The sequence below is a fragment of the Acinetobacter pittii genome (assembly GCF_034064985.1).
Taxonomy (GTDB): Bacteria; Pseudomonadota; Gammaproteobacteria; order Pseudomonadales; family Moraxellaceae; genus Acinetobacter; species Acinetobacter pittii_H.
In genome coordinates this window covers 805,292-920,634 of sequence record NZ_CP139249.1, presented here as the reverse complement: position 1 = coordinate 920,634, position 115,343 = coordinate 805,292, and the positions used below count along the sequence as shown (strand labels likewise).

Sequence of the window (115,343 nt, the reverse complement as noted above, 5' to 3'; positions counted from 1 at the left end):
TAATTTTGATAACCATTTATCTGTTTTAAGTGAATATAAACCACACAAGAATATTGGTTTTGATTTGAAGAAACTAAGTTCAAATCTTTTTCTTTAGGCCAAAGAATTTCAATATCTAATTGTGGATATTGCCATTTTTGGCCTTGATGACAATAAGTAAATGGTTCTCTAATTTGCTCTTTCCATAATTCATTTGATATGACTTGTTTAATAGAAAAAGTCTGAGCAATAGAAGGAAATGCTCCACTATGATCTTGGTCAAGATGAGATAGTATGACATGATCCAGTTGTTTAATTCCCTTTTGGCGTAAATATGGAATCACCACATTTTGACCAATACTAAAAGCTTTCTCATCATAAGACCCACCCGTATCGATAAGCCATGTCTGCTGCGGGTGCTGCAAGAAAATAGCTTGCCCCTGCCCCACATCTATAATATTTAATTGGATTTGCTGGGACGACTTATCTGGAATGATCAAGGGTAAACAGCATATTAGCCCCCAAGATTTGGGTAAAATCCCACGCGGTAAAAATAAGATAATAATAACGAAGCTAAGGCACACTAAATCAAGTGGTGTCAGGCTAAAACCTTGTAATGGTAGAGATAGCTTCTCTAAAAAGCCAAAACATGTCAGTAATATACTGATCAGAACATCATTAATTTGAAAAAGTAAACTTCCAATAGGATTAAAAATCAGCCATATACAAGCAGCAAAAATATTTAAAGGAACAATCACTCCTCCAAGTAAGGGAACTGCAATAATATTTGTAAAAGGCGCAACCCATGAAATCTGTTGAAAGAAAATAAGCATTAAAGGACATAGGGCTATAAATATTTTGCCTTGAGATTCAATTAAGATTTTGCCGAAAAGAATGATTTTAGATAACAGACTAGTTGAAACAAGATTTGGAGCCTGCTCTATAGTTTGATAAATCCGTAATAAAATAAAGCAAGAACCATAAGACAGCCAAAAACCTGCGGATAAAACACTGAAGGGATCGAAAAGTAAAAGTAGACTTGCACTATAAACCAAGAGTGAAAATGGTTTAACAGGTAGTTTGATCAATAATAAAAAGGCAAATAAAAATACTGAGAGTAAAGTTCTTAAGGCAGGAATTTCAAAACCAACAAATGCCGTATAAATCAAAACACCGGAACATAATGGAATCATGGCCCATATTTGTTTAGGTTGACGCAAATAAATCTGCGGATAATAACGTCTTATTAATTGATGTAATACCCAAGATAACATGATAGCAAAAATGAGTACATGAGGCCCTGAAATCGCCAATAGATGAGAGATTCCTAATTCCTTAAATTGATTTCTAATCTCATCATTTAAGAGACTTTCGTCCCCTATTAATAAAGCTAATAATAGTCCTTTATTTTGCAAAGGAGATTTTTGTAGCATCAATCTAAATTTTAGACGCAATTTTTCTATATTTAATTTTTGGCTATTAAAAAACTTCTGCTGCTCTTTTAAATGATGTTGATAACCCAACTGATAAATTTCATCAGGGCTTAAAGGCTCAATATGCTGAACACTAAAACCGGACATTATGTCTCGCTGAATAAACCATTGTTCTTGGTCAAAAACACCAGCTACTGCATAACTATGAGCAGGTTTGGTTTTACCAGAAATTCGATAGTAATGGCCTAATTGTAATTTTGGCTCATCTACGGCTGAGATTACTTTTTGATTTTTTAAATATAATAGCCAATTTGCGGGATGTAAGGACTGCCCTAGTACCTGAACGGGTTGCTGTGTCTTATCTTCTTTTTCTTCACTTATATGGTCTACATACACAATAATATCTAAAGTTTTAGGCTGCATTTGTCGCAGTTCTAATCTTTGATTTAAGGCATGCTGAGCATATTGATGTCCTATAGTAAAGAGACTAATAGCACAGACTAGACAGTAAATGGCTTTTAATATGGGGTGATTTAAGAAAATATTTCTCTTAAAAATATAAAAAATAAAGCCTATAACAAGCAAGACTTTACCTAACCACCCATATTGCATTATTAAAGGGATATCTATCCCCATAAATGCAATACCCCCAATCCACCCCATTAAAATAAGTTTTAACATGCAAAGTCATATCATTATCTTTTTAGGGGCAAAATTAAAGCCCAACTAAGTGGGCTTTAACAATGTGATTTAATGACAATTTTTTAAGAACCACTCACCCAGAGTCCATCTTGCATGTGCAAAATAGAATCAGCAGCCTGAGCTAAATGCTCATCATGTGTCACAATTAACATTGCCATGTTGAGTTCTTTCTTAAGATCGGTCAGTAATTCAAAAATACCTAGAGCTGTTTTACGGTCTAAATTACCTGTAGGTTCATCAGCCAGAACAACCGCTGGTTTAGTGACTAAAGCACGCGCTAAAGCCACACGTTGGCGCTCACCACCTGAAAGCTCCCCTGGCTTATGATCCATACGATGAGACAATCCAACTCGATCAAGTAAATATTCAGCTTGCGCTTTTACCGATTTAAATTGGCTATCTGCACGAAGCATTAAAGGCATTGCTACATTTTCAAGCGCAGAAAACTCAGGTAATAGATGATGAAATTGATAAACAAAACCGAGGTATTGGTTACGCTGAAAACCACGTTCAGCTTCACCTAAATTATCAAAACGCTGACCATTTAAAAATACTTGCCCTTGAGTTGGCTGCTCTAAACCACCTAGCACATGAAGCAAAGTACTTTTACCTGAACCACTCGCACCGACAATCGAAACAAACTGCCCTGCTTCAACTTGTAAAGAAAGACCTTTAATGACTTCAACTTTAGATTTACCGTCATCAAAATGTTTATATATTTCTTTCGCTTCTAAAACAATTTTACTCATAGCGCAGAGCCTCGGCAGGTTGAACTTTGGCAGCACGAAGCGCCGGATAAATAGTCGCCAAGAAGCTTAAAAGTAAAGAAACAATCACGATAATCGTCACATCTTGCCATCTTAAATAAGAAGGAAGGTAATGTACAAAGTAAGCATCAAATAGATTTAAGCCCAACACATTGTTAAACCATGAAATGATATCACTAATGGTTAAGGCTAAAATAACACCTAAAACCGTACCCGCAACGGTACCAATCACACCAATTACGGTGCCTTGAACCATAAATATTTTAGTAATCATCGACGGCGAAGCGCCTAATGTGCGCAAAATTGCGATATCAGATTTTTTATCAGTCACCACCATGACCAATGACGAAACAATATTAAATGCTGCAACCACAATAATAAGGACAAGCAATAAACCGACTAGAGTTTTTTCCATTTGAATGGCATTAAATAAATTACCATGCGTATAGGTCCAGTTCGTCGCGTAGAAATTGCTTGGTAAACTTTTTACTAAATCATCAGCAACTTGCGGCGCTGCAAAAATATCATCTAGTTTTAAACGGACACCTTGAGCACCATCTGGTAAGCGTAATAAGGTTGAAGCATCATATAGGGCAATATAACCCACCATAGAGTCCACTTCAGCGCCTACACTAAAAATACCAACCACTTTAAAACGCTTGAAACGAGGTACAACACCTGCTGGAGACGGTGTTGCTTCTGGTAAAACCAATGTCACACTATCATTTAGACGTAAGCCCAATGAATCAGCCATATCTTTACCAAGTACAATACCAAATTCACCTTTTTTAAGTGAATCTAAACTCCCGGCAACAATATGATTTTGAATAATAGAGACATTCTTTTCATATTTTGGGTCAATACCCGTCACCATAATACCAGCGACTTGCCCTTGCGCAGTTAACATACCTTGCAATTGCGTAAAAGGTGCAACCCCTGTTACATGTGGATGATGTTCAACTCGCTTCACGAGTTCAGGCCAATCCGTGAGGATTTGTGTAGATGAAACTGTTGCTTGCGGCACCATTCCTAACACACGGTTTTTCAATTCGCGATCGAAACCGTTCATGACAGAAAGTACTGTAATCAGCACAGCGACACCTAGTGTCAAACCGACCATCGAAACCAATGCAATAAAAGAAATAAAATGATTACTGCGTCTTGCGCGAGTATATCTCAACCCTATATACAGTGAGATTGGTTTAAACATACCTTCTAAATCCAAGGTCATTGATGGAAAATATAAGATGTTGATGGCAAATTGCACCCCCATCTACTATTTGACCATACCGTTAGATGCTGTATTAAGGTTTAAAAATCAGTAAGTTCTGACTTATCCTTAACAATCCTAATATTATATTGCTGCGCTATTTTCTACTAGTTAAGTTGGGAGATCAATTTGATCGTGCATTTCGCTACGAATTAGAACAATTTAATGAATAAGCTCAACAAATTACCCAAATCTTCTCCTATTTAGACTTCATATGTTGAGCAAAGTTCCGGTTTGCCTGAATGTCTTTATAGAAATATAAAAAGAGTCCAGACAAGATAATGAAAGCACCGACAAAAACCATAATTGAAAGCTGCTCATGATTTAAAGCTGCCCCAATTATCATAGCGATCATTGGCGTGATCACTGTAGTTAAAGACAAGGTGGTTGCCTGAATATTTTGTATAAGTTTGAAATAACAGAACATAGCAACCAGTGAAGCCATGAGTACCGTATAAATTAGGGCAAATAATGATTTGGCTTCCGGCAAATGTGTTGGTGCATATTGCCAAATAAATGGGATGAAACAACTAGCAAAAATAGAAGACACTAAAATAGAGCCAGTTGCCTGAGCCATCGGCTGGATCTGTGCATTAACTTTCTTGACCCAGAAAATTGAAAAAGAATAAACAAACACACTGATTAGCATAAGAACAATACCAAACGGGTGTACATGCTGATTCGCACCGCTCAGACAAATAATAGCTAGCCCACAGACCGCAATTGCCATACCCAACCATTGCAGCTTATAAAGTTGTTGGCTAAAAGCAAACCGCCCAATAAGCCCCGCCATAATCGGTGCTAAGCCAAACATAAGTGCAATCATGCCTGAACTTAAATATTGGGTCGCGGCATAAGTAAAAATTTGAGAACCAATTAAGCTAAAAGATCCAGCAATGTAGCTATGAACTGCTTGTCGATGAGTCGGAAAAGGTGTTCTCAAAATTAGCAATATGATGACAGCCAAAGGCAGTGCAATAAAAAAGCGTAATAACAATGCCCACATCAGATGTAGATCTGACACACTCCAGACAATTGCCAACGGAGTTGTTGCCCAGATAAACACTAACAAGGCATAGGTTAGAGCCAAATTGGTTTGCGATGGCATGCGATGCTCACTTAGCTATTTTACGTTTTTGCTTTAAAATCGTTTGATCTAATGAACTTGAAAATTCACGTTTATCTCGTTCGGAAATAGGAGGTGGTCCACCAGTTTGCACACCTGCACCACGGAGCGTATCCATGAAATCACGTAGATGTAAACGCGCTTTAACATTCGCCGTTGTATAAACTTCACCACGGGGATGAATAGCAACTCCACCTTTCTCAATCACCTGAGCTGCCAGCGGAATATCCTGCGTAATGACAATGTCATTTTCAACCATACGCTCGACTATTTCTTTATCTGCCTGATCGGCACCACTTAAAACCTGTATTGATTTAATACGAACAGAGGGCGTGATACCAACATTTTGATTGGCAACAAAAATGACTTCTAATTGATAACGATCTGATGCACGTAAAATCACTTCACGTAGAATTTTCGGTAAGGCGTCTGCGTCTACCCATAACTTAAATGGCAGCACGTTATTCTCTATTTCCACTAAAAATATTAGTCTAACAGATGCTTTTCTAAGGTGAGTAGAAATAAACATTAAACTTATTTTTAATTTCAACATTGAAGTTTTTATAGATTAGGTTTGTTTTTAATTTATCAATAAAAGTAGCATTTCTCTTTAAATGACTAAATACGCGCTTTTACAAGAGAATTTACATATGGAGACTTGAAAAATAGCAAACACCCTCGATTTAATATAACAAGTAATGTGAACCCAACAGCATCGTGCTTATGAAAAATCAAAATAGTCCAGAAGTTATTAAAGTAAATGACCAAAATTTTGGTAGTCATGGAGAACATTGGAATCTATTGACGTCCCATCCCGAAACAGATGTACCAAAATGGTTAGGACTGGCACTTGATGCACCTGTAATGCCAATGGGTTTGTGTGAACATGAAGAAGACATGGACCAATCTTTTTGGCTCATTCAAGGTCCACAAGATCAAAAAGTTACGATCAATCAAATTATTGCTGTTGAAAACCAAAAACCTCGTGCGCTTAAAACAGCCTTCCCAAGTTTTGAAAGTCCATATCAATATAATGCAAAAATTGAACGCATCATTACTTGTGACTCTGCAACACAAGCCGTGTTAAGTTTAAGATTAAATAAAAATACAACTGTTTATGCATTTGATAATTTATTTAGTGTTAACTACTGTCAATATGACAAAAATCAAAACTATCAAGTCCAATTTAATGCGTGGGCTTATGAATTAGAACCTGTTCCAGCAGGCGAAAAAATTATTGTTGATGACCCAGCTTCGATTAAACATCACCGTGCATTAAATGCAATTTTAACTGAACATAATGGTGTTGCTCCTGAAAATTTACAGGAACTCATTAATGAGTGGCAACCAAAAACTCCAGAAGATCAAGAACCTGTAACCGTTGATTTTTCTAAAATGGTCGCTTATTTATATGGCGAAAATCTTGGTCAAGAAGATGAAGCATGGTTCCAAGGTAATATTGTTGGTAAAACTTCTATGACATTTATGGGGGCAGAATATACCCTTTATGATGTTACTTTAGTTTTAGAAGATGATCTTCCTGCCATATTAGTGCGCATTGCGACCAAAAACGATTTGTATAAAAACTTTAATATTGGCGAATATATTCGCGGTAATATCTGGATTCAGGCGACTATTTGTGCTAAAAAGGGTGAAACTAATTGAATTTCACTAATATTTTAATAATTAGGTTATTGAATGAAGATTATACCCGAACAAACTACCAGCCTCATTCAATCCAGTAGCCTGCGCGTAAAGGTCGATACTGGTGCGTTTTGCTTTTTTGTCTTGGGTATGTTCTTAGCTGCCATATTCATGCACCAGTTTGGTTTAGTGCCTTTTTAATTTATAACTTATTCAATAAATAAAGCCCTCATTTGAGGGCTTTATTTATTTGATTTGCTTAACCATTACGCTTTGCAAAATCATCCATAAAGTTGATTAAAGCCTGTACGCCTTCTAATGGAACGGCATTATAAATACTTGCACGCATACCGCCGACAGAACGGTGGCCAGCTAAATTCAACAAGTGATTAGCTTCTGCTTCTTTTAAGAATTGCTTTTCTAAAGCTTCGTCTGCCAAGGTAAACGGTACATTCATAATTGAACGGTTTGGAATTGCGATCGGGTTATTGTAGAAATCACTTGAGTCGATATAACCATAGAGCAATTGAGCTTTTTCAAGGTTCACTTTATGGATCGCATCTACCCCACCCTGCTCTAGCAACCATTCAAATACCAAACCAGACAAGTACCATGCATAAGTCGATGGTGTATTTACCATAGAACCATTTTTCGCTTGGTCACCATATTTTAAAATGCTTGGAATTTCTGGTTTAGCTTGATCAAGTAAGTCATCACGAATAATGACAATTGTTAAACCAGCAGGACCAATATTTTTTTGTGCACCAGCATAGATTAAACCAAACTTGGTCACATCTAATGGAGCAGATAAAATACTTGATGAATAGTCACAAACAAGTGGCGCTTTTACATCAGGAATTCCTGCGAACTGTAAGCCACCAATCGTTTCATTATCCGCATAATGTACATATGCTGCATCATCAGATAAATTCCATTCGCTTTGCTCAGAAATTGCGAACTTGCCATCTACTTTAATGCCAGCTTCTACAACATTAATATCGCCATAACGTTTTGCTTCTTTTAACGCTTTTTCAGACCAGATGCCAGTGTGAATATAATCGGCTTTACTGTTCTTACCTAAAAGGTTTAAAGGAATAGCAGAAAATTGTAATGACGCACCGCCTTGTAAAAACAGTACTTTATAGTTTTCTGGAATATTCATTAACTTACGTAAATCTGCTTCAGCTTTTTCAGCCACAGCAACATAGTCAGCACTACGGTGACTCATTTCCATGATGGATAGACCTTTACCTTGCCAATCCAACAATTCTTGTTGAGCTTTTTCTAAAACGGCAGTAGGTAATGCAGCAGGACCAGCACAGAAATTGTACGCGCGCATGATTTTTCCCTTGTATAAAGTCAAACACAATAAAAATGGCATTTAACCACAGATTGCTTAAGCTTGCAGCAGCTTCTCAAGTAAATATTTCAATGCTGGACTGTATTTAGGTTTATTTTTTCAATTATTGTGGCAGTTATTTCTTTAGTTTTAATGACCAGTTTCATCATTTAAAAAAATTTTTAAGCAAAAAGATCAACTTGACTTGTGATTATCATTTCACATACCTTGATAGCTATTACAAAAATATTGGCTTAGTAAATTCAATAATTAAAGGAGCTAAAAACCACCATGTTTTTATACAAATGTATAATAAACAAGATGATAATTGAATTTAATAACAAGAAATTTAAACTATAAGGGATGCCAAAAATTGTTATTTAAAATGCCAACACATCGATATAGACATTCTATTTTTCCCTTTTCATTTAAACCAAAACATCTTGCTTTGGCTTTAGGCTTTTTTTTCACTAATCATTTATATGCCGGAAGCTTAAGTTATGCTGAAGCAGAACAACAAGCTTTGAAAAGTTCATATAGTACTCAAGCCAACCAAGCATTACAGCAAGCATCTCAATTAGAAGCTGAAGCAGTAAAGGGCCTCGGTTTACCTAGAGTTGATTTAAATGTGAGAGCCTACGCTTTTCATAGTGAAACAGATGTACCTCTTGGCTCTTTTAAACAAAAACTTGAGAATGATTTGAGCCAAGGACTCAACGATAAACTTTCACAGTGGAACAATGTCATTCCATCAGATGTGCTGGGACAAGTTCAAGAAGGTGCAAACCAAACCATACATGATGGTATAAATCGCTTTCCTGATTATGCGAATCTGACTATCGAAGATCAGGTTGTACGCCCTTCCATTTCAGTCGTAATGCCACTCTATACAGGCGGCTTAACCAGCAGCGCAAAAAAAATAGCTAATATACAAGCACAGCGCTCTGAGCTTTCAAGCCAACAACAACAAGATATACAGCGGTTTGAAGTTGTACAAAGTTACTTTAATGTGCAATTACAGCAGCAACTGGTCGCAAGTAGTTTATTTAACTTTAATGCGATGCAAAAACATTACAGCAATGCCCTAAAGCTGGAACAACAAGGATTTATTAGTAAAGGGCAACGCATGCAGTTTGAAGTCGCGCGTAATAATGCGGAACGAACTTTACAAAATACTCAAGCCAACTTAAACGCCAGCCGCTTTAGCCTTAATAATCTTTTACATCAACAAAATAATGTAGATTTAAGTACACCTTTATTTGTAAACAACACCCCAAGCCAGTCTCTAGAATCACTTTTAACCAGTTATTCACAAAAATCTAGCCTTGTACAAAAAATGCAGATGGATACTCAACTGGCTAATGTCAATATTCAAGCTCAACAAGCCGCAAAAAAACCAAGTCTATTTGCATTTGGTGAATATGCGCTTGATGAAAATGAAAACTGGATTGTCGGTGTAATGGCAAAATACAACCTATTTTCAGGTGTTGATAAAAATAAGAATATTCACGCTGCCGAATTGAAGCGCTATGCCTCTGAACTCATGACTGAGCGAACTAAACAAGAGATTGAAGCTCTTTTGAATAAGTCATATAACGAACTTAACTCTGCTCAGCAAAGTCATCAGCTCTTACAAAGAAACGTAAATGCCGCTCAAGAGAACCTACGTATTCAAGAACTTTCTTTCCGCGAAGGAATGGGTACAGCAACCCAAGTGATTGATGCGCAAAATGCATTAAGTGCGTTAAAAACTGAAATGGCTTTAAATGCTTATAAATATGTCATATCACTTGCAACTTTACTGCAAAGTCATGGCTCAATTGACCAGTTTAAAGCTTACGTTAATCAACCACATACCGACTATATTCGTTAAGGGGAGTATAAAATGAATCAAGTCTCAGCTCATTCAGAACAAGATGCTCCAGTTGCGGATACAGCAGAAACCAACCAAGTTCAAAAAGATGATCAAGTTAGTGATCAGCAAGAATCAAGTACAAATAAAAATGACGCCAATCCTCCTAAAAATTCCAAAATTAAACTGATTATTGGCCTGATCATCATTGCCTTATTAGGTTTAATTATTTTTGGTTTGTGGAAAAGCTATCAACCGAAACCTATTGAACTACAAGGCCGTGTTGAAGCTGAAACTATTCATGTAAGTACAAAAGTCCCAAGTCGTATTGAAGAAATTTATGTACAAGAAGGCCAGAAAATTTCCAAAGGTCAGCCACTTGTTCGTTTGGTTAGCCCTGAAATAGAAGCTAAAAAACAACAAGCTTTGGCTACCTTACAATCAGCTTTAGCCTTTCAATCTACGGTAGACCGCGGTTCGCAACAAGAAAATATCGATACTCTTTATGCCAACTGGCAAAGCACCAAAGCGCAAGCGAATCTTGCAAAAACCACTTATCAACGTGGTGAAAACTTATATAGACAAGGTGTCATTTCACGTCAAAGACGAGATGAAATGCTCGCAGCACAGACCTCTGCTCAAGAATTAAGTGAGGCCTCTTATCAACAATATGCTCGTGCAAAACGTGGCAGTACCAGCCAGCAGAAATCTACAGCAGATGCACAGGTTGAAATTGCAAAAGCAGCGGTAAGCGAAGCAAAAGCTTTAGAGGAAGAGACACGCTTACTCTCTCCGATTTCAGGCACAGTTTCAAAAACTTATGGTAAACCTTCTGAATTAGTCGCTATGGGCGTACCTGTTGTCAGCATTTTAGAAGATGATGATTTATGGGTGAGTTTAAACGTCGGTGAAAATCAATATGCATCCGTTTATAAAAATAAAACCCTTGAAGGATTCATACCTGCTCTTAATCAGAACGTGAATTTTAAAATCAAGAATATTGATGCGGAAGGTGAATTTGCCACTATAAAAACGACTCGCCAAACTGGGGGCTATGATATTCGTAGCTTTAAATTACATCTGGTGCCTGAACGTCCTGTCAAAGATTTAAAGGTTGGCATGAGCGTTCTATTTAAAATTAAAGAAGAAAAATAAAGCATGTTTGCCAGTATATTACGGGAACTAAACTATCTAAAAAGCAATAAATGGGATTTGTGTATGGTGACACTTATCCCTGCTTTTATCATTTTCATGTTTAGCAGCATGTTTTACACAGGTAAAGCTGAACACTTACCAATTGCGGTTATTGATCAGGACCAAAGTGAACTCAGCCGTAATATTGAAAAGTATCTTTCGTTGAATCATACGGTAGATATTAAGACAATTACGGCAAGCTCCACAGAAGCGGAACAACTACTCAATGAAACCAAAATATGGGGCTATGTTTTCATTCCAGACGGCGCTGAAAAACGCTTTGTGAAAGCGCAAGATGCTCAAATCAGCATTGCATTTAACCAGTCTTTTTTTAGTGTCGGGAACACGATTTCTTCAGCAATGCTGGTCAGTACCCTCAATGCTTTAGCAGACTATGCTGGTCAAAGTTATCTTGCAAATAGTATTCCCTATTTAGATGTTCCTACAGCTCATGTAAAAATCTCAACGCTTTATAATCCAAGTATGAGCTATGAGTTTTATTTAGAACCTTTCATGGTTCCTGCTGTATTGCACTTATTGCTGTGTTGCTGTGTTGCCTTTGCTATTGGACAAGAGCTTAAACATGGCACATTAACAGCATGGGTAAACCGAGAAAGTTTTATTCAAGGCTTATTGGCTAAAAATCTGCTTTATAGCCTTATATTTTGTGCATGGACATGGGTATGGATGTTTTGGCTAGTCGAAATCCGTGGCTGGTTCGTAGCAGGTTCTCTTAGTTTATTGTTATGTGCACAGTTTTTACTTTATTTTGCTTACGCTTTGATTAGCAGCACCGTCATTCTTGCAACCAAAAATTTAAGTAAAACTTTTGGCTTTATCGCTGTATATGGCGGCTCTTCTTTAAGTTTCGCAGGCGTTACTCTGCCTTTAAATAATGCACCGATTTTCACCAAATTTTGGTCACTCATTATTCCGTATACCCCTTATGCCAAGCTTCAAACCGAACAATGGGTGATCGGTAGTCCAATTTTCATTTCAATGATTCCTTTTTTAATACTCATCGGTTATTGCCTGATTTACTTCTTTTTAAGTTGTCTATTGCTTAAAAAATTAGTTCAAGGGGCAACACAATGAAAGAGTTCTTTAAGGCTTATGGGCAAACATTTAAAGACATTGTAAGTAATAGCTCAGTTTTCACAACGCTAATTTTATCGGTCATTCTTTATAGCTTTTTTTATCCTACCGCCTATAAAGCTGAACGAGCAGAATCTATTCCTATTGTGATTGTCGATGAAGAACAAAGCCTCTTAACTTCTCAATTGATTGGCCAAAGTGCAAATAGCCCCCATGTTCATATTGTGACCGTTACCAGCAATTTTTTACAAGCGGAACAAATGGTACGTGAGCAAAAAGCCGATGGCATTTTACTTTTACCCAACAACCTAACTCAAAGCTTACGCAGAGGAGAAACAGGTGGAATCGGCTTATACTTAAGTACAACCAACTTTTTAAAAACTAAAGAAATTGGTTTAGGTCTAGCAACCTCAATTGAAGCTACATTAAAAGAATATATTGAAAAATTTGGACAGCGCACACATTTCCAGCCAGCGCTTTCTATTCATCAAGTGCCGTTATTTAATCCCCTTTCAGGATATGGAAGTTATATTTTCCCAGCTGTTGCATCTTTAATTATTCACCAAACGATTGTGCTAGGTTTGGCAATGTTAATAGCTAGCTATCGGGAGCAACGTGAAAAGATTACAGTTATTCGTTTTGCTGGAATTTTCGCAAGTATATTTACCATTGGTTGTTTAAGTAGTTTTTATCTTTTTGGTTTTACCTTGTGGTTCAATGATTATCCACACGGTGGAAATTTTATAGGTCTACTCATTGCTGTTCCTATTTTTATTAGTTGTTTGATTGGACTAGGTATGTTGATCGGATCACTTTTGGATATGCCGGAACGTGCAGGACATATTATTGTGTTTAGCTCTGTACCTTTATTCTTACTGACTGGAGCTGCTTGGCCTCATCAAGCCATGCCTGAATGGTTACAATGGTTGGCATGGTGTTTACCCTCCACACATGCGGTACAAATGTTTGTGCAACTTAACCAGATGGGCGTTCCATTAGCGACAGTTGTACCGAAGCTGATTTTTCTTGGGACCCTTGGATTAATATTGGTGAGTTTATCTTATTATCGGCTTGTTAAAAAATCTTCTTCATAAAATAAAAAAGGAAGCTTATGCTTCCTTTTTTATTAAAGTTTTACTTACTCTTCAGAAGCATCTTCATTATTTGATACAGCTTCTTCGCTATCAGTTTCAGTAGTATCTACTTCGCCTTCGAGAAATTCTTCTTCATCTTCGACAGCTTCAATAGACACAACACCTACTAGAGTTTCTTCTTCGCTTAAGCGAATTAGACGTACACCTTGTGCATTACGACCAGTCATTGCAACTTCTGCTGCACGGGTACGAACTAATGTACCGCCATCAGAAATAAGTAACAATTCTTTGGTTTCATCAATAGACACTGCACCAACAAGCTCACCATTACGTTCACTTGTCTTAATCGCAATTACACCCTTACCGCCACGTTTCTTAGTCGGGAAGTCATTTACTGGAGTACGCTTACCATAACCGTTGGCACTTGCACACAGTACTTCACCTGTCTCAGGTACAACCACAAGCGATACGATACGGCTTACTAGATTTAGATCTGCTGAATCTTCACTATCATCAGAATCATCATTTTCAACTTCCGCATCTTCTTCGCTTAAGATACTGCTTGCAAAGCTAACGCGCATACCACGCACACCTTTCGCGGTACGACCCATTGCACGTACGTCAGTCTCAGCAAAACGGATTGCCTTACCTTCGTTCGAGAACAACATGATTTGCTGATTACCATCAGTAATCGCAACACCAATTAAGGTATCTTCTTCATTGAGTTCAATTGCGCGTAAACCATTTGAACGGATATTAGCGAATTGCTCTAAATCAACACGTTTAACCGTACCTGATGCTGTCGCCATAAATACGTAATGGTTTTCTGGGAACTCAGTCAACGGCAAGATAGCTGTTACTGTTTCATTCGCATCTAAAGGTAACAAGTTCACGATCGGACGGCCTTTGGCACCACGTGATGCTTGAGGTACTTCAAACACACGAAGACGATATACTTTACCTACGTTGGTAAAGCACAGCACAGTCGCATGGTTTGAAGCTACAATGAGATGTTGAATAAAGTCATCATCTTTCATTGAAGTTGCAGACTTACCACGTCCACCACGGCGCTGAGCCTGGTAGTCTGAAAGTGGTTGAGTTTTTGCGTAACCTGTTTGTGAAACAGTTAATACAACTTGCTCTTCAGGAATTAAATCTTCACGGCTAAAATCAATACGTGATTCAATAATTTCAGTGCGACGTCCATCACCATACTGTTGTAGTACCAGTGCTAACTCTTCGCGAATTACAGCCATCAACAAATTGAAATCATTCAAAATCGCAGTAAGTTCAGCGATTTGACCTAAAATTTCAGTATATTCTGCATGTAATTTGTCTTGCTCAAGACCAGTTAAACGGTGTAAACGTAATTCTAAAATTGCGCCTACTTGTGTTGGTGATAAACGATAAATCGATTCAGTTAAACCAAATGGACGATTTGGATCTTCACCTTCGATTTCATCTGGACGAACAGAGATTGCGCCAGCTTTTTCAAGCAATGAAACCACACCACCACCTGCCCACTCACCTGCAAGTAAACGCTCACGCGCTTCAGCAGGGTTAGCAGAAGTTTTAATAGTCTCGATAATTTCATCGATATTGGCTAAAGCAACTGTTAAGCCTTCTAAGATATGACCACGTTCACGTGCTTTACGCAGTTCGAACATGGTACGACGCGTCACAACTTCTTGGCGGTGACGGATAAATGCCGCAATAATATCTTTCAGATTCATCAATTTTGGTTGTCCGTTATCAAGACAAACCATGTTGATGCTGAATGAGTTCTCAAGTTGGGTATTTAAGAATAAGTTATTTACAACGACTTCAGCGTTTTCACCGCGTTTTAAGTCAATTGCAATACGCATACCTTCTTTGTCAGACTCATCACGAAGTTCTGAAATACCTTCAAGTTTTTTCTCTTTAACCAACTCGGCAATACGTTCAATCACTCTTGCTTTGTTTACTTGATATGGAATTTCAGTAAAGACGATGGTTGTACGACCTGTCTTTTCATCTTCTTCGAAATGATACTTACCACGAATGTGTAAGCGGCCTTTACCTGTACGGTAGGCATCAACAATACCTGATTTACCGTAAATAATACCGCCTGTAGGGAAGTCAGGACCCGTAATGTATTCCATCAATCCTTCAATCGAGATATTCGGATTGTCAGCATAGGCTAAGCACGCATTCACAACTTCTGTCATGTTATGCGGTGCCATGTTGGTTGCCATACCTACGGCAATACCAGCAGCACCATTAATTAACAAGTTAGGAACACGTGTCGGAAGTACTTCAGGAATACGCTCAGAACCGTCGTAGTTATCTTCCCAATCAACTGTGTCTTTTTCTAGATCTGCAAGAAGCTCGTGTGCAAGCTTGGTCATACGGACTTCGGTATAACGCATTGCAGCTGCGCTATCACCATCAATCGAACCGAAGTTACCCTGACCATCTACCAATAAATAACGTAAGCTAAAGTCCTGAGCCATACGTACAATGGTTTCATAAACAGCTGAGTCACCATGAGGGTGATATTTACCGATTACGTCCCCAACAACACGCGCAGATTTCTTGTAGGCTTTGTTATAGTCATTGCCCAATTCGTGCATGGCATAAAGCACACGACGGTGAACAGGTTTAAGACCGTCTCTCACATCCGGCAATGCACGAGATACGATTACACTCATCGCGTAATCTAAATATGAATGCTTGAGTTCGTCCTCAATGGCAATCGGTCGGATTTCCGATACGCTCATGCATACTCCTTCTTACAGATAGAAATTTCCATCTGCTTATATGTCTTGATCTTGCAAAAAATTTAGTTCCGGAAACTGAACTAAAATCGAAAAAAATATAGCTGTATACTATAGCATAAAAGCACTGTGTAATGTGCGGAATCTACACCGCCAATCTGGTGATATTTGTATAATTTAATTGCATATTATTCTTATCATATCGCCATAACAGGCATCGTCTCATCTTCGTAAAACTATGTGATTTTTATTCTATAAAAATCAAACCTCAAATGAGATAAGAGTCTCAGTTATACATTTCAGGACACTATCCATAATAAAAAAACCCCTAGTAAAAACTAAGGGTTTTTTAGCTTTAATCGGTAAAGATTAAAGTTTAGATACCAATTCTGGTACTACAGTGTTCAAATCACCAACTAACCAGTAGTCAGCAACGCTGTTGATTGGTGCTTCTTCGTCTTTGTTGATTGCAACAATAACTTTAGAATCTTTCATACCAGCTAAATGCTGGATCGCACCAGAAATACCTACAGCAACATAAAGCTCAGGCGCAACGATTTTACCAGTTTGGCCAACTTGGAAATCGTTAGGTACAAAGCCCGCATCAACTGCTGCACGTGAAGCACCTTGTGCTGCACCAAGCTTGTCAGCTAATGGATCAAGTACTTTATGGTAGTTCTCACCAGAACCTACACCACGACCACCAGAAACTACAATACGAGCCGCAGTTAATTCTGGACGATCAAGCTTAACGATTTCTTCAGAGACGAAGTGAGAAATACCCGCATCTTTTACTTCACCAACTGTTTCAACAGCAGCTGAACCGCCTTCCGCAGCAACTGGATCAAATGCTGTACCACGAACGGTACCCACAATGATTGCTTCGTCAGATTGAACAGTTGCAATCGCGTTACCAGCGTAGATAGGACGCTTGAATGTGTTCGCAGATTCAACAGAAATGATATCTGTGATCATGCTTACATCAAGAAGAGCAGCAACACGTGGAAGAATGTTCTTACCAGTCGTTGTAGAAGCAGCTAAAACGTATTTGTAACCTTTAGCCAAGTCAGCAACTAAGCCAGCTACGTTTTCAGCTAATTGGTTTGCATAAGCAGCGTTGTCAGCAAGTAAAACTTTGCTTACACCAGCAACTTTAGCAGCAGCATCAGCAACTGCTTGAGCACCAGAACCAGCAACTAATACAGTAATATCACCACCGATTTTTTGTGCTGCAGCAACAACGTTTAAAGTAGCACCGTTAAGTACTTGGTTGTTGTGGTCAGCGATAACTAAAATACTCATGATTTTATCCTTCCGTATTAGATCACTTTCGCTTCATTTTTCAATTTTTCAACAAGCTCATCTACAGATTTCACTTGTACGCCAGCTTTACGTTCTGCTGGAGCTTCAACTTTAACAGTTTTAAGCTTAGTACCAGCTGTAACGCCATAATCCGCAGGAGATTTTGTATCAAGTGGCTTCTTACGAGCTTTCATGATGTTAGGCAATGCTGCATAACGTGGCTCGTTCAAACGCAAGTCAGTCGTGATGATTGCAGGAAGTGTAAGTTCAACAGTTTGTAAACCACCGTCAACTTCACGAGTCACTTGTACTTTACCGCCATCAACTTTCACTTCAGAAGCGAATGTACCTTGACCAGCACCTAATAATGCACCAAGCATTTGACCTACTTGGTTAGAGTCATCATCAATTGCTTGTTTACCAAGAAGGATAAGTTCTGGTTTTTCAGCGTCAACAACACCTTTTAAAATTTTAGCAACTTCTAAAGCGCCAATTTCATCAGTAGTTTCAACTAAAATACCGCGGTCTGCGCCTAGAGCCATTGCAGAACGGATTTGTTCTTGAGCTTCTTTAGGACCTACAGAAACAACAACGATTTCTGATACTGTTCCTTTTTCTTTTAAGCGAACCGCTTCTTCCACTGCGATTTCACAAAATGGGTTAATTGACATTTTTACGTTGGTAAGGTCAACCCCACTATTGTCCGGCTTAACACGAACTTTAACGTTGGCATCAACCACGCGTTTTACAGCAACAAGAGCCTTCATGTAATCCTCGGCTGTTCTAGCAAAAGTAAATGTTGAGAAAAGTATATTAACTCTTCAATTAAAATTTTTTAGGTACCCTATCTTGCAATGTGTTTGGCATTTCGGTCAAGTCACAATTTTCTGGAACAGCACAAAAAAAATGAAATCATCAGTTCATAAAAAAATTTTAGACTGCTATAAGACCCTATTTTATTATTTTTAAACTCTATTTTATACATTGATTTTTATTATCTTTTTATCTTATTTAGCATATTAGTTAGAAACATAAGATTATGTTTAAAAACCTTAAATTCGAGTTTTTTTAGACCCAGTAGTCGATAAAATATGCAAAGACCAAAATGGTCAATTAGGCTGTTTTAGCTATTTCTCTTAAACAAATTTGTAAAAAAAGACAAATGATCTCTACATTCCCCTAAAACTTCTCAATTTAATTATCTTTTTATTCACTCTTTTTTTAACTTTTAATTTTTATGTGCCCTTGGATGAGCTTGATCATACACTTGTGCCAAATGATCAAAATCAATATGGGTATAAATTTGTGTCGTAGATAAATTACTATGGCCTAGCATTTCTTGTACTGAACGCAAATCACCGCTACTCGATAGCATATGGCTAGCAAAACAATGACGTAATAAATGCGGATGTAAATCGACATTTACACCTGCTCGTTGTGCTTGAAGCTTTACTCGTTTTTCAATTTGCCTTGGAGTGAGCGCTCCTCCTCGCAAGGAAATAAAAACAGAATCATTTTGATCAAAATGTCCCTTCCAAATTTTGTAAACTTTCAACCAGTTCAATAGACTTTCTTTTGCTTTTTTCCCAAATGGTACTATACGGGTTTTATTTCCTTTACCTGTAATACGAACAAGTTGGCGATTAAAATCTACATCTTTAACTGTTAAACCTTGTAATTCAGCTAAACGTAAACCACTTGAGTAAAGTAACTCGAGCATGGCTTTATCTCTTAACCACAATTGCTGATCAATCGGTTTTTCCGGCATAGGTTGATCTAAAATTTGATTAACCGTTTCTATATCGATCATGCCTGGTAAAGGTCTAGGTTGGCGTTTTAGCTTAAAATCATCAGTAGGGTTAATTTCTAGATATTTTCCTTGTTCAGCCCACTTCATAAATTGACGAATTGAGGTGAGATGACGTTGCATACTGCTTGAACTTAACTGGTCCTGTTCGACACGCTGCGCTAAATACTCTCTTAAATCTGAAGCTTCAATATTTCTCAAATCTAGTTGTTTGAGTTCGCAAAATTCAAGAAAGCTTTTCACATCTCTTTCATAAGCCGTAATCGTGTGCTCAGACTGGTTCTGAATTTTTCTTTCTTTTAACCACATTGAGAGCAGCTGTAATGCAAAATCCAAATTGCCCTCCATTTTATTTGCTCATATTATTTTTTCAGTGTATCAAAAAGTAGTTGTTCAGGAAAATTGAGATCGTACTGCATAACAACTCCTTACCTTATATATTACACTTCACCTTAAGTATTTGTCGGAACCCTGCTGTCATGACCACCATACTCATTCCTTACTTAATTGCGATTACATTACTTACGCTCACACCTGGTCTAGATACGACTTTAATTATTCGCACCGCTACACTTGAAGGTAAATCTAAAGCATTTCAAGCAGCAGTAGGTATTAGCCTTGGCTGTATTGCATGGGGAATTGTAGTTGCTTGTGGTCTGGGTGCTTTACTCATGGCATCTGATTTAGCTTTTAATATTCTAAAATGGATGGGGGCTGCTTACCTTGCATGGTTGGGTTTGAATATGATTTTAAAACCACGTAGCCAACTTGCAGACACACAAGAAAGTCATTCAAATCGCTCTACTTCAGAGAATTGGTTCATCAAAGGTTTTTTGGGTAATTTACTTAACCCGAAAGTTGGGATTTTTTATATTTCATTTCTTCCACAATTTATTCCGCCGCAAGCGTCGGCTGTGACTTGGGTGATAGGACTTGTGATGATTCATGTGGTGATTGGAATTTTATGGTCAATTTTATTAATTTTGGCTATGCAGCCACTTTCACGTTATTTAAAGCAACCCAAATTTGTGAAATATATGGACCGAATTACAGGCAGTATTTTTGTATTGTTTGCATTGAAATTAGCTTTAAGTAAAAGGTAATCAAATCAAAAATTATTCTACATATAAAAGAAAGCCTCTTTTATCACTTTAGCTGATGAAAAGAGGCTTCTATTTAGATAATGCGATTAACCTTGGAAATAACGTAAATCCAAACGCCCATCATATACATGAGTTGTTGGACCAGTCATCCAGACCACATCACCTTCTTGCCATTCAATTTGTAGCTTACCGCCGGCAAGTTCAACCTCTACAGAGTTCGCAAGTAAACCACGGCGCATACCACTTACCGCAGCAGCACATGCTCCTGTACCACAAGCGAGTGTTTCACCTACACCACGTTCAAATACACGTAAGCGAACATGTTTTTCATCAATTACTTGCATAAAACCAGCATTCACACGTTCAGGGAAACGTTTATGTGATTCAACTTGTGGGCCAATACCTGCTACATCAGCAGTTAGTACGTCTGGAACAATAGTGACAGCATGGGGGTTGCCCATATTGACCACATCAATATTAATGTTCTGGTCGTTAGCTAACTCAAGTATATATAAAGCTTCTGGTTGTTCTGCAACGAATGGAATTTCATTCGGCAAGAACTTTGGGTAACCCATATTGACGCGAACCCAGCCATTTTGTCCCAACTCAGGTTTTACAATACCTGCTTTGGTTTGGACAGTAATACTCGTTTTGGTTGTTAAATGACGCTCATGTACAAAGCGAGCAAAACAGCGTACACCGTTACCACATTGTTCAACTTCAGAACCATCAGCATTAAAAATACGATATTTAAAATCTGCTTCCGGTAAATCTGGTGGTTCAACAATTAAAAGCTGATCAAAACCAATGCCAAAATGGCGATCAGCTAAGCGTTGAATTGTTTCTGTATCCAAATAGGCACGTTGGCTGATTAGATCAACCACCATAAAGTCATTGCCTAGCCCATGCATTTTAGTAAATTCTAACAACATTTCATTTACTCCTCAGGCAACAATCTTTCTTTTTCCCAAAGCGACTCAACCGTTTCACGCTCACGAATTAAATGAGCTTTATCGCCTGACACCATCACTTCTGCGGCACGTCCACGTGTGTTGTAATTTGAACTCATTACAAAACCATAAGCGCCAGCGCCAAGAACAGCTAATAAGTCATTTTCTTTTAAAGCCAATGAGCGATCTTTACCAATGAAGTCACCTGTTTCACAGATTGCTCCCACAAGATCCCAAGTTTTTTCTTCAGTATCTGAACTTGGCACTACAGGTTGGATATCCATCCAAGCTTCATATAATGCAGGACGAATTAAATCGTTCATTGCAGCATCAATAATGGCAAAGTTACGGTGACTTGTTGGCTTGAGCAAATCAACTTTTGTTAAAAGCGCACCCGCATTTGCACTAATGCTACGACCCGGTTCCATATAAACCTTGAGACCTAATTTTTCTAAAGCAGGTTTCATTGAATTGGCATATTCTTCGACACTTGGCGGCGTTTCATCTTTATAACAAACACCCAAACCGCCACCGATATCAATGTGTTTAAGATTGATACCAAGTTTTTTTAGTTCTTCGATCATCACCATGACACGATCTAAAGCATCAACGAATGGTTTAGTCTCGGTTAATTGCGAACCGATGTGGCAGTCAATTCCAATAATTTCAAGGTTTGGTAAAGATGCAGCATATTGATAGGTTTCATAAACAGTATCACTAGGAATACCAAATTTATTTTCTTTTAAACCTGTTGAAATATAAGGATGAGTTTTTGCATCTACGTCTGGATTTACACGTAAAGAAATCGGCGCTTTTTTGCCTAGACGCGCTGCGACTTTTTGCAGACGGTCCAGCTCTGCATAAGACTCTACATTAAAGCAAGCAATACCCACATTTAACGATGTTTCGATATCGGCTTCAGTTTTACCTAAACCAGAAAAAACAACTTTAGATGCATCTCCACCCGCTTTTAAAACACGTGCTAATTCCCCACCCGATACGATATCAAAACCAGCACCAAGTTTTGCCAATACATTCAAAACAGCTAAATTTGAGTTAGATTTCACCGCAAAACAGATTTGATGATCTATAAAATCAAAAGCACGATCCATATCTAAGTAATGTTTTTCAAAAGCTGCTTTTGAATAAACATACAAAGGTGTGCCAAATTGCTGCGCAAGCTGCTCCATAGAACATTGCTCTGCGTGCAATATTCCATTAATGCGAGTGAAACTCATGAATGTGTCCTTATTTCAAAGCTTAAGGTGAAGTTGTTTGGGTTGGGGCTGATGATTCAACTGGCTGTTCAGCCTGCTCATCCTGTTGAACAACTTGTTTCTGTTCTTTATTACGATAGAGCAAGTATTTCGCACGTTTGTCATAATTCGGATCAGAAGGTAGCTGTAATGCTCCTGACTGACCACAAGCGCTAAGCAAAATACTGCTGCTCAATAAACTGATGAGGCAAATGACACGACGCATCTGAGCACCTGATTTAAACAATTCGATGCAGTATACCGTGATCATGCAAGCGGCTAAAGAGTAAACTTAAAGAGAAAAACAATATGCATAAAAAACGCCAGCTTTTCAGCCAGCGTTTGATCATAAACAAATAAATTTAATTACTTTTTATGACGTGGTTTATAGAAGAAGAAATAACCAATGATCAAGATGAGAAACCAAATCGGGCTGACTTTAAGCGCTTTGAACGTATCTGGTTCTAAAGACAGCACATAAATCATGCCAATAAAGAAAATAATCGTAATCCAACATGTAAATAGACCGCCTGGTAATTTAAATGTTGATTTTGCATGTAGCTCAGGACGCGTAGTGTAGTAACGGATATAACTCCAGATAATGAGTAACCACACGCAAATGAACAGAATCGTTGAAAGTGTTGTTGCAAGCGTAAATGCCTCAACTGTATTTGGTACAAAATACTGTAATGCGGCACCTAACAATAAACACGCAGCAGAGAAATACAATGCATTTGCAGGTACTGCACGTCTGTTCAATTTACCAAAAGCTTTTGGTCCCTGATCTTCACGAGATAAACCGAATAACATACGGCTTGTTGAGAAGACACCACTGTTCATTGATGACATCACTGATGACAATACAACCAAGTTCATCAAGATCGCTGCTGCTGCAACACCAGCTTGGCTAAACAAGTTTACAAATGGACTGATCGCAGGATCAATTTTATTCCAAGGTGTTACAGACATTACAATCAACAATGCCAATACGTAGAAAATAATGATACGGATTGGAATTGAGTTAATTGCTTTTGGTAAGTTACGTGCTGGATCTTTCGTTTCCGCAGCCGTTGTTCCCACAAGTTCCACACCAACAAAAGCAAAGATTGCAATCTGGAAGCCTGCCAAGAAACCATGTACACCTGTTGGGAAGAAACCACCGTTAGCCCAAAGATGAGTAAATGATGCAACTTCACCTGTACTTGAGGTAAAGCCTGTAAAGATCATCCATAGACCCACAGCAATTAAAATAATAATCGCAAGAATCTTAATGAGTGCAAACCAGAACTCTAACTCACCAAATAAGCGAACTGTTAACAGGTTTAAACCCATAATAAATACAATCGCGGCAACACTAATCATTGCCCCTTCGACAGGCGAGAAAGGTAGACCATTATTGAAGAATTGTAAGTAGTAGATAATTGCAGAAAGGTCAGCGATACCAATCGTGATCCAACATAACCAGTATGTCCACCCTACAAAATAACCTGCCCATGGACCGATTAAATCTGTTGTGAAGTCAATAAATGATTTATAGGCAAGATTTGAAAGAAGTAATTCGCCAAGCGCACGCATGACAAAAAACACCATCACACCAATAATCAAATAAATGAATAAGATTGATGGACCAGCAAGGCTAATTGTTTTGCCTGATCCCATAAATAATCCGGTACCAATTGCACCACCAATCGCGATCAGCTGTAAATGCCGATTGGAGAGGCTTCGATGGAGCTCACCTTGTTCATGAGGCTCGCTCAGATTTTGATTCGACATTTTATAAATACACTCCAGTAATTTTTTTAATCCGTTAGCTAAATTCAAATCAAAAAGACGATATCGCACCATTTGCAGGTATCTTTTAAATGTATATTTTTTGACAACTTTTCAGCTAACCAATTTTGTCTGTATTGCTGATGATCCAAGCTACATACAATTAAATCCGATAATACGCACAAGCCCCTAGCAATACAACGCACTTTTTTGGAACATCCAGTTTCTCATTTAATGATCAATCTCATATGAAAAAAGGTGGTCAATATGACCACCTTTTTAGCTATTTGATTGTTAAACTCTAGCTTCCTGTTTTCTTAACTTGCGCATTCAATTCTTGGTTTTTCTTCAAGCGCTCTTCCCAGAATGTCGCATTTTTAATTCCTAATTTAATAGGGTCAAATGTGTACTCTTTTACTCCCGCTTTTTGCTGTGCTTCATAATCTTTTAGTGCTTTAATTGTTGGTTTATAAATAAAGTACGTTACAACAATACCAATAATATTAATCCATGCCATTAAGCCCACACCAATATCACCAATACCCCAGATATAGCCTGTGGCACTCAGTAAACCATAACCTACAGCGAGAATGATTGAACATTTTACAATGAACAATAATGACGGTGATTTTGTAATGTAGCTCAAATAAGCAAGGTTTGTTTCTGCAATATAGTAATAAGCTACGATAGTGGTGAAAGCAAAGAAGAATACGGCTAAAGCAACAAAGATCTGACCAAAATTACCAAAAATAGTGCTCACAGCCATTTGTGTAAATGCAGGAGAACCAATTTCAGTCGAGGCAGGAACATTTTGAACAATGAATTGACCTGCTTCTAAAGCCCCCTGAACATTATATTGGCTTGTCATTAAAATCATAAATGCAGTAGCAGAACAAACAATTATACTATCAAAGTGAATTGAAAAAGATTGGACCAAACCTTGTTGAGCTGGATGTTGAACTTCTGCTGCCGCTGCTGCGTGTGGTCCTGTTCCTTGGCCTGCCTCATTGGCATAAACACCACGTTTTACTCCCCAACCGATTGCAGCACCAAGACCTGCCATTGGCGTAAATGCATCTGTAAAAATCAGGCTTAATACTTTTGGAAGATCTGAGATGTTAACCACAACAATGATAACAGCCATGAGGAAATAACCAATTGCCATGAAAGGTACAACCAGTTCAGCAAACTGAGCAATTCGTTTAATCCCACCAAAAATGAGGATAGCAAGCAAACCAATCACGACGACCAAAGCAACTAGTTTATAGACACCAACATCCCCAAAAACAATTGCACCTTCACCCGTAATCTGTGTAAATGCCTTACCTACAGCATTTGCTTGAATACCCGGTAAAAACAAACCACAAGCGACAATTGCTGCAATAGCAAATACAATTCCTAACCAACGCTGACCTAAACCTCTATCAAAATAAAATGCTGGGCCACCGCGATATTGCCCTTGATACTCAACTTTATAAAGCTGACCAAGTGTGGATTCTACATAAGCTGTACCAGCACCAAAGAATGCAACCATCCACATCCAAAAAACTGCACCGGGTCCACCAAAGCCAATTGCTGCTGCAACACCCGCAATGTTACCTACACCAATACGACCTGCTAAAGATACTGATAATGCCTGAAAAGATGAAACGCCCTGCTCTGAAGAAGTACCTTTTATTAAAAGTCTAGCCATTTCTTTAATTTGGCGGACCTGAACAAATCTTGTCAAAATAGAAAAGAATAAACCAACGCCTAAACATAAATAGATAAGCGCCTTACTCCATATAATACTATTTACCCAATCAACAATTTCTGCTGCACTCATAAATATCAACCTTTTGTATTTCTAAAAATACAATACTCATATTATTTTGTTCGTTTTCACTTCAGCAATATCCATGCCATATCTATAATAAACAGCTAGATACATACGCCAGTAAAAACACCTTCCTTGGGGAATAGATTAGATTTTTTATATCCATTGAAAACAAACTTTATCTGACTTGTAAAAATCCAATATCGTGTTATTTTTGATGTCTTTCCCTTATTAGTTCCTTAGAAGATCCCTTCAAATTTCCTCATTATCTTTTATGAAAATTTTAGGAAACAAGAATGAAGAACTTCCTAAGAACTATATTTATATAATATTGAGCAAAATTTCAATTTTTTATGAGCAAAGTCAAAACTGTTTACCGTTGCGAGCAATGTGGTGCCGATCATCTTAAATGGGCTGGTCAATGCTCAGAGTGTGGTGAATGGAATTCTCTGACTGAAGTCAAACTTGAACCGACTACTGCTCACCGCGCACGTCCAAAAATTGGAGGCTATGCAGGTCAAGTCGCGAATATTACCACCCTAAATAAAGTTTCCGTTTCTCATGAAACACGCTTACCTACAGGTATTAGCGAGTTTGACCGAGTGCTTGGCGGCGGTTTGGTGACAGGTTCTGTCGTACTGATTGGTGGTGACCCTGGTATTGGTAAATCGACCATTCTTTTGCAAACTGCGACCCATATGGCAAGCGCAAAAAGCTCTGCACTTTATATTACCGGTGAAGAATCTTTGTCTCAGGTGGCGCTTCGTGCGCAACGTCTCGACCTGCCAACTGACCAATTAAAAGTCATGGCTGAAACCTGTGTAGAACGCATTTGTGAAGTTTTAGAACAAGAAAAACCTGTAGTCGCTATTCTAGATTCGATTCAAACACTTTATACAGAAACCCTCCAATCTGCTCCGGGTGGTGTTTCACAAATTCGTGAATCTGCTGCGTTATTAACCCGTTATGCAAAAAATAGTGGCACGGCGCTCTTCATTGTTGGTCACGTGACCAAAGAAGGTGCACTGGCAGGTCCGCGTGTTTTAGAACATATGGTGGACTGTGTTCTTTACTTTGAAGGTCAATCAGACTCTCGCTACCGCATGATTCGTGCAGTTAAAAACCGTTTTGGTGCAGTGAATGAACTTGGCGTATTTGGCATGACTGATAAAGGCCTACGTGAAGTGGCCAATCCTTCTGCCATTTTCCTAAGTCGTTATGATGAAGCGATTCCCGGTTCAATTGTCATGATTAGCCGTGAAGGAACTCGCCCTCTTTTGGTCGAAGTACAAGCTTTAGTTGATGATGCTCAAGGACAACCACGACGTGTCGCGTTAGGTCTTGAACAAAACCGTTTAAATATGCTGCTTGCTGTCATGCATCGTCATGGCGGTGTTCAAACTACTGGACAAGACGTTTATGTCAATATTGTAGGTGGCTTAAAAATTACCGAAACAGGTTCCGACTTGGCTGTCTTATTAGCATGCGCTTCAAGTTTACGCACTAAAGCCTTGCCTCAACAGCTTGCAGTTTTTGGTGAAGTTGGCCTTTCTGGTGAAATTCGCCCAGTTCCTAACGGACAAGAGCGTTTAAAAGAAGCTGCAAAACATGGCTTTAAATATGTCATTTTACCGAGAGGTAATGCACCGCAAAAAGCGATTCCTGGCGTTCAAGTCATTGCCGTTGCCCGCTTGCATGAAGCATTGACAGAAGCTATGCAACTCAGTGATGAATTGACATAAAAAAACATACTTTTAAGGTTGAAATTTAGAGTAAATACCTGCATAAATACTATTACAAATTAACTTTAAACAGGAATTTCCTATGGAAGTACACCAGCGTGGCTTGATTACCGGTATTTTAATGGCTGCTTTAGCAATTTCTCCTCTTGCTGAAGCTAAACGTGCAGGTGGTGGCAAAAGCCACGGTATGGCACGTTCTACTACTTCAAGCCAGTCTTATCAACAACCTCGTCAAGTGACTCCTGCTCAACAACCTGCTACGGCACCTCAAAGATCAGGTCCAGGCGTAGGTTCAATGGTTGCGGCTGGTGTGGCTGGTGCTGCCGTAGGTGCTGTTGCAGCAAATGCTTTAGCTGATGACAAATCAACATCAACTGAACAGCAAGCAACACAACCTGGAAATGAACAAGCTGCTCAAGCCCAAGAAGAGAAAAAAGGTGGAATCCCTGGCTGGATTTGGGTATTACTTGCCGCAGCTCTCGCTTTCTTTGTATTCCGTAAATTGGGATCAAAAAAAAAATTAGCGGGTAACAACCCTTACGCACCAAATAATGACGGTCAAAACCCATTTGGCCGTTCTGCTGCGCCACAAGCCGCTCCACGTAATACTGGAGATAATACAAATATCTTCGGTCAATCTGTGGGTGGCGGTGCAGCAACCCAAGCTCCTTTTGGTGGTGCAACAACGAGCAATGGCAATCAACTTCCTGATGGTACTGAGCCTGCTGCGTTCTTGCGTATTGCACGTCAACGTTTTAATCACATCCAGTCGATGAATACTGCAAGTAACATTGAAGAAATTCGCCGTTACTTAACACCAGAACTTTATAGTTCTATGTATAACGACATTATGGAAAACCAAGATCAAGACGTTGCTGAATTTAGTAACTTGAATGCAATGGTTGTAGACAGTGCGACTGAAAATGGTCAATACGTAGTAAGCGTACGCTTCACTGGTACAGTGAGTGAAGATTTAAACAGCTTGCCACAACCGTTTACTGAAATCTGGCACTTTGTTAAGCCAGTTGGTTCTCAGCAAGACTGGGTCGTTGCTGGTATTCAACAAGCTTAATTTGAATCCGCCTTAAATAAAAAAGCCACAATATTGTGGCTTTTTTATTTGTCAGTTTTAAGCAATTTCTGCTGGAAAAGTCACTACTTTTTCAATTTTGACCTGATCCATTGCAACCATGAGTAAACGGTCTACACCTAAAGCAATTCCTGAACATTCTGGCATATGAGGTAAAGCTGCTAACAGATGCTCATCCAAAGGCATAACATGAAGCCCTTGCTTAGCCCGCTCTGCATTGTCTGCTTCAAAGCGTGAACGTAACACATCTGCATCAAGCAATTCATCGTAGGCATTGGCTAGCTCTAAGCCTTCAATATAAACCTCAAAACGCGCTGCGACCTCCTCTCCATCTTCATCTACTTTCACTTTTGCCAAAGACGCCATTTCTGGTGGAAAGTCAGTTAAAAAAACTGGAGCATCAAAACCCAAACTTGGTTCAACAAAATGAGAAAATAACAAATCCATATAAGCTAGGCGATCATCGCCCAAATCGAGATTTAATCCGACACGATTTGCGGTATCTTTGAGTTGCTTCAACGTTGCTTGTAATGGATTAATATCAAGTCGATCTTGAAAGGCATGCTTATAACTTAGAATAAACGGACGAACTTCACCAAAACGATGTTGCAAACAGCTTTGCAATAAATCGGCGGTTTCATGCATTAAAGCTTTTAAGTCTAGACCCGGACGATACCATTCAAGCATGGTAAATTCACTATTGTGTTTACGCCCGTGTTCATCGTCTCGGAAAACCTTACAGATTTGATAAATCGGTCCACTACCGCTTGCCAGTAAGCGTTTCATGGCAAACTCAGGTGAGGTTTGTAAATATTGAGTTTGCAATTTGCCATTAATATGACGTAAAACCTGAACAGAAGCTAAATGTACATCGGTGACACCTGCCTGTGAAACAATTGGTGTTTCGACTTCCATGACATCACGTTCAGCAAAAAACTGACGAATCTGGTTATAGAGCTTAGCACGTGCTTTTAAGGCATCAATTGAACAAGTTGGTTGATAACTTAAGCTCATGCCTGCGGCCCTCCATGTGCTGCCCATTCACGGCGCAGCGGATAATTCTTACGTAATAAATCAAATGCTTTTTGCTCAACTTTGCCATCTTTAATGCAGGCACGAATGTTGGCATCATCTTGAGCAATATCATAAATCTGAGATAGTTTTTGCTTGAGCACTGCTTTTAAATCATGTCCTGAAAAATAGTCTTCGCATGCAGGTAACTGAGTCTCGAAACACTTATTGATGTCGAATCCGAACTTTTGGCAAAACGCTTCATAAATCATTTGGGTACCGCGGGCCTTCCCTTCGAGGCTATAACCTGCAATATGCGGTGTCGCCAAAGCCAGCATATCGATAAGCTGTTCCGAGATGACTGGTTCATGTTCAAATACATCGAGCACAACTTTACGCTGGGTACGCTGAATATCTTCGATTAAAGCAGATTCTTTAACGACTGGACCACGCGCACTATTAATTAAAATTGTATTGGGTTGAAGTGCTGCAAACGCTTTTTCATCAAACAGATGATATGTGGCATGTTCACCATTTTTGGTTAAAGGCACATGAATTGAAACTGCATTGGCTTGTTGCAAAAGGGTTTCTAAACTTACATTTTCAATTGAATCTAAATGTACATATGGATCAAAGCCAATCACATTCCAACCAAGCAACTGGGCCATATAAGCCAAACGCTTACCGACGTTGCCAAGACCAACAATGCCTAGGGTAAATTTTTCTTGTTGTTCTAAAAGGCTCTCATCTAAATGAAGTAAAGCAGTAATGACATATTCAGCCACAGCCTGTGCATTACACCCTGCGGCATTTGCCCAGGTAATACCTTGTTTTTCTAACGCCGCAATATCTAAATGATCGGTCCCAATTGTGGCACTGCCCACATATTTTAATGCTGTGTTTTCAATTAAACTTGCGTTAACCGTAGTAACCGAGCGGACTAACAATGCTTGAGCATCTTTTACATCTGCATGGGTTAAAGTACGCCCTGCTTTGTGTTGAATATCGCCAAACTCAGAAAAAAAGTAATCGGTAAATGCCAAATTTTCATCTGCGACGATTTTCATTGTCTGCAACCCATAGCTTATAAAAACATTATTATCCTTTGAGTTGTAGCAAAGCACAATGTTAATGCCTTTAAATCACGATTCTAAATTTTGATGATTTATAAATTACAACCCACCACCAAAATAGAAATAAGCCATCATTGCCAAAGTTATCCAAATTAAAATAATGAGTACGGCAACCAAATAATTTTGAGGTCGACGCTCTTGCTGTTCTAGCCATTCTTCAGCTTGTTGTTCTGCATCTAAAATGACTTGTTTAGGCGTAAATCGAACCGCTAACCAAATCAGTATGGGTAGAATTAAAGCGTCATCAATAAACCCTAAAATGGGAATAAAATCTGGAATTAAATCAATCGGGCTAAAAGCATATGCAACAGCAATTACAGCCAAAATTTTGGGCAACCACGGCATGTGAGGATGCTTTGATGCAAACCAAAGCATAATAATTTGTTTTTTTAGACGTTTTGCCCAATCTTTTAAAGACTGCAACCAAGCCATTGGGACACACTCTGACCTACATACATCTGATCATAAAGTATAAAGCTCGTGCTTAACTTAAAATTAGGCAAAATAGAAATGTATATCTCGATTATTTTTGAGCCTTCTTTTCACTTGAGCTTATCTAATGAATATTTTCTACGTGTCTTGCTTAGGTATATAAAACAAAATCATCTCCACGACAAAAGCTTGCCAGAGTTAAACCAGATATTTTTGCGAGCCGAATGGCCATACTGGTAGGTGCTGAAATTGACGCCAATAGGCTGATGTTCAGCTGAGCACATTTTCGTATTAGTTCATAGCTTGCTCGACTGGTCATGACCACAAAACCTGCACTAGTGTCATAGTTTTCTTGAGCTAAATAACCCAGCAATTTATCTAAGGCATTGTGACGGCCAACATCTTCAAATAAGGCCATAATTTTGCCTTCAACCACCCAAGCTGCGGCATGTGCTCCACCTGTTAAGGCAGTAATTTTTTGTTGATCTTTTAATTGAGAAATTGCAACTGGAATTTGCTCAAGCCACTCTTTGGAAGGTTCGATCGTAATTTTAGAAATATCGAGCTGAAGCTGCTCTAAACTTTCAATACCACATAAACCACAACCTGTACGCCCCACCAACATACGTCGTCTTTCTTTTAAGGCAGCAAAAGCTCTGGATGAAATGGTCATTTCAACCGTAATGCCCAATTCACTTTGATGAATCTCAATGGCATATAGTTCTTTCAAGCTGGTTAAAATACCTTCAGACAGACTAAAACCTTTGGCAAATAAATCAACATCGGTCGGTGTTGCCATCATCACCGCATGGGAAATACCGTTATATACCAAAGCAATCGGATGCTCTTGAACAATATGATCTAAAACACTTTTAAACTCGGTTTTCTTAAACCGCTTTACTTGTAATGTTTCAACCCCATAAGAATCTGATGTCAAAATAATTTCCTTTATCTTAAAGTGGCGCCTTGAATAGCGCCACTTGTTGAGATGATATTGTTAATATCGCCTTTGATTTAAAGGCTGCTTACTTTTCTATCTGCATCTTCAGGGTCAACTGCCGTTGCCAAGTTGAAGTGCTCTGGCGCATTGCCGGGATGCAAAATCACCGGAACACTTTTGGAAGCCGGAATCTTGGCATATTTGTCATGACTGCTTAAGGCCACTAAAGGATTGGTTTCAGGATAATAAGCCGCTAAGCTGCCTCGCGGAATGTTGTACGGCACAATGCGGAAACTGTGCACAATACGCTTCACACCGTCGGAGAAAACACTTTCAATATCAACCCATTGGTTTGCTTCAAAACCTGCTTCATCAATATCGGCTTGATTCATAAATAACACACGGCGCTGACCAAATACTCCGCGGTAACGGTCATCCAGACCATATAGTGTCGTGTTGTATTGGTCATGAGAGCGAGTGGTCATTAAGGTATAAACCTTACTCTCGGTATAGGCTGCAGCATATTGATTTTCTTTATCAGCATAGACTTCACTCAGAGGTGTAATCATAAACTGCGCTTTACCACTTTTTGTATTCCAGATGTGCTGATTGGCCGGATGCTCTAAGTGGAAACCACCCGGTTTATAGACACGTAAATTAAAGTCATGGAACTCATCAAATACATCGGCAATTGAGTCACGAATACGATCATAACTTTCAATGTACCATTTCCATTTGATCTTACTGTCTGGCAGCACGGCTTCAGCCATTCTTGCCACAATATCTGGTTCAGACAAAATATTTTTAGAAATTGGAGAATTACGCCCTGCTGATAGGTGAATATTACTCATCGAATCTTCGACTGAAATTGCCTGCGGGCCATGAAGCTGCTCATCAATTTCGGTACGACCTAAACATGGCAAAATAAGCGCCTCTTTACCACATACCAAATGGCTACGGTTTAACTTAGTTGCAACATGAACAGTTAAATTACACTTTCTAAGCGCTTCTTGCGTATAGGTGGTATCGGGTGTTGCAACAGCAAAATTTCCGCCTAAACCAATAAAGACTTTAACCTCACCTTCAGCCATGGCTTTAATGGTTTCGACCACACCAAAACCATTTTTTCTCGGTGATTTAATTCCAAACACGCGATCAATGTTGTCGAGTAATTTAGGACTAGGTAGCTCATTAATACCCATAGTTCGGTCGCCTTGCACATTACTGTGCCCACGAACTGGACAAAGCCCTGCACCCGGTCTACCAATTTGACCACGCGCCAACAATAAATTGGCTAACATATGTACATTGGCTGTTCCGTGGCGGTGTTGAGTAATGCCCATTCCCCAACAGAAAATTGAGCGCTCGGACTCTAAAAACAGTTGGGCGAGTTTTTCTAAATGCTCTGGTGATAGCCCCGAGTGTTTATAAATATCTGTCCACTTAGTTCTCTCGATCTCAGCAATCATCTCATCAAAACCGACTGTATTAACCGCAATAAAGTTTCGGTCAAAAACACTTGGTTTACCTGAAGCGAGTGCTTTTTTATCCCACTCATTTAAATGCTTTAACATACCCAACATCAGCGCATAGTCACCACCAATTTTAGGTTGGAAATAATAGCGACTAATTGGTGTACTGCCATTGGTCATCATTTCAAGCGGAGCTTGCGGGTCTTGGAAACGCTCTAGTCCTCGCTCTTTAATCGGGTTAATCGCAACAATATTACCGCCACGTTTAGACACTTCTCGTAAAGTACCTAACATACGCGGGTGATTGGTTCCGGGGTTGTGTCCAAAACTAAAAATAGCGTCAGCCAAATCAAAGTCTTCTAGGGTAACGGTGCCCTTTCCTAAACCAATCGAGTCAAGTAGGCCAACACTTGTGGTTTCATGACACATGTTCGAACAGTCTGGAAAGTTATTTGTACCGAAGCTTCGCACAAACAATTGATATAAAAATGCCGCTTCGTTACTAGCACGACCAGAGGTATAAAACGCAGCTTGATCTGGGTTGTCTAGCGCATGTAAATGTTGGGCAATGAGTTTAAATGCATCGTCCCATGAAATAGGCACATATTTATCGGTTGCAGCATCGTAGCGAACTGGGTCTGTTAAGCGGCCTAAGTCTTCGAGGAAAAAGTCACTTTGCTCTGACAGCCAACTGACGGTATGCCCTGCGAAATATTCAGGAGTCACTGTTTTACTGGTTGCTTCAAAGGCAACTGCTTTTGCACCATTTTCACAGAAGTTAAATGCGTGAGCATCTTTCTTTTCTGGCCAAGCACAACCGGGACAGTCAAAACCTGTAGGCTGGTTAATGTTGAGTAAGGTAATTGAGCCTTTTTTTAAAATATCTTGTCGCTTTAAGTTTCGAGCAACACTGAGAAGTGCGCCCCACCCGCCAGCAGGATGAGTATATGGCTCAATTCGCGCAAAACCGTTATTTTCCTGTATGTGCTTTTGTTCTTCTGAATTATCCACTTTTTCATCCTCTTATTTCTTCTTACACACTCAACAGATTCAATAAAATCACAATTTAATTATGGTTATATCAAAGCGATCTGCTGTCTAGCTGGTCAGGAGAGTCCGCTTTTTATCTTGTTCACAGTATTTTAAAAGCTAGCTCAACCCTGCTTATAATATGTGCCATATTCTTTACAATTACAATAATTCAAGCCAACCACGTTATTTATTTAAAAATATACGAAACAATGAGTTAAACAGATAATAATTCTATCTTTTACAGATAAAAACATTATTGGTTTTCATTTTTAACAGATTAGGCTTATTTTTCAAATTGACACTGATTTGGTTTTATCTATGTTTTTTTCGTATTAAGCAGTATAAATCAATTAAAAATCCATCAGAATTAGAGAGCTTATGAAAGTCATTATTGCCCCTGACTCTTTTAAAGACAGCTTATCTGCTTTAAACGTAGCTCAAGCAATCGCCAAAGGATGGCAAGCGGTTTTTCCCCATGCCGAAACGATTTTGTGCCCAATGGCAGATGGCGGTGAAGGAACTATTGAAGCTGTTTTAGAAGTCTGCGGCGGTCAATGGCGTGAAAAAACCGTGGTCGGGCCATTAGGTCAGCCTGTTCAAGCCAAATGGGGATGGTTAGAGCATCAGAAAATCGCCATCATTGAAATGGCTCAGGCGAGCGGTATACAGTTAGTTCCACCGTCTGAGCGTGATGCCTGCCACAGCACAACCTTTGGCACAGGCCAACTCATTTTGGATGTTTTAGATGCTGGTGCAAAAGACATTATTTTAACCGTGGGCGGTAGTGCTACTAATGATGGTGGCACAGGTTTACTCAGTGCTTTAGGCGCAGTTTTGCTCGATGCCAACCAGAACTTTTTACCCGCAGGTGGCCTCGCTCTAAGCAACCTATCACACATTGATTTAACGCACTTTGACTCACGCATTGAATATACACGGTTTTTACTGGCTGCCGATGTCACCAATCCACTTTGCGGCCCAAATGGCGCATCACATATTTTTGGTCCACAAAAAGGGGCTTCCCCTGCTCAAGTACAGTTACTCGATGCAGCCCTTGCCCATTTTGCCGATGTCACGGCACAACTTTTAGATTTCGACAAACGAGATGAAGCAGGCTCAGGTGCTGCTGGTGGTTTAGGTTTTGCAGCCAAAAGTTATTTAAATGCAGACTTTAAAGCTGGTGTTAAAGTCGTGGCTGAACTTAACCAACTTGAGCATAAAATTGCTCATGCAGATTGGGTGATTACAGGCGAAGGTAAATTTGACCAACAAACCTTAAGTGGCAAAACAGTTTTTGGGGTGAGTCAAATTGCTAAGGCGCACAATGTTCCTGTGATTGTGATTGCAGGGACTTTAGGTGAAGACTACCAAGCGCTTTATGAGCACGGCGTAAGCGCTGCTTTTTCACTCGCCAATGGTCCCATCACCCTAGAACACGCCTGCGAACATGCAGCAGAACTTATTTATGAAAGAACAACCGATATTGCAAGATTAATTCAGTTTAATATGAACCAATCCTAAACATTTCTTTGTTATTTTAAAAAACGGTCAGACCAACAAGTAGGAAAATCTTATGAATGTTATTGATGCTCTCCGCAAACGCCGTGCAGTTAAACGCTTCGACCCTGCTTTTCAACTCTCTGAAGATGACAAGAAGCAGTTATTACAAGAAGTTTTAGCAAATGCGCCAAGCGCTTTTAACTTGCAGCACTGGCGTCCAGTCATCATTGAAGATACTGAGTTAAGACAAAAAATTCGCACCATTGCTTGGGATCAACCACAAGTTACAGAATCATCATTACTGATTGTGTTGTGTGCAAAAGTAAATACATGGGAAGTTGATGCTAAACGTGTATGGGACGGTGCTTCTCCAGAAGTCCAAAATATTATGGTGGGTGCGATTGACCAATATTACCGTGACCGTCCACAAACCCAACGTGATGAAGTGATGCGTAGCGCGGGTATCTTTGCTCAAACCTTAATGTTGCTTGCTCAAGAACATGGTTTAGACAGCTGCCCTATGGATGGTTTTGACTTTGACGCGATGGCAAAGCTCATTAACTTACCTGAAGATCATGTGGTGTGTTTAATGATTGCAGTTGGTAAGTCGGCGTCTCAGCCTTACCCACGTGTGGGCAAACTTCCTTACGATGATGTCATTATTCAAAATACATTTTAAGTTTTGAGTCAGATTTTAGGCTTTCAACTATTTTTAACTTTTCATATAAGCATTTAAAGTAATTAACTTTTTATTTAAAAATGATGAGTCTAGAGACCTACTAGACTCATCAAAATGAAACGATCTCACCATGAGAATACTTGGCACAACTTAGCTTTACTTTTTTATTTGTTAGAGAGTTTTATTGCGCCAAATTGAATAGGTAAAGTAATAATATCCAAACCTAATGCGAGTGGAGACAAAAGTTTCTTCTTTAAAACATTGCTTTTATTTTCCTGCATGATTAAACGCGGTTCTCTAAGAATAATCGGGATTGAACCTCTCAAAGAAAGCTGATCGGTATGCTTAGTGCCTTCATAAATTTTTCCTTTTATTGCAATATTTTTAGTTAAAAATACTTGTTTCGCTTCACTATTGACTGATAAAGATTCTTCCATAAAACCTAGTGTAAGAAGTTCTTGTTTCTTGATAGGAGTCAGTTGATTTACAGACACTGGATGATAAAAATGGATGTGTCCATAAAAGATATTGTCATTATAAACGTCTAGTTCAAGCGGTAACTTATTAAGGATGAGTCGATCTTGCTCAGGTAACTTTTGCATAATATTTAATAAGTTCGAACCACCTTCAGTAAGCACATAATTGTATTTGTCACCAACAAATAAAATTTGTGAACTTTGTCCATTTTCAGTTTTTGTTTGGCCTAATCCATTAATTCTGTCCTCTTGAAGCACTTTATAATCAGTTTTATGCTCATAAGTAGGATATTTGGACTCTAATGATAAAGAAGCACAAGCGGTAAGATGAATTGTAGTAATGAGAAAAATTAGTTTTAAGCAGTTTGAAATAGACACGCTCTATCACTTAAGTAAAAAAGAAAAGGCCGAAAATTCTATCTTAAATTATTTAATAGAACAAAAAAAAAGCCCATTTCCTATTTAGAAATGAACTTTGTGAAAGTCACAAAACCTGAAATTGTAAGCATTTGCGTGCCTAGCAATATCAACCTACAGTAAACCCTATTGAAACACAATTCATGAAACTGAAGAGTTTTCTATCATTAATTGTAAGTTAAAAACTATTTTTAATATTCTCCTATCAAATAGTAATCTCTTTTGGCAATGATGACTTTCATTACTGAAGTATAACAATCACGCTCAAATAATTGCTTATCGAGCGGGTTATAAACAAAATTACCGTACTCATCACTAAAATAGTATTTAGTCTCTTGCCCTCTTTCATTAATCCGATACTGGATTAATTTAATTTTTTGACCAGTATTAGGGTCATATGCAATAAATTTCATTTTCATCAAAAGCTCTCAACATAAGTGTATAGAGTTATTTTTTAATTTCTAATAAAGCACTTAATCGAGAATTAGTGATTTTTAGCTTTAGAGTTAATACATGCTTCTTGTAATGCATAAAGTGCAGCAGGTTCTAACAGGTCTGTCATTAAGCTTTTAAAACGCAAACACTCACTTGTCTCATGATTTTTCTGTGAATTCAATGTGGTACAACCCGTTGAAAAAATGCAAAATATAAAAATTAAAGGAAGAAGTTTCATAAATACCCCGAATTAAAATTAAAACGTAAAAAGCCCGTCAATAGCGATTATTGGACGGGCCTGATTAATGCAATAAGTACAACTCTTTCACAAAATTTAATTTATTTTGCGCTATTGAAACCGACTAAGAACTGGCTACAGTTAGAAGCGTCTGATGCTTTATTTAAAGCTTCTTGTGAAAAGGTAAATTTAGCCGCAACAGCAGGATAATTTTTCTTTAAAGCTGTTCCTGTTAACTCACCGTATTGTTTAACTTGTTCTGGAGCCAACAGCTTATTTTCTACAGCTTGGTTGACCATTACACACGCAGTAGAGATCGCATCATATTTTGCAGCAGTTTTTGCATAACCAAATGCCCCTACTAAACCACCCAACAATAAACCAATGATTGCAGACAAAATAATATGCTTTTTATTCATAAATAAATTCCCAAAGAAAAGAAAAAATCAATATATAAATTTAAGTTTTTTAATATATAACTTTTAAGAATGATTAAAAATTTTAGTTTTGTTCCCCTTTTTTATGAATCTTTGTCACTTTAAGTAATCATCTATTGTCCCTAAGTAGTTGTTGCCGTTATAAGCAGCCAATCAACCATTGTGGTCATTTTTAAAACAAAAAAGCCCATCTGTTGATGAGCTTTTAAAAATCCTACTCAAATATATGCCTTACATCGACATAGATTGCTTTAAAAAATAATCTAACAATCGCTCCCGATCATCCACTTTATTTTCACCTAAAAGCTGAACCATTGCCCCATCAATCACAAACAAAAACATGTAAGCATCTTCAACCGTAGCCGTATGTTTTACTGTCAAAAGCAATTTATAAATTTCATTAATAAACCAATTTCGATAGTCAATTACGACTTTATAGGCTTCAGGATAAAGCTTTTCAATTTCAAAAATTGCCTTAAATGGCAAATGATAAAGACCGTCTAAATCGGCATGAAGAAAGTAAATTTTTTTGAGTTTATCAAACAGCATAAGTTCACGATATGAGTAAATAATGGAATGCACTTCATGTTTAAGTCCGTCTTTTTGAAAAGTTAAACTCATCTCAATGAGTCGTGCTTTTGAGTGAAAATAATTATAAAAAGTCGCTTTAGGCACTTTTGCTGATTCAATAATTCGGTCAACCCCGACTTTATGAAAGCCATATTTATTAAAAAGATATCGGGAAGTATGAAGTACGCTTAAAGCACGAAATGGGAGTTCTACATGTGGCATAGTTTTACCGTTATAAAATAAATTTTTGTTGTATATAAAAGAGATATAAAAACCCGTTACCATTTTTTGGGAGAAAAAAAGGCATAGCAAAGCCGTAAAGACTGTGCTTGGCACATCTCAAGTTTTATTGTTGATTAAGTTTTTGGTCGCGACGAATTAAAGCCTGAAAGCACTAATAGCTATCAAGATGCTTATAAATTTAAGTGGTGTCGATATAGACTTTGGCAGAGACTGCCAAGAAATTAAGAATGTACAAAGCCAACTCCTTTTTATTGGGAGTTCTGCCAAACATTTATAAAATTATGGTGGCAGAACGAAAGGGGGTTAGCAGACTGGCTCAAGACCCAGCACACCCGAAGGTGTCCCCCTTCCGTCCTACCGCTACAAAAAGGGAGACGAACGGGTCTACATCAAAAAAATGAATTTTTTCAATGTTCTTGAGCACGGTCTGCTAAAACCGGCTGGCAATGTGGCCAGCAGGCAAAGAATAGTGCTCTGTTCTATTGCAGTCAAGCACACAAAATGACATTTGTTTTAATTTAGATCATTAAAAAGTAAGGATAAATAATGAGTGAGTTATTGTTAAAGTAGGTTTTATAAAAGGGGGTAAAACAGCCTTAAGAAGCTGTTCAATTCTTTAGGATAGAAATAGAGTCTTAAAAAAGAGTATATTCTGATATTTAATGATTCATTCAGGAAACACAAAATGATTTCACTATTTAAAAGTAGGAATTTAAATGTTAAATATAATTTTATTTAGTATTATATTAGGAGTACTCACTTCTCTAGTCTCAATTTTTCTTACAGAAAAAATAACAAATATATTTTTTAATAAAAAAGAATTTTCTGAAAATTACATAATGTTTTCAAAAGTTTTCCATGCTTTTTTGTTTATGAGTTTTTTAATTTTTTTCTCTATTCTTATAGGAAAAAGTTACCCTCTTTATTTTGAAGAAAGCTTAAGACATGTTTTTATAAAAGGGTATTTCTCAGCCTATTTTATAATTTTTTTCATGTTTGCTTTTCGGAAAGGTACTTAATATGTATTAATTTTTCAGATAAAGAGAATATAAATTAATTACTGTAGTGAGTTATTTAGTAAATATTTTTCTAAAACAAATATAAATTTAAGCCTAATAGCTTTGAAAAGAAAAATTATGGATAACTGGAAGCATATCATCACCGCCTTTGTTGTGACTATCGTTGCAACAATATTAATGTCTTTATTTTTAAAGTTTAACCCACTAAAACTTTCTTTAGCTTGTTTCTTGCTTTCTACTTTAGGTTTTGGTGTAGCAGCTACTTATGGCCGTAAATCTAATAATCGAAGAATAGATGGTGATTGGGGAATACATGGCTTATGGAAAGAGATATTTAAAATAATAAAATAAGCTTTAAAGCGACTTAAAGAAGTCAAAAATTCAGTCTAAAATTATCTGAATTATTCTTATTTTGACTACCTCAACCCAATTTTTAATGTTGGGTAAGTTGAGCGGTAAAATAACAGACAAAAAAAAACCCTTGTCATTAACAAGGGCTTTTTAAGAATTTTGGCGGAAGCGGTGAGATTCGAACTCACGGAGGACTCACACCCTCGTCGGTTTTCAAGACCGGTGCATTAAACCGCTCTGCCACGCTTCCAACGAGCGCTATAATATAAATAAAAATTGAAGTTGGCAAATCTTTTATTTAATTTTTAATTCAACCGCTCAAAATAAACACAAATCTACTTAAATTTCTGAGTTTTCTGTCTTTTCATAGCGAATTGTATTGATATACCACAGCTTTTTTCCAGATGGTGTGTGTACTTCAATCTCATCATCGACTTCTTTACCAAGTAAAGCGCGAGCCATTGGAGATTCAATTGAAATATGTTGCGGATGATGATCATAAATTTCATCGATTCCTACAATACGTAAAGTTTTTTGCTCGCCTTCTTCATTTTCAATCTGTACCCAAGCGCCAAAGTAAACCTTGCCGTCTTGCTCTGGTGAGTAATCAACAATTTTTAGTTCTTCTAAGCGTTTTCCTAAATAGCGTACACGTCGATCAATTTTTCGAAGCAGCTGTTTATTGTATTGATAGTCCGCATTTTCACTGCGGTCACCCAAGCTTGCAGCCCAGTTTACTTTTTTAGTGATTTCAGGTCGTTCTTCATGCCAAAGTTGTTTTAATTCAGCAACTAATTTGTCATGCCCTGACCGAGTGATTAAGTTATATTTCATGATTAAAAACCACTGTTCAACAACATATCGCTTACAAGATGTAGCATTTTATACCCTATTTTCTCACATCAGAAGTGTATAAATTTTCTTCCTTAAGAAATTCATGTGTTTATGATGTTATATCGAAGATTTAATTGTACAAAATTTGACATTACTTTTTTTCAATATTATGATGCGCGCAGATTAAATGTTGAGCATTTTTTAACCCACTCGAAAACTATGTAGATTTTCTACACAGTTTGTTTTTTTCATTTCATGTCATTTTGAATGACGTCATGACTGCCCACCCCTTATTGAATTTATCAACTTTTAGAAGTTATGGCAGCTTTTTGTCTGACTTTTAGGGCATAAATTATCTGTAGCGGAGACAACATGCACAGTAATTCAAGTTCTGGGTCGAGGCTTTGCCTTAACTCTTTATTTTCTTCCCTCCCGTTAAAAGCTCTTGCACTCAGTACTATACTTCTCCCATTTCATAGTCTTAATGCAGGAAAAACCCTACAGTACAATACTGTAGTTAACACAAACACTTTAACAGTTGTTGCGGTAGAAAGTCCGACAACCGTTTTCAAAGAAGATCAGTTTTTACATGGTTTTGGTTATGACCTAGCACGTAACTATGCACAGAACCTAAATGTAAAGCTGGACTTTAAAATTGTGGCAGACAATGCCACTGCACTTAGATGGGTCCAGCAAGGTAAAGCAAACTTTGCAATGACTACAGCAGGTTTAAGCACAATCGAAAACAAAGGTTTGATGTCTTTTTCTGCAAGTTGTGGTGACACAGCAAATTTGCAAAAAAATGGCTTAAACCCAGAGTTAAGTTGGGTATTTAAACAGGCTGATGACCCCCTCACACAGACCGCCAGCGGCTTTGTATGCCAGAGTAAGCAAAATGGTGTGACTCAGCAGCTTGCTTCTTTTTATAACCGCAATGTGGTTAAACCAGAAGCATGGTCAACCATTCAACGTGACTTAAGCACACGTTTACCGATTTACAAAGCAAGCTTTAAGCAAAGCGCAGCGAAGTATGATTTAGATTGGCATTTACTTGCTGCAATTGGTTATCAAGAATCATATTTAAAGCCTGAATCTGTTTCTCTCACAGGCGTTCGCGGTTTAATGATGCTAACCAATAGCACTGCTCGAGCAATGGGTGTAAGTAATCGTAGCGATCCTGCTCAGAGTATTCAGGGCGGCGCAAAGTACTACGATCTGATGCTAACCGAATTTGATGATATTCCGTTCCCTGATCGGAACTGGTATGCGCTTGTGGCCTATAACATGGGACCGGGTGCGGTAAGTCAGATTCAGAAGCGCTTGCAGTCTCAAGGGAAAGATCCAAACAAATGGGTCAATCTCTATGACTATTTGCAAAGTAATAAAACGCGGAATGGTCGATATAAGCAAGCGGTTCAATATGTCACTCGTATCCGTGCTTATCTTGAACATATTAAAACGGCGCAAACACGAATTAATATCTAATTTTTATTATTTAAAAGTTGATAAATTCATTGTTTGTATAAATAAAAAGCTTACCTCTTTGGGTAAGCTTTTTATATGAATTCTTTTAAGTTTAAGCAGTATGCTCTAAAACTTTCTTAAACAAATCTTTTTGTTCTTGGCTTGGCTTAGCTGTTTGTAGAGCCATCAATTGAGACATATCGCCTTGAACTTTAATTTTACCAGTCATGAATGCCTGCATAGCAGCAGCCATATCAAACTCTAAGAATACTTTACGTAAAGTTTCAGCATCCATATTTAAAGTTGTTTTGGCATTTGAAGACAAACCTTTTTGGATTTTACCCCCATCTAAAGCTAATTCGGTATTTCCAGCAGCATCTGTAACTACTAAATTAATTGCCAAATTCGCAAGAGCGGGTGGCAAATTAAGATCACCTGCTTCAGCAGTTAATTTTTCGACAGTCGCAAACCAATCTTCAGTTAAAAATGCAGGCATGATTCTTCCTCAAATTTATTTGTTCAATTTCTCTAGTTGCCTATCCAGACAACATCATGTGAAGCAATTCTGCTTGTGGGTTGTTATAGCATGTAATTTAAATTTTGGGCTATGACTTTTTGTACGGAACATTCATTTTTTAGTATTTTGATACATTAAAGGCACTTGATTATAAAGTGCCCTTAACATTTTCTATGCTAGCGTTTATTCAGCAGCAAAGCTTAAGTTCACTACATCTAAACGTTTCTTAAGCTCTTCTGGATCTTTAATATCCAACTCACGCTGAGAGTCTAGAGCTTCAAAATCGAACAGCTCACGGTCTGCCAACTGAGATGGAGATACGTTCTGCAACGCACCGAAAATGCTGTGTAAGCGCTTCGGATATTGTTTATCCCATTCACGTAGCATTTCATTAAGCATGGCACGCTGTAGGTTTTCCTGCGAGCCACAAAGATTACATGGAATGATTGGGAACTGACGCAACTCGGCATATTTAATAATGTCTTTTTCTTCAACATATGCCAAAGGACGAATCAAAATGTTCTTTTTATCTGACGATAAAAGCTTTGGAGGCATCGCCTTTAAGCTACCACCATGGAACAAATTCAAGAAGAACGTTGCAATGATGTCATCACGGTGGTGACCTAAAGCAACTTTAGTTGCACCAATCTCTTGTGCAAAGCCATATAAAGAACCACGGCGTAAACGTGAACATACTGCACAGTAAGTTTTACCTTCCGGCGTTAAACGTTTAGTAATGGTATAGGTGTCTTTTTCTAAAATGTAATATGGAATGTTGTTCTCTTCCATATAACGAGGCAAAACATCTTCAGGAAAGCCTGGTTGTTTTTGGTCAAGGTTAACCGCAACCACATCAAAATTGATTGGTGCAATACGCTTAAACTGCAACAAAATATCGAGCAAGGTATAACTGTCTTTACCACCAGACACACACACCATGACCTTATCGCCATCTTCAATCATATTGAAGTCACGAATAGCATGCCCAACTTGACGGCGAAGCTTCTTGAGCAAACGGTAATAGGCCGAGCTTGTTGGAAGTTCAGGCTTAAAATTAAATCCCTGATTGGACTCAACTGGCGCGTACATAGACGAGGTATACCCATAAATAAAAATACCGCGCAATTTTATATGATTCAGAAGAGAATCGCATCAAAAGAATAGTTTCAATTCTTGAAGTCGTCACATTGCTCGTGCATGATGCAAAACACATGCTTTATTTTTGACTCAAGCGTTCAAAATTTGTGCAAAATGCTTACTTTTTGGACTTTTCCACAGTTTTCCACAAAACCTGTGGATAAAATTGTGGATTTCTTCGTACTTGACAAACTGTTTTGGCCTTCTGTTAAGGGTTTTCTTTAAATTGATCATTTTTTAACCAATGTTTTTTACTTTTAATAATCAACATGTTATGCAAGTCAATAGAATCATTTTAAAAAAATTTTTTAATTTTTTTTGATGAGCATTCGAACAAATCAGCTTGATTTTTTGAAAGAGTCGAAATAAAAAAAATTACACAAATCTTCTTTAAGTAGTATTTTTTGATAAACTCTTTTGCAAGTTTTGAGTACCTTAAAATTGTGAATAACATAAAATGAAAAAATCGGTTCAATTTCTTATTTCTTGTTCGTTGGGGATGACCACTTTTATGGTCGGTATAACTTCAAGTTCAGCAGGTCAAATGTATATTTACCAAGATAAAAACGGTAGTACATTGCTCACCAACCGAAAAAGCTATGACCACTCTCTTAAAAAAGTAAAAGTAACCTATTATCCAGATAGTAATATTCACAGTTATACAAACTGGGGAACATCAGAAGCTTCTGTTCTGCCAAGTTACAACAAGAATAAAAATGCTTTCGACCATATTATTAGACAAGCTGCACAGCAACATGGTGTATCGGAAGGTTTAATTAAAGCCGTTATGCACACCGAGTCAGGATTTAACGTAAGAGCTCGTTCACCAGTAGGTGCTCAAGGCTTAATGCAGCTTATGCCTGCGACGGCCCGTCGTTTTAATGTATCTAACGCGTATGACCCGCAACAAAATATTTTTGCCGGTGCAAAATATTTAAGCTGGTTACTCAAGCGTTTTAATGGAAACACGCAAATGGCGCTTGCGGCTTACAATGCTGGTGAAGGTAATGTCGACAAATACGGCGGTATTCCCCCTTTCCGTGAAACACAAGATTATGTGCGCCGTGTGACAAGCCGATATCAAAACCTATATGCATCTGGTTCAGGTTTTTCATCTTTTACGAATACTTCAGCGCAAACCGTTTCTCATTCTTCTAATTTGGTAGAAAACACAACAGCTCAAATCACGACTCAATCACCTAAATATTCATCTTCTCGTCAAATCGTCACTTTATCTGACGGTAGTTATACAGATGCGCCAACGGGCACTTATGTCACCAATAATGCCACCGCAATTGCCCATATACGAATTGAATAAACAGTAAAGAAGAACTGCGTTTCGCAGTTCTATTTAGGTAAGTTCAGATGTTTTAAATTGTAATGATCTATTACCTGATCTTTACCATTTTGACGAATTTAGCCAATTATTCTTTAAATTTAGGCACATTCTGCTACATGAAAGAATGTATCAATTCCTTATTTTTTTCTTGAATTTTTCCCCCAAGCCCCGCATATTAGCTTCATGATTTCGAATTTGTAAATCAGATAACATTTTATTTATAAGAGGATTTTCTCAATGATGCGGATTGGTTTGTTTTTGCTTACCAACCTCGCGGTACTGGTTGTAGCTGGCATTATTTTGTCACTCTTCGGTGTCGGTAGTTACCATGGCGCGGGTGGCTTGAATCTAGGCAACCTTTTAGTGATCTGTTTTGTGTTTGGTATGGTGGGATCTTTAATCTCGTTATTCATGTCAAAATGGATGGCTAAGAAAACGACCGGTACAGAACTGATCGACCCAAATGCTCCTCGTAACCAAGCTGAAAGCTGGTTATTGCAAACAGTCGCTGAACTTTCTCAACGTGCTGGTATCAACATGCCAGAGGTTGGTATTTTTCCATCATATCAATCCAATGCCTTTGCAACAGGCTGGAACAAAAATGATGCCTTAGTTGCCGTTTCATCTGGTCTACTTGAACGTATGAACAAAGATGAGCTACGTGCTGTGCTTGCGCACGAGATTGGTCACGTTGCGAATGGTGACATGGTTACCCTAGCGCTCATCCAAGGTGTTGTGAACGCCTTTGTTATGTTCTTTGCTCGTGTAGTTGGTGACTTTATCGACCGTAACGTTTTTGGTCGTCAAGATGATGAAGCCCCGGGTATGGGTTACTTTATTATTACCATGGTATTGGATATTGTCTTTGGTATTCTCGCTTCTGCCATTGTGATGTGGTTCTCTCGTTATCGTGAATACCGTGCTGATGAAGCAGGTGCACGTTTAGCAGGTAAACAAGCAATGATTTCTGCATTATTACGTCTACAAGCTGAGACTGAAATGCCAGATCAAATGCCAAAAGAAATGAAAGCTTTCGCAATTGCGGAAGGTAAAGAACAAGGTTTCAGCTTAGCTGCTTTGTTCCAAACCCACCCAACAATTGAACAACGTGTGGCAGCTTTACATCAATTAGATTGCCCATAAAACGTTTAATGTAAAAATAAAGCCTCCAACTGGAGGCTTTATTTTTTATTACATGGCTTGATAGAGACCCCACAGGTAACTTGCGCCCCACCAAACAGCCAAGCCAAGTAAAAGCAGTACAAGCACACCTACTAAATCGGGTATATGTAACCATAACCAACTCACCACAGGATTACGCCAGAAAGCTGAATGCTGCTGCTTCTTTTCGAGTTTTTCATGTAAGTATGGATGAACGACATGAATATCACTTTGGATCTTATATTCTTCGCGTATATGCGTATGAACCACATCTAATGCTTTTCGACTCGGTCGTATAAAAATATCGAAAATAGTTCCAGCCACAGGAACAAAGCCTACTACAGCATCTACAACAGCGAGTTTGATGACTGGAGTCAACTTATGCTGAGGTACACCAATTTGTTTGGCTTTATAGATGGCATAACAGGTCAATACGAAACCAGCAACATCACCTGCAACCGGAATCGTACTCAGTGCAGCATCGGCACCAATGCCCTGCTTTGTAAAAGGAATGCGAACCGCGCTGTCCATCATGGTCGCGAACTTGGCCAGATCTCGTTCTAGTGCGATGACCTGTTGCTCTGTTAATTTTTTTTCTTGAGGCATCTAAATCAAATATATGAAGAGAAGTTAATCTTAATATACTTGATTTAATACCTCTTTTTAAATTATTTACTTAACGAGCAGCTTTCGATCTAAACAATGAACGCAATAACACGTACATGACTGGAATAAAGAACAGAACCAGTACTGTACCGAACATTACGCCACCTAAAATACTAATACCGATTTCTTGACGGCTTACAGCCCCTGCGCCTTGTGCAAAGACCAAAGGAATTACACCTGCACCAAAGGCCAAAGAAGTCATTAAAATCGGTCTTAAACGTAAGCTTGCGCCTTCTAGAGCTGCTTGAATTGCAGTCTTACCTTTTTCTTGAGCCAAAGCTGCAAACTCAACAATTAAAATTGCGTTTTTACATGACAAACCAATCGTGGTTAGCAGCGCAATTTGGAAATACACATCATTAGGCAGTCCAAAAATATAAGAGAAAATGACACTTCCTCCCACACCTAGCGGAATAGAGGTCATCACGGCGGCAGGAATGCTTAAGCTTTCATAGAGTGCGGCTAAACATAAGAAGATAAAGCCTGCCGAGATTAAATATAACCAGACGGCCTGATTTGTCGACTTCTGCTCTTCAAAAGATAAGCCTGTCCACGCCAAACCAACATCCTTTTGCTGATTTACAAGTTGTTCAACATCTTTCATGGCCTGACCCGAGCTGCTACCACTCGCAACATCGGCTTGTAACTGCAAGGCACTATAACCCATATAACGTTTTACAATTTCAGGAGCACCGCCCCAACTAAAGTTAGCAAATGAACTAAAAGGCACCATCTCATTTTGGTTATTACGTACAGACCAATTATATAAATCTTCCGGTTTTGATCTGAACTGGGCATCACCTTGAATCATAACGCGCTTGATACGACCACGGTCAATAAAGTCATTTACATACGTTCCACCCCATGCACTCGACAAGGTGTTGTTAATCGCGGGTAGTTCTAATCCATTTGCTAATGCTTGTTTCTGATCAATTTTGATATTGAGGTTTGCTTTACTGTTAGTAGATTGCTTATCAAAGTTTTCAAAACTTGAATAGCTTTTACTCTGCGTTTGCAACTGGCGGAAGGTATTATCTAGAAAATCTTGCCCTTGGCCATTTAAATCTTGAATCCATAAATCCAGACCATCGGTTTGTCCTAAACCATTGACCGAAGCAGGTAGTGTCACATTAATTTGTGCATTATTGAACTGACTAAAATATTTCATCGCACGCTTTTGTATAGCGTCAGCTGAGTTTTCCTTACCTGTACGCACATCCCAAGGTTTTAAGGCAATAAATCCCTGTGCCAAGTTCTGGCCTGTACCAGAATAATTTCGGCCATAGCGGATTAAAACCAAATCCACATTCTTATCTTCTTGAGTTAAGAAATATTGGCGGACTTGTTCTCCAATTTTCTGACTTTGCGATATTGGAGCACTATCAACAAGCTTAATTTGAACACTTAAAATGCCTTGGTCTTCTTTAGGAATAAATCCACTTTTTAAACCACTATAGAACAGTGCAAAAACTGCAATCAAAGCCACAAAAATCACGATAACCGATTTACTGTAACGGATGCTTGTTTGGACAATCTTGATATATTGATTTTTAAGTTGATCAATTTTTTTGTTAAACCAAACTGCCCAGCGCATAGGCTCTGGATTCGGTTTTAAAATTAAGGCACATAAAGCGGGTGTTAAGACTAATGCTACCACAAGTGATAACGCCATAGCGGCAACTAAAGTAATGGAAAACTGACGATAAATCACGCCAATTGAACCACCTAAAAATGACATTGGAATAAAAACAGCAGTTAAAACCAATGTAATTCCGACTAAGGCACCACTAATTTCTCCCATCGACTCAATGGCTGCTTCTTTCGGCGTTAAATGCTGTTCATGCATGAGCCGTTCAACATTCTCAACGACCACAATCGCATCATCTACTAGCAAACCAATGGCGAGCACCAATGCAAACAGCGTCAAGGTGTTAATACTAAAACCGAGCACATATAAAACAGCAAAAGTTCCTAAAATAACAACAGGAACGGTAATACTTGGAATGAGTGTGGCGCGCCAGCTTTGCAAGAACAGGAACATCACCAAAATAACTAAAATAATGGCTTCAATAAGCGTCTTTACAACTTCTTTAATAGACTCTTGAACAAACGGCGTATTATCTCGTGGATAAACAATTTTATAACCAGCAGGTAGCTTGGTTATAAGCTGATCTAGAGTTTGATGGATGAGTTTAGAGGTCTGAATCGCGTTTGCACCAGAAGATAGTGAAATGCCTAAACCAGCGGCTGGATAGCCATTAATAGTGTTAAAAGACTGATAATTTTCTGCACCCAACTCGACTCTAGCAATATCTTTTAAGTAGACATAGCTCGCTGTTTGATTTGCTTTCACTACAATATTTTTAAAATCTTCGACTGTTTTTAGTCGAGATCCTGCGGTGACTTTCGTATTTAAATATTGTCCATCAATGACGGGTAAATCACCGATTGCACCTGCGGCAACTTGTGTATTTTGAGCAGTGATTGCATTCGCTACATCACTTGGCATTAAATTATATTGTTTTAATTTCTCTGGATTTAGCCAGATTCGCATAGCATATTGCGAACCGAAAACATCAGACTCACCCACCCCTTCAATACGGTTTAGGTTATCTACCACATGCGTCGTTAAATAGTCCGATAGCTCAATGTTGCCCGATTTACCTGTAGAGTCATATAAGCCTACCACCATAAAAGTATCGCCGAGTGACTTACTCACGGTCACCCCTTGGCGTTGTACTTCATCGGGTAAGCGTCTTATGACACCACTAATACTATTTTGGACTTGGACCTGTGCTGTATCTGGATTTGTTCCATTATCAAAACTAATGGTAATTCGGCTACGTCCTGATGAATCACTGGTAGAGCTGAAATAAAGTAAGTGATCAATACCTTGTATTTGCTGCTCTAAAATTTGAGTAACACTTTGCTCAACCGTTTGCGCATCTGCGCCACTATAACTTGCCGATACTGTAATTTTGGGAGGGGCAATATCAGGATAACGCTCTACGGGTAAATTCAGCACCGAGAAAATACCAAATGCCATAACAATAATTGCGAGTACACTGGCAAAAATGGGACGCTGAATAAAAAATTTAGATAGCATGGCTGCTCAGAATTAGGTCGTCAATTAACAGATAGCAATAGCAAATTTGCCTTCTTGATCATCAACGAGCGATATAAAAAAGACAAGTAGAATTAACACAATAAATGCAATTAGAACAAAAACAAAGCAAGAACTGGTATTTCCTACAAACCCATAAACAAGGTTTTAACAAGTGTCACTGAAAATTCATGAATTCTTCATGATCACGTCAAGTTCAATCATCAGACTAAATACGTTTCGACTAAAACAATATGAGTAGAATTATGTTTAAAAGAGCACTTTTATGCTTAAGTTTAATTAGCTTGGTGGGTTGTAATGACGATGATAAAACTGAAAACTCACCAACCACACCAGAATATCAACTTCCTAAAATCTTGGTGGTAGGCCACCGTGGCGCGAGTGCTTTACGTCCTGAACACACGTTAGCTTCATATCAGAAAGCCATTGATGATGGTGCAGATTTTATTGAACCGGACCTTGTTTCAACACAAGATGGTGTATTGGTTACACGCCATGAAAATGAGATTGGCGGAACAACCAATGTAAGCACTTTAAGCCAGTTTGCAGACCGTAAAACAACAAAAAATATTGATGGTAAAGACTTAACAGGCTGGTTTACAGAAGACTTCACTTTAAGTGAATTACAGCAGCTTAAAGCGCGTGAACGTATTCCAGAGTTCCGACCAGCAAACACAGCCTATAATGACCTCTACCCTGTCCCGACTCTAGAGCAAGTGATTGAACTGGCTGAAGCAAATTATAAGAAAACGGGAAAAATTATTGGTTTATATATTGAAACCAAACATCCGACTTACTTTAAAAATCAGAAACTGGCAATGGAAGATACCCTTCTTAAAACCTTAGCCAAATACGAATATACACGTGATATTGCGCCTGTTTATTTACAGTCTTTTGAAGTGAGTAATTTAAAATATTTAAAAGATCAGCTCGACCTTCATAAAACGATTAAACATGCACAAATCATTCAATTATATGATGCTAAAACCTCTCAACCAGCCGACTTCGTTGAAGCTGGCGAAACTAAAACTTATGCCGATTTAGCCACAGCACAAGGGTTAAAAGATGTTGCCAAATATGCAAATGGTGTAGGACCAAGTAAAGGTTACATACTGACCTTTAATAATGATGGCTCTTATAAAACTAGTACGTTTATTGCTGATGCACATACGGCTGGCTTAAAAGTACATCCTTATACTTTCCGACCAGAAAACAACTTCTTACCAGCGCCGTTAAAGTGCAGTCAAGATAAACCAGCGGAGCGCTGTCCATCTGGTGCTTTAAAAGAGTTTGAAGCCTATTTTAAAGCTGGTGTTGATGGAGTCTTTACAGATGATCCAGCACTTGGCCGTGAAGCCGTTATTAATTATGAAAAAACCACAAAATAATTAAAGTTTTTAATAAAAAAAACAGGGCAATAAATGCCCTGTTTTTTTATTTCTCTACAACATTATCAAAATAAAGTGGGATCCACTGATATTGCTCAGCATTTACTTTATAAACATGGCCAATGCCCGGGAATGGTAAATGTGGTGCGGCAACCCATTGTTGCTTATTTGAAATTTCAGCAAACATTTTTAGACGGGTATTAATTGCCTGCTCAGAATTCACATCAAAATCTACCCCAGTTTTTGGAGCATCAAACTGCAAAGAATGCGAGTGTACGATGTCTCCAACAAAAATGATTTGCTGATCATTACTTTTTAAGCGGAAGCTATGGTGGCCTGGTGTATGACCACGAGTATCAATCACCTCAAAACCTTGAATGACATCACCGTCTTTAAATGTTTTGAATGCTTTTTTTGCTTGGTATGGAGCAAGAGCAGTTTTTACGTTTTTAACAGTACCCAAATAATTTTCTTTTTTGTCTGCTGGCACTGTTTTTTCAGAAGCTGGATTTAACCAGTAATCAGCTTCACGCTCATGTGCATATACAGTTGCATTTGGAAATACAGCTTTTCCATTTTGAGCAATACCACACACATGGTCTGGGTGTAGATGAGTAAGTAAAACAGTTTTTACATCAGCAAGCTTATAACCTGCTAATTCAATATTTTTTGCAATCGAGCCAAGTTGCGGGCCAAAACAACTTGCTGCCCCACTGTCTACAAGCGTTAAATTTTTTCCATCATCAACTAAAAATGCATTTACCGAGGTTTGAATCCCTTTCTCATTAACAGCAGCATATTTGGTTAAGATTTTAGTTTTCTGGGCCTGATTTAAATTTTTGAATAAATCAGGATTTAAATAAATCGTACCATCAAGCAAAGAAGTTACGCGGTAGTTTCCAAATTGATGGTGATAATATCCTGGTACTTGCGGGGTTGCTGTTGGCTCAGCATAACTTGCATGGATGTTTCCAATTGCAAGGCCCAACGCTACACATAATTTTTTCATCTTTTCTTCTCTATTGAGTTATAAAGTCGAAATCTTTAAAAAAGATTTAATAATTTTTTAAGACCCAAATTATATAATGTATGAAAAGTGTCAGAAATATAAGTATATGAATAGCTATTCTCCCTATAAGGGTAAAAGCGGTCTTAAGCGCATATTAAATGCAACGGGCTACTCTATTTCAGGATTTAAAGCAGCTTATAAAAATGAGGCAGCTTTTCGCCAAATTGTTTTGATTAATATTATTTTGATTCCGGTTAGTTTTTTTCTTGATGTGAGCCGTAGTGAACATGTATTACTGATTATTGTATGTCTTTTTGCAATGATCGTTGAGCTATTCAACTCGGCTATTGAGGCAGTGGTTGATCGTGTTTCTCTTGAGAAACATCAGCTTTCTAAAAATGCAAAAGATATGGGAAGTGCTGCCCAATTTGTTGCACTCTCTATCATTGCTATTACATGGTTAATTATTTTATTAGGCTAAAAAAAACCATGCCTACAAGTAAATAAGCATGGTTGTAACAAAAGAGGAACTTCTAGCTGCTGTTCCTGTTTTTAATATAAATAATGGAACTTAATTATTTCTTAAAATTACGTGAAAAATAAAAAATCCCTGCATAAGCAGGGATTTTTTTTGGTTAAAGCGTTGATGCGTTATTACATCATGCCGCCCATACCACCCATACCGCCCATATCTGGAACAGCTGGTTTATCTTCAGGAATGTCAGTAATCATACATTCTGTAGTTAACATTAAGCCAGCAACAGAAGCTGCATGCTCAAGAGCAGAACGAGTTACTTTAGCTGGGTCAAGAATACCCATTTCTAACATATCGCCATATTCACCAGTTGCAGCGTTGTAACCAAAGTTACCTTCACCACCTTTAACTGCATTGATCACTACAGATGGCTCATCACCAGCGTTTGCAACGATTTGACGAAGTGGAGCTTCGATCGCACGGCGTAAAATGTTGATACCTGCTGTTTGATCTTCATTAGCGCCTTTTAAGCCATCTAATGCATTAACCGCACGTACTAGAGCAACACCACCACCAGCAACAACACCTTCTTCAACTGCTGCGCGAGTTGCATGAAGCGCGTCATCTACACGGTCTTTCTTCTCTTTCATTTCAACTTCAGTCGCTGCACCGATTTTAATTACAGCAACACCGCCTGCTAATTTAGCAACGCGTTCTTGTAATTTTTCACGGTCATATTCTGAAGTAGATTCTTCAATTTGAGCACGGATTTGTTGAACACGCTCAGCAATACCAGCAGCATCACCAGCACCATCAACAATAACAGTGTTTTCTTTAGAAACAGTGATCTTGTGCGCAGTACCTAAATCTTGAAGAGTTGCTTGCTCTAAAGACATACCAACTTCTTCAGAAATAACAGTTGCACCAGTCAAGATTGCGATATCTTGAAGCATTGCTTTACGGCGGTCACCGAAACCAGGAGCTTTAACGGCACATACTTTAATAATACCGCGCATGTTGTTTACTACAAGTGTAGCAAGCGCTTCACCTTCAACATCTTCAGCGATGATAAGAAGTGGTTTACCAGTTTTTGCAACTGCTTCTAAAACAGAAATCAATTCACGGATGTTGCTGATTTTCTTGTCAACAAGAAGGATGAATGGGTTTTCAAGTTCAGCAGTTAAAGTATCTTGCTTGTTTGCGAAGTATGGAGAAATATAACCACGGTCAAACTGCATACCTTCTACAACGTCTAACGCGTCTTCAAAGCCAGAACCTTCTTCTACAGTAATTACGCCTTCTTTACCTACTTTTTCCATCGCTTGAGCGATAAGTTTACCAACAGTAGTATCAGAGTTAGCAGAGATAGAACCAACTTGTTCAATCGCTTTGAAATCGTCAGCTGGTTTTGCATTTGAACGGATATTTTCAACTACAGTTTTTACTGCGATATCGATACCACGTTTTAAATCCATTGGGTTCATACCTGCAGTTACAGATTTGATCCCTTCATTTAAAATTGCTTGAGCAAGTACAGTTGCAGTTGTCGTACCGTCACCAGCGATGTCGTTAGTTTTGCTTGAAACTTCACGAACAAGTTGAGCACCCATGTTTTCAAACTTGTCTTTTAATGAAATTTCTTTAGCAACAGTTACACCGTCTTTAGTGATGTGTGGAGCGCCGAAAGAACGGTCAATAACTACGTTACGACCTTTAGGGCCTAAAGTCACTTTAACCGCATCTGCAAGTACGTTTACGCCTGCAATCATTTTTGAGCGAGCTGAATCACCAAATTTTACGTCTTTAGCTGACATATTAAACTCCGAATCTTTTTAAATACTGAATCTGATAATGAATTGAGTTATGGATTGATTAGCCTTCCAACACAGCTAAAATGTCTGACTCTTTCATGATTAAGAGTTCTTCACCACTTACTTTCACTGTTGTACCTGCATAAGTACCAAACAATACTTTGTCACCAACTTTAACATCCAAAGCACGTACGCCATTCTCAGTGATTTGACCATTACCTACTGCAATTACTTCACCTTGAGATGGTTTTTCAGCAGCAGAACCTGGAAGTAAAATACCACCAGCAGTTTTGGTTTCTTCTTCTACGCGACGAATTACAACGCGATCATGTAATGGACGAATGTTGCTCATAATTAACTCCATCAGACTAAGTCTTTTTGATTAATCGTTATTGCTTTAATCCAGAGCAATAACAAAATATTTAGATGTCACTTTTGTGGGGATGAAAAAAAAGGCTTCAAGGGGAAATAAGAAAAAATTTTCTATTTTTTGAATATTTTTTAAACATTCAAATATTTAAACTCATCTAAACCAAATTAATGAGAAGTGAATTCAGCCAACTGTGTATTAAACCAATAATGATTAATTTTTCCTTCATTTGAAATGACATTAAAACTATTTGGAACATGATAATGCAAACGGCTAGAAGTCGCTGTTCCTGCATGAATATCATAAATAGGATGATCTATCTTTAACTGATAAATTTGCGTTAAATCATATACAGCGGTTTTATGTAAATGCCCATGTAACATTCCAAATAGTCCCGTTGTACTCCATTTTTCGAGTGCCATTTTTCCTAATACAGGACAATCTTTAATACCATGCGCATCATCAGGTGGAGTATAAAAAGGCTGATGAAAAACAACTAATTTGATTTTATTCGGTGGCCCTTGCTGTAATCTCTCATAAGTCGTCTGAATTTGCTCAATCGAAATATGCCCACGAGTATGATAACGACGGCGAATACTATTCACCCCAACAATATAAAAATGTTCAGTTTCTAAAGTTGGTTCAAGCTGGCCAAAAAAATATTGGTAGCGAGTAAATGGAGAAAAAAAACGGTTCCAGACATGGTACAACGGAATATCGTGATTACCAGGCACAACAAGGTAAGGAATATTAAGGCTATCTAAAAACTGACGGCATTTATAAAACTGTTGATATCGGGCACGTTGAGTAATATCACCACTCACCACAATGACTTCAGGTTTATGTTGAGCGCAAAAAAGTCGGATTGCATCTAAACATGCCTCAATTTCTGTTCCGAAATGCAAATCAGACAGATGTAATAACATTTGGCACCATAATATTTAAAGCATTTTTTTCTACAGTGAAATTTAAAGGGGGTTTCATCTCTATTATTTCACCATCTAAAGCAACTGTGAGTTTAGATTTTTTTGCACATTCAACCACAACGTGATCTGCACAAAAACTATAAACATCTTGCGCCTCTTCTACTTTGCCTTGAATCCATTGCCACAACATGTTTAATAAACTAAGCCTATCACTTTTTGTAATGATCACTCCAGCGACCCGACCTTGTGCTGCACACTCGGCAATTCTTAATTTCATATCACACAACTGCAACTGATTATTACCAAAGAAAATTAGAGGTGTTTTGACTGGATATTTCTTCCCATCAACTGTGACGGAAAGTTTCATGGATTTATTTTCTCTTAATAAAACATCCAGAGCTGATGTATAGGCATGTAAAGGTAAGCGTCCTAAATATTTATTATAAAGCTCACGTTTCTTTATAAATAATGGATACAACCCTAGACTCGCATTATTTAAATAAACATGGTCATTAATTGTCGCAATATGTACAGAGCGTGGTGTACCTGTAGCGATAACTTCAGCAGCTTCTAACAAATCTAAAGGTATATCTAAAACTTTAGCGACATAATTAAAAGTTCCCAAAGGTAAAATTCCCATAGGAATATTAGTATGTCTAAGCTTTGACGCTACTGCATTTAAGGTTCCATCCCCACCCGCTGCAACGACAACACCTGAATTTGTATTTTGACTATGCCGATGAATCACTTGACTCATTAAATTATCAAAGGAAACATCTTCTGCTAATTCAAAAACTTGTATCTCGAAACCAAATTCGGTGAATACAGTCATTAACTGTTCATACATATCTTCATGTTTTGACGCATGAAAACCGGATTTTTGGTTATAGACGATAGAAAGAGGTTTTAAAGTCCGCATTTTTATTATCTTAGAGGGATTCATCACAAATATTGTATATAAAAACGCCTAATAAAAGTCCCTTTATGTAAATTTCGAATGAACATCATCTATATAATCAATAATAATTCTCAAGAAAAAAATAAGAATCAAGATATTGATTTTTAAAGAAATAAATAATATAAATAACATACATACAACATAAAAATATGACTAATAAGATATTGTAAAAAACTATAAGTTAATGATTTAAATAATAAAAATTTAAAAAATCAAAATTTCTATTTCTTAGTCTTTAGTCTTATTTTTTTTATGATTTTGTGCTTTAATACAGCCACTTTTTTATTTGATCTTTCATTGTACCTCTCAATGAATGACTTGTACGTTGTACATATTTTGAATAGGCCTCACCATGACCACAGTGAACGCACCAGAATTCGTTCGTCATCCTAAGCTTATCGCATGGGTTGAAGAAATTGCAAACTTAACCAAACCAGCAAAAATCGAATGGTGTGACGGAAGCGAAGAAGAGTATCAACGTCTAATCGACTTGATGATCGCTAACGGCACCATGCAGAAATTAAACCAAGAAAAACATCCTGGTTCTTATCTTGCAAATTCTGACCCATCTGACGTTGCACGTGTTGAAGACCGTACTTACATCTGCTCTCAAAATAAAGAAGATGCTGGTGCGACAAACAACTGGGAAAACCCAGCTGTTATGCGTGAAAAATTAAATGGTTTATTTGAAGGCTCAATGGAAGGTCGTACAATGTACGTTGTTCCTTTCTCAATGGGTCCTTTAGGTAGCCATATTGCTCATATCGGTATTGAGTTAACTGACTCTCCTTACGTTGCTGTTAGCATGCGTAAAATGGCACGTATGGGTAAAGCAGTTTATGACGTATTAGGTACAGACGGCGAGTTTGTTCCTTGTGTACATACAGTAGGTGCTCCACTTGCTGAAGGTCAAAAAGACGTTGCTTGGCCATGTAACCCTGAAAAATATATCGTTCATTACCCAGAAACTCGTGAAATCTGGTCTTTCGGTTCTGGTTACGGCGGTAACGCATTACTTGGCAAAAAATGTTTAGCTCTTCGTATCGCTTCTGTCATGGGACGCGAACAAGGTTGGTTAGCTGAACACATGCTTATTCTTGGTGTAACTAACCCTCAGGGTGAAAAACACTACATCGCTGCAGCATTCCCGTCTGCATGTGGTAAAACAAACTTTGCAATGTTAATTCCACCAGCAGGTTATGAAGGTTGGAAGATCGAAACTGTAGGTGACGATATTGCATGGATCAAACCAGGTGAAGATGGTCGTTTATATGCGATTAACCCTGAAGCTGGTTTCTTCGGTGTAGCTCCTGGTACAAATACCAAGACTAACCCGAACTGTATGGCAACCCTTCACAAAGATGTTATCTATACAAACGTAGCAGTAACTGAAGACGGTCAAGTATGGTGGGAAGGTCTTTCTAAAGAAGTTCCAACAAACTTAACAAACTGGAAAGGTCAACCTCACGTAAATGGTGAAAAAGCAGCGCATCCAAATGCTCGCTTCACTGTTGCAGCTGGTCAATGTCCTTCTATCGATGCTGACTGGGAAAATCCAGCAGGCGTTCCAATTTCTGCATTTATCTTCGGCGGTCGCCGTGCAGATACGGTTCCTTTAGTTTCTGAAGCTTTCGATTGGGTTGACGGTGTATATAAAGCGGCAACTATGGGTTCTGAAACTACTGCTGCTGCTGTTGGTCAACAAGGTATCGTTCGTCGTGACCCATTCGCGATGCTTCCATTTGCTGGCTATAACATGGCTGACTACTTTGATCACTGGTTAAGCCTTGGTCAACAAGTAAGCACAAAAGCTGAAGCAGCTGGTAATAAATTACCAAAAATCTTCAATGTAAACTGGTTCCGTCGTGATGCTGAAGGCAACTTCGTATGGCCTGGTTTCGGTCAAAACATGCGTGTTCTTGAGTGGATCATTGATCGTTGTGAAGGTCGTGCAAACGCTGTTGAAACACCAATTGGTCTTGTTCCGACATATGACGACTTGAACTGGGAAGGTACTGAATTCTCTAAAGAAGAATTTGACCTAATCACAGCTCAAGATAAAGATCAGTGGATTACTGAAATTGAAAGCCACACTGATTTATTTAATAAACTCGGTGATCGCTTACCGAAAGCATTAAAAGAACGTCAAGCAGCTTTACTTGAAGCTGTAAAAACTGGCTTCTAATTGCTATATATAAAAAAGGTCGCTATATGCGACCTTTTTTATTATGCGGCATCATCTTTTTGTCGACGCTCAGATAAATAAGCTTCCAATATTTTTACTTGTTTCTCATCAAATGCCAGACCTAGTTTTGTTCTACGCCACAATATATCCTCAGCAGTAGTTGCCCATTCATATTCACATAAATATTTGACTTCGCATTCGAATAAATCATGTCCAAAATTCTGGCCTAATTGCTCTATTGCATTTCTCTCTCGAACCATATTCCAGACTCTTGTGCCGTATGCATACGCCCAACGGTTAGCAAGTGATTCAGACGCTCCACTTACACGTGACTGAATCTGATGCTTTAAATCATCTAGTGTTGTCCAGTTTTCAGCACCAGGTAATGGCTCATCTGCAGTCCACTCTTCTGCCATGTCATTAAAAAACGCAGACAAATGCTCTAAAGCAGCTTCGGCTAATTTTCGGTAAGTTGTGATCTTACCACCAAACACAGATAACAATGGCACCTTTCTCTCTTCTGCTTGTAGCGCCAAAGTGTAGTCACGAGTGATCGCCGAAGGATTATCAGACTCATCATCACATAAAGCACGTACACCCGAGTACTGGCTTACAATATCAGCTCGAGTTAACTGCTTTTTAAAATGTGAATTGGTCACTGTTAAGAGGTAATCAATTTCTACCTCTGTGATCTCTACCTTTTGTGGATCACCTGTATATTCCTGATCGGTCGTACCAATCAGTGTATATTTTTCTAAATACGGAATTGCAAACACGATACGCCGATCTTCGTTTTGCATAATGAAGGCTTTATGACAGTCATATAATTTTGGCACAACAATATGACTTCCTTGGATCAGCCGAATTCTATAGGGCGATTTTAGCTTCAGATTTTCACTAATAATTTCTTCAACCCAAGGGCCTGATGCATTCACTAAAGCTCTTGCACGTATCTGATAAAACTCTGCTCCACTTTGTAACTCTAGATGCCACAGCTCTTGTTCCCGATAAGCCTTAACACATCGTGTTCGTGTCACGACTTTGGCACCTTTCTCTTTGGCTTGTAATGCATTTAACACTACAAGACGTGCATCATCTACAGTACAGTCAGAATATTCAAAGCCACGTGTGATAGCTGGTTTTAAAGGGCTATCTTCTTTGAAGTAAATAAGATTTGAACCTAATAATTTTTCTCGTTTTCCCAAGTGATCATAAAAAAACAGCCCAGCACGAATCAACCATGCAGGGCGTAAATGTGGTCGATGAGGCATAATAAAACGCATTGGTTTAATAATATGTGGAGCTTTAGCCAACAAGACTTCACGCTCTGCTAAAGCTTCTCTAACCAACCGAAATTCTTTATGTTCTAAATAGCGCAAACCGCCGTGAATTAATTTACTGCTCGCAGATGAGGTATGACTAGCCAAATCATCTTTTTCACATAAAAATACCGATAAGCCCCGACCTGCCGCATCATTAGCAATACCGACGCCATTAATACCGCCACCAATCACGGCAATGTCATATATTTTTGAATAATCATTAGGCTTTACTGTCATTTCTCATTTTCTTTTTATTGTTGATCTTATAAAAATTAAAACACCAAATGGAAGAAACAACAATCAAAAAAGTAGAATAATCAATTTTAAATAACCAAGTATTTAATCGTTAATTGATTACTCTACTATTGAATTCAACCAGCTAAAGAACAGATCAATCCTCAGCCCAACTTTGACTACGCTTCACTGCCTTGAGCCATCCTTTATAAATCAGCTCGGATTGCTCAGAAGACATTTTCGGTTCGAATACCTTTTCTATGGCAGATTTATTTCTTAACTCATGTAGATCTTGCCAGAAACCCGTCGCAAGTCCAGCAAGGAAAGCCGCCCCCAAAGCTGTAGTTTCTTTCATTATGGGACGTTCTACTGGTGTCGCTAAAATATCGGCCTGAAATTGCATCAAGAAATTATTTTCGGTTACTCCACCATCAACTCGAAGTGTGCGAAGCTCTTCTTCTGCATCTTGCTGCATAGCATCTAAAACATCCCGAGTTTGAAAAGCAATCGACTCGAGAGTTGCACGAATAATATGTTCAATACTGGCACCACGTGTCAGACCAAAAATTGCTCCACGCGCTGTTGGGTCCCAATACGGTGCGCCTAACCCTGTAAAAGCAGGTACAACATATACACCGTTACTGTCTTTCACACGCGTTGCATAAAGCTCAGAGTCTTTAGCATTCTTAATGACCTTTAATTCATCGCGTAACCACTGAACGCAAGAACCACCATTAAACACGGCACCCTCTAAGGCATAGTTCACCTCACCACTCGCACCACATGCAATAGTAGTTAGTAATCCATGTTCTGAACGGACAATCTTCTTACCTGTATTCATTAATAGAAAACAGCCTGTGCCGTAGGTATTTTTTGCCTGACCAGACTCAACACACATTTGACCAAACAGTGCGGCTTGTTGATCACCAGCAATTCCTGCGATTGGAATACCAACTTCTTGCCCACTAATAGTATGTGTATATCCATAAACCTCAGATGAGCTACGAACTTCGGGTAGCATTGCTCTAGGAATATCTAAAGCTTGTAAAAGTTTTTCATCCCATTCAAGCTTTTCGATATCAAACAGCATGGTTCGTGATGCGTTGGTAAAATCAGTCACATGAACAGCACCATTGGTGAGTTTCCAGATTAACCAAGTGTCCACCGTACCGAACAACAACTCTCCTCGCTCAGCACGCTCACGGCTTCCTTCAACATGGTCTAAAATCCATTTAATTTTTGTGGCCGAAAAATATGGATCAATCACCAAACCCGTTGTTTTACGGATGTATTCTTGCAATCCTGCTTTATGTAGTTGATTGCATATCTCAGTCGTTTGTCGACTTTGCCAAACAATCGCATTGTAAATAGGCTTGCCTGTTTTTTTATCCCAGACAATTGTGGTTTCCCTTTGATTTGTAATACCAATTGCTGCAACTTGTTCACTCTTGATCCCTGCTTGAGCTAGAGCTTCTACCCAAACAGCACTTTGCGTTGCCCAAATTTCCATAGGATCATGCTCGACCCAGCCTGGCTGCGGATAAATCTGAGTAAATTCTCTTTGAGCAATACTGACAACATTAGCATCATGATCTAAAACAATTGCTCTTGAGCTTGTGGTTCCCTGGTCGAAAGCCACAATATATTTTTTCGGGCAACTTGACATCTGAATGTCCCTTTCATTATCCACACACATCTAGTTCACAATGCCAAAACATTATGTCTAACTGTATTTATTCAAAATTTTCTTTGGAATATATCATTATTTTTAAGATATATAGGAATTCTTCGGCCAAACATTACTCATTCTTTATTAGTTTTTTACTACTGGGGAAAAATAATATGCAAAACATGAGAATTAGATAATGAAAATATATTGATCGGCTAATTTGAAATCACATAAATATTCAACTTATTCCTTTGCTTAAATAATAAACATTGTTTTACAGACATAAAAAAAATAAAGTGAAATACTCCTCTAGAAAATATGTAAAAACGGAATAAATCTTCTCTTTTAGCATTCAACCCAAGCGAAACATGGAGCGACTCATGGTTGATCAACCTTCTACCGCAACAACTCCACATTCTAATTTAGATACAAAAACCCGCCTAAAATCAATTTTGGGTGGTTCTGCCGGTAACCTTGTCGAATGGTACGACTGGTATGTATATGCAGCATTCACGCTCTATTTTGCTCATGCATTTTTCCCAAAAGGAAGCCAGACGGCTCAACTCCTTCAAGCGGCCGCAATTTTTGCTGTAGGCTTTTTAATGCGCCCGATCGGTGCATGGATTATGGGAATCTATTCAGACCGTAAAGGACGCAAAGCGGGTCTCACCCTTTCCGTCACTTTAATGTGTATAGGTTCGCTTCTTATCGCCGTGACACCAAGTTATGAAAGTATTGGTGTATTTGCCCCTCTTCTTTTAGTTGTCGCCCGTTTAATTCAAGGCTTAAGTGTAGGCGGCGAATATGGTGCTAGTGCTACCTATTTAAGTGAAATGGCGGAAAGAAATCGACGTGGTTTTTTCTCTAGCTTCCAATATGTAACATTGATTGCTGGCCAGCTCACAGCCCTATGTGTTCTATTAATATTACAAATGGTATTAACTGAAGAACAACTACATGATTGGGGATGGCGTATCCCATTCTTTATCGGGGCTTTACTTGCTATTGTAGTTTTCCGTATTCGACGTGGCCTACTAGAAACCCAATCTTTTAAAAATGCTCAAACTGAAACAGACCAGCCTAAATCAGGCATGTTTGCTTTATTTAAACATTATCCGAAAGAAGCGTTCACAGTATTGTTTTTAACAGCTGGCGGGACTTTAGCTTTCTATACTTACACGACTTATCTGCAAAAATATTTAGTGAATACTTCTGGATTTACTAAACCTGAAGCTACCCAAATTACAACTTTAGCGCTATTTATTTTTATGTGTCTACAGCCGGTAGCGGGTGCTTTATCGGATCGCATTGGTCGAAAACCCCTTATGATTTTCTTCGGAATAACAGGTGTTTTATTCACTTATGTTTTATTTGATGCACTCGCAAATACACATAACTACTGGACAGCCTTCTGGTTATGTTTTGGCGGTCTTGTAATGGTGACTGGTTATACTTCAATTAATGCCGTAGTTAAAGCTGAGCTTTTCCCTGCACATATTCGCGCTTTAGGTGTTGCATTACCTTACGCAATTGCCAATACATTATTTGGCGGAACAGCAGAGTTCTTTGCTTTAAGTTTTAAAGAAGCTGGGCATGAATCTTGGTATTTTATTTATGTAAGTATCATGATCTTTATTTCTCTCATTATTTATATTTTTATGAAAGACACTAAGCATCACTCAAAAATTAAAGAACACTAATATTTTACCTATAAGGGCTAATATCGTTCGCCGATGTTAGCTCAAATCATGCGATTAAGCCCCAACAACCTTTGTATTTTATGAGATACTAGCTATAAGAAAATAAGGACGATACTGATGAATAGAAGTATTTTATGCTTGGCATTAAGTAGTATGTTTGTTTTAACTGCTTGTCAGACTACCCCTCGACAATATAATGGTTCAACTGGATACCAGATTGAAAACAAAACAGAAACTTCAGCGACTTTAGCTTATACTTTAGCTAGTCGTAATAACCAGCAAATCGATGAACGTAAATTACAACGTGCTTGTCAAAATGTGCTAGGCGTTCAGAAAGTTTATAAATTATCAGTTTTGAGTATTAACGAAATTCCTAATCCAGCAAAAGATGAGCATTATGGAATTCAACTTGGTGAAACTCGTGCTTCTTTTGGCTTATCCAATACACCTAGTTTAAATAATGGTGAAGACTATGCGACTCGCCAAGCGCTTGAAGCACGTCCAAGCACACTAAAAGTTGTTCGTTATACTTGTTCATAAAATAAAAAAGACGCTGTTCTTTTTACAGCGTCTTATAAAAACTCACATTTCTAAATTCTTTAGCTTCATCCAGATCAGGCCATGTAGAAGCACTTCTTTCATCAATCTTTTGATATTTAGGATGACTAAAGTTTTTAACACGGCTATCAGCTACCCAGACTTCTGACGAAAACTTTAAAAATTCATCTAAGAAAAAGCGGTTACATTGATCATATAAAACATCAGCTGCCAATAAAACATCAACCTGCTCAGCCTTATATAAATCATCTAAATATTCTAGCTCAACGTTATTAAGTAAAGCGTTTTCACGGCAAGCATTCAAACTAACTTGATCAATATCACAGCAGATGACTCGTTTCGCTCCTGCCATTTTTGCAGCAATTGCGACGACACCAGAACCCGCTCCAAAATCCAAAATGACTTTATCTTTAACATGATGTGGCTCTGCAAGTAACCATTGAGCCATCGCTAAACCTGAAGCCCAACAAAAAATCCAATACGGCGTATCATTCCAAATACGGCGAATAACTTCGTCATCTAAGCGATCAGTTGGAAAAACAGGTGGAATCAACCATAAAGAAATAGGTGTTTCTGGTAACTGTTGTACCATCAATTCACAATGAGGGATCACTTCATTGAGTGCTTGAAGTAAATGTTCAGGGGCTTTGGACAGTTGAAAGGTGCAGCTCATCAGGTTTCTTTTAATTCATTTTTATAACAAGCATAACAGAGTCATTCCATTATGATTTGAATTTTTAAAATAACCTTCGGTTGGACCTACTTTTCTTTCGGGAAAAGTAGGCAAAACCATTGTCATCCGCAAAACTCGGCAGATACTCTCTAGAATCGAAAGCATCGCAGAAACATTAAATTTTTAACGTATTTCTGCCTCAAACAATTGCAGATGACGGTTACGCGTATCAAATAACAGCCTAGCGTTAATTAAATTAACCTAAAGCTTTTTCAGCAGCTTCTACAGTTTGACGAATCAAAGTTGTAATGGTCATTGGACCAACACCACCTGGTACTGGTGTATAAGCAGAAGCAATTTCTTCAATACCTTGTAGTTGGATATCACCAACACCACCGCCATCACGAGGATGGAAACCAGCATCTACAACCACCGCACCTTGTTTAATCCAATCTTTTTGGATAAGTTCAGCTTTACCAACTGCACCCACAATAATGTCAGCTTGTTTCACTAGCTCAGGTAAGTTTTGTGTGCGTGAATGGCAAATCGTTACTGTTGCATTGGCTTGCAAAAGCATCATTGCCATTGGTTTACCTAAAATTGCAGAACGACCAACCACAACCGCATGTTTACCAGCAATTTCAATATTGTTTTCTTTTAAAATGGTCATAATGCCCGCAGGAGTCGCTGAACCATAGGCAGCTTCACCCATAGCCATACGGCCAAAGCCAAGACATGTTACGCCATCAACATCTTTAGCTAATGAGATTGCATCAAAACATGCGCGTTCATCAATCTGTGCAGGAACTGGATGTTGTAAAAGAATACCGTGTACATCCGGATTAGCATTAAGTTTTTCAATTTCTGCTAATAATTGTTCTGTTGTCGTTTCTTGTGGCAATTCAATTTTTAAAGAATCCATGCCTACTCGACGGCAAGCATTTCCTTTCATGCGTACATAAGTTGCAGATGCGCCATCATCCCCAACCAAAATAGTCGCCAAAATTGGGGTACGACCTGTTTTAGCTTTTAAAGCTTCAACACGTACTGACAAATTTTCTTCAATTTGCTTTGCTAATGCACGACCGTCTAAAACCAATGCCACAGCACATCTCCAAGGTAGACATGAATTTAATGTGCCAATAATACATGATTATTTGGGCAAATTTATTCTAGATGTTGCTTTTATGTTCATCTTATCTCAAAACAGTATTGTTTTTTTTCCAAAGGTTGCTAATATGTGCATCACCAAATGTAGGCGGGGTGGCAGAGTGGTCATGCAGCGGACTGCAACTCCGTGGACGCCGGTTCGATTCCGACCTCCGCCTCCAAATTTGGTAAAGCCCGGGTGGTGAAATAGGTAGACACAGGGGATTTAAAATCCCCCGCCCACAAAGCGTGCCGGTTCGAGTCCGGCCCCGGGCACCATTTTCTAGTACAGAAATTGGTGTCATAAAGAATCCAGCGAAAGCTGGTTTTTTTATGTCTAAAAAAAAGGATACTTATTAGCACCCCTTTCTTCCCCCATATATTTAAGCAGTTTTTTGCTTATCTTTTTCAGGTGTTAAATTCGCATCCAACGCCAATTGATAACCTCGACTAGAATCTACTTTATATTCTGCATTTTTAATTGAATCTACAAAAATCCAATCCGATTGCATCTGCTTATCATCCACTGTAACCAACAGATAACCCCGCTGATTTAAATTACAATAGGCCAACTCATCGATAAGCGTAGTAAAAGCAAATTCAAACTGTTGCAACTGAGCTAAAGGAATACTTAAATATTTTTCAAGACCCGGTGAAGAAACCGAACTTGTAGCCAGTTCAACCCCGACATATTCACCCTTTTGGCTATATAAGTAAGATGTCCACGCATTATGAGTATCGCCCGCCAAAACAATAATTTTCTTATTAAACTCTGCCAATTTAGTGTACAAAAACTCTCGCTCAGCATAGTAACCATCCCAAGCATCAAGGTTATATGGAACTAAAGTTGTGACTCGAGCTTTTTCTTGAACAGTTAAAGTTGGATCACCCTGCTCTAATCGTAATTTTAATGTGACTAATTCTGTAATTTGAGCAGTCATTTTAGCTAACGTATCAGGCGAAGTTCCGCCTGAAGTAATTTGCCCCAGCGATGCCAACAACTCAGCTGGAATCCACATTTTACTCATTAAGACTTGCTGACCAATCACATTCCATGTTGCTGTAGATTGCTTTAATTTATCGACCAGCCAATCCCTTTGCGTATATCCCATTAAAGTACGCTTTGGATCTGTTAAATCAGCCTGAAACTTTTGAGCATCTAAACCAGAAGCTATCATATAGTCTTTATATTCGAGCTGTTTATCTCGCGCAATAATACGTGTATCTAACATGGTTAATTGAACCAACGAACCAAAGTTAAACTGACGATAAATATTTAGATGATCTGTGTTAGAAACAGGGCGAATTGGCATCCATTCAAAATAAGCCTGTAGAGCAGCCAACTTACGATCAGAAAAAGATCCTTCATTATCTTGATGGTTTTCCGCACCATCACGCCAAGTATCATTCGCTAACTCATGGTCATCCCAAATTACAATAAAAGCATGACGCTGATGAGCCGCCTGCAAGTCTTTATCCTGACGATAGAGCGCATAACGTTTGCGATAATCATCTAATTTAATAATTTCTTTATTATTATCGGACGGTAAAGTACGACCCAACTTTGCAGCATCTTCTGTCGCATAGCCATGAGCCCCATATTCATAAATATAATCGCCCAAATGAATGACTACATCCACATTCTGTTTAGCCATTTCACGATAAACGTAAAAATAACCCGCAGGATAATTAGAACAAGAACATACTGCGAAGCTGACCTTATTGGTAGTTACAGGTAATGTTTTTGTTTGCCCTACTGGCGAGACTTTGCTACCAAATCGAAAGCGATAATAATAAGTCGTACCCGCTTGTAGACCTGTTGCATCAACTTTCACAGTAAAATCGTCAGTTTTATTCGTTTGAACCGTACCAGTCTTTAAATTCTGCTTGAACTGATCATCGGTAGCAATTTCCCAAGTCACCTTAAGAGGTGCACTAAGGTCTACTGGTGTTAACCGCGTCCATAAAATTACTTTATCTTGCAATGGGTCGCCGCTCGCAACTCCATGAAGAAAATCTGCTTGTGCTTCTGGACTTTCCTCATCGGAACCATCATTACACCCCGTAAAAGCTACAGGCAAAGATAGCGCCCCAAAACCGAATAGACTTTTTTGAATTAATTCTCGGCGTGAAATTTTTTCTGACATAAAATTACCTAAGTTTTAAGCAATGAGTGTCTTAAATTTAGGTAAATAAGATGAACAACTGATCTCAGTTTAATGAACAAATCATGACATAAATTGGTTAATTTATATAAATACCGATAAGAACTGATTGAAAATAAAGCAAACTCTCTGATTTTCTCTTGCCAATCGCGCACTTGTCCTCTATTATTGCGCACATGCCCGGGTGGTGAAATAGGTAGACACAGGGGATTTAAAATCCCCCGCCCACAAAGCGTGCCGGTTCGAGTCCGGCCCCGGGCACCATTTTCAAATATTGAATTTGGTGCTACAAAGAATCCAGCGTATGCTGGTTTTTTTATGCCTAAACGAAATGAATTTTATGATAAGAATATTTTACTCGTTTACACTACCCTTTTTATAACAAAGGTTTACGCCACAGATCTTTTCTCTGGTACCCTTTCTTTCAAAGACAACCATTGGTATTTTTCACGTTGCTCTATTACCAAAGATGATTATTTAGTTAAAGCACCCGAACAGATAATAGATAAATTTAAAACGCTGGAACAAAAAAGAGAAACTTATTGGGTCAGTTTGTTAGCGGACGCAGATTATCAAGAGAATGGTGTTTTAATTTTTAAAAGTTAAAGAAATAGACGAAATACATTTAAAGGCATCTTGTCACTTATTAGATGCATTTGAAGATATTGAAAATCGAGAGTAATCACCACTCTCGATTCATAACCAGCTCTTCCATTTCTAGATCTAAATATCCTGCATCCTGTACCACCATCATCATTGCTTCAGCAATATAGTCAGCAGCACTATCATCTAACGAAGAATCTAGATCTTCGAACTGAGGTTTCATTTCATTGATTTCAATTACAGTTTGATGAGCATATCGATAAATATCCTGATCAGCTAAAGCAGGCTTCTGAACTTTTTTGGCAAATTGTTCAATTAACTGCTTGAGTTCAGCGACTAAAATATCTGGATAATACTCATCATCAAACATTGGGAGAAGTAAGTCTTCGAACATACAAAAGTTTACACAGCAGCAGAAACCTGCCGCTTATAACATATTTTCAAAACAATAACGACAATTTTCCCTGACTCAATCATCTAACCCATGAAATTAATCAATCATAGTCTGATTATAAAAGCCTATTTTTTAAGCTTGTTTCATCGCTTTCCAAACAAGAATTGCATCATGCATAGCTTTTACATCATGTGCTCGAACAATTGATGCTCCTTGCTGAATACTAAGCAAATGCCCCGTAACGCTTCCTACCGCACGCTGATCTGCAGTTGCACCCTTTAATGCTTCACCAATAAAACGTTTACGAGAAAGACCAGATAAAATCGGATAACCCATTTCACCAAGCTTCCAAAATTCTTTGAGTAGTCTTAAATTTTGCTGCGCATTTTTTGCAAAACCAAACCCAGGATCAATAATAATATTATGTTTTTTCACACCCGCATTTAAAGCTTCATCCACGCGCTGCTGGAGCTCCGCTATAACATCTAAGGTTACGTCCGTATATTGATCTAACTGATTCATTGTAGTAGGCTCACCACGCATATGCATGATCACTACGGGTATATCCAGAACTGCTGCCGTTTTTAAAGCATTGGGACGAGTAAGCGCACGTACATCATTCCAAATATGTGCTCCTGCTTCTTTTGCTGCATGGATGACATCAGGCTGACTCGTATCAATTGATAGAACAATATTATGTTTAGCTAAAGCTTCAACTACGGGCACAACTCTTCGTATTTCTTCTTCTACGCTTACTTCAGATGCTCCTGGACGGGTAGACTCCCCACCAATATCAATAATGGTGGCACCTTGCTCTATCATGGCTAGTGCATGAACAATCGCTTGATCTACTTGATTATGCTTTCCACCATCACTAAAAGAATCTGGTGTGACATTTAATATGCCCATAACGTGAGGCTGTGATAGATCTAACTGAAGCTGACCACACTGTAAAATTTGTTGAGGCAAAGGCATTAGTTGCATAAAAAGCTCCAGTTTAAAATCTGGCAGTATTTTAGCAATTATCAGCTATCTATAGTGTTGATTTGTTTTTAGCTTTTAACAAACTCAAGCCCATAAAAAAAGCCACATGACTGTGGCTTTTTTAATTAACTAATTAGTTCATTGCTGGCAATGGTGGCGGTGTAGATGGACCATCTTTTGGTGGTTCAAATGCAGCCACTGGGTTTTCAGCAACATATACTTTAGGCGGTTGTGGCTCACGACCTTCCATAATGTCACGGATTTGATCACGATCAATTGTTTCCCATTCCATCAAAGCTTTTACCATCGCATGTGCAATATCTTTATTACCTTCCAAGATATTACGTGCAACTTTGTATTGCTCATCAAGAATACGACGTACTTCTTCATCAACTAACTGTTGAGTTGCTTCAGAAATCGTACGGCTTCCTACATTACCAAAGAAACCATTTTGGTTTTCATCTTCGTAAACCATTACACCCATTTTGTCAGACATACCGTACTTCGTAACCATTGCACGCGCCATTTTAGTAGCTCGCTCAAAGTCATTTGAAGCACCAGTAGATTGCTGTTGGATAAATACTTCTTCAGCAATACGACCACCAAACAAAATTGCAATTTCGTTTAGCATCTTGTCTTTATAGTGGCTAATTTGGTCTTGTTCAGGTAACTGCCAAGTTACACCTAAAGCCCAACCACGCGGCATAATCGTTACTTTATGAACAGGATCTGTACCCGGTAAAATCTCGGCAACAATCGCATGACCAGCTTCATGATAAGCAGTTGCACGACGTTCTTCTTCACGTAAAACCATCGATTTACGCTCTGGTCCCATGTAGATTTTGTCTTTTGCATCTTCAAAGTCATGCATGTCAACAGTGTTCTTATTACGGCGTGCAGCAAATAATGCAGCTTCGTTAACAAGGTTTGCCAACTGTGCACCAGAGAAACCTGGAGTACCACGAGATAGAACTTTAACATCCACACCCGTAACTGAAGGTAATTTTTTCAAATGTACATTCAGAATCTGCTCACGACCACGAATGTCAGGTAAACCTACCATTACTTGACGGTCAAAACGACCTGGACGTAATAATGCTTTATCCAAGACATCAACACGGTTCGTCGCAGCAATTACGATTACACCTTCGTTACCTTCAAAACCATCCATCTCTACGAGCATTTGGTTTAAGGTTTGCTCACGTTCATCATGACCACCACCTGTACCTGAACCACGGTGACGACCTACTGCATCAATCTCGTCAATAAAGATAATACAAGGCGCATGACGCTTCGCTTGCTCGAACATATCACGAACACGGGACGCACCCACACCCACGAACATTTCGACAAAGTCAGAACCTGAAATGCTGAAGAAAGGAACTTTAGCTTCACCAGCAATTGCTTTGGCTAATAACGTTTTACCAGTACCCGGAGGACCAACCATAAGTACGCCACGAGGAATAGTAGCGCCCAAACGTTTGAATTTTGCAGGGTCTTTTAAGAAATCTACAATTTCAACAACTTCTTGTTTTGCTTCATCACAGCCGGCGACGTCAGAAAAATTGACTTTGATTTGGTCTTCAGAAAGCATTTTTGCTTTCGACTTACCAAAACTCATCGGTCCATTTTTTCCGCCTGCACCACCACCCATGTTACGCATAAAGAACATGAATAACAGAATGATTAACAGTACAGGGAAACTAGCAATGAGAAGTTGCATCAAAATGCCTTGACGTTGAGGAGCCGTTCCCTCTACAACAACATTTTGCTTATTTAAGCTCGGCATAAGCTCAGTGTCTTCAACTTGCGGACGAACAGTTTCAAACTGCGATCCGTTAGTTTTTTCACCATTAATATTTAAACCGTCAATTGTGACTTGCTTAATTTGGCCAGCATTCACCGCTGCAACGAAATCTGAATATTTCATCGCAGTAGGCTTATTGCGGTCACTGATATTACTGAAAATTAAAATCAGAACACCAAGTATTATTAGCCACAATACGGCATTCTTGAAGTAATCGCTCAAAGCTTTATTCCCATATCGATCTAATTTGATCATGCCCAATCTTGGCCGATCGTCATAAAAACAGCAACTGTATTGCTTGCGGATAACCTAAAAGTACAAAATGCACAATTTTTAGGAGCTTGGCAAGTAAACTTTATTGCAATGCTTTCTTACGCCCTTGTCCAACCAAAAAAACTTCTTTAGAGCGCGCCCGAGAAGCTGCCGGTTTTGCTGTCTTTAACACATCAAAACTATCAACCACTTGTTTACGAAACTCATCAAATCCTGCGCCTTGGAACACTTTAACTACAAACTGTCCATTAGGACCAAGAACCTTTTGAGCAAAATCTAAAGCCAGTTCACATAAGTAAATCTGCCTAGGTTGATCAACAGCCCTATTACCTGATGTATTGGGGGCCATATCAGAAATTACAATGTCTACTTGTCGCCCATTTAAAATATTTAACAATTTTTCAAATACAGCTTCTTCTCTAAAGTCGCCTTGTAAAAAAGTGACATCAGGCAAAGCATCCATAGGCAAAATATCGGAAGCAATCACTAATCCCTTGCTACCCACAAGTTTTCCAGCAATTTGAGACCAACTACCAGGAGCTGCACCCAAATCTACCACTGTCATGCCTGGCTTGATCAACTTATATTTTTCTTGGATTTCAAGAAGTTTATATGCTGCTCGCGCACGATACCCTTCCTTTTGTGCTTTTTTTACAAAAGGATCGTCTAGATGTTCCCTCATCCACGCACGACTACTTTTCGACAATTTCTGGTTTGTAATGCGTGTTGCCATAACTCACTAAATATCAAAAAAACTTCTGATCGTTCATTGTACGTGAAAATTACTCTCATTACAGTACGGATGTAGCGTAATCTCACCAAGTTTTACAGTTTTTTTCCAATAATGTTGATCGATTATTTATACAGTTTTTCGTACATCTGAATTTAAGTTTTTTGCTATACTAAGTCGTTTTTAAAATCAGGTATTTTTAATGGCCGCTTTATCTATCCATGAACGTAAACGTTTACGTCAAATTGGTCATGTGCTTAATCCGGTTGTCATGATTGGTGGACAAGGCTTAACAGATGCTGTTATCGAAGAAACTCTTCGTGCTTTAAACGACCACGAACTTATCAAAGTTAAAGTTGCTGGTGAAGACCGTGAAGCACGTACTGCTGTAATTGATGCAATTGTAGAAGCGACTGGCGCAGAAGCTGTGCAAAAGATTGGTAAAATTGTTCTACTTTACAAAAAAGCAGCTAAGCAAAACCAGCATTTGTCTAATCTTGTTCGCCACGCTCATCTAGCAAACTAATTTGATTTGACAAACTATGGCAAGTTACGAACTTTCAGCTTTTGATCGTTTTCATGCTGTTTCTGTTGTTGGCGCAATTGAACAGCAAGCACCGCACACCTTAAATGTCGGTTTTTGGATTCGTGATCCAAATCAACTCATTGTCTGGCCCCAAGAAGTCGCGGCTCATCCTCGTCAGGATTTTTTGTGGGAAGAAACTTGTTTCGAAATTTTTGTTGGCGTGCATGATGAAGATTATTATCGGGAAATTAACCTTTCCCCTTCTCAAGCATGGCAGTCTTATCAGTTTGAAGAATATCGCTATCCAGAAAGTATGCCTCCCCTTGCTGCTTACGATATCGAACTGAACCATCTCAAGCGTACTCATTATGGCTTAAATGTTAGTCTTGATTTGGGACAATTTATGCAACAGCATCGCTTGAAATGGGCAAACCTTTATTTAGGTTTAACTGCAGTTTTAAAAACCAAAGAAGGTATGCAGTACTATGCAATGCAGCATAGTGGAAAAAGTGCAGATTTCCATAATAAGCGTGACTGGTTACATCAGTTTTAAAAGTAAAAAAGCGAGAAATTAATTCTCGCTTTTTTTATAGCTGGCTAAAGGCTAAGATCATTAGTTATCTCGTGCTTTATTCCAAGCTTCAACTGCATTATTTTTAGTACGCTTAATACTTTCACTTAATAAATCTTTGTGCTTCAAAGAAATCTGGCTAATATCACCTTTAAGTTCTTTACTGACTTTAGTCAAATCTTCGATAAGTGCGTTAATTTCTGCTTTCAAAGCATTTTTAAGTTCAGATAGTCCTTCTTGTGAGGTGCTAAACTGAGCTTTAATCACATCTAGTCGTTGCAAAATATCTTGTTTAATTTGAACAAATTGATTTTGAATATTCTTGTTTAACTCATGAGTTTCAGCTTCAATTTTTTCTTGAGTTTCACTTAAAACTTCTTTGACCTGCTCTTGAGTTTCAGTGATAGCTTCTTTCACCTGAGTTTTCGCTTCTGTAGCAACTTCTTTAATCTGCTCAGTTTTCTCGGCAACACTTTCTTTTACTTGCGCAGTTTTAGCAGTTGCTGTTCTTTTTGCTTTAGTTGTAGTAGCTGCTACGGTTTTTTTCACTTCATTCACCTCAGCTTTTACCGAATCAACTACTGCTTGAGCTTTCTCGCTCACATCTTTTGAAACTTGATCATTACTCATGCTATTTCCTCGTATTGGTTATTTTTTAACTAACAATACAATAAATCCAGTTCTAAAAATCGACCTTGTAAATTGTTAGACAATTTATCAAAAGTACTTGATTCGGATGAGTAGATAATTTTTTTTGAAAAAAGCAAGCAATGAATTATATTTTTTAGCAGAAAATAAATAGACTTTTTAAGGTTCCATGCGTATAATGCGCTGTTAAGTTACAAGCGAGCAGACCGATAGGGAGGGGCATGTTTTATCACAACATCGCCTATCTTTTTTGGGTCTACTCGCTTTTTTACAGCCGAAATTCAGGAGCTTTGGTTTGAGCACCCCCGCCATTTTAGCCCTCGCAGATGGAACGATCTTTAAAGGAACGTCAATCGGCGCAACGGGAAGTACGACTGGAGAAGTCGTTTTTAACACAGCCATGACAGGCTATCAAGAAATTTTGACTGACCCAAGTTATGCACAACAAATTGTGACATTAACTTACCCTCATATTGGTAACACTGGTTGCAACGCGGAAGACGTTGAATCTGGTCGTATCCATAAAGTATGGGCGAATGGTTTAATTATTCGTGATCTTCCACTACTACACAGCAACTTCCGTGCTGAACAGTCTTTAAGTGAATATTTGCAAGCGCACAATGTTGTTGCGATTGCGGATATTGATACACGTAAATTAACGCGTATTTTACGTGACAAAGGTGCACAAAATGGTTGCATCCTTGCTGGCGAAAATATTACTGAAGAAGAAGCAATTGCCAAAGCTCGTGCTTTTGGTGGTTTAAATGGTTTAGATCTTGCAAAAGAATGCTGTGATCCAACAGGCTTTGAGTGGTCTGAAGGTTCATGGACTCTAGGCCAAGGCTTCTCTCAACCCGAATTAAAATATCACGTGGTTGCATACGATTACGGTGTCAAAACCAACATCTTGCGTATGCTTGCAGACCGCGGTTGTAAACTCACTGTTGTACCTGCTGAAACTCCGGCTGAGAAAGTTTTGGCACTTAATCCAGATGGCGTATTCCTTTCAAACGGCCCAGGCGATCCGGCTGCTTGTGATTACGCAATCGAAGCTGTAAAAACTATTGTTGAAACCACAACATTACCTGTATTTGGTATCTGCTTAGGCCACCAAATCTTGGCACTCGCTTCTGGTGCAAAAACTGTAAAAATGAACCATGGTCACCACGGTGCTAACCACCCTGTACAAAATCTTGAAGATGGTACAGTGATGATTACTTCACAAAACCATGGTTTCGCTGTAGATGCTGAAACTTTACCGGCTAACTTAAAAGCAACGCATAAATCATTGTTCGATGGCACCTTACAAGGGATTCACCGTACAGACAAACCAGCTTTCAGCTTCCAAGGTCACCCTGAAGCAAGCCCAGGTCCACATGATTGTGCCCCATTGTTCGATCATTTCATCGAACTTATCGAAGCATCTAAACAGTAATTACGGAGCGAATAATGCCTAAACGTACGGATATTAAAAGCATCTTAATTATTGGTGCTGGCCCGATTGTGATTGGTCAGGCATGTGAGTTTGACTACTCAGGTGCTCAAGCTTGTAAAGCGCTTCGTGAAGAAGGCTACCGTGTTATTTTGGTTAACTCTAACCCAGCAACCATTATGACAGACCCTTCAATGGCTGATGCGACTTATATTGAGCCAATTACTTGGCAAACAGTTGCTCAAATCATTGAAAAAGAACGTCCAGATGCAGTATTGCCAACTATGGGTGGCCAAACTGCGTTGAACTGTGCTCTTGCACTTGATGAGCACGGCGTTCTTGAAAAATATAATGTTGAATTAATTGGTGCAACTAAAGACGCAATTGAGAAAGCCGAAGATCGTAAACTCTTCGATATCGCTATGCGTAAAATTGGCTTGGAATGTCCAAAAGCTGCCATTGCAGAAACAATGGAAGAAGCTTTAGAAATCCAGTCACGCTTTGGTTTCCCAGTAATTATCCGTCCATCATTCACAATGGGTGGTTCGGGTGGCGGTATTGCATACAACCGTGAAGAATTCCTTGAGATCTGTGAACGTGGTTTCGACCTCTCTCCTACTCACCAGTTATTGATCGATGAATCTTTAATTGGTTGGAAAGAATACGAAATGGAAGTTGTTCGTGACAAAAACGACAACTGTATTATCGTATGTGCGATCGAAAACTTCGACCCAATGGGCGTACACACTGGTGACTCAATCACTGTAGCTCCAGCTCAAACATTAACTGACAAAGAATATCAATTGATGCGTAATGCTTCAGTTGCAGTTCTTCGTGAAATTGGTGTTGAAACAGGTGGTTCTAACGTCCAGTTCGGTATTAACCCGAAAGACGGACGTATGGTTGTGATCGAGATGAACCCACGTGTATCTCGTTCATCTGCGCTTGCTTCTAAAGCAACAGGTTTCCCGATTGCTAAAATCGCAGCAAAACTTGCGGTTGGTTATACCCTTGATGAATTGAAAAATGACATCACTGGTGGCATAACTCCTGCAAGCTTCGAACCATCAATTGACTACGTTGTAACGAAGATTCCTCGTTTTAACTTCGAGAAATTCCCACAAGCAGAACCAGTTCTTACCACTCAGATGAAATCTGTTGGTGAAGTCATGGCAATTGGCCGTAACTTCCAAGAATCTGTGCAAAAGGCATTACGTGGTCTTGAAGTTGGTGTAAGCGGTTTTGATGAAAAAATCGAAGCTGGTGCAGCAAATGCAAAAGAAACTATTTTAAAAGAGCTTAAAGTTCCGGGTCCTGAGCGTATCTGGTACGTAGCGGATGCATTCCGTCATGGTTTCTCTTTAGATGAAGTTTTCGAAGCAACTAAAATTGACCGTTGGTTCCTTATTCAGATTCAAGACATCGTTAAAACTGAAGCTCAAGTGAAAACTTTAGGTTTTGGTGACTTAAACGCTGACAACATCCGTTCGTTCAAGCGTAAAGGTTTATCTGACCTTCGTATTGCTCACCTCATGGGCATTTCACAAAAGCAATTCCGTAAACAACGTTGGAACTTGGGTGTTTATCCAGTTTACAAACGTGTTGATACATGTGCAGCAGAGTTTGAATCTGGTACTGCATACATGTATTCAACTTACGATGAAGAATGTGAAGCAAATCCATCAAACCGTGACAAGATCATGGTGATTGGTGGCGGTCCAAACCGTATTGGTCAAGGTATCGAATTTGACTACTGCTGTGTACACGCTGCCTTAGCTATGCGTGAAGACGGTTATGAAACAATCATGGTGAACTGTAACCCTGAAACTGTTTCTACCGACTATGACACATCTGACCGCCTATACTTCGAGCCTGTAACACTTGAAGATGTACTTGAAATCGTACGTACAGAGAAACCTAAAGGTGTAATCGTACAGTACGGTGGTCAAACTCCGCTTAAATTGGCACGTGCTTTAGAAGAAGCAGGTACTCCAATTATCGGTACATCACCAGATGCGATTGACCGTGCTGAAGACCGTGAACGTTTCCAACAAATGATTCAACGTTTACAGCTTCGTCAACCAAACAACAGTATTGTAAAATCTGCTGAAGAAGGTATCTCTGAAGCTGCAAAAGTAGGTTATCCGCTTGTTGTTCGCCCATCTTATGTATTAGGTGGTCGTGCAATGGAAATCGTATATAACGAAGAAGAACTTAAACGTTACCTTCGTGAAGCAGTTCAAGCATCTAATGAAGCCCCTGTTCTTCTTGACCGTTTCCTAGATGACGCAACTGAAGTTGATGTTGACTGTGTATCTGACGGTAAAGACGTTGTGATCGGCGGTATCATGCAGCATATTGAACAAGCAGGTATTCACTCAGGTGACTCTGCATGTTCGATTCCTCCTTATTCTTTATCTAAAGAAATTCAGGATGAAATGCGTCGTCAAACGATTGCAATGGCAAAAGAACTTGGTGTTGTAGGCTTGATGAACGTTCAGTTCGCTGTAAAAGGTGACGATATTTACGTTCTAGAAGTTAACCCACGTGCTTCACGTACAGTTCCATTCGTATCGAAGTGTATTGGTGATTCTTTAGCGAAAGTTGCTGCGCGTTGTATGGCAGGTCAATCTCTTGAATCTCAAGGATTTACTAAAGAAATCATTCCAACTCACTTTGCTGTGAAGGAAGCAGTTTTCCCATTCGCTAAATTCCAAGGCGTAGATCCTATGCTTGGACCTGAGATGAAATCTACAGGTGAAGTGATGGGTGTAGGTAAAACATTTGGTGAAGCATTCTATAAAGCTGTTTTAGGCTCAAATGAACGCTTACCAGGCTTACCAACTGAAGGCGAAGTAAAACATGCTTTCTTATCAGTACGTGAATCTGACAAGAAATACATTGCTGATATCGCTAAGAAATTAGTTGCGTATGGCTTCAAGCTTGTTGCAACAGGTGGTACTTACCAAGTGCTTAAAGAAGCAGGTTTAGAGTGTGAATCTGTAAATAAAGTTACTGAAGGTCGTCCACATATTGTTGACCGCTTGAAAAATGGTGAAATACACCTTATTGTCAATACCACTGAAGGTAAACAGGCTCAATATGACTCTGCAATGATCCGTCGTGCTGCCCTACAAGGCAAAGTGTATTACACAACGACAATCAATGGTGCAGAAGCTGTTTGCCAAGCCTTTGCTGTGAAATTGCCAATGGATGTATACCGCTTGCAAGATTTAACTGTAGGTTAATTTTTTTACCGATAAGTCCCGTCACCTTATCGGTGGCGGGATTTTTTCATTTTTTTAACTGTGTTTTCTCAACTTAAGAGGGACCGAAATGCAACGTTATCCAATGACCCCTGAAGGTAAAATCGCCTTAGAGAAAGAATTACAACATCTGAAATCTGTTGAACGTCCACGTATTACTCAAGCGATTGCCGAGGCACGTGAACATGGGGACTTAAAAGAAAATGCAGAATACCATGCTGCTCGTGAACAGCAAGGTTTCTGTGAAGGACGCATTCAAGATATCGAAGGTAAATTGGGTGCTTCACAAGTCATCGATGTTAAAGACTTAGAACAAAACGGTCGTGTTGTATTCGGTGTTACGGTAACGATTGAAAACCTTGATACTGAAGAACGCAAGACTTATAAAATTGTTGGTGATGATGAAGCAGATTTTAAAATCAATAAAATCTCAGTGAACTCACCAATCGCACGTGGCCTTTTGAGCAAGAGTGAAGGCGATGAAGTAAAAATCGTTACTCCCCAAGGCGAAGTGGAATATGAAATCGTAAGTGTAGAATATATTTAATTTTTAAATAGATATATTTAAGTTATAAGACCCCTCAATTGAGGGGTTTTTATATTTCAGACTAATATTAAAAATTTCACTATGCATCTTTTAAAAAACCTGATGCAAAGATTTGAAAAGCATTTAATGCTTCAGGAAGTACTTGTTCAGGATATTCACTAGAGGCCACCCATAATGCAGCGTTCATGGCAGCGCCATTTAAAAGCACTGCTGCCGCTTCAGGATCTACAATTTTAATTCGTTCTGCTGCCAATAGCTGTTTAACACACTCACGGGTAGACTGCAGACATCTATTTTGACTTGGCCAATGCGCTGGATCGCCCAGCACTGCAGGTCCATCACGTAACACAATACGCTGAAACTCAGGATTCAAAGCATTTTGTATATAGGTCTGCCCTTCAAGTAGTAACCCTTCCCAAAGATCATCAGGCTGCTCTCGATGCTGTTGAGCATATTCTGCCATTTGTGAATCAATTTGATCGACCACTGCAGCAAATAAACCACGCTTATCGCCAAAATGATGGTACAGCGCCCCACGGGTCAACCCTGCTTCTGCCGTGAGCTTATCCATTGAAGTGTCTGCATAGCCATATTCAGCAAATGTACGACGTGCTACTTCAATCAGTTTCTTGCGGGTTTCCGCCATCTTTTGTTCACGAACAGACATGTATTTCACCAGCTAATCATTACAAAAAATTTTAATTGACATACGCCTCGTATGTCAATTATGTTTACATACGAGGCGTATGTGAAATCTAAGCGACATTTATTGATTTGATGTTTAAATAGTGAAGGAGAACAAATCTGATGAGAACAGCAATATTTCCTCAGGACCGTCATGCATTATATGAACAGCATGGTTATTCAGCCGCAATTCAATCGAAAGATTTACTATTTGTTTCAGGGCAGGTTGGTAGCCTTGAAGATGGCTCGCCTGTACCTGATTTTGAAAAACAGGTAATCCAAGCTTTTAAGAACTTAGCAGAGACACTGAAAGCAGCTGGTTGTACTTTCGATGATATTATTGATGTCACCACCTTTCATACTGATCCTGAACGGCAGTTTGAAAGTATTATGAAAGTTAAAAATCAAATCTTTACACAAAAGCCTTATCCAAACTGGACCGCTGTTGGCGTAACTTGGCTAGCGGGTTTTGATTTTGAGATTAAAGTCATTGCACGTATTCCTCATAATAATTAGTTCAAATTAGCATGTACTTTAATATTCGATTCATTGGCTGAGCTAAGATTATTGGTTCAGCTTGAATCGCAATTCGGTATAATGGTGTATTCTCTTTTTTATATTTCCCTTATGGCTGAAAAGTTAATTGGCTCCCCTGTTCGTCATTGGTGCGAATTTGAGTTTATTTCCAAAACTGTGAGAAATCCAAATATCCATATTAAAGGAAATTATTCTTACTATTCGGCCTATTGGGATCAGGGTTTTGAACGTTGTGTCGTACGCTATTTACATGACAAGCCCTCTACTCCAGACAAGCCAATTGACCAGCTTTATATTGGTAATTTTGTTTGTTTTGGCGCTGAGTGTGTGATCATGATGGGTGGTAACCAACTTCACAGACCAGACTGGATTTCAACTTTTCCTTTTGATACTCGAAGTTTTTTGGTGGCTGGTGATACTATTATTGCTGACGGATGCTGGATTGGTAGCCGTGCGATGATCATGCAAGGTGTCAAACTGGGTGAAGGTGCGGTGATCGCAACAGGAGCTGTGGTAACTAAAGATGTTCCTCCCTATGCAATTGTCGGTGGGGTGCCCGCGAAAATTATTAAATATCGCTTTCCTCAAGAACAAATCGACAAACTACTTGCTTTAAAACTTTATGATTTAGATGAGAAGCAAATTTTGAAAATACGTGAATATCTTCAAACTGATGATATAGATGCTTTATCTACACATATAGAAAATTTGCGCAATTTATAAAAATTTATCTACAAAAATTTGTTGTTATAAAGCCACAAATGATTACGCACTTGAATTTAAATCGTCAAAAAATAAGTTTAAAGTATTAATAAATAAGCATCATTACAATAAGGAAAATATTCATGTTATATCAACATATTCTTGTACCAATTGATGGTTCTGAAACGTCTATGGTTGCCATGAAAGAGGCGATCAAACTGGGAAAAGCGCTAAATAGCAAAATTACAGTTGTACAGGTGATGGCACTTGACCCATTTATTGCTGATGTCTACGTAAAAACTGGTCAAACTAATGAGTTGATTGAACGTACAAGAACTTATTTGCTCGACATTTTAGAAAAAGCAAAACAAGAATTTGCCAATGAAGGCGTTACCGTTGAAACAAAACTGCTAGAAGGTTTTGTTGTACATGAGGAAATCATTCAGGCTGCTCAAGACTTAAATGCAGATCTAATTGTTATGGGCTCTCATGGTCGTACTGGGGTCCGAAAACTTGTGTTAGGAAGCGTGGCACAAAAAGTCTTAGGTGAAAGCCATATTCCTGTTTTAATTGTGCGCTAATGCAAGATTGCCTGTCTGGCTAAATTGAGCAAGATAGGCTTTTATTTCTTAAAAGGTTGAGTTAAAGCTTCCTTTTTTCAGCATAACTCATCTGTGCCATCAAACTTAAAAATAATATTGCTCTACTAAACCGTTTATTCTTCTTTTTCATATGTAATTACGCCCTAATCTGAACTTTAAGGCTGCCAAGCAAAATGTTTTAAGTTAACTTTACCATTTAACAAATAGACGCCTTCAGCTTCCAACTTTAATTGCTGAATATTTTCACCCTTTTCATTAAACTTACTTAGGCTAATTTTACCTTGAGAATTAATTACACGATACCAAGGAACTTGATGATCAGCATCAAGATGTTTCAAGACATAGCCGACTAATCTTGCATGTTTTGGTAATCCTGCCATACGAGCCACTTGTCCATACGTTGCAACTTTTCCATAAGGAATCAAAGCAATGACTTCTAAAATTTGCCGATGTAGTTCATACTGAGTTGTCAAAATGGACTCCATAAAAATTGACATCATTCATATCATATAAAAAATTTTGAACAAAACTAAATGCAATCCAAGGTGGGCTTGAGGGAAATCTGCATGAAAAAAACATTACTGGTGATTACTGGCACTTTACTATGCGTTTCTTGTACTACACGCCCTCCTCTTCCTTTAGGAGAAACATCTAAAGTCTCTACAGATGGTCGCCCTATTATTCCGGTTACTTTTGTATTTACCACCAACTCTCCAGAAGCTACAAAGTTTGATAATTATCAACAGATGCGTAAAGAAATTAAAATATTAAATAAATACTATGTAGATGATAAAAATAATAAAATTTTTAAATTTAAGTTACATCGTTATATTCCTTATGAAGAGTTTTCAAAATTACATTGTGATTTAAAACAACAGATTAATCAGCCCTACCCAATTACGATTGAAACCATTCCTGCCAGTGTAAATACGTGTTTTCCGAAACGAACTGCAAGTAAAGAAGTGATTGTTTTTATTTATGATGCCTACTCAACGAAATGGAAATTTGAAGATGTAACAAGTAGAGCTTTTCGTAATAATGGTAAACCCTTTATTTTATTAGACTGGAACCGCCTCAATTATAATATTCAGGCTGGTAGCGTGCATGAAATGGGACATGTGTTTGGACTAAAACATGTTTGTGCACCAAAAGCTACAAAGCGTACTCCAACCAACATCATGGCAAGCGCCGAATGTAAATTAGGTAGTGGTGGCTTAAGAAATTTGGGCTTTACGCCAGTACAACTTCAAACTATTTTATCGACATACAAACAATATCCCTAAAATTTAATTTCAATATATGCCCCTAAATTATCTTGGGTAGCGATGTAATTTTCAGGGGTTAGTAAAGATGTCATGTAGGTACTCGCCTTTAAGAAATCTTCAGCATTGACTGGATACGGCTGCCAGAATGTTTTCAAATTATTGGTGTAAATTGGATAAAGGCGAAGTAAATCTTTTGACAAATCTAGCCGTGCTATACAACCATAAGGTAAAGCATTATGTTTTTCATATTCGCCATTGCTATTAAACACAGCATTGCCAATACCAAATACGACTGGCTTTTGGTTAATGATCTGGACAGGCTGAATAGTATGAGCCCCATGACCAACGATAAGATCTGCACCCGCTTGGGTTAGAATCGTAGCAAGCTTATTCTGCACTTTTGTAATGGGTTTAAAATCGACACCCCAATGGCAAATAACAATAATTTTATGTTCAGGATGAGTCAGCCTATAGCGACCTATTTGTTCAAGCAAAACACCATTTAAACACGCCACTCCATTTTTATGACCTAAAGCATAAAAATCATAATCTAAATAGGCCGTGTCTCTGTGCCAATAGCCGTTAAAAATAGCGTAATGCTTGTTATTAAAAGTGATTTCAAAGTAGCTATGAGCATCTTTTTGGTTTACACCAGCACCAATATAAGAAATGTTAGCCTGATCCAACTGTTGTAATGTATAGGTCAGCCCACGATCCCCATAGTCTTTTAGATGGTTGTTTGCCAACACCACATGATTAAGGTGAATATTTTTGAATGCTGCTAATGTTGGTTCAGCATCAGCTTTAAGAATAAAAGTCTTTTTATGACCTAAAGGAGATTGGTTTTCTAAAGAAAATACCGCTTCAAAGTTAGCAATACTTAAGTCATGTTCACCTAAAAAAGCTTTTATTTTATCGAATGAATAATCATATCCATATTGCTGCAGAGCATCCGTTTGTCCTCTCGCCTTACGCTTTCCAGTGTAGACTTCCCCAAAGTAGGTATCCCCTAAAATGTTAATAATGCCACTTGGAGTTGAGCAAACTTTAGGTTTTACATTCTGTGCTTGGAACCAATGATAGTAAGGAACCAGGTGCTCAGCACGATGAATATCATCTAAGAATAAAAAGATACCTATAGTTTGGTTTTCTTCAAAGAAAGTGAGATAAATTTTTCTAAATGAGTTTGTAAGATATAAGACCTCTACTACGTTCTGTGCCATTAATAAGGTCTGAGGAAGATAGGATTTTCCTTTAAAAATAAGCTCTTTAATAAAAAAAAGTTTTTTTATTTCAATTGGGTAACTAAAAATTTTTCTAAGCAATAAAAACAAATGTTTTAACTGGTTTTGTGTACTTTCTTTTTTCAAATTTAAATTATAGGTAGCAGCTCTTTTTGACAAAATTAAATAAGCTTGCTCATTTGTACCGCAGAGCATCTTACTTAAAGTATCTTTTACATCTGCTGCTTGAGTAAAAATTAAGAACTGCAATAACTCGGTAAATGTATAACTTTCAGATGTTTTTAAACCTAGATTTTGCTGTCCAATTTGCTTACTCATATTTTGTGGCACAACATAGACATCTTGAGCTTGTACTTTTTTTTGCTGAAATTGTTCTAATGCGTAGTCGATTAGCAGTATTGTTGAAATATCATCATCAAATTCGAATTGCCATATAGCTTCATCAAAATTTGTAGTATCGATATGAGCTAATAATTTGATTTCAACAGGTTGATACTTCATGGCTCATCACCTTTGTAATCTTTAACGTAAGCGATGTAACCCGATAAGTTGTGTTCTTGGTCATCAATCCGTACTCGAAAACGATCATGACGAATATAAAACGCATGTAAAATTTTATCTGGCCGAGCCATATACATCGCCATTTCCGGATAAAAAAATCCTGTCGTTTGAAAATCAGCTCTAAACTCAATTAGCTTTTGAAGCTCAGGCATATACGCCTGCTCAAAAAGTACCGTTCGGCCCTGCTCTTTTAAGCGGTTCACCATTTTATAAGCAGCCATTAACATTTCTAATAAAGTTGCGTAGGTCGTTTTTCGATTTCTAATAAAAATAAAATGTTTTAAATAATTATTTAAACCAAAAATAAAATATTTATCTTCAGGGCATATTTTAGTGAGTTCATTAGTACAATAACTTAACCAATGGTCATGATATTTTTCATATCTATTTTTAATAAAATATTCAAACATTAATTTAATAGTTTCTAATAAACTAGTATCTTGGTTAATTTGATATAACCTTAATAAACCTAAAGCAGCTTCACCATCATAATAAATAATTCTGAATTTTTCTTTTAAATCATAATCTGGATAATTTAATACATGAGTTGTTGAGCCATTTGAATCGACTAATTTTAAAATACCATTTGCTAGTTTTTCTGCATATTTTTGATAATCATTTTTTTGGGTAATTTCTTGATATTTAGTTAACATTAAAATAGCAGCCGCATTGGCACCTAATTTAATTTCAAATTCCCCTTCTTTACCATCAATCATAAAGCTGGTTTCAGAGTCTTTTTCTTTATAAAAGTTGGTCAGTGCATATTGGATAGCAGCATGTATCTTGGGCCAATATTCTGGTTTGCTCTGCAATTCAAATGTTTCCAGCAACGCATATACCGAAGTACAGTGGCGTACCGTATTGTAGTTACGAATATCTCGATCATAGGCAGAAAAATAGCCATAGATAAATTTGCCATTTTCTTGAATCTGATCATGCAAAAATGCCGAATTTTTTTCAATTAACGACTGAAAATGCTGTTTCTTATTGCTCGAAATCGCCCTAATACCATTCGCATCATAACCGCTCGCTAAATTAATGAATTGCCCATTTTCATAAAATGCTGCGTAGGTATCAAAAGTCCAAATGTCTTGTAGCTCTTGTAGTTTAATCTGTGGTTTAGTCGCGTTATATTTTTGCTTAATTGCATAATTCAGATTTGTTTCATCAAAAAAATTGGGTTTGTCATAGCTCAAACCTCGAATGATTGCTTTTCCATAAATCTCTTGCTCAAGAAAAGCCACTGAACAGTGTTCATCAAACCCAATACCTTTACGGTAGTGGTTATTGTGAAATTGCTGATGGACCCGCTGCTCTATTACTTGCCAAGCTTGCTTCGTTAAATTATATGCAATATCAATTTTTATATAATCAGTAAGTATTTCCTGTGCAAACTGGTCATTAATGAAAGCTAATAATTGTATTTTTGCTTGTGAAAAGCTTGTTTTTTCACTATGCCATACGTTACATCTTTGGTCTTTAGGCCCATAAGATATAAATAAAATTGTTTCATCCTGAAAAGCGGAAGCATGTGGAGCGATATGTTCTAACCAAAGGTTCAGTTGTCTTTGGAAGTTTAAAAATGCTGTCACTCGAAATCAGTCCCTATCCGTTATTTGTTGTTCTATAAAGTTTTCAATCCATCATAGCATGAACATATAAAAAGCTAAGTTAACGTATTGTTTAAAAATAAAAAAAGAGCCCGAAGGCTCTTTTTTTTATAAGTCACTTATCAGATTAGAAAATGATTTGACCATTGTTGATCAAGTCATTCAATGTGACTGGACCAGTGAGGTTAGTCAATTGAAGCAATGGTGTTTCAGTGTAAGTACCTTCTACAAGTAATCCACCATCACGGTCTACGCTGATTGTCGCAGTTTGAGTACCAGCATCATAACTTACTGTCACATATTGACCGATTGTTAAGTTAGTTTGTGAACCAATTAACAAGTTACTTAAGTCAATCTTATCAGCCTGATCATCCGTTGCAGTATTACCTACATGGAAGTCAGTCCATACATCTACACCACCAGCTGTTGTATTACCACCAGTTGCATTAGTTACGCTTGCAGCTGTTAATGTGTTGTAGATCAAGGTATCAGAGCCATTACCAAGAGCAAATGTATCATTTGCCGCAGTACTCACTGCAAGGCTATTCAACTCTTGACTCAAGTTAATCGTCAATGAAGAAGTGTATTCACTACCATCAATCACCGAAACTAACTTGTAATCAATCACATCAACTGTCGCATTTGCAGCGCTGTCTAATGGTTTGTAGAAGTAAGAACCATCATTGTATAGATACAATGTGCCTTCACCTGTATCAACTCCTTGTCCAGCAGCTAGTTCATAAGTACCAGTTGTTGAGTTCATTACATAGAGCTGAGTACCTTCTACCACATCATTAGTAAGAACGTTGCCAGTAATCCAGTCGGTTTGACCATCTGGTGTGTATTGATCTAGATGAGTCGCTGTAGTTGTCACTACAGAATCTAGAGTTACAGCACCTAGAGAAATCAGACTTGATAAGCTGAATACTACACGATAAGTCCCTTCTGACAAATGAGGTACATCTGCTGAATATGCTGGGGCACCCAACACACCTGCTAATGCTGTCGCAGAACCAGAGTACGCTGTATTTACCCATGTTCCGCCAACCAATTGCTGAATTGTATATCCAGTCGTTGGAAGAGCCGACAAGCTTAACGATGCAGTGTAGTTCAACTGTACATGTACATCACTTACTGTATTTGCAGCTATTGTAAACTGACTAGAGGTTACTGTACTGCTTAATACAGGTAGTGGTGGGAAGCCAGCTAGGTTACCGATAGTCACGTTACCACTCGCAACATCTACAACTGGGTCTACCACTGGTGCCATGCTGATTGTTGCATCATCTGTATCAGCTATTACTGATGGCGTTGGAAGTGTAGCATCTGCCGAAGGATCTGCTGTATTCCAAGTTACATCAACATCTGGCGAACCAACTTGAACATGTAATGTAGCGGTATCAGTTCTACCAGTAACTGGATCTGTCACTGTGTAAGTGAAGCTATCAACTTTACCTACATTCGCCATATCCGCAGTTGCCTGATAGCTATAAGTACCATCTGAATTAATAGTCAGAGTTCCGTATGCACCAATAATCGTTTCTGGAGTACCCGCTACAATTGTAGCCGTATTACCATTTTCAGCTGTCACCGTGGTTACTACAGAAGTTGTCGTAATGTAGTCCGGCACATAGTTTGTACCGTAAACAGCAGAGTTATCATCAGCGAGTACATTACCAGTTACAGGATCAACAACCAGTACAGGCGGTTGAGTAATATCACCATGATTCAATGTGATATCCGCAGTCACACTACCTAAAGCTGTAAGTAATGTGTTGCTTTCCATGAACAACTCATAAGTACCGGCACTTAAGTTATCAATCTTGAATTGAACTTCAGAACCAAAGATACCTAACAAATCGATCACGCCAGTATCAGAGCTATCTGCAACTACAGTACGAGTGCCATCTGGATTTAATCGTGTTAATACCACATGTAAACCGTCGACAACCGTAGCAACCGAACCAAAGTTCACTGCAATAATCGCATCAGTCAGATTACCTGGATCAACTGTAAATGTCGCTGTACCTTCTTTAGAACCGATAACGATACCACCGACACCGAGTAACCAGTTGTAGCTAATCGCGTTATCAAGTACCTCAGTCGTTACTGGATAAACCATGTCTATTTCAGCTGAAGCAACGTTATCCATCGCATCTACTGGAAGCGGACTAGTAATTACAGCTGGTTGAGATGGATCTGCATCGTTCCAAGTCATATCTACACTGTCACTATCGAGACGAACGTAAAGTGTTGCCTCAGAAGTGTTACCCGTTACAGGATCAAGCAAGGTGTAGGTAAATTGATCTACCTGACCTAGGTTTGCTCCGTCTACAGTTGGGGTATAAGTGTAGTTACCATCTTGGTCAATCACCAATGTACCGTATGTACCAGTAATTGTTGCACCAGCAACTGGGTCAACCGCAACACCATTCACTTGAGAGATCACAGCACTGCTGCTTGCTGCATCAACTTCACCAGTGAGGCTCGCATCTTTGATGACATTACCAGAGATCGGTTCAACAGAGTAACCAGCCACGATGTATGGATTATAGACATCCATCGTACCAGTTAATGTTCCGCCCAAACCTACACCAAGTAAACCTTCATATCCGATGAATGCGCGATACTGTCCAGCATCCAATCCTTCAAGAACTGCTGTTGGTGTTCCACCGATAAGCGTTAGATCGATGAGTGAAGCTTCTGGGTTAGTACCACCAATCGATACCCATTGACCTGTTGCTTCATCAAATTTCTGAACAACAATCGCATAATCACTGAGTAAATCGGCAGTAATTAACGCATCGAATGTGAACGTTGCTGTACCTTCGCGGTTTGGATCAACAGTAAACTCTATTGCATCGTTACCAAGCAATTGTAAGTCGATACCTGCTAACGATACTGCTGCAAGGTAAGTTGAACTACCTAGAGCAACATCGTCTGCCACAAGCAATGGTTCAGGATTAATTTCTGCCATCACTACATTGTCTACTGCTTTCACAGAGCTCAATTGAATATTGAGATTTGCTTGAGCCGTATCATCAGTTAAAGGATCGATTAAGGTATATGTAAACTGATCAGTTTGTCCTACACCTGCCGCACTAGCAGTAGGCGTATAAGTGTATGAACCATCCAGGTTGATCACTAATGTACCGTAAGTACCAGTGATACTCGTGCCATCTGCTACAACAGGCTGACCATTAACCTCACTTATAACTGTTGTTGGAGTTACAACATCTACCTCACCTGCATCATTTATTTCTGTAATGACGTTACCTGCAGCAACTTCAGTGTAGTAGCCACCTACTTGTGTTGTGTCATAAACATCCATTGTGCCAGTTAAGGTACCCAGTAAACCGATACCTAGAAGACCGTTGTAAGTCATGAATGCACGGTATTGTCCTTCTTCTAGACCTTCAAGAACCACACCAGGAGTTGAACCTAGTAAAGTAAGATCAAGAATATCTGCTTGGCCACCACCATAGACCGAAGTCCATTGGCCTGTTACTGGGTCAAGTTTCTGAACTACTAGAGAGTAATCAGATAATGCATCTACTCCAATTAAAGCGCTGTAAGTAAAGGTCGCATTGCCTTCTTGACCAGCACCTACTGTAAAGCCAATTGACTCTGATCCTAACTGCAAATCAAGTCCAGCAAGCGATACAAGTGCTAGATAAGTGTTGCTTCCTAGTGCTGCATCATCTTGTACAAGCAATGGTTGAGGAGCAAGTACAGCTGTATCAGTGTTATCGAAAGCAATGATAGAGCTTGCAAGAGTATAAGTTTGCGTATCTTGAAGTGTACTAGCGTTTCCTGCGAGGTCTGTGAATGTCGCAGTAGCATCAACAGTTAAGTCTGAATCTGCTGCAAGACCACTACCAGCTACATCAACTGTCCAAGTACCTGCTACGGCATCAACTGTGGCTGTATAGTCAACACCATTTACAGTAACCACAACACCTGTTGTTACTGCATCTGTAGGGATGTTGGTCAATGTACCTGTTAAGGTCACTGATCCACCAGCTTCTGTCGCATCCAAGATGTTATCAGCAGTAACTGGGTCAATTGCTAACACAGTTGTAGTGATATCAGGTGGAGTAACATCTAGAGTTACCGTTACGTCTGCATCAGCAACATCTACGTTACCTTGTGCATCTACAGCCTCAGCATGAATCACAATCTGACCAGTCACAGGATCTGCTGCTGTTGCGGCAAGAGTCGCTGTAATGAAGCCGTTTACAAGGTCAGCTGCTGTCACGGTGTAGTTAGTACCGTTCACATTCACTACTGTGCCATCGATTGCATCCGGTCCCAACGCCACTTGTGCATTGAAGGTGCCGTCTGTACCAAGTTCTGCAGCATTCAAGATACCGTCGCCATTTAAGTCTTCAGGAACCGTAATCGCTGTAATCAGATCTTGTGGAGTTGTATCAATTGTTAAGGTTACATCTGCATCTGCAACATCGACGTTACCTTGTGCATCTACAGCCTCAGCATGAATCACAATCTGACCAGTCACAGGATCTGCTGCTGTTGCATCCAGAGTTGCTGTGATGAAGCCATTCGCAAGGTCAGCTGCAGTCACGGTGTAGTTGGTACCGTTAACATTTACCACTGTGCCATCGATTGCATCAGGTCCCAACGCCACTTGTGCATTGAATGTACCGTCTGTACCAAGTTCTGCAGCATTCAAGATACCGTCGCCATTTAAGTCTTCAGGAATCGTGATCGCTGTAATCACATCTTGTGGAGTTGTATCAATTGTTACTGTTACATCTGCATCAGCAACATCGACGTTACCTTGAGCATCTACAGCCTCAGCATGAATCACAATCTGACCAGTCACAGGATCTGCTGCTGTTGCATCCAGAGCTGCGGTGATGTAGCCGTTTGCAAGGTCAGTTGCTGTCACGGTGTAGTTAGTACCGTTAACATTCACCACTGTGCCATCGATTGCATCAGGTCCCAACGCCACTTGTGCATTGAAGCTGCCGTCTGTGCCTAGCTCGTCTGCATTCAAGATACCGTCGCCATTTAAGTCTTCAGGAATCGTGATCGCACCGATCAAGTCTGCAGGAACTGTGTCAACCGTTACTGTCACGTCTGCATCTGCAACATCTACGTTACCTTGTGGATCGACTGCTTCTGCATGGATCGCTACAGGGCCTTCGCCTGTCACAGGAATCGCTGCGGTGATGAAGCCGTTAGTAATATCAGCTGCAGTCACAGTGTAGTTAGTACCGTTGATATTCACTACTGTGCCATCGATTGCATCAGGTCCCAACGCCACTTGTGCATTGAAGCTGCCGTCTGTGCCTAGCTCGTCTGCGTTCAAGATACCGTCGCCATTTAAGTCTTCAGGAATCGTGATCGCACCGATCAGGTCTGCAGGCAAGGTATCTACAGTCACGGTGACGTCTGCATCTGCAACATCGACGTTACCTTGTGGATCGACTGCTTCTGCATGGATCGCTACAGGGCCTTCGCCTGTCACTGGAATCGCTGCGGTGATGAAGCCGTTGGTAATATCAGCTGCTGTCACGGTGTAGTTAGTACCGTTAACATTCACCACTGTGCCATCGATTGCATCAGGTCCCAATGCCACTTGTGCATTGAAGCTGCCGTCTGTGCCTAGCTCGTCTGCATTCAAGATACCGTCGCCATTTAAGTCTTCAGGAATCGTGATCGCACCGATCAGGTCTGCAGGTAAAGTATCTACAGTCACGGTGACGTCTGCATCTGCAACATCAAGGTTACCTTGTGCATCCACTGCTTCTGCATGGATCGCTACAGGGCCTTCGCCTGTCACAGGAATCGCTGCAGTGATGAAGCCGTTTGCAAGGTCAGCTGCTGTCACGGTGTAGTTAGTACCGTTCACATTCACTACTGTGCCATCGATTGCATCCGGTCCCAACGCCACTTGTGCATTGAAGGTGCCGTCTGTACCAAGTTCTGCAGCATTCAAGATACCGTCGCCATTTAAGTCTTCAGGAACCGTAATCGCTGTAATCAGATCTTGTGGAGTTGTATCAATTGTTAAGGTTACATCTGCATCTGCAACATCGACGTTACCTTGTGCATCTACAGCCTCAGCATGAATCACAATCTGACCAGTCACAGGATCTGCTGCTGTTGCATCCAGAGTTGCTGTGATGAAGCCATTCGCAAGGTCAGCTGCAGTCACGGTGTAGTTGGTACCGTTAACATTTACCACTGTGCCATCGATTGCATCAGGTCCCAACGCCACTTGTGCATTGAATGTACCGTCTGTACCAAGTTCTGCAGCATTCAAGATACCGTCGCCATTTAAGTCTTCAGGAATCGTGATCGCTGTAATCAGATCTTGTGGAGTTGTATCAATTGTTAAGGTTACATCTGCATCTGCAACATCGACGTTACCTTGTGCATCTACAGCCTCAGCATGAATCACAATCTGACCAGTCACAGGATCTGCTGCTGTTGCATCCAGAGTTGCTGTGATGAAGCCATTCGCAAGGTCAGCTGCAGTCACGGTGTAGTTGGTACCGTTAACATTTACCACTGTGCCATCGATTGCATCAGGTCCCAACGCCACTTGTGCATTGAATGTACCGTCTGTACCAAGTTCTGCAGCATTCAAGATACCGTCGCCATTTAAGTCTTCAGGAATCGTGATCGCTGTAATCACATCTTGTGGAGTTGTATCAATTGTTACTGTTACATCTGCATCAGCAACATCGACGTTACCTTGAGCATCTACAGCCTCAGCATGAATCACAATCTGACCAGTCACAGGATCTGCTGCTGTTGCATCCAGAGCTGCGGTGATGTAGCCGTTTGCAAGGTCAGTTGCTGTCACGGTGTAGTTAGTACCGTTAACATTCACCACTGTGCCATCGATTGCATCAGGTCCCAACGCCACTTGTGCATTGAAGCTGCCGTCTGTGCCTAGCTCGTCTGCATTCAAGATACCGTCGCCATTTAAGTCTTCAGGAATCGTGATCGCACCGATCAAGTCTGCAGGAACTGTGTCAACCGTTACTGTCACGTCTGCATCTGCAACATCTACGTTACCTTGTGGATCGACTGCTTCTGCATGGATCGCTACAGGGCCTTCGCCTGTCACAGGAATCGCTGCGGTGATGAAGCCGTTAGTAATATCAGCTGCAGTCACAGTGTAGTTAGTACCGTTGATATTCACTACTGTGCCATCGATTGCATCAGGTCCCAACGCCACTTGTGCATTGAAGCTGCCGTCTGTGCCTAGCTCGTCTGCGTTCAAGATACCGTCGCCATTTAAGTCTTCAGGAATCGTGATCGCACCGATCAGGTCTGCAGGCAAGGTATCTACAGTCACGGTGACGTCTGCATCTGCAACATCGACGTTACCTTGTGGATCGACTGCTTCTGCATGGATCGCTACAGGGCCTTCGCCTGTCACTGGAATCGCTGCGGTGATGAAGCCGTTGGTAATATCAGCTGCTGTCACGGTGTAGTTAGTACCGTTAACATTCACCACTGTGCCATCGATTGCATCAGGTCCCAATGCCACTTGTGCATTGAAGCTGCCGTCTGTGCCTAGCTCGTCTGCATTCAAGATACCGTCGCCATTTAAGTCTTCAGGAATCGTGATCGCACCGATCAGGTCTGCAGGTAAAGTATCTACAGTCACGGTGACGTCTGCATCTGCAACATCAAGGTTACCTTGTGCATCCACTGCTTCTGCATGGATCGCTACAGGGCCTTCGCCTGTCACAGGAATCGCTGCAGTGATGAAGCCGTTTGCAAGGTCAGCTGCTGTCACGGTGTAGTTAGTACCGTTCACATTCACTACTGTGCCATCGATTGCATCCGGTCCCAACGCCACTTGTGCATTGAAGGTGCCGTCTGTACCAAGTTCTGCAGCATTCAAGATACCGTCGCCATTTAAGTCTTCAGGAACCGTAATCGCTGTAATCAGATCTTGTGGAGTTGTATCAATTGTTAAGGTTACATCTGCATCTGCAACATCGACGTTACCTTGTGCATCTACAGCCTCAGCATGAATCACAATCTGACCAGTCACAGGATCTGCTGCTGTTGCATCCAGAGTTGCTGTGATGAAGCCATTCGCAAGGTCAGCTGCAGTCACGGTGTAGTTGGTACCGTTAACATTTACCACTGTGCCATCGATTGCATCAGGTCCCAACGCCACTTGTGCATTGAATGTACCGTCTGTACCAAGTTCTGCAGCATTCAAGATACCGTCGCCATTTAAGTCTTCAGGAATCGTGATCGCTGTAATCAGATCTTGTGGAGTTGTATCAATTGTTAAGGTTACATCTGCATCTGCAACATCGACGTTACCTTGTGCATCTACAGCCTCAGCATGAATCACAATCTGACCAGTCACAGGATCTGCTGCTGTTGCATCCAGAGTTGCTGTGATGAAGCCATTCGCAAGGTCAGCTGCAGTCACGGTGTAGTTGGTACCGTTAACATTTACCACTGTGCCATCGATTGCATCAGGTCCCAACGCCACTTGTGCATTGAATGTACCGTCTGTACCAAGTTCTGCAGCATTCAAGATACCGTCGCCATTTAAGTCTTCAGGAATCGTGATCGCTGTAATCACATCTTGTGGAGTTGTATCAATTGTTACTGTTACATCTGCATCAGCAACATCGACGTTACCTTGAGCATCTACAGCCTCAGCATGAATCACAATCTGACCAGTCACAGGATCTGCTGCTGTTGCATCCAGAGCTGCGGTGATGTAGCCGTTTGCAAGGTCAGTTGCTGTCACGGTGTAGTTAGTACCGTTAACATTCACCACTGTGCCATCGATTGCATCAGGTCCCAACGCCACTTGTGCATTGAAGCTGCCGTCTGTGCCTAGCTCGTCTGCATTCAAGATACCGTCGCCATTTAAGTCTTCAGGAATCGTGATCGCTGTAATCACATCTTGTGGAGTTGTATCAATTGTTACTGTTACATCTGCATCAGCAACATCGACGTTACCTTGAGCATCTACAGCCTCAGCATGAATCACAATCTGACCAGTCACAGGATCTGCTGCTGTTGCATCCAGAGCTGCGGTGATGTAGCCGTTTGCAAGGTCAGTTGCTGTCACGGTGTAGTTAGTACCGTTAACATTCACCACTGTGCCATCGATTGCATCAGGTCCCAACGCCACTTGTGCATTGAAGCTGCCGTCTGTGCCAAGCTCGTCTGCGTTCAAGATACCGTCGCCATTTAAGTCTTCAGGAATCGTGATCGCACCGATCAAGTCTGCAGGAACTGTGTCAACCGTTACGGTGACGTCTGCATCTGCAACATCTACGTTACCTTGTGGATCGATTGCTTCTGCATGGATCGCTACTGGGCCTTCGCCTGTTACAGGAATCGCTGCGGTGATGAAGCCGTTGGTAATATCAGCTGCAGTCACGGTGTAGTTAGTACCGTTGACATTCACTACTGTGCCGTCGATTGCATCAGGTCCCAACGCCACTTGTGCATTGAAGCTGCCGTCTGTGCCAAGCTCGTCTGCATTCAAGATACCGTCGCCATTTAAGTCTTCAGGAATCGTGATCGCACCGATCAAGTCTGCAGGAACTGTGTCAACCGTTACGGTGACGTCTGCATCTGCAACATCTACGTTACCTTGTGGATCGATTGCTTCTGCATGGATCGCTACTGGGCCTTCGCCTGTTACAGGAATCGCTGCGGTGATGAAGCCGTTGGTAATATCAGCTGCAGTCACGGTGTAGTTAGTACCGTTGACATTCACTACTGTGCCGTCGATTGCATCAGGTCCCAACGCCACTTGTGCATTGAAGCTGCCGTCTGTGCCAAGCTCGTCTGCATTCAAGATACCGTCGCCATTTAAGTCTTCAGGAATCGTGATCGCACCGATCAAGTCTGCAGGAACTGTGTCAACCGTTACGGTGACGTCTGCATCTGCAACATCTACGTTACCTTGTGGATCGATTGCTTCTGCATGGATCGCTACTGGGCCTTCGCCTGTTACAGGAATCGCTGCAGTGATGAAGCCGTTTGCAAGGTCAGCTGCAGTCACGGTGTAGTTAGTACCGTTCACATTCACCACTGTGCCGTCGATTGCATCAGGTCCCAACGCCACTTGTGCATTGAAGCTGCCGTCTGTGCCAAGCTCGTCTGCATTCAAGATACCGTCGCCATTTAAGTCTTCAGGAATCGTGATCGCACCGATCAAGTCTGCAGGAACTGTGTCAACCGTTACGGTGACGTCTGCATCTGCAACATCTACGTTACCTTGTGGATCGATTGCTTCTGCATGGATCGCTACTGGGCCTTCGCCTGTTACAGGAATCGCTGCAGTGATGAAGCCGTTTGCAAGGTCAGCTGCAGTCACGGTGTAGTTAGTACCGTTCACATTCACCACTGTGCCGTCGATTGCATCAGGTCCCAACGCCACTTGTGCATTGAAGCTGCCGTCTGTGCCTAGCTCGTCTGCATTCAAGATACCGTCGCCATTTAAGTCTTCAGGAATCGTGATCGCACCGATCAAGTCTGCAGGAACTGTGTCAACCGTTACTGTCACGTCTGCATCTGCAACATCTACGTTACCTTGTGGATCGACTGCTTCTGCATGGATCGCTACAGGGCCTTCGCCTGTCACAGGAATCGCTGCGGTGATGAAGCCGTTAGTAATATCAGCTGCAGTCACAGTGTAGTTAGTACCGTTGATATTCACTACTGTGCCATCGATTGCATCAGGTCCCAACGCCACTTGTGCATTGAAGCTGCCGTCTGTGCCTAGCTCGTCTGCATTCAAGATACCGTCGCCATTTAAGTCTTCAGGAATCGTGATCGCACCGATCAGGTCTGCAGGGACTGTATCAATAGTAAGCGTAGCTGTATCTGTAGCAGTATTACCAGCTGGATCAGTTGCAGTTACAGTTACAGTATGAGGACCATCTATTAATGCAGGTAAAGTATTGTCTGCAAGTGTCCATGTGCCATCGCCATTGTTTACTGCTGGATAATCTGTGCCATCCACATTCACAACAACTGTTGCTGTTGGGTCATTAATCGCTCCTGTTAAAGCAGGAGTCGTGTCATTAGTAACCACATCATCTAAAGATACGACTGGAACGCTAGTATCAATCGTCACCACTGCTGTATCTGTACCTGCATTGCCTGCAGGGTCTGTTGCAGTCACGGTAATGGTGTGTGGACCATCAGTTAACGCAGGCAGTGTATTGTCTGCAAGCGTCCAGGTGCCATCACCATTGTTCACTGCTGGATAGTCAGTGCCATCCACATTGACAACCACTGTTGCTGTTGGGTCATTAATCGCTCCTGTTAAAGCAGGAGTCGTGTCATTAGTAACCACATCATCTAAAGATACGACTGGAACGCTGGTATCAATCGTCACCACTGCTGTATCTGTACCTGCATTGCCTGCTGCATCTGTTGCCGTCACGGTAATGGTGTGTGGACCATCAGTTAACGCAGGCAGTGTATTGTCTGCAAGTGTCCAGGTGCCGTCACCATTGTTGACTGCCGGATAGTCAGTGCCATCCACGTTCACCACCACAGTTGCAGTCGGATCGTTCACTGTACCAGTCAGTGCTGGTGTGCTGTCATTGGTCAACACGTCATCCAGCGCAACCACCGGCGGTGTGATGTCTGCAGAGACTGTGCCTGTACCTGGCAATGATGTATTGCCTGCAGGGTCAGTCGCTGTTGCAGTTACTGTATCACCATCCACCAGGTTACCCGGGTTTGGTACTGACCATGTGCCGTCTGTGCCTGCTACCACTGTTGCAGTTGTGCCATCAGGATAAGTCACAGTCACGGTTGAACCCGCTTCTGCTGTACCGCTCACTGGGTCAGTTGCATTGATTGGATCAAGTACCGGTGCATTTGGTGCTGTGGTATCAATGGTCACCACTGCTGTATCGGTACCTGCATTGCCTGCTGCATCTGTTGCAGTCACGGTAATGGTGTGTGGACCGTCAGTTAACGCAGGAAGTGTATTGTCTGCAAGCGTCCAGGTGCCGTCACCATTGTTCACTGCCGGATAGTCAGTGCCATCCACGTTCACAACTACAGTTGCAGTCGGATCGTTCACTGTACCCGTGAGTGCTGGTGTGCTGTCATTCGTCAACACATCATCAAGTGCAACCACCGGCGGTGTGATGTCTGCAGAGACTGTGCCTGTACCTGGCAATGATGTATTGCCTGCAGGGTCAGTCGCTGTTGCAGTTACTGTATCACCATCCACCAGGTTACCCGGGTTTGGTACTGACCATGTGCCGTCTGTGCCTGCTACCACTGTTGCAGTTGTGCCATCAGGATAAGTCACAGTCACGGTTGAACCCGCTTCTGCTGTACCGCTCACTGGGTCAGTTGCATTGATTGGATCAAGTACCGGTGCATTTGGTGCTGTGGTATCAATGGTCACCACTGCTGTATCGGTACCTGCATTGCCTGCTGCATCTGTTGCCGTCACGGTAATGGTGTGTGGACCGTCAGTTAACGCAGGAAGTGTATTGTCTGCAAGCGTCCAGGTGCCGTCACCATTGTTCACTGCCGGATAGTCAGTGCCATCTACATTGACAACCACAGTGGCAGTCGGATCGTTCACTGTACCGCTAAGTGCTGGTGTGCTGTCATTGGTCAACACGTCATCCAGCGCAACCACCGGCGGTGTGATGTCTGCAGAGACTGTGCCTGTACCTGGCAATGATGTATTGCCTGCAGGGTCAGTCGCTGTTGCAGTTACTGTATCACCATCCACCAGGTTACCCGGGTTTGGTACTGACCATGTGCCGTCTGTGCCTGCTACCACTGTTGCAGTTGTGCCATCAGGATAAGTCACAGTCACGGTTGAACCAGCTTCTGCTGTACCGCTCACTGGGTCAGTTGCATTGATTGGATCAAGTACCGGTGCATTTGGTGCTGTGGTATCAATGGTCACCACTGCTGTATCTGTACCTGCATTGCCTGCTGCATCTGTTGCCGTCACGGTAATGGTGTGTGGACCGTCAGTTAACGCAGGCAGTGTATTGTCTGCAAGTGTCCAGGTGCCGTCACCATTGTTCACTGCCGGATAGTCAGTGCCATCTACATTGACAACCACAGTGGCAGTCGGATCGTTCACTGTACCGCTAAGTGCTGGTGTGCTGTCATTGGTCAACACGTCATCCAGCGCAACCACCGGCGGTGTGATGTCTGCAGAGACTGTGCCTGTACCTGGCAATGATGTATTGCCTGCAGGGTCAGTCGCTGTTGCAGTTACTGTATCACCATCCACCAGGTTACCCGGGTTTGGTACTGACCATGTGCCGTCTGTGCCTGCTACCACTGTTGCAGTTGTGCCATCAGGATAAGTCACAGTCACGGTTGAACCAGCTTCTGCTGTACCGCTCACTGGGTCAGTTGCATTGATTGGATCAAGTACCGGTGCATTTGGTGCTGTGGTATCAATGGTCACCACTGCTGTATCTGTACCTGCATTGCCTGCAGGGTCTGTTGCAGTCACGGTAATGGTGTGTGGACCGTCAGTTAACGCAGGAAGTGTATTGTCTGCAAGTGTCCAGGTGCCGTCACCATTGTTCACTGCCGGATAGTCAGTGCCATCTACATTGACAACCACAGTGGCAGTCGGATCGTTCACTGTACCGCTAAGTGCTGGTGTGCTGTCATTGGTCAACACGTCATCCAGCGCAACCACCGGCGGTGTGATGTCTGCAGAGACTGTGCCTGTACCTGGCAATGATGTATTGCCTGCAGGGTCAGTCGCTGTTGCAGTTACTGTATCACCATCCACCAGGTTACCCGGGTTTGGTACTGACCATGTGCCGTCTGTGCCTGCTACCACTGTTGCAGTTGTGCCATCAGGATAAGTCACAGTCACGGTTGAACCAGCTTCTGCTGTACCGCTCACTGGGTCAGTTGCATTGATTGGATCAAGTACCGGTGCATTTGGTGCTGTGGTATCAATGGTCACCACTGCTGTATCGGTACCTGCATTGCCTGCAGGGTCTGTTGCAGTCACGGTAATGGTGTGTGGACCGTCAGTTAACGCAGGAAGTGTATTGTCTGCAAGCGTCCAGGTGCCGTCACCATTGTTCACTGCCGGATAGTCAGTGCCATCCACGTTCACAACTACAGTTGCAGTCGGATCGTTCACTGTACCCGTGAGTGCTGGTGTGCTGTCATTCGTCAACACATCATCAAGTGCAACCACCGGCGGTGTGATGTCTGCAGAGACTGTGCCTGTACCTGGCAATGATGTATTGCCTGCAGGGTCAGTCGCTGTTGCAGTTACTGTATCACCATCCACCAGGTTACCCGGGTTTGGTACTGACCATGTGCCGTCTGTGCCTGCTACCACTGTTGCAGTTGTGCCATCAGGATAAGTCACAGTCACGGTTGAACCCGCTTCTGCTGTACCGCTCACTGGGTCAGTTGCATTGATTGGATCAAGTACCGGTGCATTTGGTGCTGTGGTATCAATGGTCACCACTGCTGTATCGGTACCTGCATTGCCTGCTGCATCTGTTGCCGTCACGGTAATGGTGTGTGGACCGTCAGTTAACGCAGGAAGTGTATTGTCTGCAAGCGTCCAGGTGCCGTCACCATTGTTCACTGCCGGATAGTCAGTGCCATCTACATTGACAACCACAGTGGCAGTCGGATCGTTCACTGTACCGCTAAGTGCTGGTGTGCTGTCATTGGTCAACACGTCATCCAGCGCAACCACCGGCGGTGTGATGTCTGCAGAGACTGTGCCTGTACCTGGCAATGATGTATTGCCTGCAGGGTCAGTTGCTGTTGCTGTAACCGTATCGCCATCCACCAGGTTACCTGGGTTTGGTACTGACCATGTGCCATCTGTACCTGCTACCACTGTTGCAGTGGTGCCATCAGGATAAGTCACAGTCACGGTTGAACCCGCTTCTGCTGTACCGCTCACTGGGTCAGTTGCATTGATTGGATCAAGTACCGGTGCATTTGGTGCTGTGGTATCAATCGTCACCACTGCTGTATCGGTACCTGCATTGCCTGCTGCATCTGTTGCCGTCACGGTAATGGTGTGTGGACCGTCAGTTAACGCAGGAAGTGTATTGTCTGCAAGTGTCCAGGTGCCGTCACCATTGTTCACTGCCGGATAGTCAGTGCCATCTACATTGACAACCACAGTGGCAGTCGGATCGTTCACTGTACCGCTAAGTGCTGGTGTGCTGTCATTGGTCAACACGTCATCCAGCGCAACCACCGGCGGTGTGATGTCTGCAGAGACTGTGCCTGTACCTGGCAATGATGTATTGCCTGCAGGGTCAGTCGCTGTTGCAGTTACTGTATCACCATCCACCAGGTTACCCGGGTTTGGTACTGACCATGTGCCGTCTGTGCCTGCTACCACTGTTGCAGTTGTGCCATCAGGATAAGTCACAGTCACGGTTGAACCCGCTTCTGCTGTACCGCTCACTGGGTCAGTTGCATTGATTGGATCAAGTACCGGTGCATTTGGTGCTGTGGTATCAATGGTCACCACTGCTGTATCTGTACCTGCATTGCCTGCTGCATCTGTTGCCGTCACGGTAATGGTGTGTGGACCGTCAGTTAACGCAGGCAGTGTATTGTCTGCAAGCGTCCAGGTGCCGTCACCATTGTTCACTGCCGGATAGTCAGTGCCATCCACGTTCACCACCACAGTTGCAGTCGGATCGTTCACTGTACCCGTAAGTGCTGGTGTGCTGTCATTGGTCAACACGTCATCCAGCGCAACCACAGGTGCTGTGATGTCTGCAGACACTGTGCCTGTACCTGGCAATGACGTATTGCCTGCAGGGTCAGTTGCTGTTGCAGTTACTGTATCACCATCCACCAGGTTACCCGGGTTTGGTACTGACCAGCTGCCGTCTGTGCCTGCTACCACTGTTGCAGTGGTGCCATCAGGATAAGTCACAGTCACGGTTGAACCCGCTTCTGCTGTACCGCTCACTGGGTCAGTTGCATTGATTGGATCAAGTACCGGTGCATTTGGTGCTGTGGTATCAATCGTTACCACTGCTGTATCGGTACCTGCATTGCCTGCTGCATCTGTTGCCGTCACGGTAATGGTGTGTGGACCGTCAGTTAACGCAGGCAGTGTATTGTCTGCAAGTGTCCAGGTGCCGTCACCATTGTTCACTGCCGGATAGTCAGTGCCATCCACGTTCACCACCACAGTTGCAGTCGGATCGTTCACTGTACCCGTAAGTGCTGGTGTGCTGTCATTGGTCAACACGTCATCCAGCGCAACCACAGGTGCTGTGATGTCTGCAGACACTGTGCCTGTACCTGGCAATGACGTATTGCCTGCAGGGTCAGTTGCTGTTGCAGTTACTGTATCACCATCCACCAGGTTACCCGGGTTTGGTACTGACCAGCTGCCGTCTGTGCCTGCTACCACTGTTGCAGTGGTGCCATCAGGATAAGTCACAGTCACGGTTGAACCCGCTTCTGCTGTACCGCTCACTGGGTCAGTTGCATTGATTGGATCAAGTACCGGTGCATTTGGTGCTGTGGTATCAATCGTTACCACTGCTGTATCGGTACCTGCATTGCCTGCTGCATCTGTTGCCGTCACGGTAATGGTGTGTGGACCGTCAGTTAACGCAGGAAGTGTATTGTCTGCAAGTGTCCAGGTGCCGTCACCATTGTTCACTGCCGGATAGTCAGTGCCATCTACATTGACAACCACAGTGGCAGTCGGATCGTTCACTGTACCCGTAAGTGCTGGTGTGCTGTCATTGGTCAACACGTCATCCAGCGCAACCACCGGCGGTGTGATGTCTGCAGAGACTGTGCCTGTACCTGGCAATGATGTATTGCCTGCAGGGTCAGTCGCTGTTGCAGTTACTGTATCACCATCCACCAGGTTACCCGGGTTTGGTACTGACCATGTGCCGTCTGTGCCTGCTACCACTGTTGCAGTTGTGCCATCAGGATAAGTCACAGTCACGGTTGAACCCGCTTCTGCTGTACCGCTCACTGGGTCAGTTGCATTGATTGGATCAAGTACCGGTGCATTTGGTGCTGTGGTATCAATCGTTACCACTGCTGTATCGGTACCTGCATTGCCTGCTGCATCTGTTGCCGTCACGGTAATGGTGTGTGGACCGTCAGTTAACGCAGGAAGTGTATTGTCTGCAAGTGTCCAGGTGCCGTCACCATTGTTCACTGCCGGATAGTCAGTGCCATCTACATTGACAACCACAGTGGCAGTCGGATCGTTCACTGTACCCGTAAGTGCTGGTGTGCTGTCATTGGTCAACACGTCATCCAGCGCAACCACCGGCGGTGTGATGTCTGCAGAGACTGTGCCTGTACCTGGCAATGATGTATTGCCTGCAGGGTCAGTCGCTGTTGCAGTTACTGTATCACCATCCACCAGGTTACCCGGGTTTGGTACTGACCATGTGCCGTCTGTGCCTGCTACCACTGTTGCAGTTGTGCCATCAGGATAAGTCACAGTCACGGTTGAACCCGCTTCTGCTGTACCGCTCACTGGGTCAGTTGCATTGATTGGATCAAGTACCGGTGCATTTGGTGCTGTGGTATCAATGGTCACCACTGCTGTATCGGTACCTGCATTGCCTGCAGGGTCTGTTGCAGTCACGGTAATGGTGTGTGGACCGTCAGTTAACGCAGGAAGTGTATTGTCTGCAAGCGTCCAGGTGCCGTCACCATTGTTCACTGCCGGATAGTCAGTGCCATCTACATTGACAACCACAGTGGCAGTCGGATCGTTCACTGTACCCGTAAGTGCTGGTGTGCTGTCATTGGTCAACACGTCATCAAGTGCAACCACCGGCGGTGTGATGTCTGCAGAGACTGTGCCTGTACCTGGCAATGATGTATTGCCTGCAGGGTCAGTCGCTGTTGCAGTTACTGTATCACCATCCACCAGGTTACCCGGGTTTGGTACTGACCATGTGCCGTCTGTGCCTGCTACCACTGTTGCAGTTGTGCCATCAGGATAAGTCACAGTCACGGTTGAACCCGCTTCTGCTGTACCGCTCACTGGGTCAGTTGCATTGATTGGATCAAGTACCGGTGCATTTGGTGCTGTGGTATCAATCGTCACCACTGCTGTATCGGTACCTGCATTGCCTGCTGCATCTGTTGCCGTCACGGTAATGGTGTGTGGACCGTCAGTTAACGCAGGAAGTGTATTGTCTGCAAGTGTCCAGGTGCCGTCACCATTGTTCACTGCCGGATAGTCAGTGCCATCTACATTGACAACCACAGTGGCAGTCGGATCGTTCACTGTACCCGTAAGTGCTGGTGTGCTGTCATTGGTCAACACGTCATCAAGTGCAACCACCGGCGGTGTGATGTCTGCAGAGACTGTGCCTGTACCTGGCAATGATGTATTGCCTGCAGGGTCAGTCGCTGTTGCAGTTACTGTATCACCATCCACCAGGTTACCCGGGTTTGGTACTGACCATGTGCCATCTGTACCTGCTACCACTGTTGCAGTTGTGCCATCAGGATAAGTCACAGTCACGGTTGAACCCGCTTCTGCTGTACCGCTCACTGGGTCAGTTGCATTGATCGGATCAAGTACAGGTGCATTTGGTGCTGTGGTATCGATTGTATATGTTTGTGTATCGTTAACACTGCTGCTGTTACCTGCTGCATCTGTAAACGTTACTTTCGCATCAATAGTTTGATCTGTATCCGCAGTTAAGTCACTGCCCGGTACACTTACTGTCCATGTACCTGCTGCATTATCTACAGTTGCAGTATACGTCTGGCCATTGATCACAACAGTTACTACTGTATTTGCTGCATCTGCCGGAACATTTTTCAATACACCTGTAACAGTAACGTTACCTGACGCTTCTGATGCATTAATCACATTGTCAGCTGTTACTGAGTCAACCGTGAAGTTAACACCATCGGTATTTGGGCCAACTGCATCAACAGTAGCTGTACCTGGTACAGATGGGTTGCCTGCTGGGTCAGTAGCAATTGCCTCAACTTTATCACCATCATTTAAACCTGGATTTGGTACTGTCCAAGTACCATCTGGCCCTGCAACTACAGTTGCTGTATTACCATCGGGATAAGTCACAGTTACTGTTGAACCAGGTTCTGCCGTACCTGTAATCGGGTCTACCCCATTAACCGGGTTAATTACTGGCGCATTTGGTGCTGTGGTATCGATTGTATATGTTTGTGTATCGTTAACACTGCTGCTGTTACCTGCTGCATCTGTAAACGTTACTTTCGCATCAATAGTTTGATCTGTATCCGCAGTTAAGTCACTGCCCGGTACACTTACTGTCCATGTACCTGCTGCATTATCTACAGTTGCAGTATACGTCTGGCCATTGATCACAACAGTTACTACTGTATTTGCTGCATCTGCCGGAACATTTTTCAATACACCTGTAACAGTAACGTTACCTGACGCTTCTGATGCATTAATCACATTGTCAGCTGTTACTGAGTCAACCGTGAAGTTAACACCATCGGTATTTGGGCCAACTGCATCAACAGTAGCTGTACCTGGTAAAGATGGGTTGCCTGCTGGATCTGTAGCAATTGCCTCAACTTTATCACCATCATTCAAGCCTGGGTTTGGTACAGTCCAAGTACCATCCGGTCCTGCTACAACTGTTGCTGTGTCACCATTAGGATAGGTTACTGTTACGGTTGAACCAGGTTCTGCAGTACCTGTAATCGGATCTGTCCCGTTAACTGGGTCGATCACTGGCGCTGAAGGAGCAGCTGTATCCAGTGTATAAGTTTGTGTATCGTTAACTGTGCTGCTATTACCTGCTGCATCTGTAAACGTTACTTTGGCATCAATCGTTTTATCTGTATCAGCAACCAAACCGCTGCCCGGTACACTTACTGTCCATGTACCTGCTGTGCTATCTACAGTCGCAGTATACGTCTGACCATTGATCACAACAGTGACCACTGTATTTGTTGCATCTGACGGAACGTTTTTCAATACACCTGTAACAGTGACATTACCTGATGCTTCTGATGCATTAATTACATTATCAGAAGTAACAGGATCAACTACAAAGTTGACACCAGCTGTATTTGGTGCAGCTGTGTCAACAGTCACAACACCTATATCAGTACCTTTATTACCTGCTGCATCAGTTGCAGTCACGGTAACAGTGTGTGGTCCATCGGTGAGTGTTGGCAATGTATTATCTGCAAGCGTCCAGGTGCCGTCACCGTTATTTACTGCAGGATAATCAACACCATCAATAGTAACCACAACAGTCGCTGTTGGGTCACTTACAGTACCTGTTAATGCAGGAGTATTATCATTAGTAGAAACATCTTCAAGTACAACCGTTGGTGCAGTCGTATCAAGTGTATAAGTTTGTGTATCGCTAACCGTACTGCTGTTACCTGCTGCATCTGTAAACGTTACAGTAGCATCAATGGTTTTATCTGCATCAGCCTCTAAGCCACTGCCAGGCACATTTACTGTCCATGTTCCTGCTGTACTATCTACAGTGGCAGTATAAGTCACCCCATTCACAACAACTGTTACTACAGTATTGGTTGCATCTGACGGAATATTTTTCAAAACACCTGTAATAGTGACATCACCAGCCGCTTCTGATGCATTAATCACATTGTCAGCTGTTACAGAATCAACCGAAAAATCAACCTCATCTGTATTAGGAGCAGCAGTATCAATCGTATAAGTTTGTGTATCTTTAACAGTACTGCTATTACCTGCCGCATCTGTAAACGTTACAGTAGCATCAATGGTTTTATCTGCATCAGCTGTTAAACCACTACCCGGTACACTTACTGTCCATGTACCCGCTGTTTTGTCTACAGTTGCAGTGTATGTCTGACCATTAATCACAACTGTAACGGCTGTATTCGCCGCATCTGCTGGAATATTTTTCAATACACCTGTAATGGTGACATTGCCCGCTGCTTCCGATGCATTAATTACATTGTCAGAAGTAACAGGGTCAACTGTGAAGGTCACCCCATCTGTACTTGGAGGTGTTGTATCGGTAGGTGTTGAAGAATCATCATCACTATCACTGTTCGATGCAGCAGCAATAATACCACCTGCAACTAATGGGATAGCCCATAACCATGGGTTTATGCCTGCATCGTGATAAAGTAATGGTTCAATTGAAGAAATAGGCTGATAAATAACATCAGACACCAACTCTTGTGGCGCTTCTGCTGGTAAAGCAGCTGGTAAATCTTCTGCTACCAGCGCTTGTGGTTCAACATCGCTGTCGGCATCGGCATCTGCGTCAGCATCTGCGTCGGCATCATTTTCAGCATCTTTGAATTTTGCCCAAATTAACTGTCCATTTTCGTCTTGGAAAACAAGGCTGTTATCTTTAGGTTCAGCTGTACCGCTAAAGAAGTCTTCAATAACAATAGTCTGGCCATTTTTCAGGCGAATAACTGCATTGGTACCCTCCCTATTTACTACCAACACATCACTGGCAGCTACATTTACCAATACGACCGATGCTTCTGAAAGTTTTGCAGAAGTTCCCTCTGTTGTTGCTAAGGTTTTATGATTGTCCTTAGCAATAATTTGTATTTCAGGCATATCTGTATTCCTTTTATATTATTGATTTAAATGATTTTATGTATAATTCTTTTTACTTAATGTTTCTAAGTTTTTGACCTACAACTTAAAAACATTAAGTAATGTGATCATTTTTACATTAAACACTTTAAAATAAAAAAAACAAATACTAAAGTACCTAAAGAAAAAATTTTAATTAATACAAATTATATATAAGTCTTTATTAGGTTTTTCTTGTGTTAATTTAATAAAAAATTGCGTTAAACGTTTTATATATAAAACAAATTTAATATTTCATTATTTACTGTTTGTTGGAAAATCATTTAATTAAAATATTTATATAACAATTATTAATATCTTAATAAAATAAAATATATTATTAATGATATATATAGAAAAAAAAGGCTTTAGATAATATTTTACTATTACACTAAAACCTAACTTTTAAATGGTTTATAAAATTTAAAACTATTTAAGTCTAGAAGTTATCGGGACTCTCAAATCGTTTTACTTCTTGTAACTTATTTGGATCATGCATTGTTGCAATTCCATCCTCAGTTTTTTGGTCAACAAGAATATCAGGATTAAAAACAGTGATCGTCTCTCTACCCAGTGCATCTTCTCCAACAATATACTGAAAACCTCTTCGGTTCATCTTATGACACAATCTCTGATAGAACCCTTTTAAGCCTTCAGTTTCTTCATTCGGATTGTAATAAAAAGCATTCATTACAGCTGGCAGACCCAGACCGCAGACTATGCCGGATAGCAACACACTGATAAATGTATAACCAATTAAGATACTACTATAGGGGCTTAAAGCAGGAATATTGGCAACGGCTAAAATCAATGCAAGTGAAATCCCTCCCCGTACCCCACCCCAAGATAAAATAGTTAAACTACCATTATAACTTTTCATTTTCCGCATATTCGGGAAAAATGCAAAAGCCATGAAGTTAGCTGCAAAACGAGAGATATGTAGGATAAAGAACGCAACAATACCGCCTAAAATCAGGCTAAAGTTTAGATCAAGAATAAATAACTCTAAGCCAATTAAAGTAAATAAGAATGAGTTAATAATTCCTTCTACAGTGTGCCAGAAATGGTTAACTTCTTGAATCTCACGCTCTTCGCGTATTTCTTTCCATTTATTCCCAACAATTAAGCCACCAATTACACAAGCAATCGGTGCTGATGCATGCGCAAACAAAGCAACCAAATATGCTCCACTCGCGAGTAGCGCAGTGGTTAAAATCAGGGACTCCATTTCGTGTTTACCACGTAATAGACGCAACACCCCTACCCCAAATGCCCAACCAATCCCGACTGCAACAACAATTTCATAGAGTAAAGCTTCTAATGTTGCCACTAATGAGAAATGTTCACCTTGCAAAACATTAAGCAAGGTCATAAACAATGCAATACACATTGCATCATTAAATAATGATTCACCTTCTAGCTTAACAATTAAATGATGAGGTGCGCGAATCGAACTAAGTACACCTTTAATACCAATAGGGTCTGTTGCCCCTAAAGCTGCACCTAAAAGTAACAACACCAGAATTGGCACGTGATATCCAACCAGTAATTGGAATCCGTAGAGTAAACTGCCAAACAATACGGCGCAAAGCACTAAGGCAATGGTTGCCAAAATACTAATTTGTTTCCAATAACTTTTTAGGTCTGAGATTTTAAATTTGAGTGCCGAAGAAGTCAGAATAAAACAAATAACACCATTAATTAAAAAATCATAAAAATCGATATGGCGTACTGCTTCTTCAATATTATGAATATTAATGGTGATAAACTGATTACCGTTTAGTAGGCTTGCACCCCACTGTAGAATAAAGACAAAAATCGCAGAAACAAGAGGAACACCAATCGCTTGGGGAAAACCCAAAATACGTTTATTAAAAATCGTGGTTGCGATTGATAGCGCAAAAACCACTGTAAATGCTTGTAGTAGAAAAAAATTACCCATGAACACCCTTCTTCTGGGTCAACGACCAAATAAGAAAATTTTGCTAGGTCGACCAAACTAAACAAAATGCAGGCATTAATAATGCCATGATCATAAAAAATGAAAATTCGGATGCAAGTTTAACGAATTGATTGAACAATCTATCAATCTGTTAAATTTCTTAACATTATTTATAGTTAACATTTAAAGGAAGATGGATGAGCTTCTTAAATACTATTAATAAGTCTCATCCTTCTATATTTAGATTGAATTATTGAAGGTGTCACACTGATTAATATCACCGGTTTTTAAACCAACTTGGAACCAATGCATTCGCTGTTCACTGCTACCATGAGTAAAGCTATCAGGAACAACCTGACCAGTAGAACGCTTCTGTAAATAATCATCTCCAATTTTTTGAGCAGCATCCATTGCTTCTTCAATATCACCTTGCTCTAAAAATTGAGTTCGCTGTTGGTTATGGTTAGCCCAAATACCTGCTAAACAATCAGCTTGTAATTCTTGGCGAACAGACAATTGATTACCTTCTCTTTGGCTCACTTGTGCACGAGCTTGCTGGACTTGTGAAGAAATACCGAGCAGAGTTTGAACATGATGTCCTACCTCATGTGCAACAACATAAGCTTGGGCAAAATCACCAGCCTGATCTTCCCTAGAAAGCTCAGTTTGGTTTTGCTCGCCAGAAATTCCCATTTGCTGACGCATATCTTTAAAGAATTCTGTATCAATATAAACCTTTTGGTCTGCAGGGCAATAAAATGGTCCCATAGCAGATTGAGCTGTGCCACATCCTGATTGAGCTATTCCATTAAATAATACTAATCTTGGTGGTGTATAGCTTTTACCCAACTGTTTAAATATAGGAGTCCATGTATCCTCTGTATCAGCCAAAACTGTTCCAACAAAATCAGAAGCCTCTTTTTGTTCGGCTGTTAGACTCTCTGGTGCAGTTGCATTTGATTGCTGGGAAGCAGTAACCTGCTGCGTTGCTTGATAAGCTTGTTGTGGATCAACCCCAAAAAACTTCCATGCAACAAATGCAACAACCAAACCAATAATACTAATACCACCAGCTCTAACACCGCCACCACCTCGGCGGTCTTCCACATTGCTACTAATTCGACGACCTTTCCAGCGCATAATTTTCCTCTTCTTTTTAGAATGGCATCATGAACCCGATGCTTTTTTAGGCCACATTTTTTGTATTAAGCTTACAATTAATAAAACAATTGCACCCGCAACTAATCCTATTCCAAAGTTAATCAATGTCGGTGTTAAAGCACCAATGATATTACCTACCGCTGGTATTGTTTCTACGTGATCCACAGTGTCTTCAGTTAAATGATGAAGTAACGGAATCGTATGATTAATAATCCCACCACCCACTAAAAACATTGCAATAGTGCCCACGATTGAAAGCAATTTCATCAAAATAGGAGCAAAAGCCAATAGACCTCGACCTATAGTTTGTTTAAATGAGGCAGTTTGCTTAGTTAAATATAATCCTAAGTCATCAATTTTAACAATCATGCCAACCAGACCATACACACCGATTGTCATGACAACGGCAATAATGCTGAGAACACTTACCTTAGTCATTAAAGTAGCTGTAGCCACAGTACCTAAAGAAATAACGACAATTTCAGCTGATAAAATAAAGTCAGTTCTTACTGCTCCTTTTATTTTTTCTTTCTCAAAATTTGCTAAATCTAATTCTTCACTATCAAGCTCTGCTTTTGCTTCTTCTGTTGTAGAAGCTTTTTTATGCATAATGGTATGGAGAACTTTCTCCACTCCCTCATAACATAAAAATAAACCTCCGAGCATTAATAAAGGATTAATGAGCCAAGGCGCAATCACGCTAATTAATAAAGCTAAAGGAACTAAAATGAGCTTATTAACAAATGAGCCTTTAGCGACTTTCCAAACAATAGGAAGCTCACGATCTGCACGAACACCTGTTACTTGCTGGGCATTCAGGGCTAAATCATCACCTAAAACTCCGGCAGTTTTCTTCGCTGCCATTTTACTCATTAAAGCAACATCATCTAAAATTGTTGCAATATCATCTAGTAATAAAAGTAAGCCACTTGCCATTTCTTATCCAAGTTTGTATTTATTAAGCTATTGTAAGATGATTTTTTTGAATTTCTGTAATTTTACTGAATAAATTCACAATATTATTTTAAGAAAAGTTTATCCAATCGCTGACGATTTTTTTTTATTTCCCGTACAATAATGCCAATCTTTTATATTGCAGGGCTTACTACCCCCTGATTAAGCCAATAAGACAGTGGAATAAATAATGAGTAATGTTGATCAGCGTCCAATTATTTTGACAGGCGACCGCCCAACCGGACAACTTCATCTCGGGCATTTTGTCGGTTCTTTGCGTTCTCGTGTAGGATTACAGGATAGCCATCATCAACATCTCTTGTTAGCAGATGCACAAGCATTAACAGATAATGCAGATAACCCAGATAAAGTCCGTCGCAATATTTTGGAAGTGGCTCTAGATTATCT

82 protein-coding genes, 4 tRNA genes and 3 pseudogenes (2 of these 89 running past the window's edge) are annotated in these 115,343 nt (G+C 40.1%); 35 read left to right on the top strand and 54 right to left on the bottom strand.

Annotation, left to right across the window (positions count from 1 at the left end):
• The 3 genes from comEC to lolC all read right to left on the bottom strand — a co-directional run.
• A protein-coding gene (gene comEC / locus SOI76_RS04325) for a DNA internalization-related competence protein ComEC/Rec2 (RefSeq protein ID WP_104079178.1) crosses the window boundary here: on the bottom strand, nucleotides 1-2,093 show its 5' portion. Its footprint begins 340 nt before the window's first position; only the first 2,093 of its 2,433 coding nucleotides appear in the window; it begins with the start codon at nucleotides 2,091-2,093; its stop codon lies beyond the left edge, outside the window.
• An 83-nt stretch (nucleotides 2,094-2,176) separates the two neighbouring features.
• Nucleotides 2,177-2,863, bottom strand: a complete 687-nt coding sequence (gene lolD, locus SOI76_RS04320) for a lipoprotein-releasing ABC transporter ATP-binding protein LolD (RefSeq protein WP_002118798.1) — start codon at nucleotides 2,861-2,863, stop codon at nucleotides 2,177-2,179.
• Nucleotides 2,856-4,091 carry a lipoprotein-releasing ABC transporter permease subunit gene (gene lolC, locus SOI76_RS04315; protein ID WP_004790618.1) on the bottom strand — a complete coding sequence of 412 codons (1,236 nt, stop codon included), beginning with the start codon at nucleotides 4,089-4,091 and terminating at the stop codon, nucleotides 2,856-2,858. The genes lolD and lolC overlap by 8 nt, the downstream gene beginning before the upstream one ends.
• Nucleotides 4,092-4,219: 128 nt before the next feature.
• Here lolC and SOI76_RS04310 point away from each other — a divergent pair.
• Nucleotides 4,220-4,321, top strand: a pseudogene (locus SOI76_RS04310) (PilZ domain-containing protein); the annotation flags it as partial.
• A gap of 29 nt (nucleotides 4,322-4,350) precedes the next feature.
• On the opposite strand, the gene SOI76_RS04305 reads toward SOI76_RS04310, so the two are convergent.
• Nucleotides 4,351-5,259: a DMT family transporter gene (locus SOI76_RS04305; RefSeq protein WP_104079179.1), complete on the bottom strand. Its 909-nt coding sequence runs from the start codon at nucleotides 5,257-5,259 to the stop codon at nucleotides 4,351-4,353.
• 7 nt (nucleotides 5,260-5,266) lie between these two features.
• The gene (locus SOI76_RS04300) at nucleotides 5,267-5,755 is read right to left on the bottom strand and encodes a YaiI/YqxD family protein (protein WP_104079180.1); all 489 of its coding nucleotides are present in this window, start codon (nucleotides 5,753-5,755) and stop codon (nucleotides 5,267-5,269) included.
• A gap of 245 nt (nucleotides 5,756-6,000) precedes the next feature.
• Between SOI76_RS04300 and SOI76_RS04295 the strand changes: the two genes are divergently transcribed.
• Nucleotides 6,001-6,942, top strand: coding sequence for a hypothetical protein (locus SOI76_RS04295; protein ID WP_002118998.1), 942 nt, complete (start codon nucleotides 6,001-6,003; stop codon nucleotides 6,940-6,942).
• 238 nt (nucleotides 6,943-7,180) lie between these two features.
• On the opposite strand, the gene serC is transcribed toward SOI76_RS04295, so the two are convergent.
• Entirely contained in the window at nucleotides 7,181-8,260 is a 1,080-nt protein-coding gene (serC, locus tag SOI76_RS04290) for a 3-phosphoserine/phosphohydroxythreonine transaminase (RefSeq protein ID WP_016140236.1), read from the bottom strand.
• A 385-nt stretch (nucleotides 8,261-8,645) separates the two neighbouring features.
• Between serC and SOI76_RS04285 the strand changes: the two genes are divergently transcribed.
• The 4 genes from SOI76_RS04285 to ybhR are packed head-to-tail and all read left to right on the top strand — an operon-like array spanning nucleotide 8,646 to nucleotide 13,495.
• The gene (locus SOI76_RS04285; RefSeq protein WP_104079181.1) at nucleotides 8,646-10,133 is read left to right on the top strand and encodes a TolC family protein; all 1,488 of its coding nucleotides are present in this window, start codon (nucleotides 8,646-8,648) and stop codon (nucleotides 10,131-10,133) included.
• Between the two features lie 12 nt (nucleotides 10,134-10,145).
• Entirely contained in the window at nucleotides 10,146-11,267 is a 1,122-nt protein-coding gene (locus tag SOI76_RS04280; protein ID WP_104079182.1) for an HlyD family secretion protein, read from the top strand.
• 3 nt (nucleotides 11,268-11,270) lie between these two features.
• The gene (locus SOI76_RS04275) at nucleotides 11,271-12,401 is read left to right on the top strand and encodes an ABC transporter permease (RefSeq protein ID WP_205668380.1); all 1,131 of its coding nucleotides are present in this window, start codon (nucleotides 11,271-11,273) and stop codon (nucleotides 12,399-12,401) included.
• On the top strand, nucleotides 12,398-13,495 hold the full coding sequence (ybhR, locus tag SOI76_RS04270) for an ABC transporter permease (RefSeq protein ID WP_104079184.1): 1,098 nt from the start codon (nucleotides 12,398-12,400) through the stop codon (nucleotides 13,493-13,495). The genes SOI76_RS04275 and ybhR overlap by 4 nt, the downstream gene beginning before the upstream one ends.
• A 44-nt stretch (nucleotides 13,496-13,539) precedes the next feature.
• Here the strand turns inward: ybhR and gyrA are convergent, their stop codons facing one another.
• The 4 genes from gyrA to xerA form a co-directional block, all read right to left on the bottom strand.
• The gene (gyrA, locus tag SOI76_RS04265) at nucleotides 13,540-16,254 is read right to left on the bottom strand and encodes a DNA gyrase subunit A (protein ID WP_057074293.1); all 2,715 of its coding nucleotides are present in this window, start codon (nucleotides 16,252-16,254) and stop codon (nucleotides 13,540-13,542) included.
• Nucleotides 16,255-16,620: 366 nt separating this feature from the next.
• Nucleotides 16,621-17,553: an electron transfer flavoprotein subunit alpha/FixB family protein gene (locus SOI76_RS04260; protein WP_002118921.1), complete on the bottom strand. Its 933-nt coding sequence runs from the start codon at nucleotides 17,551-17,553 to the stop codon at nucleotides 16,621-16,623.
• 17 nt (nucleotides 17,554-17,570) lie between these two features.
• Nucleotides 17,571-18,320 carry an electron transfer flavoprotein subunit beta/FixA family protein gene (etfB, locus tag SOI76_RS04255; RefSeq protein WP_016140229.1) on the bottom strand — a complete coding sequence of 250 codons (750 nt, stop codon included), beginning with the start codon at nucleotides 18,318-18,320 and terminating at the stop codon, nucleotides 17,571-17,573.
• Nucleotides 18,321-18,781: 461 nt separating this feature from the next.
• Nucleotides 18,782-19,669 carry a site-specific tyrosine recombinase/integron integrase gene (gene xerA, locus SOI76_RS04250; protein WP_101665037.1) on the bottom strand — a complete coding sequence of 296 codons (888 nt, stop codon included), beginning with the start codon at nucleotides 19,667-19,669 and terminating at the stop codon, nucleotides 18,782-18,784.
• 170 nt (nucleotides 19,670-19,839) lie between these two features.
• Between xerA and yrhP the strand changes: the two genes are divergently transcribed.
• On the top strand, nucleotides 19,840-20,463 hold the full coding sequence (gene yrhP, locus SOI76_RS04245; protein WP_104079185.1) for a LysE family translocator: 624 nt from the start codon (nucleotides 19,840-19,842) through the stop codon (nucleotides 20,461-20,463).
• A gap of 86 nt (nucleotides 20,464-20,549) precedes the next feature.
• Here the strand turns inward: yrhP and dapF are convergent, their stop codons facing one another.
• From dapF to acp, 5 genes are all read right to left on the bottom strand, one after another.
• Entirely contained in the window at nucleotides 20,550-21,395 is an 846-nt protein-coding gene (gene dapF / locus SOI76_RS04240) for a diaminopimelate epimerase (RefSeq protein WP_104079186.1), read from the bottom strand.
• 5 nt (nucleotides 21,396-21,400) lie between these two features.
• Nucleotides 21,401-22,651: a diaminopimelate decarboxylase gene (gene lysA, locus SOI76_RS04235; RefSeq protein WP_104079187.1), complete on the bottom strand. Its 1,251-nt coding sequence runs from the start codon at nucleotides 22,649-22,651 to the stop codon at nucleotides 21,401-21,403.
• 22 nt (nucleotides 22,652-22,673) lie between these two features.
• Nucleotides 22,674-22,895 carry an LPS translocon maturation chaperone LptM gene (lptM, locus tag SOI76_RS04230; protein ID WP_002118887.1) on the bottom strand — a complete coding sequence of 74 codons (222 nt, stop codon included), beginning with the start codon at nucleotides 22,893-22,895 and terminating at the stop codon, nucleotides 22,674-22,676.
• Between the two features lie 140 nt (nucleotides 22,896-23,035).
• The gene (locus SOI76_RS04225; RefSeq protein WP_032052326.1) at nucleotides 23,036-24,442 is read right to left on the bottom strand and encodes an amino acid permease; all 1,407 of its coding nucleotides are present in this window, start codon (nucleotides 24,440-24,442) and stop codon (nucleotides 23,036-23,038) included.
• A 298-nt stretch (nucleotides 24,443-24,740) separates the two neighbouring features.
• Entirely contained in the window at nucleotides 24,741-26,264 is a 1,524-nt protein-coding gene (gene acp / locus SOI76_RS04220; protein WP_104079188.1) for an alanine/glycine:cation symporter family protein, read from the bottom strand.
• 344 nt (nucleotides 26,265-26,608) lie between these two features.
• Here acp and radA point away from each other — a divergent pair, with 344 nt between their 5' ends.
• Entirely contained in the window at nucleotides 26,609-27,997 is a 1,389-nt protein-coding gene (gene radA / locus SOI76_RS04215) for a DNA repair protein RadA (protein ID WP_005073053.1), read from the top strand.
• 82 nt (nucleotides 27,998-28,079) lie between these two features.
• A complete protein-coding gene (locus SOI76_RS04210; RefSeq protein WP_086376155.1) occupies nucleotides 28,080-29,069 on the top strand; it encodes a Tim44 domain-containing protein in 990 nt (329 codons plus the stop codon).
• A 57-nt stretch (nucleotides 29,070-29,126) separates the two neighbouring features.
• Here SOI76_RS04210 and epmA read toward each other — a convergent pair whose 3' ends face one another.
• The 5 genes from epmA to ydeP form a co-directional block, all read right to left on the bottom strand.
• Nucleotides 29,127-30,101 carry an EF-P lysine aminoacylase EpmA gene (epmA, locus tag SOI76_RS04205; protein ID WP_104079189.1) on the bottom strand — a complete coding sequence of 325 codons (975 nt, stop codon included), beginning with the start codon at nucleotides 30,099-30,101 and terminating at the stop codon, nucleotides 29,127-29,129.
• A complete protein-coding gene (gene pdxB, locus SOI76_RS04200) occupies nucleotides 30,098-31,165 on the bottom strand; it encodes a 4-phosphoerythronate dehydrogenase (protein WP_104079190.1) in 1,068 nt (355 codons plus the stop codon). Before pdxB ends, epmA begins: the two co-directional genes overlap by 4 nt.
• Nucleotides 31,166-31,270: 105 nt before the next feature.
• Nucleotides 31,271-31,663, bottom strand: coding sequence for a YkvA family protein (locus tag SOI76_RS04195; protein ID WP_104079191.1), 393 nt, complete (start codon nucleotides 31,661-31,663; stop codon nucleotides 31,271-31,273).
• Nucleotides 31,664-31,814: 151 nt separating this feature from the next.
• On the bottom strand, nucleotides 31,815-32,600 hold the full coding sequence (gene fdhD / locus SOI76_RS04190; RefSeq protein ID WP_104079192.1) for a formate dehydrogenase accessory sulfurtransferase FdhD: 786 nt from the start codon (nucleotides 32,598-32,600) through the stop codon (nucleotides 31,815-31,817).
• 77 nt (nucleotides 32,601-32,677) lie between these two features.
• Nucleotides 32,678-35,086, bottom strand: coding sequence for an FdhF/YdeP family oxidoreductase (gene ydeP, locus SOI76_RS04185; protein WP_104079193.1), 2,409 nt, complete (start codon nucleotides 35,084-35,086; stop codon nucleotides 32,678-32,680).
• Between the two features lie 399 nt (nucleotides 35,087-35,485).
• Here ydeP and glxK point away from each other — a divergent pair, with 399 nt between their 5' ends.
• A complete protein-coding gene (gene glxK / locus SOI76_RS04180) occupies nucleotides 35,486-36,628 on the top strand; it encodes a glycerate kinase (RefSeq protein WP_104079194.1) in 1,143 nt (380 codons plus the stop codon).
• Between the two features lie 52 nt (nucleotides 36,629-36,680).
• Complete coding sequence (drgA, locus tag SOI76_RS04175) at nucleotides 36,681-37,286, top strand: nitroreductase family protein (RefSeq protein ID WP_032052939.1); 606 nt, start codon at nucleotides 36,681-36,683, stop codon at nucleotides 37,284-37,286.
• Between the two features lie 164 nt (nucleotides 37,287-37,450).
• Here drgA and SOI76_RS04170 read toward each other — a convergent pair whose 3' ends face one another.
• The 4 genes from SOI76_RS04170 to SOI76_RS04155 form a co-directional block, all read right to left on the bottom strand.
• Complete coding sequence (locus SOI76_RS04170; protein WP_032052937.1) at nucleotides 37,451-38,140, bottom strand: hypothetical protein; 690 nt, start codon at nucleotides 38,138-38,140, stop codon at nucleotides 37,451-37,453.
• A 230-nt stretch (nucleotides 38,141-38,370) separates the two neighbouring features.
• On the bottom strand, nucleotides 38,371-38,598 hold the full coding sequence (locus SOI76_RS04165) for a hypothetical protein (RefSeq protein ID WP_104079195.1): 228 nt from the start codon (nucleotides 38,596-38,598) through the stop codon (nucleotides 38,371-38,373).
• Between the two features lie 355 nt (nucleotides 38,599-38,953).
• Entirely contained in the window at nucleotides 38,954-39,271 is a 318-nt protein-coding gene (locus SOI76_RS04160; RefSeq protein ID WP_057074278.1) for a hypothetical protein, read from the bottom strand.
• A 249-nt stretch (nucleotides 39,272-39,520) separates the two neighbouring features.
• The gene (locus SOI76_RS04155) at nucleotides 39,521-40,081 is read right to left on the bottom strand and encodes a TetR/AcrR family transcriptional regulator (RefSeq protein WP_205668381.1); all 561 of its coding nucleotides are present in this window, start codon (nucleotides 40,079-40,081) and stop codon (nucleotides 39,521-39,523) included.
• A gap of 737 nt (nucleotides 40,082-40,818) precedes the next feature.
• On the opposite strand from SOI76_RS04155, the gene SOI76_RS04150 reads away from it, so the two are divergent.
• Both SOI76_RS04150 and SOI76_RS04145 read left to right on the top strand, forming a co-directional pair.
• Nucleotides 40,819-41,121: a hypothetical protein gene (locus SOI76_RS04150; protein ID WP_104079198.1), complete on the top strand. Its 303-nt coding sequence runs from the start codon at nucleotides 40,819-40,821 to the stop codon at nucleotides 41,119-41,121.
• 117 nt (nucleotides 41,122-41,238) lie between these two features.
• Nucleotides 41,239-41,472: a hypothetical protein gene (locus tag SOI76_RS04145; protein WP_250621799.1), complete on the top strand. Its 234-nt coding sequence runs from the start codon at nucleotides 41,239-41,241 to the stop codon at nucleotides 41,470-41,472.
• A gap of 160 nt (nucleotides 41,473-41,632) precedes the next feature.
• Here the strand turns inward: SOI76_RS04145 and SOI76_RS04140 are convergent.
• Nucleotides 41,633-41,722: transfer RNA gene (locus SOI76_RS04140), tRNA-Ser, on the bottom strand.
• An 89-nt stretch (nucleotides 41,723-41,811) separates the two neighbouring features.
• Entirely contained in the window at nucleotides 41,812-42,306 is a 495-nt protein-coding gene (gene greB, locus SOI76_RS04135) for a transcription elongation factor GreB (RefSeq protein ID WP_104079199.1), read from the bottom strand.
• Between the two features lie 372 nt (nucleotides 42,307-42,678).
• Here greB and yfhD point away from each other — a divergent pair, with 372 nt between their 5' ends.
• On the top strand, nucleotides 42,679-43,791 hold the full coding sequence (gene yfhD / locus SOI76_RS04130; RefSeq protein ID WP_104079200.1) for a transglycosylase SLT domain-containing protein: 1,113 nt from the start codon (nucleotides 42,679-42,681) through the stop codon (nucleotides 43,789-43,791).
• 91 nt (nucleotides 43,792-43,882) lie between these two features.
• Here the strand turns inward: yfhD and SOI76_RS04125 are convergent, their stop codons facing one another.
• Nucleotides 43,883-44,266, bottom strand: a complete 384-nt coding sequence (locus tag SOI76_RS04125; protein WP_016140203.1) for an SCP2 sterol-binding domain-containing protein — start codon at nucleotides 44,264-44,266, stop codon at nucleotides 43,883-43,885.
• A gap of 204 nt (nucleotides 44,267-44,470) precedes the next feature.
• A complete protein-coding gene (gene ttcA, locus SOI76_RS04120; RefSeq protein ID WP_016146199.1) occupies nucleotides 44,471-45,376 on the bottom strand; it encodes a tRNA 2-thiocytidine(32) synthetase TtcA in 906 nt (301 codons plus the stop codon).
• Between the two features lie 505 nt (nucleotides 45,377-45,881).
• Between ttcA and SOI76_RS04115 the strand changes: the two genes are divergently transcribed.
• Complete coding sequence (locus SOI76_RS04115) at nucleotides 45,882-46,742, top strand: lytic transglycosylase domain-containing protein (protein ID WP_205668382.1); 861 nt, start codon at nucleotides 45,882-45,884, stop codon at nucleotides 46,740-46,742.
• A gap of 258 nt (nucleotides 46,743-47,000) precedes the next feature.
• Complete coding sequence (htpX, locus tag SOI76_RS04110; protein WP_002118851.1) at nucleotides 47,001-47,906, top strand: protease HtpX; 906 nt, start codon at nucleotides 47,001-47,003, stop codon at nucleotides 47,904-47,906.
• A 48-nt stretch (nucleotides 47,907-47,954) separates the two neighbouring features.
• Here htpX and SOI76_RS04105 read toward each other — a convergent pair whose 3' ends face one another.
• Together SOI76_RS04105 and mexB are read right to left on the bottom strand one after the other, a co-directional pair.
• Entirely contained in the window at nucleotides 47,955-48,530 is a 576-nt protein-coding gene (locus SOI76_RS04105; protein WP_104079201.1) for a DUF4112 domain-containing protein, read from the bottom strand.
• 70 nt (nucleotides 48,531-48,600) lie between these two features.
• A complete protein-coding gene (mexB, locus tag SOI76_RS04100; RefSeq protein WP_104079202.1) occupies nucleotides 48,601-51,696 on the bottom strand; it encodes a multidrug efflux RND transporter permease subunit in 3,096 nt (1,031 codons plus the stop codon).
• Between the two features lie 263 nt (nucleotides 51,697-51,959).
• On the opposite strand from mexB, the gene glpQ reads away from it, so the two are divergent.
• Nucleotides 51,960-53,102: a glycerophosphodiester phosphodiesterase gene (gene glpQ, locus SOI76_RS04095; RefSeq protein ID WP_104079203.1), complete on the top strand. Its 1,143-nt coding sequence runs from the start codon at nucleotides 51,960-51,962 to the stop codon at nucleotides 53,100-53,102.
• Nucleotides 53,103-53,148: 46 nt separating this feature from the next.
• On the opposite strand, the gene SOI76_RS04090 is transcribed toward glpQ, so the two are convergent.
• Nucleotides 53,149-54,111 carry an MBL fold metallo-hydrolase gene (locus SOI76_RS04090; protein ID WP_104079204.1) on the bottom strand — a complete coding sequence of 321 codons (963 nt, stop codon included), beginning with the start codon at nucleotides 54,109-54,111 and terminating at the stop codon, nucleotides 53,149-53,151.
• A gap of 106 nt (nucleotides 54,112-54,217) precedes the next feature.
• Here SOI76_RS04090 and SOI76_RS04085 point away from each other — a divergent pair, with 106 nt between their 5' ends.
• Nucleotides 54,218-54,592, top strand: coding sequence for a diacylglycerol kinase (locus SOI76_RS04085; protein WP_002118962.1), 375 nt, complete (start codon nucleotides 54,218-54,220; stop codon nucleotides 54,590-54,592).
• A gap of 173 nt (nucleotides 54,593-54,765) precedes the next feature.
• On the opposite strand, the gene groL is transcribed toward SOI76_RS04085, so the two are convergent.
• The 4 genes from groL to SOI76_RS04065 all read right to left on the bottom strand — a co-directional run bounded on the left by groL (nucleotide 54,766) and on the right by SOI76_RS04065 (nucleotide 58,612).
• Nucleotides 54,766-56,400, bottom strand: a complete 1,635-nt coding sequence (gene groL, locus SOI76_RS04080) for a chaperonin GroEL (RefSeq protein ID WP_002120607.1) — start codon at nucleotides 56,398-56,400, stop codon at nucleotides 54,766-54,768.
• 58 nt (nucleotides 56,401-56,458) lie between these two features.
• Nucleotides 56,459-56,749, bottom strand: a complete 291-nt coding sequence (gene groES, locus SOI76_RS04075) for a co-chaperone GroES (protein ID WP_002120604.1) — start codon at nucleotides 56,747-56,749, stop codon at nucleotides 56,459-56,461.
• 185 nt (nucleotides 56,750-56,934) lie between these two features.
• Nucleotides 56,935-57,693, bottom strand: coding sequence for a metallophosphoesterase family protein (locus SOI76_RS04070; protein ID WP_104079205.1), 759 nt, complete (start codon nucleotides 57,691-57,693; stop codon nucleotides 56,935-56,937).
• On the bottom strand, nucleotides 57,674-58,612 hold the full coding sequence (locus SOI76_RS04065) for a diacylglycerol/lipid kinase family protein (RefSeq protein ID WP_104079206.1): 939 nt from the start codon (nucleotides 58,610-58,612) through the stop codon (nucleotides 57,674-57,676). The genes SOI76_RS04070 and SOI76_RS04065 overlap by 20 nt, the downstream gene beginning before the upstream one ends.
• A 391-nt stretch (nucleotides 58,613-59,003) precedes the next feature.
• Here SOI76_RS04065 and pckG point away from each other — a divergent pair, with 391 nt between their 5' ends.
• Entirely contained in the window at nucleotides 59,004-60,836 is a 1,833-nt protein-coding gene (gene pckG / locus SOI76_RS04060; RefSeq protein WP_005067621.1) for a phosphoenolpyruvate carboxykinase (GTP), read from the top strand.
• Nucleotides 60,837-60,877: 41 nt separating this feature from the next.
• Here the strand turns inward: pckG and glpD are convergent, their stop codons facing one another.
• A complete protein-coding gene (gene glpD / locus SOI76_RS04055) occupies nucleotides 60,878-62,395 on the bottom strand; it encodes a glycerol-3-phosphate dehydrogenase (RefSeq protein ID WP_104079207.1) in 1,518 nt (505 codons plus the stop codon).
• A 154-nt stretch (nucleotides 62,396-62,549) separates the two neighbouring features.
• Nucleotides 62,550-64,058, bottom strand: a complete 1,509-nt coding sequence (gene glpK / locus SOI76_RS04050; RefSeq protein ID WP_104079208.1) for a glycerol kinase GlpK — start codon at nucleotides 64,056-64,058, stop codon at nucleotides 62,550-62,552.
• A gap of 371 nt (nucleotides 64,059-64,429) precedes the next feature.
• On the opposite strand from glpK, the gene kgtP reads away from it, so the two are divergent.
• Entirely contained in the window at nucleotides 64,430-65,761 is a 1,332-nt protein-coding gene (gene kgtP, locus SOI76_RS04045) for an MFS transporter (RefSeq protein WP_079284087.1), read from the top strand.
• 117 nt (nucleotides 65,762-65,878) lie between these two features.
• Nucleotides 65,879-66,301, top strand: coding sequence for a hypothetical protein (locus tag SOI76_RS04040; protein ID WP_057074263.1), 423 nt, complete (start codon nucleotides 65,879-65,881; stop codon nucleotides 66,299-66,301).
• Between the two features lie 22 nt (nucleotides 66,302-66,323).
• Here the strand turns inward: SOI76_RS04040 and SOI76_RS04035 are convergent, their stop codons facing one another.
• Both SOI76_RS04035 and folD read right to left on the bottom strand, forming a co-directional pair.
• On the bottom strand, nucleotides 66,324-66,992 hold the full coding sequence (locus SOI76_RS04035) for a class I SAM-dependent methyltransferase (protein WP_104079209.1): 669 nt from the start codon (nucleotides 66,990-66,992) through the stop codon (nucleotides 66,324-66,326).
• Nucleotides 66,993-67,248: 256 nt separating this feature from the next.
• Nucleotides 67,249-68,097 carry a bifunctional methylenetetrahydrofolate dehydrogenase/methenyltetrahydrofolate cyclohydrolase FolD gene (folD, locus tag SOI76_RS04030; protein ID WP_016140185.1) on the bottom strand — a complete coding sequence of 283 codons (849 nt, stop codon included), beginning with the start codon at nucleotides 68,095-68,097 and terminating at the stop codon, nucleotides 67,249-67,251.
• Nucleotides 68,098-68,249: 152 nt separating this feature from the next.
• On the opposite strand from folD, the gene SOI76_RS04025 reads away from it, so the two are divergent.
• Both SOI76_RS04025 and SOI76_RS04020 read left to right on the top strand, forming a co-directional pair.
• Nucleotides 68,250-68,323: transfer RNA gene (locus SOI76_RS04025), tRNA-Cys, on the top strand.
• 11 nt (nucleotides 68,324-68,334) lie between these two features.
• Nucleotides 68,335-68,420, top strand: a tRNA-Leu gene (locus SOI76_RS04020).
• A 104-nt stretch (nucleotides 68,421-68,524) separates the two neighbouring features.
• On the opposite strand, the gene phoD is transcribed toward SOI76_RS04020, so the two are convergent.
• Nucleotides 68,525-70,288, bottom strand: coding sequence for an alkaline phosphatase D family protein (gene phoD, locus SOI76_RS04015; RefSeq protein WP_104079210.1), 1,764 nt, complete (start codon nucleotides 70,286-70,288; stop codon nucleotides 68,525-68,527).
• A gap of 196 nt (nucleotides 70,289-70,484) precedes the next feature.
• Here phoD and SOI76_RS04010 point away from each other — a divergent pair.
• Both SOI76_RS04010 and SOI76_RS04005 read left to right on the top strand, forming a co-directional pair.
• Nucleotides 70,485-70,570: transfer RNA gene (locus SOI76_RS04010), tRNA-Leu, on the top strand.
• A 54-nt stretch (nucleotides 70,571-70,624) separates the two neighbouring features.
• The gene (locus SOI76_RS04005) at nucleotides 70,625-70,912 is read left to right on the top strand and encodes a hypothetical protein (protein WP_250621800.1); all 288 of its coding nucleotides are present in this window, start codon (nucleotides 70,625-70,627) and stop codon (nucleotides 70,910-70,912) included.
• 76 nt (nucleotides 70,913-70,988) lie between these two features.
• Here the strand turns inward: SOI76_RS04005 and SOI76_RS04000 are convergent, their stop codons facing one another.
• The 4 genes from SOI76_RS04000 to rlmE form a co-directional block, all read right to left on the bottom strand.
• Nucleotides 70,989-71,303, bottom strand: a complete 315-nt coding sequence (locus SOI76_RS04000; RefSeq protein WP_205668383.1) for a DUF5713 family protein — start codon at nucleotides 71,301-71,303, stop codon at nucleotides 70,989-70,991.
• Nucleotides 71,304-71,435: 132 nt separating this feature from the next.
• Nucleotides 71,436-72,287, bottom strand: coding sequence for a dihydropteroate synthase (folP, locus tag SOI76_RS03995; protein ID WP_205668384.1), 852 nt, complete (start codon nucleotides 72,285-72,287; stop codon nucleotides 71,436-71,438).
• A 133-nt stretch (nucleotides 72,288-72,420) separates the two neighbouring features.
• Nucleotides 72,421-74,316 carry an ATP-dependent zinc metalloprotease FtsH gene (gene ftsH, locus SOI76_RS03990; protein ID WP_005803954.1) on the bottom strand — a complete coding sequence of 632 codons (1,896 nt, stop codon included), beginning with the start codon at nucleotides 74,314-74,316 and terminating at the stop codon, nucleotides 72,421-72,423.
• Nucleotides 74,317-74,449: 133 nt separating this feature from the next.
• Entirely contained in the window at nucleotides 74,450-75,100 is a 651-nt protein-coding gene (rlmE, locus tag SOI76_RS03985; protein ID WP_000235573.1) for a 23S rRNA (uridine(2552)-2'-O)-methyltransferase RlmE, read from the bottom strand.
• 199 nt (nucleotides 75,101-75,299) lie between these two features.
• On the opposite strand from rlmE, the gene yhbY reads away from it, so the two are divergent.
• Both yhbY and SOI76_RS03975 read left to right on the top strand, forming a co-directional pair.
• The gene (gene yhbY, locus SOI76_RS03980; protein WP_002115576.1) at nucleotides 75,300-75,623 is read left to right on the top strand and encodes a ribosome assembly RNA-binding protein YhbY; all 324 of its coding nucleotides are present in this window, start codon (nucleotides 75,300-75,302) and stop codon (nucleotides 75,621-75,623) included.
• Between the two features lie 16 nt (nucleotides 75,624-75,639).
• Nucleotides 75,640-76,176: a DOMON-like domain-containing protein gene (locus SOI76_RS03975; RefSeq protein ID WP_002115550.1), complete on the top strand. Its 537-nt coding sequence runs from the start codon at nucleotides 75,640-75,642 to the stop codon at nucleotides 76,174-76,176.
• A gap of 60 nt (nucleotides 76,177-76,236) precedes the next feature.
• Here SOI76_RS03975 and SOI76_RS03970 read toward each other — a convergent pair whose 3' ends face one another.
• Nucleotides 76,237-76,824, bottom strand: coding sequence for a hypothetical protein (locus SOI76_RS03970; RefSeq protein WP_104079211.1), 588 nt, complete (start codon nucleotides 76,822-76,824; stop codon nucleotides 76,237-76,239).
• A gap of 29 nt (nucleotides 76,825-76,853) precedes the next feature.
• A pseudogene (locus tag SOI76_RS03965) lies at nucleotides 76,854-77,001 on the bottom strand (hypothetical protein); the annotation flags it as partial.
• A gap of 136 nt (nucleotides 77,002-77,137) precedes the next feature.
• Between SOI76_RS03965 and carA the strand changes: the two are divergent.
• From carA to greA, 3 genes are all read left to right on the top strand, one after another.
• Entirely contained in the window at nucleotides 77,138-78,277 is a 1,140-nt protein-coding gene (gene carA / locus SOI76_RS03960) for a glutamine-hydrolyzing carbamoyl-phosphate synthase small subunit (RefSeq protein WP_016146221.1), read from the top strand.
• Nucleotides 78,278-78,291: 14 nt separating this feature from the next.
• Complete coding sequence (carB, locus tag SOI76_RS03955; RefSeq protein WP_032052821.1) at nucleotides 78,292-81,522, top strand: carbamoyl-phosphate synthase large subunit; 3,231 nt, start codon at nucleotides 78,292-78,294, stop codon at nucleotides 81,520-81,522.
• A gap of 88 nt (nucleotides 81,523-81,610) precedes the next feature.
• A complete protein-coding gene (greA, locus tag SOI76_RS03950) occupies nucleotides 81,611-82,087 on the top strand; it encodes a transcription elongation factor GreA (protein WP_016140177.1) in 477 nt (158 codons plus the stop codon).
• A 69-nt stretch (nucleotides 82,088-82,156) separates the two neighbouring features.
• Here the strand turns inward: greA and acnR are convergent.
• Nucleotides 82,157-82,754: pseudogene (acnR, locus tag SOI76_RS03945) on the bottom strand (TetR/AcrR family transcriptional regulator); the annotation flags it as partial.
• 140 nt (nucleotides 82,755-82,894) lie between these two features.
• Between acnR and yjgH the strand changes: the two are divergent.
• The 3 genes from yjgH to SOI76_RS03930 all read left to right on the top strand — a co-directional run bounded on the left by yjgH (nucleotide 82,895) and on the right by SOI76_RS03930 (nucleotide 84,591).
• Nucleotides 82,895-83,287 (top strand): RidA family protein, encoded by a 393-nt coding sequence (gene yjgH / locus SOI76_RS03940; RefSeq protein ID WP_001258301.1) that lies wholly within the window; start codon nucleotides 82,895-82,897, stop codon nucleotides 83,285-83,287.
• 111 nt (nucleotides 83,288-83,398) lie between these two features.
• A complete protein-coding gene (locus SOI76_RS03935) occupies nucleotides 83,399-84,031 on the top strand; it encodes a CatB-related O-acetyltransferase (protein ID WP_104079213.1) in 633 nt (210 codons plus the stop codon).
• A 122-nt stretch (nucleotides 84,032-84,153) separates the two neighbouring features.
• The gene (locus SOI76_RS03930; protein ID WP_017480485.1) at nucleotides 84,154-84,591 is read left to right on the top strand and encodes a universal stress protein; all 438 of its coding nucleotides are present in this window, start codon (nucleotides 84,154-84,156) and stop codon (nucleotides 84,589-84,591) included.
• A 176-nt stretch (nucleotides 84,592-84,767) separates the two neighbouring features.
• Here the strand turns inward: SOI76_RS03930 and SOI76_RS03925 are convergent, their stop codons facing one another.
• Nucleotides 84,768-85,097 carry an MGMT family protein gene (locus SOI76_RS03925; protein ID WP_104079266.1) on the bottom strand — a complete coding sequence of 110 codons (330 nt, stop codon included), beginning with the start codon at nucleotides 85,095-85,097 and terminating at the stop codon, nucleotides 84,768-84,770.
• A gap of 81 nt (nucleotides 85,098-85,178) precedes the next feature.
• Here SOI76_RS03925 and SOI76_RS03920 point away from each other — a divergent pair, with 81 nt between their 5' ends.
• Nucleotides 85,179-85,895 (top strand): metalloprotease, encoded by a 717-nt coding sequence (locus tag SOI76_RS03920; RefSeq protein ID WP_104079214.1) that lies wholly within the window; start codon nucleotides 85,179-85,181, stop codon nucleotides 85,893-85,895.
• Here the strand turns inward: SOI76_RS03920 and capA are convergent.
• The 6 genes from capA to SOI76_RS03890 form a co-directional block, all read right to left on the bottom strand.
• The gene (capA, locus tag SOI76_RS03915; protein WP_104079215.1) at nucleotides 85,892-87,622 is read right to left on the bottom strand and encodes a CapA family protein; all 1,731 of its coding nucleotides are present in this window, start codon (nucleotides 87,620-87,622) and stop codon (nucleotides 85,892-85,894) included. The two genes, SOI76_RS03920 and capA, sit on opposite strands and share 4 nt — an antisense overlap.
• Complete coding sequence (locus tag SOI76_RS03910; protein ID WP_104079216.1) at nucleotides 87,619-89,274, bottom strand: poly alpha-glucosyltransferase; 1,656 nt, start codon at nucleotides 89,272-89,274, stop codon at nucleotides 87,619-87,621. Before SOI76_RS03910 ends, capA begins: the two co-directional genes overlap by 4 nt.
• A gap of 145 nt (nucleotides 89,275-89,419) precedes the next feature.
• The gene (locus SOI76_RS03905; protein WP_320541596.1) at nucleotides 89,420-110,860 is read right to left on the bottom strand and encodes a BapA/Bap/LapF family large adhesin; all 21,441 of its coding nucleotides are present in this window, start codon (nucleotides 110,858-110,860) and stop codon (nucleotides 89,420-89,422) included.
• 457 nt (nucleotides 110,861-111,317) lie between these two features.
• Nucleotides 111,318-112,820 (bottom strand): cation:proton antiporter, encoded by a 1,503-nt coding sequence (locus SOI76_RS03900; RefSeq protein ID WP_057075047.1) that lies wholly within the window; start codon nucleotides 112,818-112,820, stop codon nucleotides 111,318-111,320.
• A 240-nt stretch (nucleotides 112,821-113,060) separates the two neighbouring features.
• Nucleotides 113,061-113,960: a neutral zinc metallopeptidase gene (locus SOI76_RS03895; protein ID WP_104079835.1), complete on the bottom strand. Its 900-nt coding sequence runs from the start codon at nucleotides 113,958-113,960 to the stop codon at nucleotides 113,061-113,063.
• A 27-nt stretch (nucleotides 113,961-113,987) separates the two neighbouring features.
• On the bottom strand, nucleotides 113,988-114,917 hold the full coding sequence (locus SOI76_RS03890; protein ID WP_032056128.1) for a DUF808 domain-containing protein: 930 nt from the start codon (nucleotides 114,915-114,917) through the stop codon (nucleotides 113,988-113,990).
• 208 nt (nucleotides 114,918-115,125) lie between these two features.
• On the opposite strand from SOI76_RS03890, the gene trpS reads away from it, so the two are divergent.
• Nucleotides 115,126-115,343, top strand: the beginning of a protein-coding gene (trpS, locus tag SOI76_RS03885; RefSeq protein WP_032056127.1) for a tryptophan--tRNA ligase. Its footprint extends 796 nt past the window's final position; 218 of the gene's 1,014 nt are visible here — the first part of the coding sequence; it begins with the start codon at nucleotides 115,126-115,128; its stop codon lies beyond the right edge, outside the window.

Coding starts and splice junctions, on each gene's coding strand:
- glpQ (WP_104079203.1), top strand. CDS start 51,960: ATGTTTAAAAGAGCACTTTTATGCTTAAGTTTAATTAGCTTGGTGGGT.
- SOI76_RS04070 (WP_104079205.1), bottom strand. CDS start 57,693: ATGTTATTACATCTGTCTGATTTGCATTTCGGAACAGAAATTGAGGCA.
- SOI76_RS04155 (WP_205668381.1), bottom strand. CDS start 40,081: ATGCCACATGTAGAACTCCCATTTCGTGCTTTAAGCGTACTTCATACT.
- SOI76_RS03920 (WP_104079214.1), top strand. CDS start 85,179: ATGAAAAAAACATTACTGGTGATTACTGGCACTTTACTATGCGTTTCT.
- SOI76_RS04295 (WP_002118998.1), top strand. CDS start 6,001: ATGAAAAATCAAAATAGTCCAGAAGTTATTAAAGTAAATGACCAAAAT.
- SOI76_RS03895 (WP_104079835.1), bottom strand. CDS start 113,960: ATGCGCTGGAAAGGTCGTCGAATTAGTAGCAATGTGGAAGACCGCCGA.
- SOI76_RS03970 (WP_104079211.1), bottom strand. CDS start 76,824: ATGAGTAATGATCAAGTTTCAAAAGATGTGAGCGAGAAAGCTCAAGCA.
- greA (WP_016140177.1), top strand. CDS start 81,611: ATGCAACGTTATCCAATGACCCCTGAAGGTAAAATCGCCTTAGAGAAA.
- carB (WP_032052821.1), top strand. CDS start 78,292: ATGCCTAAACGTACGGATATTAAAAGCATCTTAATTATTGGTGCTGGC.
- SOI76_RS04105 (WP_104079201.1), bottom strand. CDS start 48,530: ATGCCTCAAGAAAAAAAATTAACAGAGCAACAGGTCATCGCACTAGAA.
- SOI76_RS04150 (WP_104079198.1), top strand. CDS start 40,819: ATGTTAAATATAATTTTATTTAGTATTATATTAGGAGTACTCACTTCT.
- SOI76_RS04210 (WP_086376155.1), top strand. CDS start 28,080: ATGGAAGTACACCAGCGTGGCTTGATTACCGGTATTTTAATGGCTGCT.
- mexB (WP_104079202.1), bottom strand. CDS start 51,696: ATGCTATCTAAATTTTTTATTCAGCGTCCCATTTTTGCCAGTGTACTC.
- pdxB (WP_104079190.1), bottom strand. CDS start 31,165: ATGAAAATCGTCGCAGATGAAAATTTGGCATTTACCGATTACTTTTTT.
- lolC (WP_004790618.1), bottom strand. CDS start 4,091: ATGTTTAAACCAATCTCACTGTATATAGGGTTGAGATATACTCGCGCA.
- SOI76_RS04195 (WP_104079191.1), bottom strand. CDS start 31,663: ATGGCTTGGTTGCAGTCTTTAAAAGATTGGGCAAAACGTCTAAAAAAA.
- xerA (WP_101665037.1), bottom strand. CDS start 19,669: ATGTGGTTAAAAGAAAGAAAAATTCAGAACCAGTCTGAGCACACGATT.
- SOI76_RS04065 (WP_104079206.1), bottom strand. CDS start 58,612: ATGCGGACTTTAAAACCTCTTTCTATCGTCTATAACCAAAAATCCGGT.
- SOI76_RS04285 (WP_104079181.1), top strand. CDS start 8,646: ATGCCAACACATCGATATAGACATTCTATTTTTCCCTTTTCATTTAAA.
- phoD (WP_104079210.1), bottom strand. CDS start 70,288: ATGTCAGAAAAAATTTCACGCCGAGAATTAATTCAAAAAAGTCTATTC.
- SOI76_RS04085 (WP_002118962.1), top strand. CDS start 54,218: ATGAATAGCTATTCTCCCTATAAGGGTAAAAGCGGTCTTAAGCGCATA.
- etfB (WP_016140229.1), bottom strand. CDS start 18,320: ATGAAGGCTCTTGTTGCTGTAAAACGCGTGGTTGATGCCAACGTTAAA.
- SOI76_RS04125 (WP_016140203.1), bottom strand. CDS start 44,266: ATGCCTGCATTTTTAACTGAAGATTGGTTTGCGACTGTCGAAAAATTA.
- epmA (WP_104079189.1), bottom strand. CDS start 30,101: ATGAGCTTAAGTTATCAACCAACTTGTTCAATTGATGCCTTAAAAGCA.
- SOI76_RS04000 (WP_205668383.1), bottom strand. CDS start 71,303: ATGTTCGAAGACTTACTTCTCCCAATGTTTGATGATGAGTATTATCCA.
- lptM (WP_002118887.1), bottom strand. CDS start 22,895: ATGCGTCGTGTCATTTGCCTCATCAGTTTATTGAGCAGCAGTATTTTG.
- SOI76_RS04260 (WP_002118921.1), bottom strand. CDS start 17,553: ATGAGTATTTTAGTTATCGCTGACCACAACAACCAAGTACTTAACGGT.
- pckG (WP_005067621.1), top strand. CDS start 59,004: ATGACCACAGTGAACGCACCAGAATTCGTTCGTCATCCTAAGCTTATC.
- drgA (WP_032052939.1), top strand. CDS start 36,681: ATGAATGTTATTGATGCTCTCCGCAAACGCCGTGCAGTTAAACGCTTC.
- groES (WP_002120604.1), bottom strand. CDS start 56,749: ATGAGCAACATTCGTCCATTACATGATCGCGTTGTAATTCGTCGCGTA.
- SOI76_RS04090 (WP_104079204.1), bottom strand. CDS start 54,111: ATGAAAAAATTATGTGTAGCGTTGGGCCTTGCAATTGGAAACATCCAT.
- ybhR (WP_104079184.1), top strand. CDS start 12,398: ATGAAAGAGTTCTTTAAGGCTTATGGGCAAACATTTAAAGACATTGTA.
- yjgH (WP_001258301.1), top strand. CDS start 82,895: ATGAGAACAGCAATATTTCCTCAGGACCGTCATGCATTATATGAACAG.
- SOI76_RS04035 (WP_104079209.1), bottom strand. CDS start 66,992: ATGAGCTGCACCTTTCAACTGTCCAAAGCCCCTGAACATTTACTTCAA.
- glxK (WP_104079194.1), top strand. CDS start 35,486: ATGAAAGTCATTATTGCCCCTGACTCTTTTAAAGACAGCTTATCTGCT.
- SOI76_RS04225 (WP_032052326.1), bottom strand. CDS start 24,442: ATGTCGAATCAAAATCTGAGCGAGCCTCATGAACAAGGTGAGCTCCAT.
- htpX (WP_002118851.1), top strand. CDS start 47,001: ATGATGCGGATTGGTTTGTTTTTGCTTACCAACCTCGCGGTACTGGTT.
- SOI76_RS04305 (WP_104079179.1), bottom strand. CDS start 5,259: ATGCCATCGCAAACCAATTTGGCTCTAACCTATGCCTTGTTAGTGTTT.
- SOI76_RS03930 (WP_017480485.1), top strand. CDS start 84,154: ATGTTATATCAACATATTCTTGTACCAATTGATGGTTCTGAAACGTCT.
- greB (WP_104079199.1), bottom strand. CDS start 42,306: ATGAAATATAACTTAATCACTCGGTCAGGGCATGACAAATTAGTTGCT.
- SOI76_RS03900 (WP_057075047.1), bottom strand. CDS start 112,820: ATGGGTAATTTTTTTCTACTACAAGCATTTACAGTGGTTTTTGCGCTA.
- gyrA (WP_057074293.1), bottom strand. CDS start 16,254: ATGAGCGTATCGGAAATCCGACCGATTGCCATTGAGGACGAACTCAAG.
- SOI76_RS03935 (WP_104079213.1), top strand. CDS start 83,399: ATGGCTGAAAAGTTAATTGGCTCCCCTGTTCGTCATTGGTGCGAATTT.
- lysA (WP_104079187.1), bottom strand. CDS start 22,651: ATGAGTTTCACTCGCATTAATGGAATATTGCACGCAGAGCAATGTTCT.
- serC (WP_016140236.1), bottom strand. CDS start 8,260: ATGCGCGCGTACAATTTCTGTGCTGGTCCTGCTGCATTACCTACTGCC.
- yrhP (WP_104079185.1), top strand. CDS start 19,840: ATGACCACCATACTCATTCCTTACTTAATTGCGATTACATTACTTACG.
- SOI76_RS03890 (WP_032056128.1), bottom strand. CDS start 114,917: ATGGCAAGTGGCTTACTTTTATTACTAGATGATATTGCAACAATTTTA.
- capA (WP_104079215.1), bottom strand. CDS start 87,622: ATGAAGTATCAACCTGTTGAAATCAAATTATTAGCTCATATCGATACT.
- radA (WP_005073053.1), top strand. CDS start 26,609: ATGAGCAAAGTCAAAACTGTTTACCGTTGCGAGCAATGTGGTGCCGAT.
- SOI76_RS04165 (WP_104079195.1), bottom strand. CDS start 38,598: ATGAAAATGAAATTTATTGCATATGACCCTAATACTGGTCAAAAAATT.
- glpK (WP_104079208.1), bottom strand. CDS start 64,058: ATGTCAAGTTGCCCGAAAAAATATATTGTGGCTTTCGACCAGGGAACC.
- SOI76_RS04280 (WP_104079182.1), top strand. CDS start 10,146: ATGAATCAAGTCTCAGCTCATTCAGAACAAGATGCTCCAGTTGCGGAT.
- yfhD (WP_104079200.1), top strand. CDS start 42,679: ATGCACAGTAATTCAAGTTCTGGGTCGAGGCTTTGCCTTAACTCTTTA.
- dapF (WP_104079186.1), bottom strand. CDS start 21,395: ATGTTGTTAGAATTTACTAAAATGCATGGGCTAGGCAATGACTTTATG.
- SOI76_RS04005 (WP_250621800.1), top strand. CDS start 70,625: ATGCCTAAACGAAATGAATTTTATGATAAGAATATTTTACTCGTTTAC.
- rlmE (WP_000235573.1), bottom strand. CDS start 75,100: ATGGCAACACGCATTACAAACCAGAAATTGTCGAAAAGTAGTCGTGCG.
- glpD (WP_104079207.1), bottom strand. CDS start 62,395: ATGACAGTAAAGCCTAATGATTATTCAAAAATATATGACATTGCCGTG.
- SOI76_RS04115 (WP_205668382.1), top strand. CDS start 45,882: ATGAAAAAATCGGTTCAATTTCTTATTTCTTGTTCGTTGGGGATGACC.
- SOI76_RS03905 (WP_320541596.1), bottom strand. CDS start 110,860: ATGCCTGAAATACAAATTATTGCTAAGGACAATCATAAAACCTTAGCA.
- lolD (WP_002118798.1), bottom strand. CDS start 2,863: ATGAGTAAAATTGTTTTAGAAGCGAAAGAAATATATAAACATTTTGAT.
- folP (WP_205668384.1), bottom strand. CDS start 72,287: ATGCAACTAATGCCTTTGCCTCAACAAATTTTACAGTGTGGTCAGCTT.
- groL (WP_002120607.1), bottom strand. CDS start 56,400: ATGTCAGCTAAAGACGTAAAATTTGGTGATTCAGCTCGCTCAAAAATG.
- ttcA (WP_016146199.1), bottom strand. CDS start 45,376: ATGTACGCGCCAGTTGAGTCCAATCAGGGATTTAATTTTAAGCCTGAA.
- SOI76_RS04145 (WP_250621799.1), top strand. CDS start 41,239: ATGGATAACTGGAAGCATATCATCACCGCCTTTGTTGTGACTATCGTT.
- SOI76_RS04275 (WP_205668380.1), top strand. CDS start 11,271: ATGTTTGCCAGTATATTACGGGAACTAAACTATCTAAAAAGCAATAAA.
- SOI76_RS04040 (WP_057074263.1), top strand. CDS start 65,879: ATGAATAGAAGTATTTTATGCTTGGCATTAAGTAGTATGTTTGTTTTA.
- SOI76_RS03925 (WP_104079266.1), bottom strand. CDS start 85,097: ATGGAGTCCATTTTGACAACTCAGTATGAACTACATCGGCAAATTTTA.
- yhbY (WP_002115576.1), top strand. CDS start 75,300: ATGGCCGCTTTATCTATCCATGAACGTAAACGTTTACGTCAAATTGGT.
- acp (WP_104079188.1), bottom strand. CDS start 26,264: ATGAGTGCAGCAGAAATTGTTGATTGGGTAAATAGTATTATATGGAGT.
- SOI76_RS04160 (WP_057074278.1), bottom strand. CDS start 39,271: ATGAATAAAAAGCATATTATTTTGTCTGCAATCATTGGTTTATTGTTG.
- kgtP (WP_079284087.1), top strand. CDS start 64,430: ATGGAGCGACTCATGGTTGATCAACCTTCTACCGCAACAACTCCACAT.
- SOI76_RS03975 (WP_002115550.1), top strand. CDS start 75,640: ATGGCAAGTTACGAACTTTCAGCTTTTGATCGTTTTCATGCTGTTTCT.